General features: G+C 67.1%; 109 protein-coding genes, 1 tRNA gene, 1 pseudogene and 1 riboswitch (1 of these 112 only partly in view). Of the genes and pseudogenes, 59 read left to right on the forward strand and 52 right to left on the reverse strand.

Annotation, left to right across the window (positions count from 1 at the left end; all coding sequences use genetic code 11):
• Nucleotides 1–87 precede the first annotated feature (87 nt).
• The 4 genes from L5G33_RS08875 to L5G33_RS08890 all read right to left on the reverse strand — a co-directional run bounded on the left by L5G33_RS08875 (nt 88) and on the right by L5G33_RS08890 (nt 4,372).
• The gene (locus L5G33_RS08875; protein WP_236997820.1) at nt 88–711 is read right to left on the reverse strand and encodes a heparin-binding hemagglutinin; all 624 of its coding nucleotides are present in this window, start codon (nt 709–711) and stop codon (nt 88–90) included.
• A 222-nt stretch (nt 712–933) separates the two neighbouring features.
• On the reverse strand, nt 934–1,818 hold the full coding sequence (locus tag L5G33_RS08880) for a 3-hydroxybutyryl-CoA dehydrogenase (protein ID WP_236997821.1): 885 nt from the start codon (nt 1,816–1,818) through the stop codon (nt 934–936).
• Nucleotides 1,819–1,942: 124 nt separating this feature from the next.
• Nucleotides 1,943–3,235, reverse strand: coding sequence for an isocitrate lyase (aceA, locus tag L5G33_RS08885; protein ID WP_236997822.1), 1,293 nt, complete (start codon nt 3,233–3,235; stop codon nt 1,943–1,945).
• A gap of 378 nt (nt 3,236–3,613) precedes the next feature.
• Complete coding sequence (locus L5G33_RS08890; RefSeq protein ID WP_236997823.1) at nt 3,614–4,372, reverse strand: hypothetical protein; 759 nt, start codon at nt 4,370–4,372, stop codon at nt 3,614–3,616.
• 215 nt (nt 4,373–4,587) lie between these two features.
• On the opposite strand from L5G33_RS08890, the gene ramB reads away from it, so the two are divergent.
• From ramB to L5G33_RS08915, 5 genes are all read left to right on the forward strand, one after another.
• Nucleotides 4,588–6,012, forward strand: coding sequence for an acetate metabolism transcriptional regulator RamB (ramB, locus tag L5G33_RS08895; protein WP_236997824.1), 1,425 nt, complete (start codon nt 4,588–4,590; stop codon nt 6,010–6,012).
• Nucleotides 6,013–6,127: 115 nt separating this feature from the next.
• Nucleotides 6,128–6,673 carry a carboxymuconolactone decarboxylase family protein gene (locus tag L5G33_RS08900; protein ID WP_236997825.1) on the forward strand — a complete coding sequence of 182 codons (546 nt, stop codon included), beginning with the start codon at nt 6,128–6,130 and terminating at the stop codon, nt 6,671–6,673.
• Nucleotides 6,670–7,320, forward strand: a complete 651-nt coding sequence (locus L5G33_RS08905; protein WP_236997826.1) for a class I SAM-dependent methyltransferase — start codon at nt 6,670–6,672, stop codon at nt 7,318–7,320. The genes L5G33_RS08900 and L5G33_RS08905 overlap by 4 nt, the downstream gene beginning before the upstream one ends.
• On the forward strand, nt 7,317–7,721 hold the full coding sequence (locus tag L5G33_RS08910; protein WP_236997827.1) for a cupin domain-containing protein: 405 nt from the start codon (nt 7,317–7,319) through the stop codon (nt 7,719–7,721). The genes L5G33_RS08905 and L5G33_RS08910 overlap by 4 nt, the downstream gene beginning before the upstream one ends.
• A gap of 9 nt (nt 7,722–7,730) precedes the next feature.
• Nucleotides 7,731–8,384, forward strand: coding sequence for a helix-turn-helix domain-containing protein (locus tag L5G33_RS08915; RefSeq protein WP_236997828.1), 654 nt, complete (start codon nt 7,731–7,733; stop codon nt 8,382–8,384).
• Here L5G33_RS08915 and L5G33_RS08920 read toward each other — a convergent pair.
• Nucleotides 8,369–9,241 carry a DNA-3-methyladenine glycosylase family protein gene (locus L5G33_RS08920; protein ID WP_236997829.1) on the reverse strand — a complete coding sequence of 291 codons (873 nt, stop codon included), beginning with the start codon at nt 9,239–9,241 and terminating at the stop codon, nt 8,369–8,371. The genes L5G33_RS08915 and L5G33_RS08920 overlap by 16 nt on opposite strands.
• A gap of 142 nt (nt 9,242–9,383) precedes the next feature.
• Between L5G33_RS08920 and L5G33_RS08925 the strand changes: the two genes are divergently transcribed.
• Complete coding sequence (locus L5G33_RS08925; RefSeq protein WP_236997830.1) at nt 9,384–10,622, forward strand: metal-dependent hydrolase family protein; 1,239 nt, start codon at nt 9,384–9,386, stop codon at nt 10,620–10,622.
• Nucleotides 10,623–10,739: 117 nt separating this feature from the next.
• Here the strand turns inward: L5G33_RS08925 and lpdA are convergent, their stop codons facing one another.
• Nucleotides 10,740–12,125, reverse strand: coding sequence for a dihydrolipoyl dehydrogenase (lpdA, locus tag L5G33_RS08930; RefSeq protein ID WP_236997831.1), 1,386 nt, complete (start codon nt 12,123–12,125; stop codon nt 10,740–10,742).
• Between the two features lie 103 nt (nt 12,126–12,228).
• Between lpdA and L5G33_RS08935 the strand changes: the two genes are divergently transcribed.
• The 3 genes from L5G33_RS08935 (at nt 12,229) to L5G33_RS08945 (ending at nt 15,734) form a co-directional block, all read left to right on the forward strand.
• A complete protein-coding gene (locus tag L5G33_RS08935) occupies nt 12,229–12,873 on the forward strand; it encodes a TetR/AcrR family transcriptional regulator (protein WP_236997832.1) in 645 nt (214 codons plus the stop codon).
• Nucleotides 12,870–14,108 carry an NADH:flavin oxidoreductase gene (locus tag L5G33_RS08940; protein WP_236997833.1) on the forward strand — a complete coding sequence of 413 codons (1,239 nt, stop codon included), beginning with the start codon at nt 12,870–12,872 and terminating at the stop codon, nt 14,106–14,108. The genes L5G33_RS08935 and L5G33_RS08940 overlap by 4 nt, the downstream gene beginning before the upstream one ends.
• Nucleotides 14,109–14,312: 204 nt before the next feature.
• On the forward strand, nt 14,313–15,734 hold the full coding sequence (locus L5G33_RS08945) for an MFS transporter (protein ID WP_236997834.1): 1,422 nt from the start codon (nt 14,313–14,315) through the stop codon (nt 15,732–15,734).
• A gap of 5 nt (nt 15,735–15,739) precedes the next feature.
• Here L5G33_RS08945 and L5G33_RS08950 read toward each other — a convergent pair whose 3' ends face one another.
• Complete coding sequence (locus L5G33_RS08950; protein ID WP_236997835.1) at nt 15,740–16,600, reverse strand: AlbA family DNA-binding domain-containing protein; 861 nt, start codon at nt 16,598–16,600, stop codon at nt 15,740–15,742.
• Between the two features lie 139 nt (nt 16,601–16,739).
• Here L5G33_RS08950 and L5G33_RS08955 point away from each other — a divergent pair, with 139 nt between their 5' ends.
• The 4 genes from L5G33_RS08955 (at nt 16,740) to L5G33_RS08970 (ending at nt 22,035) form a co-directional block, all read left to right on the forward strand.
• Nucleotides 16,740–18,788, forward strand: coding sequence for a prolyl oligopeptidase family serine peptidase (locus tag L5G33_RS08955; RefSeq protein WP_236997836.1), 2,049 nt, complete (start codon nt 16,740–16,742; stop codon nt 18,786–18,788).
• 189 nt (nt 18,789–18,977) lie between these two features.
• On the forward strand, nt 18,978–20,189 hold the full coding sequence (locus tag L5G33_RS08960; RefSeq protein WP_236997837.1) for an ABC transporter substrate-binding protein: 1,212 nt from the start codon (nt 18,978–18,980) through the stop codon (nt 20,187–20,189).
• Nucleotides 20,189–21,253: a FecCD family ABC transporter permease gene (locus L5G33_RS08965; protein ID WP_236998207.1), complete on the forward strand. Its 1,065-nt coding sequence runs from the start codon at nt 20,189–20,191 to the stop codon at nt 21,251–21,253. Before L5G33_RS08960 ends, L5G33_RS08965 begins: the two co-directional genes overlap by 1 nt.
• Entirely contained in the window at nt 21,250–22,035 is a 786-nt protein-coding gene (locus tag L5G33_RS08970) for an ABC transporter ATP-binding protein (protein WP_236997838.1), read from the forward strand. The genes L5G33_RS08965 and L5G33_RS08970 overlap by 4 nt, the downstream gene beginning before the upstream one ends.
• Before the next feature lie 144 nt (nt 22,036–22,179).
• On the opposite strand, the gene L5G33_RS08975 is transcribed toward L5G33_RS08970, so the two are convergent.
• The 6 genes from L5G33_RS08975 to L5G33_RS09000 form a co-directional block, all read right to left on the reverse strand.
• On the reverse strand, nt 22,180–23,004 hold the full coding sequence (locus L5G33_RS08975) for a hypothetical protein (RefSeq protein WP_236997839.1): 825 nt from the start codon (nt 23,002–23,004) through the stop codon (nt 22,180–22,182).
• A gap of 31 nt (nt 23,005–23,035) precedes the next feature.
• Complete coding sequence (ppk2, locus tag L5G33_RS08980) at nt 23,036–24,001, reverse strand: polyphosphate kinase 2 (protein WP_236997840.1); 966 nt, start codon at nt 23,999–24,001, stop codon at nt 23,036–23,038.
• A gap of 65 nt (nt 24,002–24,066) precedes the next feature.
• A complete protein-coding gene (locus tag L5G33_RS08985) occupies nt 24,067–24,585 on the reverse strand; it encodes a DUF6764 family protein (RefSeq protein WP_236998208.1) in 519 nt (172 codons plus the stop codon).
• Nucleotides 24,586–24,757: 172 nt separating this feature from the next.
• A complete protein-coding gene (locus L5G33_RS08990) occupies nt 24,758–25,192 on the reverse strand; it encodes an SRPBCC family protein (protein ID WP_236997841.1) in 435 nt (144 codons plus the stop codon).
• A gap of 21 nt (nt 25,193–25,213) precedes the next feature.
• Nucleotides 25,214–25,771 carry a TetR/AcrR family transcriptional regulator gene (locus tag L5G33_RS08995; protein ID WP_236997842.1) on the reverse strand — a complete coding sequence of 186 codons (558 nt, stop codon included), beginning with the start codon at nt 25,769–25,771 and terminating at the stop codon, nt 25,214–25,216.
• A complete protein-coding gene (locus L5G33_RS09000; RefSeq protein ID WP_236997843.1) occupies nt 25,768–26,592 on the reverse strand; it encodes a tyrosine-protein phosphatase in 825 nt (274 codons plus the stop codon). Before L5G33_RS09000 ends, L5G33_RS08995 begins: the two co-directional genes overlap by 4 nt.
• 44 nt (nt 26,593–26,636) lie before the next feature.
• Between L5G33_RS09000 and L5G33_RS09005 the strand changes: the two genes are divergently transcribed.
• Nucleotides 26,637–27,923, forward strand: a complete 1,287-nt coding sequence (locus tag L5G33_RS09005) for an amidohydrolase (RefSeq protein WP_236997844.1) — start codon at nt 26,637–26,639, stop codon at nt 27,921–27,923.
• Between the two features lie 4 nt (nt 27,924–27,927).
• On the opposite strand, the gene L5G33_RS09010 is transcribed toward L5G33_RS09005, so the two are convergent.
• Nucleotides 27,928–28,611, reverse strand: coding sequence for a GntR family transcriptional regulator (locus L5G33_RS09010; RefSeq protein ID WP_236997845.1), 684 nt, complete (start codon nt 28,609–28,611; stop codon nt 27,928–27,930).
• Nucleotides 28,612–28,962: 351 nt separating this feature from the next.
• Between L5G33_RS09010 and L5G33_RS09015 the strand changes: the two genes are divergently transcribed.
• On the forward strand, nt 28,963–29,808 hold the full coding sequence (locus L5G33_RS09015) for an HpcH/HpaI aldolase/citrate lyase family protein (RefSeq protein WP_236997846.1): 846 nt from the start codon (nt 28,963–28,965) through the stop codon (nt 29,806–29,808).
• 123 nt (nt 29,809–29,931) lie between these two features.
• Here the strand turns inward: L5G33_RS09015 and groL are convergent, their stop codons facing one another.
• Nucleotides 29,932–31,557 carry a chaperonin GroEL gene (gene groL, locus L5G33_RS09020; protein ID WP_236997847.1) on the reverse strand — a complete coding sequence of 542 codons (1,626 nt, stop codon included), beginning with the start codon at nt 31,555–31,557 and terminating at the stop codon, nt 29,932–29,934.
• A gap of 291 nt (nt 31,558–31,848) precedes the next feature.
• Between groL and L5G33_RS09025 the strand changes: the two genes are divergently transcribed.
• The 6 genes from L5G33_RS09025 (at nt 31,849) to L5G33_RS09050 (ending at nt 38,222) form a co-directional block, all read left to right on the forward strand.
• Entirely contained in the window at nt 31,849–33,087 is a 1,239-nt protein-coding gene (locus L5G33_RS09025) for a sensor histidine kinase (RefSeq protein ID WP_236997848.1), read from the forward strand.
• On the forward strand, nt 33,084–33,941 hold the full coding sequence (locus L5G33_RS09030; protein WP_236997849.1) for a LytR/AlgR family response regulator transcription factor: 858 nt from the start codon (nt 33,084–33,086) through the stop codon (nt 33,939–33,941). The genes L5G33_RS09025 and L5G33_RS09030 overlap by 4 nt, the downstream gene beginning before the upstream one ends.
• A 1-nt stretch (nt 33,942) precedes the next feature.
• A complete protein-coding gene (locus tag L5G33_RS09035) occupies nt 33,943–34,338 on the forward strand; it encodes a hypothetical protein (RefSeq protein ID WP_236997850.1) in 396 nt (131 codons plus the stop codon).
• On the forward strand, nt 34,335–36,041 hold the full coding sequence (locus tag L5G33_RS09040) for a sodium/solute symporter (protein WP_236997851.1): 1,707 nt from the start codon (nt 34,335–34,337) through the stop codon (nt 36,039–36,041). The genes L5G33_RS09035 and L5G33_RS09040 overlap by 4 nt, the downstream gene beginning before the upstream one ends.
• A 172-nt stretch (nt 36,042–36,213) precedes the next feature.
• A complete protein-coding gene (locus L5G33_RS09045; RefSeq protein WP_236997852.1) occupies nt 36,214–36,591 on the forward strand; it encodes a DUF485 domain-containing protein in 378 nt (125 codons plus the stop codon).
• Complete coding sequence (locus tag L5G33_RS09050) at nt 36,588–38,222, forward strand: monocarboxylic acid transporter (protein WP_236997853.1); 1,635 nt, start codon at nt 36,588–36,590, stop codon at nt 38,220–38,222. The genes L5G33_RS09045 and L5G33_RS09050 overlap by 4 nt, the downstream gene beginning before the upstream one ends.
• Before the next feature lie 130 nt (nt 38,223–38,352).
• Here L5G33_RS09050 and L5G33_RS09055 read toward each other — a convergent pair whose 3' ends face one another.
• Nucleotides 38,353–39,759, reverse strand: coding sequence for an amidase (locus tag L5G33_RS09055; RefSeq protein ID WP_236997854.1), 1,407 nt, complete (start codon nt 39,757–39,759; stop codon nt 38,353–38,355).
• Between the two features lie 67 nt (nt 39,760–39,826).
• On the opposite strand from L5G33_RS09055, the gene L5G33_RS09060 reads away from it, so the two are divergent.
• From L5G33_RS09060 to L5G33_RS19410, 10 genes and pseudogenes are all read left to right on the forward strand, one after another.
• Entirely contained in the window at nt 39,827–41,023 is a 1,197-nt protein-coding gene (locus L5G33_RS09060; protein ID WP_236997855.1) for an acyl-CoA dehydrogenase family protein, read from the forward strand.
• Between the two features lie 24 nt (nt 41,024–41,047).
• Nucleotides 41,048–42,163: an acyl-CoA dehydrogenase family protein gene (locus tag L5G33_RS09065; RefSeq protein ID WP_236997856.1), complete on the forward strand. Its 1,116-nt coding sequence runs from the start codon at nt 41,048–41,050 to the stop codon at nt 42,161–42,163.
• A 16-nt stretch (nt 42,164–42,179) separates the two neighbouring features.
• On the forward strand, nt 42,180–42,620 hold the full coding sequence (locus L5G33_RS09070; RefSeq protein ID WP_236997857.1) for a DUF350 domain-containing protein: 441 nt from the start codon (nt 42,180–42,182) through the stop codon (nt 42,618–42,620).
• A 104-nt stretch (nt 42,621–42,724) separates the two neighbouring features.
• The gene (locus L5G33_RS09075; protein WP_236997858.1) at nt 42,725–43,186 is read left to right on the forward strand and encodes an SRPBCC family protein; all 462 of its coding nucleotides are present in this window, start codon (nt 42,725–42,727) and stop codon (nt 43,184–43,186) included.
• Nucleotides 43,187–43,324: 138 nt separating this feature from the next.
• Complete coding sequence (locus tag L5G33_RS09080; RefSeq protein WP_236997859.1) at nt 43,325–44,041, forward strand: phosphatidylserine decarboxylase; 717 nt, start codon at nt 43,325–43,327, stop codon at nt 44,039–44,041.
• On the forward strand, nt 44,041–45,078 hold the full coding sequence (locus L5G33_RS09085) for a CDP-alcohol phosphatidyltransferase family protein (protein WP_236997860.1): 1,038 nt from the start codon (nt 44,041–44,043) through the stop codon (nt 45,076–45,078). Before L5G33_RS09080 ends, L5G33_RS09085 begins: the two co-directional genes overlap by 1 nt.
• A gap of 4 nt (nt 45,079–45,082) precedes the next feature.
• A complete protein-coding gene (locus L5G33_RS09090) occupies nt 45,083–47,320 on the forward strand; it encodes an AAA family ATPase (protein ID WP_236997861.1) in 2,238 nt (745 codons plus the stop codon).
• 129 nt (nt 47,321–47,449) lie between these two features.
• The gene (locus tag L5G33_RS09095) at nt 47,450–47,920 is read left to right on the forward strand and encodes a hypothetical protein (RefSeq protein WP_236997862.1); all 471 of its coding nucleotides are present in this window, start codon (nt 47,450–47,452) and stop codon (nt 47,918–47,920) included.
• 382 nt (nt 47,921–48,302) lie between these two features.
• Nucleotides 48,303–49,220 (forward strand): annotated as a pseudogene (locus tag L5G33_RS09100) (DUF222 domain-containing protein); the annotation flags it as partial.
• A gap of 23 nt (nt 49,221–49,243) precedes the next feature.
• Nucleotides 49,244–49,639, forward strand: coding sequence for an HNH endonuclease signature motif containing protein (locus L5G33_RS19410; RefSeq protein WP_308191563.1), 396 nt, complete (start codon nt 49,244–49,246; stop codon nt 49,637–49,639).
• A 64-nt stretch (nt 49,640–49,703) separates the two neighbouring features.
• Here the strand turns inward: L5G33_RS19410 and L5G33_RS09105 are convergent, their stop codons facing one another.
• Nucleotides 49,704–50,120 carry a hypothetical protein gene (locus tag L5G33_RS09105; RefSeq protein ID WP_236997863.1) on the reverse strand — a complete coding sequence of 139 codons (417 nt, stop codon included), beginning with the start codon at nt 50,118–50,120 and terminating at the stop codon, nt 49,704–49,706.
• A gap of 80 nt (nt 50,121–50,200) precedes the next feature.
• Here L5G33_RS09105 and L5G33_RS09110 point away from each other — a divergent pair, with 80 nt between their 5' ends.
• The 6 genes from L5G33_RS09110 to mnhG are packed head-to-tail and all read left to right on the forward strand — an operon-like array spanning nt 50,201 to nt 56,840.
• A complete protein-coding gene (locus tag L5G33_RS09110) occupies nt 50,201–53,098 on the forward strand; it encodes a Na+/H+ antiporter subunit A (protein ID WP_236997864.1) in 2,898 nt (965 codons plus the stop codon).
• Nucleotides 53,095–53,829 (forward strand): Na(+)/H(+) antiporter subunit C, encoded by a 735-nt coding sequence (locus tag L5G33_RS09115; RefSeq protein ID WP_236997865.1) that lies wholly within the window; start codon nt 53,095–53,097, stop codon nt 53,827–53,829. Before L5G33_RS09110 ends, L5G33_RS09115 begins: the two co-directional genes overlap by 4 nt.
• Nucleotides 53,826–55,439, forward strand: coding sequence for a Na+/H+ antiporter subunit D (locus L5G33_RS09120; RefSeq protein ID WP_236997866.1), 1,614 nt, complete (start codon nt 53,826–53,828; stop codon nt 55,437–55,439). Before L5G33_RS09115 ends, L5G33_RS09120 begins: the two co-directional genes overlap by 4 nt.
• Nucleotides 55,436–56,245, forward strand: coding sequence for a Na+/H+ antiporter subunit E (locus tag L5G33_RS09125; protein WP_236997867.1), 810 nt, complete (start codon nt 55,436–55,438; stop codon nt 56,243–56,245). The genes L5G33_RS09120 and L5G33_RS09125 overlap by 4 nt, the downstream gene beginning before the upstream one ends.
• Entirely contained in the window at nt 56,242–56,502 is a 261-nt protein-coding gene (locus L5G33_RS09130) for a monovalent cation/H+ antiporter complex subunit F (protein WP_236997868.1), read from the forward strand. Before L5G33_RS09125 ends, L5G33_RS09130 begins: the two co-directional genes overlap by 4 nt.
• The gene (gene mnhG / locus L5G33_RS09135; RefSeq protein WP_236997869.1) at nt 56,499–56,840 is read left to right on the forward strand and encodes a monovalent cation/H(+) antiporter subunit G; all 342 of its coding nucleotides are present in this window, start codon (nt 56,499–56,501) and stop codon (nt 56,838–56,840) included. The genes L5G33_RS09130 and mnhG overlap by 4 nt, the downstream gene beginning before the upstream one ends.
• A gap of 48 nt (nt 56,841–56,888) precedes the next feature.
• Here the strand turns inward: mnhG and L5G33_RS09140 are convergent, their stop codons facing one another.
• The 4 genes from L5G33_RS09140 to napA form a co-directional block, all read right to left on the reverse strand.
• Nucleotides 56,889–58,022 carry a glutamate--cysteine ligase gene (locus tag L5G33_RS09140; RefSeq protein WP_236997870.1) on the reverse strand — a complete coding sequence of 378 codons (1,134 nt, stop codon included), beginning with the start codon at nt 58,020–58,022 and terminating at the stop codon, nt 56,889–56,891.
• A 19-nt stretch (nt 58,023–58,041) separates the two neighbouring features.
• The gene (locus L5G33_RS09145) at nt 58,042–58,647 is read right to left on the reverse strand and encodes a superoxide dismutase family protein (protein ID WP_236997871.1); all 606 of its coding nucleotides are present in this window, start codon (nt 58,645–58,647) and stop codon (nt 58,042–58,044) included.
• Between the two features lie 44 nt (nt 58,648–58,691).
• A complete protein-coding gene (locus L5G33_RS09150; protein ID WP_236997872.1) occupies nt 58,692–59,210 on the reverse strand; it encodes a LytR C-terminal domain-containing protein in 519 nt (172 codons plus the stop codon).
• Between the two features lie 69 nt (nt 59,211–59,279).
• Nucleotides 59,280–59,624 (reverse strand): nucleoid-associated protein NapA, encoded by a 345-nt coding sequence (napA, locus tag L5G33_RS09155; protein ID WP_236997873.1) that lies wholly within the window; start codon nt 59,622–59,624, stop codon nt 59,280–59,282.
• Between the two features lie 183 nt (nt 59,625–59,807).
• Here napA and L5G33_RS09160 point away from each other — a divergent pair, with 183 nt between their 5' ends.
• From L5G33_RS09160 to L5G33_RS09180, 5 genes are all read left to right on the forward strand, one after another.
• Nucleotides 59,808–60,398, forward strand: a complete 591-nt coding sequence (locus tag L5G33_RS09160) for a peptide deformylase (RefSeq protein WP_236997874.1) — start codon at nt 59,808–59,810, stop codon at nt 60,396–60,398.
• Nucleotides 60,399–60,405: 7 nt separating this feature from the next.
• Complete coding sequence (locus tag L5G33_RS09165; RefSeq protein WP_236997875.1) at nt 60,406–61,092, forward strand: GNAT family N-acetyltransferase, cg3035/Rv0428c family; 687 nt, start codon at nt 60,406–60,408, stop codon at nt 61,090–61,092.
• 86 nt (nt 61,093–61,178) lie between these two features.
• Nucleotides 61,179–61,694, forward strand: a complete 516-nt coding sequence (locus L5G33_RS09170; RefSeq protein WP_236997876.1) for a guanyl-specific ribonuclease — start codon at nt 61,179–61,181, stop codon at nt 61,692–61,694.
• Entirely contained in the window at nt 61,691–62,119 is a 429-nt protein-coding gene (locus tag L5G33_RS09175; protein ID WP_236997877.1) for a barstar family protein, read from the forward strand. The genes L5G33_RS09170 and L5G33_RS09175 overlap by 4 nt, the downstream gene beginning before the upstream one ends.
• 4 nt (nt 62,120–62,123) lie before the next feature.
• A complete protein-coding gene (locus tag L5G33_RS09180) occupies nt 62,124–62,912 on the forward strand; it encodes an exodeoxyribonuclease III (RefSeq protein ID WP_236997878.1) in 789 nt (262 codons plus the stop codon).
• A gap of 15 nt (nt 62,913–62,927) precedes the next feature.
• On the opposite strand, the gene L5G33_RS09185 is transcribed toward L5G33_RS09180, so the two are convergent.
• The 3 genes from L5G33_RS09185 to L5G33_RS09195 form a co-directional block, all read right to left on the reverse strand.
• A complete protein-coding gene (locus L5G33_RS09185) occupies nt 62,928–63,281 on the reverse strand; it encodes a GNAT family N-acetyltransferase (RefSeq protein WP_236997879.1) in 354 nt (117 codons plus the stop codon).
• Nucleotides 63,282–63,491: 210 nt separating this feature from the next.
• Nucleotides 63,492–64,307 (reverse strand): hypothetical protein, encoded by an 816-nt coding sequence (locus tag L5G33_RS09190; protein WP_236997880.1) that lies wholly within the window; start codon nt 64,305–64,307, stop codon nt 63,492–63,494.
• 276 nt (nt 64,308–64,583) lie between these two features.
• Complete coding sequence (locus tag L5G33_RS09195; protein ID WP_236997881.1) at nt 64,584–65,375, reverse strand: hypothetical protein; 792 nt, start codon at nt 65,373–65,375, stop codon at nt 64,584–64,586.
• Nucleotides 65,376–65,526: 151 nt separating this feature from the next.
• On the opposite strand from L5G33_RS09195, the gene L5G33_RS09200 reads away from it, so the two are divergent.
• From L5G33_RS09200 to thiD, 3 genes are all read left to right on the forward strand, one after another.
• Nucleotides 65,527–66,168, forward strand: a complete 642-nt coding sequence (locus tag L5G33_RS09200) for a TetR/AcrR family transcriptional regulator (protein WP_236997882.1) — start codon at nt 65,527–65,529, stop codon at nt 66,166–66,168.
• 194 nt (nt 66,169–66,362) lie between these two features.
• A riboswitch (TPP riboswitch) is annotated at nt 66,363–66,474 on the forward strand.
• A complete protein-coding gene (thiC, locus tag L5G33_RS09205) occupies nt 66,468–68,171 on the forward strand; it encodes a phosphomethylpyrimidine synthase ThiC (protein WP_236997883.1) in 1,704 nt (567 codons plus the stop codon). (Overlaps the previous riboswitch by 7 nt.)
• Nucleotides 68,172–68,224: 53 nt before the next feature.
• Nucleotides 68,225–69,016 carry a bifunctional hydroxymethylpyrimidine kinase/phosphomethylpyrimidine kinase gene (gene thiD, locus L5G33_RS09210; protein ID WP_236998209.1) on the forward strand — a complete coding sequence of 264 codons (792 nt, stop codon included), beginning with the start codon at nt 68,225–68,227 and terminating at the stop codon, nt 69,014–69,016.
• Here the strand turns inward: thiD and L5G33_RS09215 are convergent.
• The 10 genes from L5G33_RS09215 to L5G33_RS09260 all read right to left on the reverse strand — a co-directional run bounded on the left by L5G33_RS09215 (nt 68,991) and on the right by L5G33_RS09260 (nt 80,238).
• A complete protein-coding gene (locus tag L5G33_RS09215) occupies nt 68,991–69,701 on the reverse strand; it encodes a hypothetical protein (protein ID WP_236997884.1) in 711 nt (236 codons plus the stop codon). The genes thiD and L5G33_RS09215 overlap by 26 nt on opposite strands.
• Nucleotides 69,702–69,773: 72 nt before the next feature.
• Nucleotides 69,774–71,153 carry a glutamate decarboxylase gene (gad, locus tag L5G33_RS09220; RefSeq protein WP_236997885.1) on the reverse strand — a complete coding sequence of 460 codons (1,380 nt, stop codon included), beginning with the start codon at nt 71,151–71,153 and terminating at the stop codon, nt 69,774–69,776.
• Nucleotides 71,154–71,228: 75 nt separating this feature from the next.
• The gene (locus L5G33_RS09225; protein ID WP_236998210.1) at nt 71,229–73,103 is read right to left on the reverse strand and encodes a YhgE/Pip domain-containing protein; all 1,875 of its coding nucleotides are present in this window, start codon (nt 73,101–73,103) and stop codon (nt 71,229–71,231) included.
• A 2-nt stretch (nt 73,104–73,105) separates the two neighbouring features.
• Nucleotides 73,106–73,906, reverse strand: coding sequence for an ATP-binding cassette domain-containing protein (locus tag L5G33_RS09230; RefSeq protein ID WP_236997886.1), 801 nt, complete (start codon nt 73,904–73,906; stop codon nt 73,106–73,108).
• 7 nt (nt 73,907–73,913) lie between these two features.
• A complete protein-coding gene (locus L5G33_RS09235; protein WP_236997887.1) occupies nt 73,914–75,188 on the reverse strand; it encodes a metal-dependent hydrolase family protein in 1,275 nt (424 codons plus the stop codon).
• Nucleotides 75,189–75,453: 265 nt separating this feature from the next.
• Nucleotides 75,454–76,674: an acyl-CoA dehydrogenase family protein gene (locus L5G33_RS09240; RefSeq protein ID WP_236997888.1), complete on the reverse strand. Its 1,221-nt coding sequence runs from the start codon at nt 76,672–76,674 to the stop codon at nt 75,454–75,456.
• A 1-nt stretch (nt 76,675) separates the two neighbouring features.
• Entirely contained in the window at nt 76,676–77,692 is a 1,017-nt protein-coding gene (locus tag L5G33_RS09245; protein WP_236997889.1) for a phosphotransferase family protein, read from the reverse strand.
• Nucleotides 77,692–78,144: a MaoC family dehydratase gene (locus L5G33_RS09250; RefSeq protein ID WP_236997890.1), complete on the reverse strand. Its 453-nt coding sequence runs from the start codon at nt 78,142–78,144 to the stop codon at nt 77,692–77,694. The genes L5G33_RS09245 and L5G33_RS09250 overlap by 1 nt, the downstream gene beginning before the upstream one ends.
• Nucleotides 78,145–78,191: 47 nt before the next feature.
• A complete protein-coding gene (locus tag L5G33_RS09255) occupies nt 78,192–78,947 on the reverse strand; it encodes an SDR family oxidoreductase (protein ID WP_236997891.1) in 756 nt (251 codons plus the stop codon).
• Between the two features lie 223 nt (nt 78,948–79,170).
• Nucleotides 79,171–80,238, reverse strand: coding sequence for a helix-turn-helix domain-containing protein (locus L5G33_RS09260; protein ID WP_236997892.1), 1,068 nt, complete (start codon nt 80,236–80,238; stop codon nt 79,171–79,173).
• 206 nt (nt 80,239–80,444) lie between these two features.
• On the opposite strand from L5G33_RS09260, the gene L5G33_RS09265 reads away from it, so the two are divergent.
• The gene (locus L5G33_RS09265; RefSeq protein ID WP_236997893.1) at nt 80,445–80,957 is read left to right on the forward strand and encodes a hypothetical protein; all 513 of its coding nucleotides are present in this window, start codon (nt 80,445–80,447) and stop codon (nt 80,955–80,957) included.
• Nucleotides 80,958–80,964: 7 nt separating this feature from the next.
• Here the strand turns inward: L5G33_RS09265 and fgd are convergent, their stop codons facing one another.
• Entirely contained in the window at nt 80,965–81,975 is a 1,011-nt protein-coding gene (gene fgd / locus L5G33_RS09270) for a glucose-6-phosphate dehydrogenase (coenzyme-F420) (RefSeq protein ID WP_236997894.1), read from the reverse strand.
• Nucleotides 81,976–82,010: 35 nt separating this feature from the next.
• Nucleotides 82,011–83,192, reverse strand: coding sequence for an acyl-CoA dehydrogenase family protein (locus L5G33_RS09275; protein ID WP_236997895.1), 1,182 nt, complete (start codon nt 83,190–83,192; stop codon nt 82,011–82,013).
• 175 nt (nt 83,193–83,367) lie between these two features.
• Between L5G33_RS09275 and L5G33_RS09280 the strand changes: the two genes are divergently transcribed.
• Nucleotides 83,368–87,255: a Pls/PosA family non-ribosomal peptide synthetase gene (locus tag L5G33_RS09280; protein WP_236997896.1), complete on the forward strand. Its 3,888-nt coding sequence runs from the start codon at nt 83,368–83,370 to the stop codon at nt 87,253–87,255.
• A gap of 135 nt (nt 87,256–87,390) precedes the next feature.
• The gene (locus L5G33_RS09285; RefSeq protein ID WP_236998211.1) at nt 87,391–88,671 is read left to right on the forward strand and encodes a M1 family metallopeptidase; all 1,281 of its coding nucleotides are present in this window, start codon (nt 87,391–87,393) and stop codon (nt 88,669–88,671) included.
• A gap of 60 nt (nt 88,672–88,731) precedes the next feature.
• Here the strand turns inward: L5G33_RS09285 and L5G33_RS09290 are convergent, their stop codons facing one another.
• Entirely contained in the window at nt 88,732–89,328 is a 597-nt protein-coding gene (locus L5G33_RS09290) for a dTDP-4-dehydrorhamnose 3,5-epimerase family protein (protein ID WP_236997897.1), read from the reverse strand.
• Nucleotides 89,328–90,203 carry a glucose-1-phosphate thymidylyltransferase RfbA gene (rfbA, locus tag L5G33_RS09295; protein ID WP_236997898.1) on the reverse strand — a complete coding sequence of 292 codons (876 nt, stop codon included), beginning with the start codon at nt 90,201–90,203 and terminating at the stop codon, nt 89,328–89,330. The genes L5G33_RS09290 and rfbA overlap by 1 nt, the downstream gene beginning before the upstream one ends.
• Nucleotides 90,204–90,329: 126 nt before the next feature.
• Between rfbA and rfbB the strand changes: the two genes are divergently transcribed.
• The gene (gene rfbB / locus L5G33_RS09300; RefSeq protein ID WP_236997899.1) at nt 90,330–91,346 is read left to right on the forward strand and encodes a dTDP-glucose 4,6-dehydratase; all 1,017 of its coding nucleotides are present in this window, start codon (nt 90,330–90,332) and stop codon (nt 91,344–91,346) included.
• Nucleotides 91,346–92,371, forward strand: coding sequence for a UDP-glucose 4-epimerase GalE (gene galE, locus L5G33_RS09305; RefSeq protein WP_236997900.1), 1,026 nt, complete (start codon nt 91,346–91,348; stop codon nt 92,369–92,371). The genes rfbB and galE overlap by 1 nt, the downstream gene beginning before the upstream one ends.
• A 25-nt stretch (nt 92,372–92,396) precedes the next feature.
• Here galE and L5G33_RS09310 read toward each other — a convergent pair whose 3' ends face one another.
• Genes L5G33_RS09310 through L5G33_RS09320 form a run of 3 tightly spaced genes read right to left on the reverse strand, consistent with a single transcriptional unit; the run spans nt 92,397 to nt 94,901 of the window.
• Nucleotides 92,397–92,981: a hypothetical protein gene (locus tag L5G33_RS09310; protein WP_236997901.1), complete on the reverse strand. Its 585-nt coding sequence runs from the start codon at nt 92,979–92,981 to the stop codon at nt 92,397–92,399.
• Nucleotides 92,982–93,000: 19 nt separating this feature from the next.
• Nucleotides 93,001–94,266, reverse strand: a complete 1,266-nt coding sequence (locus tag L5G33_RS09315) for an MFS transporter (protein ID WP_236997902.1) — start codon at nt 94,264–94,266, stop codon at nt 93,001–93,003.
• Nucleotides 94,263–94,901, reverse strand: a complete 639-nt coding sequence (locus L5G33_RS09320) for a GntR family transcriptional regulator (RefSeq protein ID WP_236997903.1) — start codon at nt 94,899–94,901, stop codon at nt 94,263–94,265. Before L5G33_RS09320 ends, L5G33_RS09315 begins: the two co-directional genes overlap by 4 nt.
• Nucleotides 94,902–95,131: 230 nt before the next feature.
• On the opposite strand from L5G33_RS09320, the gene L5G33_RS09325 reads away from it, so the two are divergent.
• From L5G33_RS09325 to L5G33_RS09345, 5 genes are all read left to right on the forward strand, one after another.
• Nucleotides 95,132–96,289, forward strand: a complete 1,158-nt coding sequence (locus L5G33_RS09325; protein ID WP_372476878.1) for an NAD(P)-dependent malic enzyme — start codon at nt 95,132–95,134, stop codon at nt 96,287–96,289.
• A 35-nt stretch (nt 96,290–96,324) separates the two neighbouring features.
• A complete protein-coding gene (locus L5G33_RS09330) occupies nt 96,325–97,185 on the forward strand; it encodes an arylamine N-acetyltransferase family protein (protein ID WP_236997905.1) in 861 nt (286 codons plus the stop codon).
• Nucleotides 97,186–97,248: 63 nt separating this feature from the next.
• Nucleotides 97,249–97,321: transfer RNA gene (locus L5G33_RS09335), tRNA-Thr, on the forward strand.
• A 167-nt stretch (nt 97,322–97,488) separates the two neighbouring features.
• Complete coding sequence (locus L5G33_RS09340; protein ID WP_236997906.1) at nt 97,489–98,715, forward strand: cytochrome P450; 1,227 nt, start codon at nt 97,489–97,491, stop codon at nt 98,713–98,715.
• The gene (locus tag L5G33_RS09345; RefSeq protein ID WP_236997907.1) at nt 98,712–99,278 is read left to right on the forward strand and encodes a TetR/AcrR family transcriptional regulator; all 567 of its coding nucleotides are present in this window, start codon (nt 98,712–98,714) and stop codon (nt 99,276–99,278) included. The genes L5G33_RS09340 and L5G33_RS09345 overlap by 4 nt, the downstream gene beginning before the upstream one ends.
• 19 nt (nt 99,279–99,297) lie before the next feature.
• On the opposite strand, the gene L5G33_RS09350 is transcribed toward L5G33_RS09345, so the two are convergent.
• Nucleotides 99,298–99,654, reverse strand: coding sequence for a fluoride efflux transporter FluC (locus L5G33_RS09350; RefSeq protein ID WP_236997908.1), 357 nt, complete (start codon nt 99,652–99,654; stop codon nt 99,298–99,300).
• Nucleotides 99,651–100,076 carry a fluoride efflux transporter CrcB gene (gene crcB / locus L5G33_RS09355; RefSeq protein ID WP_236997909.1) on the reverse strand — a complete coding sequence of 142 codons (426 nt, stop codon included), beginning with the start codon at nt 100,074–100,076 and terminating at the stop codon, nt 99,651–99,653. Before crcB ends, L5G33_RS09350 begins: the two co-directional genes overlap by 4 nt.
• A gap of 108 nt (nt 100,077–100,184) precedes the next feature.
• Between crcB and L5G33_RS09360 the strand changes: the two genes are divergently transcribed.
• Together L5G33_RS09360 and L5G33_RS09365 are read left to right on the forward strand one after the other, a co-directional pair.
• Nucleotides 100,185–100,382, forward strand: coding sequence for a hypothetical protein (locus L5G33_RS09360; RefSeq protein ID WP_236997910.1), 198 nt, complete (start codon nt 100,185–100,187; stop codon nt 100,380–100,382).
• A gap of 54 nt (nt 100,383–100,436) precedes the next feature.
• Nucleotides 100,437–101,369, forward strand: coding sequence for an LLM class F420-dependent oxidoreductase (locus L5G33_RS09365; RefSeq protein ID WP_236997911.1), 933 nt, complete (start codon nt 100,437–100,439; stop codon nt 101,367–101,369).
• 12 nt (nt 101,370–101,381) lie between these two features.
• Here L5G33_RS09365 and L5G33_RS09370 read toward each other — a convergent pair whose 3' ends face one another.
• Nucleotides 101,382–102,656 carry a DNA polymerase III subunit delta' gene (locus L5G33_RS09370; RefSeq protein WP_236997912.1) on the reverse strand — a complete coding sequence of 425 codons (1,275 nt, stop codon included), beginning with the start codon at nt 102,654–102,656 and terminating at the stop codon, nt 101,382–101,384.
• A gap of 84 nt (nt 102,657–102,740) precedes the next feature.
• Here L5G33_RS09370 and L5G33_RS09375 point away from each other — a divergent pair, with 84 nt between their 5' ends.
• The gene (locus L5G33_RS09375) at nt 102,741–104,300 is read left to right on the forward strand and encodes an adenylate/guanylate cyclase domain-containing protein (protein ID WP_236997913.1); all 1,560 of its coding nucleotides are present in this window, start codon (nt 102,741–102,743) and stop codon (nt 104,298–104,300) included.
• 152 nt (nt 104,301–104,452) lie between these two features.
• On the opposite strand, the gene topA is transcribed toward L5G33_RS09375, so the two are convergent.
• From topA to L5G33_RS09390, 3 genes are all read right to left on the reverse strand, one after another.
• On the reverse strand, nt 104,453–107,500 hold the full coding sequence (gene topA / locus L5G33_RS09380; RefSeq protein ID WP_236997914.1) for a type I DNA topoisomerase: 3,048 nt from the start codon (nt 107,498–107,500) through the stop codon (nt 104,453–104,455).
• Nucleotides 107,501–107,720: 220 nt separating this feature from the next.
• Complete coding sequence (locus L5G33_RS09385) at nt 107,721–108,296, reverse strand: hypothetical protein (protein WP_236997915.1); 576 nt, start codon at nt 108,294–108,296, stop codon at nt 107,721–107,723.
• A gap of 136 nt (nt 108,297–108,432) precedes the next feature.
• Nucleotides 108,433–108,636: a cold-shock protein gene (locus L5G33_RS09390; RefSeq protein WP_236997916.1), complete on the reverse strand. Its 204-nt coding sequence runs from the start codon at nt 108,634–108,636 to the stop codon at nt 108,433–108,435.
• A gap of 291 nt (nt 108,637–108,927) precedes the next feature.
• Between L5G33_RS09390 and sftH the strand changes: the two genes are divergently transcribed.
• Nucleotides 108,928–111,261, forward strand: a complete 2,334-nt coding sequence (sftH, locus tag L5G33_RS09395; RefSeq protein ID WP_236997917.1) for a DEAD/DEAH box helicase — start codon at nt 108,928–108,930, stop codon at nt 111,259–111,261.
• A 91-nt stretch (nt 111,262–111,352) separates the two neighbouring features.
• On the opposite strand, the gene L5G33_RS09400 is transcribed toward sftH, so the two are convergent.
• The 5 genes from L5G33_RS09400 to L5G33_RS09420 form a co-directional block, all read right to left on the reverse strand.
• Entirely contained in the window at nt 111,353–111,712 is a 360-nt protein-coding gene (locus tag L5G33_RS09400; RefSeq protein ID WP_308191557.1) for an Rv3654c family TadE-like protein, read from the reverse strand.
• Nucleotides 111,709–112,023, reverse strand: coding sequence for a TadE family type IV pilus minor pilin (locus tag L5G33_RS09405; RefSeq protein ID WP_236997919.1), 315 nt, complete (start codon nt 112,021–112,023; stop codon nt 111,709–111,711). The genes L5G33_RS09400 and L5G33_RS09405 overlap by 4 nt, the downstream gene beginning before the upstream one ends.
• Nucleotides 112,024–112,057: 34 nt before the next feature.
• Complete coding sequence (locus tag L5G33_RS09410; RefSeq protein WP_236997920.1) at nt 112,058–112,276, reverse strand: DUF4244 domain-containing protein; 219 nt, start codon at nt 112,274–112,276, stop codon at nt 112,058–112,060.
• Between the two features lie 89 nt (nt 112,277–112,365).
• Entirely contained in the window at nt 112,366–112,950 is a 585-nt protein-coding gene (locus tag L5G33_RS09415; protein ID WP_236997921.1) for a type II secretion system F family protein, read from the reverse strand.
• Nucleotides 112,947–113,634: the 3' portion of a type II secretion system F family protein gene (locus tag L5G33_RS09420; RefSeq protein WP_236997922.1), read on the reverse strand. The gene runs 101 nt beyond the window's last position; the window shows 688 of its 789 coding nt (coding positions 102–789); its start codon lies beyond the right edge, outside the window; the stop codon is at nt 112,947–112,949. Before L5G33_RS09420 ends, L5G33_RS09415 begins: the two co-directional genes overlap by 4 nt.

Genomic DNA, 113,634 nt, shown 5'->3' on the forward strand with positions numbered 1-113,634 from the left:
CGCGCGCCGTGTGCGGGGGGGGCCCGCCGCCCCCCCCCGGCGGGGGGGGGCCCCCCCCCCCCCCCCCCCCCCCACGACAGTTCGAAACTACTTCTTGGCAGCGGGCTTGCGAGCCGGCGCCTTCTTCGCAGCCGGGCGAGCCTTGGCTTCGACGGTTCCGGCGGCGCCTGCGACCTTCTGCGCGGCGGTTACGCTGTCGGTCTTCACCTTGGTCGAGGCCTTCTCGACTCGCTCGGCGACGGCTTCGGCCTTGTCGGAGGCGTCGGCGAGGTCGATGGCGGCGTCTTCGACCTGGTCGGCTGCGCGACCGACAAGGCCTGCGGCGCGCTCGCCGACGGCGCGGGTCTGCGAGGAGACTGCGCCGAGCGCATCTTCGGTGAGGTCCACGGCGTCGTTGTAGGCCTTCTCGACGCGGGTCAGGTTCTCAGCGACGGCGGTGTTCTCACGGAGACGGGCGACGGTGGTCTCGCCGCGCTCGGCGAACGAGTTGTAGAGGCCGGTCGCGGTCTCGATGTACGGGTCGGCGCGCTTGCGGAGTTCCTCGGCGGTGAGCTTGCCGCGCAGCTCCTCGAGGGTGGGGACATCCTCGGGCAGGCCGCTGATGCGGGTGCGCAGCTCGGCGACGGCGTCCTTGACTTCCTGGACTGCGGCATCGCCCGCGCCGACGACGGCGAAAAGCGGGGTGGGGAGGGTGCGTTCGACGGTGCTCATGGGGAGCCTCCTGTTCACAGGTTTTTATCTGACACCCCGAGTATCGTCCAGCCCGCTAGCAACTGCAAGCACTTTGCTAGCTATCGTGGCTGAAGTCACGATTGGCAATCGCGAATCAGCAACCCAGAAACCTCGTGGACCTGCGGAATCAACCTCTCGGAAACGATCGGTCGATCAAGTTCCGGGTTGAGATCAGTGCTAGCAAAACCCTCGCAGAGAGGCTCACATGTCGGCCGTGACCCGGTCACCGTAGCGATAGAAGCCGAGGTCGGCCTTCTTGCCGAGACGTCCCTCGTCGACCATGCGGCGCAGGAGCCGCGGCGGCGAGTACATCGGCTCGTCGAACTCGGAGCGCATGCGGTCGGCGATCGCGACGACGGTGTCGAGTCCAATGAGATCGGCGAGACGCAGCGGCCCCATCGGGTGCGCGACGCCCAGGACCATCGCGGTGTCGACGTCGTCAACGCTCGCGAATCCGCTTTCGACCATCCGCACCGCCGAGAGCAGGTATGGCACGAGAAGCGCGTTGACGACGAAACCCGACCGGTCCGACGAACAGATCACGTGCTTGCCGAGGACGTCGTGGGCGAAGTCGCGGACGCGTCGAGCGACCGCGTCGTCGGTCGCGGACGTCGTGACCAGTTCCATCAGCGCGACTTCCGGGACGGGATGGAAGAAGTGCATGCCGACCAGCATGCGCGGTCGGGACGTCGCAGCACTCAGCGTGCCGATCGGAATCGACGACGTGTTCGAGGCGAGGATCGCCGCAGGCCCGACGACGACGTCGAGCCTGCCGAAGATGTCGACTTTCGCGGCCTCGTCTTCGACGATCGCCTCGATCACGAGCTCCCGATCGGCGAAGTCGGCGAGGTCGGTGGTGAATCGGAGACCGCTCGACATGCGATCTCGCTCCCTGGCGGTCAACGTCCCGCTGGACACACCCTGGTCGAGAGAGTCCAGGATGCGGCTGCGGCAGGCGGCGACGAGATCACGAGCAGGCTCATGCACGAGCACGTCGCAGTGCGCGCGGGCGCACACTTCGGCGATGCCCGCGCCCATCCGTCCCGCGCCGACGATGCCGACGCGAGCGATCTTCTCGCTTGCCATGGAGAGTTCCTGACGTGCCGTGGAGAGGGGTGAATGCACACGATCCCGGGTCGAGCGGGGCAGCGCCCCACCCGACCCGGGATCGTCATGGCTTCGACCTCACTGATGAAGTCGGGCGGAGTTCCTAGTGGAACTGACCCTCTTCGGTCGAGCCCTTGAGGGCTGCAGTCGAGGTGTTCGGATCGACGGTCGTGGCGATCCGGTCGAAGTAGCCCGCGCCGACCTCACGCTGGTGCTTGGTGGCGGTGTAACCGCGCTCCTCCGCAGCGAACTCGCGCTCCTGCAGGTCGACGTATGCCGACATCTGGTTGCGGGCGTAGCCGTGAGCCAGATCGAACATGGAGTAGTTGAGGGCGTGGAAGCCGGCCAGGGTGATGAACTGGAACGTGAAGCCCATCGCGCCGAGCTCGTTCTGGAACTTGGCGATGGTGTCATCGTCCAGGTGCTGCTTCCAGTTGAACGACGGCGAGCAGTTGTAGGCCAGGAGCTGGTCCGGGAACTCGGCCTTGACCGACTCCGCGAACTTCTTGGCGAGCTCCAGGTCGGGCTTGCCGGTCTCCATCCAGATCAGGTCTGCGTACGGAGCGTAAGCCTTGGCGCGAGCGATGCAGGGCTCGATGCCGTTCTTGATGCCGTAGAAGCCCTCCGCCGTGCGGGTGCCATCCAGGAACGGCTGGTCGCGCTCGTCGACGTCCGAGGTCAGCAGCGTGGCAGCCTCAGCATCGGTGCGGGCGATGACGACCGTCGGGGTGTTCGCGACGTCGGCGGCGAGACGAGCCGAGGTCAGGGTGCGGATGTGCTGCTGGGTCGGGATCAGCACCTTGCCGCCGAGGTGGCCGCACTTCTTCTCCGAAGCGAGCTGGTCCTCCCAGTGGGTGCCTGCGGCGCCCGCTGCGATCATGGCCTTCTGCAGCTCGTACACGTTGAGGGCGCCGCCGAAGCCCGCTTCGCCGTCGGCGACGATCGGGACGACCCAGTTGTCGACCGAGTTGTCGCCCTCGACCGCGGCGATCTCATCGGCACGCAGCATGGCGTTGTTGATGCGACGCACGACGCTCGGGACCGAGTTGGCCGGGTACAGCGACTGGTCCGGGTAGGTGTGACCCGAGAGGTTCGCGTCGCCTGCGACCTGCCAGCCGGAGAGGTAGATGGCCTTCAGGCCTGCGCGGACCTGCTGAACAGCCATGTTGCCGGTCAGCGCGCCGAGTGCGTTGATGTAGCTGCCGTCACCCTTGGTGACGCCGTCCCACAGGATCTCCGCGCCGCGCTTGGCGAGGGTGTTCTCCTCGACGACCGAGCCCTGGAGCTCGACGACCTGCTCTGCGGTGTACTCGCGGGTGATGCCCTTCCAGCGCGGGTTGGTGTCCCAATCCTGCTGGATCTCGGCGGCGGTACGCGGCTTTCCGACGTTGCTCATAGCCTTCGCTTTCGTTAGAACTGCGGATTCGCAGTGTCTGCTTTCGGTCTTAGCGTTCACCGGTTGCGAACCGGTTCACACTTGGAGGCGATGCCTGACACGAGGTTGCCACACAAGAAACGTCCTGGTCCAGACAGTTCCAGTGTTAAGTTGAGGCACCCTGTTGCCAGATTTTGCAAATGTTGCAAATATCAGGTGGTGCACCGCGCCGCCCGCAGCAACAAAAAAGTACGCGCGTACTGGGAAAACATCGCGACCCACTCCGGCAAGGACGGCGGCAACGCCCCGTCTACTAGGACCGTGCGTCGACCACAACCTTACGCAAGTGTGACACATCTCACCTACCCGCTAGTACGGGTTCTAGGGCTGGTGCGGGTTCTAGGGCTGCGCCACCCGTTCGACAGCCGACCGCACCAGATCGGTGAACGCCCCCTCGGAGATCGGGGGCTCGCCACGCGACGTTTCGGACGCGTCCTCCCCGCTCGCCCCGAGTTGCAGAGTGAAGACCTGACCGTCGGGCGAAGCCACCAGCACATTCGCCAGATACGAGCTACGTGCGCGCACCGAGCCGTCGGCGAACGTCGTCACCGAGTCCGTGCGGACGAGGTACGCCTGTTCCACCTCCTCGCCGACGGCCGGGCCACCGCGCAACGCGGGCAACTCCGTCGAGGTGTTGACGATCCGTGCTCCTGCCAGCGCTCCGGTCGTCGGAGTGGACGTCACGACCCGACACGGACCACTCGTGTCCCGGCGGTCGGCGTCGATGTTGCGCCGCACCGTGCTGACCAGCTCAGTCAGAGTGCCCGACCCCGACTGGGTTCCCGGATCCGACTGGGTTCCCGGATCCGACTGGGCGACCAGGAGCACCGTGTTCTCCTCGGTCAGCTTCGGGTTGAACGCGGCGTCCGCCGTCGGGCGGCACTGCGCAGGCGCGAAACCGACCCTCTCCGCCTGTTCGAGCGTCGACCGGTTCGCCGCGATCATGTCGTCCACCTGATACGGCACCACGGTGAAGCCCTTCGGCAGTCGATCGCTCGGCACGAGGCGACCGGGGAGCGGCGTTCCGGCGTCGACCTGACCGTCTCCCCCGCACGCCGCGAGAACCGTCGCCGCGACACCGGCGACGACTGCGGCCATGATGGTGGCACCCGGACGTGACGGACGGGCACATCCAAGGGGACACGACGCACGGGGACACGACGTACGGGAAGTTCTGCTGCGCACGCGGTCACGGTACCGCGTGGTGGCGTGGACGATAGACGGACAGACAGCCAGAGCAACCGGTCGACCGAGGGCCCAGAAAGACGAGGGCCCACAGAAGGACCGAGGCCCACAGAAGGAAGCATCCAGGCATGAGCGGCAACAAGATGTACGTCGGCGCCCGACTCCGCAGGCTCCGCGGCGAACGTGGGCTCTCCCAGTTGACGATGGCGTCGACGTTGGGTATCTCGGCGTCGTACCTGAATCAGATCGAGCACGACACCCGCCCGCTCACCGCCCCAGTGCTGGCGCGGATCACCGAGATCTTCGGCATCGACATCGGGTTCTTCGACCCGCAGGACGACGTGCGGCTGGTCGCCGAGTTGCGGGAGGCGCTCCTCGACGAGGACCTCGACTTCGACCCAGCAGCGAGCGACGCCAACGAGGTGTCGACGATGGTCGGCGCGCACCGGGCGATCGCCGAGGCGCTCGTCGGCATGTACAGCCGGTACCGCGTGGTCTCCGAGCAACTGGCGGCGGCGACCGCCGGTCGCGGCGACCACGGCGGGCGCGGCACCATCTCGGCGCCCCACGAGGAGGTCCGCAACTTCTTCTATCAGCGCCGCAACTACGTCCACGAACTCGACGAGGCCGCCGAGAACCTGACGTCGCGGATGCGGATGCACTCGGCGGATCTGCGCGCCGAACTGACGTCCCGCCTCGAGGACGTACACGGCGTCCGCATCGTGCGCCGCGTCGACCTCGGCGACAACGTGCTGCACCGCTTCGACCCGGATCGCCGACAGCTCGAGTTCTCGGCGGCGCTCGGCGCCGGTCAGCGCGGGTTCAAGGTGGCGGCCGAACTGGCGTACCTGGAGTTCGACGACCTGATCACCGAACTCGTCGACGACGGCGGATTCTCCAGCGACGACGCGGCAGCGCTGGCACGGCAGGGTTTGGCGAACTATTTCGCGGCGGCGGCCGTGCTGCCGTACACCCAGTTCCACGGCGCGGCCGAAGACTTCCGCTACGACATCGAACGGCTGTCGGCGTTCTACGCGGTCTCGTACGAGACGATCTGCCACCGGCTGTCGACACTGCAACGCCCGAACCTGCGCGGGGTGCCGTGGACGTTCGTCCGGGTCGACCGCGCGGGAAACATGTCCAAACGACAGTCGGCGACGGGCTTCAACTTCTCGTCCAGCGGCGGCACGTGCCCACTGTGGAACGTCTACGAGTCGTTCACTGCGCCTGGCAAGATCCTCACGCAGATCACCGAGATGCCGGACGGACGCGACTACTTCTGGGTGTCGCGGACCGTCGAACGCCGGGCCGCGCGCTACGGGCAGCCCGGAAAGACGTTCGCGATCGGCATGGGCTGCGAGCTGCGGCACGCGGACCGGGTGATCTACTCCGACGGGATCGAGATCGGCACGGAAGCGAAGGCGACACCGATCGGCGCGGGCTGCCGCGTCTGCGATCGGCGCGACTGCCCTCAGCGCGCCTTCCCGCCGCTGGGCTCGACCCTCAACATCGACGAACATCGCAGCACCGTGTCGCCGTACACGATGACCTGACCACCTGGGACCTGACCACCTGGGACCTGACCACCTGGGACCTGACCACCTGGATCTGACCGCGAGGGTCGCTCGCACGATGTCCGTTCGGCGATCCGTGGTCTACCTTCGAATCATGAGCACACCTCGCGTCGCACCCGGTACGTTAGGCGACCTCGGTCCGATCAACTGGTTGGTGGTCAAGGCCATGTCGGCCGCGACCGGAACCGACAACGCCCACATCTTCGCCACACTCGGCCGAAGCAAGGGACTGTTCCGCGGCTGGCTGCACTTTTCCTCGCGCATGATGCCGTTCGGCGAACTGTCTCGGCGAGAGACGGAGATGATCATCATCCGTGTCGCCCACCAGCGCGGATGCGAGTACGAACTCGATCACCACCGTCGCCTCGGTGCGAAAGCCGGCATCGACGACGCAGCGTTCGCCGACGTCATCGAAGGGCCCGACGCGGGATGGGGTGACCGTGAGCGGACGCTGTTGCTCGCCGTCGACGAACTGATCGCAGATCGCGACCTATCCGATACGACGTGGGCGGCCATCCGGCGTCATCTGACGCAGCGTCAGGCGGTCGCGTTCATCCTCCTCGTCGGCCAATACGATTCGCTCGCCACGACGATCGGCGTGCTTCGCGTGCAGCGCGACGAGTTCGGACCGGGACGATGACGTCCATCGCCCAGCGGGCGATGGGGAACCGGGTCGTCTCTTTCGTCTACGAGAAGGCGTGGCGGCCGATCTTCACTCGCGGATTCAGCCTCGGCGGCTCGGGCACTGCTGACTACGACCACGCACTCCGCGCCTACCTCGCACGTCCCGGCGACCGTCGCGTCCTCGACGTCGCCTGCGGTCCCGGAAACTACAGCGACGACGCAGCGTCCGGTCTGACCGGCGACGGCCGATACGTCGGCATCGACTTCTCTCCGGCGATGCTCGACCAGGCGGTACGCGATCACCGCGCCGATCGGGTGACGTTCGTGCGGGGCGACGCCCACCACCTTCCGTTCGCCGACAACACCTTCGACACCGTCATGTGTCTGGCCGCGCTGTATTTGATCCCCGACCCGTTGCCAGTACTCGACGAGATGGCCCGCGTGTGCGCGCCAGGCGGGGAGATCATCGTGTTCGCGTCGGCGAAGGCGTCGATCGCCGCGCTGCCGGGCGGGTCAGCGCTCGCCGGACTCGTCGGGCTCCGCCTCTTCGATCTGGACGAACTGTCCGATCGGATGCGTCTGCTCGGGCTCGAACATCTCGAACAGACCGTCACCGGCGTCGGACAGTATGTTCACGCCCGCACACCGAGAGCCGCATCATGACAGAACCGCTGTTCACGTATCTGACGGGGCTAGCCGACCCGAACCGCGACGGAGAGAGCGACCGTCCGGCGATCAAACGAATCAACCGCAGCGAGTCCGAGACCATCGTCCGGCTCGCGTTCCGCGCCGGCCAGGTGATGGCCGAGCATCTCGCCGCGCACCCGATCGTGGTGCTCGGGCAGACCGGCGCGATCGACTTCACCGTCGACGGCCAGACGCTCCGTCTGGAACCGGGCACCGCGATCCGCGTCGACGCCCGCACCCTCCACTCGCTGCGCGCGGTCAGTGACGGAACCGTCACCCTGGTGATCGTCCATGGGACACAAGATCGGGGGACACAAGATCGGGGGACACAAGATCGGGGGACACAAGATCAGGGGACACAAGATCAGGGCACATAAGATCGGGGCATGTCCGAATCGACCAAGGCCCGTCAGCGCGACCGTGTTCGCGAAGTCCTGGAGGGCTCGGACGTAGGACTGGACGCTACCGAGGTCGGTGCCGCGCTCGGCGTGCACGTGACCTCCGCTCGCTTCCACCTGAACAACCTGGTGACCGACGGCGTCGCCGTCACCGAACAGCTCGCGCCCGAAGGGGTCGGGCGGCCCCGTCTCGCCTACCGGATCGCTCCGCCGGCCGCGGCCGACAGCCTGAACGATCTGCTGTTGATGCAGCTCGGCACGACGGCCAGAGCGAGAGAGGACGCCGCTGCCGCCGGAGGGCGAGAATGGGTGCGTCGGCACGCGTCGCAGTCCGCCCAGACCGCGCTTCCCGACCCCGTCATCGCCGTGCAAGCGGCACTCGGCGACCTGGGGCTGCGCATCACCGACGTGGCCTCCGATCTGCACGCGCATCACGTCACGATCTGCTCGTGTCCGCTCGCCGACATCACAGGCGCCCTGCCGGAGATAGCTCGCGGGACCGTCCGCGGCGTCGCCGAAGAAGCGCTGGACGCGATCGCCGAGACCTTCGGCGTCGGCTACCTCGTGCAGGCGACGACGGTCGACGACTGCACCGTCAGTCTGCGACTGACCGACCGACCGCTTCTTCAGAAGTCTCGGTAGTCGCGGGTCGACATGCGCGGCCCACGGCGTTGCGGCATGCCGCCCGCCACTTCGCACAACCGGACCACGCGATAGCGCTGACCCCGATAGGGCTCGAGCAGTTCGAGCATCCGGGCGTCGTCGATCCGCTCCCCGATCAGCGCGGTCCCCACCACCGAGGGCGTGTGATAGTCGCCGACCGGCACCGCGTCCGGATCGCCGAGCGCCCGGATCCGCGTGTGCGCGGCCGTCCACTCCCCGACCCCGCGCAGCGCAGTCAGGACATCGACCTTGGATTCGACATCGACGAGCGCCGCCGCACGGATGGTCCGCATGCGGACCGGTTCGAGTCCGCTCCGGTGCCAATCGGATTCGGTGATGTCTCGCCACACCTGGCGAGGCGGCGGAACTCGCATGTCCGACGGCACCGGTCCCGGCGCGGGTTCGCCGTAGCGACTGAGCAGATACCGCCAGCCTCGATAGGCTTCCGTGCCGGTCACCTTCTGCTCCAGGATCGACGCGACGAGCGCCTCCCACACTCGGCCCGTGCGGCCGATCCGCAGAGCGGGCGCCCGCTCCACCAGGCGAGCCAACACCGGGTCGTCGGCGTGCAGATCCTGCGGACGGTCGGAGGCGCCGACCATATCGGGCGCCGCATCGAGAAGCCAGCGCGCACCCGGGCCCCACGCCCGGGCCGACACGGTTCCGGACCGCAGGGTCAGCGCGAGTGTGCCGGGCCCATCCGGCGTGTCCACGGCTCGCCACACCGATCGGTCTGCGGCGACCCGGTACGCCGGGTCGTGTGCGCCGCGCCGATGAACCCCGAGGGTCGCCGACAACGACGTCGTCGCGCACTCCCACCGTCGCTCACCCGTCATCCCACAATTATGCGGACGACGCACGCCGACGCGGCTCGGGGGAAGCCCCGCCCGGAGGGAAGACCGTGCCAGAGCGCGGCAAAGTGATGCCATGTTCTCGCGCATCGAGACGGTTTCCCGCCCAAGCACGTACACGTGACCTGTGACGACACGAATCCTTCATAATTTCCGCCTCATCGACGGAACCGGCTCCGACCCGGTCCACGACGCCGTGATTGTCATCGACGACGGCAAGATCACCTACGCGGGGCCGGCCGCGAACGCTCCAGAGGTCGCCGAGTCGGCCGATGCGGTGCGAATCGACGTCGGTGGGAACACCGTCACCCCCGGATTCTTCGACTGCCACGTCCACCTGTCGCTGCCCGGCACCGCCGGGTCGCCGATCATGGCGGCGATGGTGCCCGAATCGTACCGCTTCTTCGAACTCATCGGACGCCTGAAGACCACGATCGGTGCGGGCGTCACCACAGTGCGCGACCTCATGGGCGTCGATGTGGGCGTGCGCGACGCGGTCAAACACGGCCTCGTCGAAGGCCCGCGACTTCTGGTGGCCGACAAGATGTTCAGTCAGACCGGCGGACACGCCGATTTCCACATCCCGTCCGGGCTCGACGGGACCGGCCTGATAGGCGGAGTGATCGTCGACTCCGTCGACGAGGCCCGCAAGGAGGCTCGAGCGCTGCTCCGCGAAGGCGTCGACGTCCTCAAGGTCGCATCCAGCGGCGGCGTCACCTCGCCGTCTGACGACCCCGACTGGCTCGGTGCACGCACCGAGATCGTCGCCGCGCTCGTCGAAGAGGCCCACAACTACGGCGGCCGCAAGGTTGCCGCGCACGCCATCGGTTACGCCGGGATCCGGGCGGCGGTGCAGGGCGGCGTACAGAGTGTCGAGCACGGTTACGCCCTCGACGACGAATTGCGCACCGAGATGGTCGAACGCGGCCAGTTCCTGGTGCCGACGCTGATCGAGACGCTCAAACCAGACACCGCGACCCCGCAGGCAGTCGCGAAGAGCACCAAGTGGCACGCACTGGCCCACGAGTCGATCCAGGCGTCGGTCGAGGCAGGCATCAAGGTCGCCGTCGGCACCGACGCGGGCCTGGTGCCCGACCACGGCGACACCCTCGCCGAACTCGGCTGCCTCGTGAAGTTCGGCGGTATGACCCCGATGCAGGCCATCGTCGCAGGCACCAAGACCTCGGCGGAACTCTGCGACGTCGCCGACGCCCTCGGCACCCTCGAAGCGGGGAAGCTCGCCGACCTGGTCGTCGTGAAGGGCGACCCGCTCACCGACATCGACTCGCTCGCCGATCACGACAACATCCTGCTGGTGCTCAAGGAAGGCGCGACGGCCAGCAATCGCGGCGACTACCGGATCTGACCTGCTGGCCGACCGAGCGTCGGCGCACGAACGCGTCGTCGACGAACGGACCCCGCACGAGTGACCCGACCGCGCCGGCGGCGCGCGTCATCGAGCGGGGTTCCGCAGTCGTCCTCGTTACAGGTTGATCATGTGGCCGATCGCGCCGTGGAAGGTCTCCTGCAGCGCTTCGCTCATCGTCGGGTGGGTGTGGACGTTGCGCGCCAGTTCCTTGGCCGTGAGGTCCCACTTCTGCGCGAGAGTCAGCTCGGGCAGCATCTCCGAGACGTTGTCGCCGACCAGGTGGCCGCCGATCAGTTCGTCGTTCGTGCCGTCGGTGACGAGCTTGACGAAGCCGGTCGGCGCGCCGAGGCCCTGCGCCTTCCCGTTCGCCGAGAACGGGAACTTGGTGACCTTGACGTCGTAGCCTTCGGCCTTGGCCTGCTCCTCGGTGAGACCGAACGACGCGACCTGCGGCTGGCAGAACGTGGCGCGCGGCATCATCCGGTAGTCGCCGAGTGGCATCGTCTCGGCCCCCGAGATCGTCTCGGCCGCGACGACGCCCTGAGCCTCAGCGACGTGGGCGAGCTGCAGTTTGGCCGTGACGTCGCCGACTGCGTAGATGCCGTCGACGTTGGTGCGCATGAAGTCGTCGATGGCGATGGCTCCGCGGTCCGTGAGCGCGACGCCGGTGTCCTCCAGGCCGAAGCCCTCGACGCGGGGCGCGAAGCCGACCGACATCAGTACCTTGTCGACTGTCAGGCTGCCGTCGTTGCCTTTGGCGTCCTTGTAGCTGACGACCACCTGACTGCCCTGGTCGTCGACGGACTGCACTCCGGTGCCGGTCATGATCGTGATGCCGAGCTTCTTGTACGCCTTGGTCATCTCCTTGGAGACGTCGGCGTCTTCGTTCGGCAGGATGCGCGGCATGAACTCGACGATGGTGACGTCGACACCGTAATTGGCGAGCACGTAGCCGAACTCCATGCCGATGGCGCCCGCGCCGACGATGACGATCGACTTCGGGAGATCCCGCGTCATGATCTGGGTCTCGTAGGTGACGACGTTCTCGCTCAGCTCGACACCGGGCAGCAGTCGCACAGTGGAGCCGGTGTCGATGATGACGTTGTCGAACGTGATCACCCGATCGCCGACCTTGATCGTCTTCGCGTCGGCGAACACGCCGAAGCCGTCGATCTCGGTGATCTTGTTCTTCTTCATCAGGAAGTGCACGCCCTTGACGATGCCGTCGGACACCGTCCGGCTGCGGTCGAACGCCGCGCCGAAGTCGAACGACGCCTCACCGCTGATGCCGAAGGTCGCCGCCTCGTGATTGAAGACATGCGCGAGCTCCGCGTTGCGGAGCAGCGCCTTGGAGGGGATGCAACCGACGTTCAGACAGACGCCACCCCACCACTTCTCTTCGATGACGGCAGTCTTCTTGCCGAGTTGGGCGGACCGGATCGCGGCCACATACCCACCAGGGCCACCACCGAGGACAACTGTTTCAAAATGTTCAGCCACGGCGTCAAGCCTAACGCTCACGGGCCGATCGTCGCACCCGCCTGAGACAGCCCATTTCAAGCACTGTTTGAAACGATGATTGGTTTGTGATTCACTTCACCGCATGGCGACTGACGTGACTCGCGCCCGACTCCTCGACGCCGCCGAGCATCTGCTCACCACGACGTCATACGAGGATCTGCGCGTCCGCGCGGTGTGCGCACGCGCCGGCGTCAACCCGGCAGCGGTCCACTATCATTTCGGCTCCCGAGAAGACCTGGTCGCAGCGTTGCTTCAGGATCGCTTGGAACCGTTCTGGTCTGCTCCACTCGACGAACTGACGCGCAGGCCTGCGACCGTCCGCGAGATCGTCGACGCGATACTCGCCCCACTTGCCCGACTCCGCGACGATCGGGCCACGGCCTCGTTGTTGTCGCTGCTCGGCCGTTTCGTGTTGACCCACCCTGACCTGCCGTGGACCGCGACGTGGTTCCGAACTCAGACGTGGGTGGGCATTCTCACGTCGACGATCGACGTCGACGAGGCGACCGCTCGTCGTCGGTGGCGTTTCGCGTTCTCCATCCTGATGACCGAACTGTCGACCCGCACCGCGCCGAGCGTCGCCGCCGTCTCCGCTCTCGCCGACTTCCTCACCGCAGGCCTGAGCGCGCCGGTCCTCGAAGGCCCAACCACTGCGGCCCCAACCACCGATTCAGCTCCCGCCGCGGATGCACCCTCATCCGGCGGGCACGAAAGGAACCAGTTGTGACTCCCGATCCGTTCAGCCCCGCGAGACTCGGCCCGATCACGCCGCGCAACCGCCTCATCAAGTGCGCGACGTTCGAGGGCCGGACGCCCGACGCGCTCGTGACCGACGAGCTCATCGAGTTCCATCGGGAGACCGCCGCGGGCGGAGTGGGCATCAGCACCGTGGCCTACTGTGCGGTGAGCCCGGGCGGGCGCACCGATCGCCACCAGATCTACATGCGTCCGGAAGCCGCTGACGGACTCCGTCGACTCACCGATGCGATCCATGGCGAAGGCGCCCTGGCGGCGGCGCAACTCGGACATGCCGGAGCGGTCGCGAACTCGATATCGAACCAGGCGCCCGCGCTCGGCCCGGGCCGTTTCCCCGCCCCGATGGGCATGTCGTTGACCAAACGGCTCGACGCCGACGGTATCGCGACGTTGACGCGGCAGTTCGCCGACGCGGCCCGGCAAGCCGTCGACTGCGGTTTCGACGGAATCGAGATCCACTGCGGGCACAACTACCTGATCAGTTCGTTCCTGTCGCCGCTGCTCAACCATCGGCGCGACGAGTACGGACGCACCGTGCCGGGTCGTGCGCGACTGGCCCGCGAGGTGATCGAAGCAGTCCGTGACGCGGTCGGGGATCAGGCTGCCGTCTGGGCCAAACTCAGCATGTTCGACGGCGTCGGCACCCCGGGCACCGGCAAGGGCGGTCATCCGTGGAGCGGTCTCAACGTCGATCAGGCGTGCGAGACGGCCCGCCTGTTCGAAGCAGACGGATTCCTGGACGCCATCGAGCCGACGGCAGGCAGTTCCCTGCTCAACCCGATGTACCTTTTCCATGGGGAGGCGCCGCGCGCCGAGTTCGCGGCAGCGTTCCACGGAGCCATGCGCGTCGGCCTGAAAGCAGCCGGACCGATGTTCCTTCGGCACTACCCGTACCGCGACACGTACCTGTTGCCGTTGGCGCGGGAACTCCGCACGGCCGTCTCGATGCCGCTCATCCTGCTCGGCGGGGTTACCGACCGCACGACGATTCAGACCGCGCTCGACGAAGGATTCGACTTCGTCGCGATGGGTCGCACGCTACTCCGGGAACCGGATTTGCCGCTATTGATGCAGAACGACCCTTCGACGGTTTCGCGATGCGTGCACTGCAATCTATGCATGCCGAGCATCTATTCGACGACGCGTTGCCCAATTCGTGAGGGAGAGGTCCCGGACCCCCTGTCACCTGCGGGCTCACCCGATTAAGGGACGTCGACTGCGCGAGTTCGAGTTTCCCTCCCGCGCCATTAGTGCTACGGATTAGTTAGTCCGTTCGGGGGGAACGACCCCTCGATTGTCTACCGGCTGAGAAGCCGTCGAGATAGGTGCATCCGCAACACAGCGCGGAGTCGAGTTCGCCGGCCCGGCAGAGCCCGAACCTCACCGTTTCGGCTACACATCGGAGGCACGATGGCAGACGCGCTGTCCACCAAAGACTTCACCGCACCCAAGCCCGAGGCCGTTCGCAAGGCCATCATGGGGTCGGCGATCGGTAACGCAACCGAGTGGTACGACTACGGCGTCTACGCCGCCACCACCACCTATCTCACCGATGCCTTCTTCCCCGGAGAGCTGGGCGGCATCGGCACGATGCTCGGTTTCGCCGTGTCATTCGTACTGCGGCCGCTCGGCGGTTTCGTGTGGGGTCCGATCGGCGACCGGCTGGGCCGCAAGGCCGTCCTCGCCATGACGATCCTGCTGATCTCGGTGGCCACCGCGCTGATCGGTGTGCTGCCGACGCACGCATCGGTCGGTGTCTGGGCTCCGGTCCTGCTGATCCTGCTCCGCGTGGTGCAGGGCTTCTCCACCGGCGGCGAGTACGGCGGAGCCGCGACCTTCATGGCCGAGTACGCCCCGGACAAGAAACGCGGCAAGCTCGGCAGCTTCCTCGAGTTCGGCACCCTGGCGGGTCTGTCGGCCGGTACCGGTTTCGTGCTCATCATGGACACGCTCGCCGACCACGAGATCTGGCTGGACGCCGACGACATGGCGACCTGGGGCTGGCGCGTGCCGTTCCTGTTCGCGCTGCCGCTCGGCGTCGTCGGCCTGTACCTGCGGTCGCAGCTCGACGATTCGCCGGTCTTCACCGAGGTGGACAACGAGCGCAGTGCGAAAGCGCGCAAGAAGCACATCGACGAGCCTTCGATATTCGCGCAGCTGAAGACGACACTGGTCGGCTACTGGCGGCCGATCGTCATCATGTTCGGCATGGTCGTGGCGCTCAATGTCACGCAGTACACGCTCCTGGCGTACCAACCCGACTACCTGAAGAACACTCTCGGAATGGACGAGGCCCAGGGCTCGATCGTCATCCTCATCGGGCAGCTCACGATGATGGCGCTGATCCCGTTCTTCGGCGCGTTGTCCGACCGAGTCGGCCGAAAACCCATGTGGTGGACGTCGCTCATCGGACTGTTCATCTTCGCGCTTCCGATGTACTGGTTGATGGGGCAGGGCCTCGCGTGGGCGATCATCGGATTCCTGATTCTGGGTCTGCTGTACCTACCGCAGCTCTCCACGATCTCAGCGACCTTCCCGGCGATGTTCCCGACCCAGGTCCGTTACGCGGGCTTCGCGATCGCGTACAACGTGTCGACCGCTGTCTTCGGCGGCACTGCCCCGCTGGTGAACGAATCCGTGGTGAGCAGCTCCGGGTGGCTGGAGTTCCCGGCGCTCTACATGATGCTGGCCTGCGTGATCGGCATGGTCGCACTGTCGTTCCTCAAGGAGACCGCCGGCGCGTCCCTGCGCGGCACCGATATCCCCGAGCAGCACAGCGGTCCGGAGACCGACGTCGAGTTGGAGGAGGAGCCGCCGACGGTCCTGCGCTGACCCGGTCAGCCGTTCCCGAAACGCACAGTGGCCTTCACCTGCGCGGCGAACGACGAGCCGAGTCCGAGCGGCCACCGCAGCATGACGTACTCCGCCGCCTCGTCGACCGAGAGGCGTCGCGTCGAGTTCCCGGTTCGGACCCAGAACTCGCGGTCGGCGTTCTTGCCCGGTCGTAGGTACACCGGGCGCGGCGATGCGGCGGCGCGCAGTCGACAGACCGGGCGCGCAACGCCGTCGCGGGTCACGTCTTCGACGGCGATCACCACCTGTGCGGCCGCGTTCTGCCCGACCGAGGTGACCAGCAGGTCGCGCAGCCAGAGTTCGTAGCGGTCGGCGTCGGGGACGCGCAGGGTCGCATAGTCGGCGTCGAGCCCGAGGGGCACCCCGTCGTCGTCGACACCGATCAGCAGGGTTCCGCCGTCGCTGTTAAGGAACGCCGAGACGGTCTTGGCGATCACCTGCTCCATCCGCGCGTCCTTCTCGCCAGTGCGCACGTTGACGCGCGCCGTCGACTTGAACTCGAGCCGGTCCGACTCGCCCGCCAGCAGGAGTTCGCCGACCGGTGCGATGTCGGGACGTTGGAAGTGCGCCGCGACGATTCCGTAGACGAACACCGCGGCCACCGAGCCGGCGAGCCCGAACCCAACGGTCCACGGTGTGCGCAGATGCGCCGTCGGCCATATCGACCATTCGACGAGGAGCCCGACCGAGGTGCCAAGAATCGCGAGCACGACAGAGACGGATGCACGCAGGTTCGCCCGGCCCCGCAGCAGCCATCGCGCGATGGCACCGAGCAGCCACGCCACCACCAGGACGATCACGAGGGCCACGGACACCATCCACAGCGGCGTCGTCTCTCGACTCACGAACCCTCCAGTCCTACGGTCGGTCTCACCGCGGACAAGCATATTCGGCGCACACGCCGCTCACTGTGTTCCTAGCCAGAATCGAAGCACGACGTCCCAGATCTGACCGCCGCCATGCGCCGCACGTAACGTGGTGGCGGTGACTGATGCGAACACGACCGCGAACGACCCCTATCTCTGGCTCGAAGAGGTCGACGGCGACGACGCGCTCGCCTGGGTGCGCGCCCACAACACGCCAACCGTCGACGAGTTGACCGGCTCGGAGCGGTTCGCACAGATGCAGGCGGACACACTCGAGATCCTCGACACCGACGACCGGATCCCCTACGTGCGACGGCGAGGCGACTACCTCTACAACTTCTGGCGGGACGCGACGCACCCGTACGGGCTGTGGCGCAGGACGACGCTCGACGAGTACCGCACGGACGTGCCCGAGTGGGACGTGCTGATCGATGTCGACGCGCTGCGCGAGGAAGAAGGCGAGAACTGGGTGTGGGCCGGGGCGTCGATGCTGCGGCCCGATTACGACCGCGCGCTCGTCTCGCTCTCTCGCGGCGGCGCGGACGCGACGGTCGTCCGCGAGTATGACGTGCCCTCGCGCACGTGGGTCGATGGTGGCTTCGGGCTGCCCGAGAACAAGTCGAATGTCTCGTGGATCGACCGCGACACCGTCTATGTAGGCACCGAGTTCGGTGAGCAGCCGGACGGCGAGGGCTCGTGGACGTCGTCGGGCTACCCCCGCGTGGTGAAGCGGTGGACTCGCGGCACCGACCTGTCTCAGGCCGAGACGGTGTTCACCGGGAGCGTCGACGACGTCGCCGTCGGCGCCGCTTTCGACCCGACGCCCGGCTACCGGCGTCACTTCGTGTATCGGGCGACCGACTTCTACAACACCGACGACTTCGAGGTGATTGACGGCGAACTCGTCGCGATCGATATACCGTCGGACGCCTCCTACGCCGTGCACCTCGACTATCTGATGGTGTCGCCCAAGTCGTCGTGGACGGTCGACGGCGCCGAATGCGCGCCCGGCTCGCTGCTCGTGTTCGACTATCCGGCGTTCGTGTCCGGCGATCGCACACACCGCGTCCTGTTCGCGCCGGACGCGCACACGAGCCTGCAGGACTACGCGTTCACCCGGAGCCGACTGGTGCTGACGACCCTGCACGATGTGGCGACTCGCATCCAGGCGTTCGAGATCGGCACGTGGGCGCCTGCGGAACTCCCCGGCATCCCCGACCTGGCGACGGTCGGAGTTCTCGACGTTGACCCCGACCACAGCGACGAGATCTGGCTGTCGTCGAGTTCGTTCACCCAGGCTCCGTCCTTGCTGTACGGCGATGCGACGATCGGGGTGGCGCCGATCAAGTCGTCACCCGAACATTTCGACGCCGCGGATGTCCAGGCGCAGCAGGTGTTCGCGACGTCGGACGACGGCACACAGGTTCCCTACTTCGTAGTCAAGCGTGACGACGTCGAATCGGGCCCCACCCTCCTGTATGGCTACGGCGGGTTCGAGAACTCGCTGACACCCGGGTACCTGGCGGTGACCGGACGGAACTGGATCGCGCGCGGCGGGATCTTCGTCTACGCGAACATCCGCGGCGGCGGTGAGTACGGGCCGACGTGGCACACCCAGGCGCAGAAGGCCGGCCGTCACCTCGTGTACGAAGACTTCGCGGCGATCGCGCGGGATCTCGTCGCACGCGGGTGGACGACGCCGCAGACGCTCGCAGCTCGCGGCGGATCGAACGGCGGCCTGCTGATGGGCGTGATGACGACGAAGTATCCAGAACTGTTCGGCGCACTCGTGTGCCAGGTGCCGCTCATCGACATGCGGCGCTACCACCTGCTGTTGGCGGGAGCTTCGTGGATGGCCGAGTACGGTGACCCCGACGATCCGGCCGAGTGGGAGTTCCTCTCGAAGCACTCGCCATACCAGCTGATCCGCGCCGACGTCGACTATCCCGAACTGCTGGTGACAACGTCGACCCGCGACGACCGGGTACATCCGGGGCACGCCCGCAAGTTCACGGCACGACTGGAGGAGACCGGACATCGCGTCCGCTACTACGAGAACATCGAGGGCGGACACGGCGGCGCGGCAGACAACAAGCAGTCGGCGTTCAAGGAAGCGCTCGCCTACGAGTTCCTGTGGCGGACGATCGGCGCGACCGCGGGCCACTGACGCCTGCGTGTTACGTTTTCTAGCGTCCACCAGCCATGACCCAGTAATGACCCCGCTATGACGTAGGGAAGCCGGAATGAAGCCGGCGCGGTACCCGCCACTGTGTCCGCATCACGCGGAAGCCAGACCTCCACGTCGCAGCGACCTCGCCACCGGGGCGGTGTGTCCCCGAGAGAGGCGGAGTGTGCGATGCACCCCCGTTCCTGTAAGAGCGTTCCCGTCTCCAGGAGTATCACCGCCTGTCTCCTCGTCGCCGCCCTGGCCGTTGCCGGCTGTTCGGGCTCCTCGTCGAACGACGCGGGCGCCGACCGTGACTGCATCACCGACTTCGACGCGAACACCGACTACTTCCCGGACAAGTCGACGATCACCGATGCGACCGGGTTGGCGATCACCTACCACAAGTCGTATCAGGTGCTGACCGTCAAGGAGCCTGCCCCCGGCGCAGCGCCCGCATCGTATGTGCTGGTCCGCTGCGGTGCGCCCACCCCGAAGCTCGACGGTGCGCTCGCGGACGCCCCGCAGGTCGAGGTGCCGATCCGGACGATGTACTCGGGGTCGACGACGCATCTGCCTGCCATGGCCGCGCTCGGCGCCGCCGACGCGGTGACCGGGGTCAGCACGACAGACTTCGTGTCGACGCCACAGGTGCGGAGCCGCATCGATGAGGGGAAGGTCACCCAGTACGCGGAGGCAGGCGTCCCCAACGTCGAGAAAGTGATCGCCGGGCGGCCGGACGTCCTCGTCTCGGACGGCATGGACGATCCGTCGTATCCCAAGCTCCAGCAGGCGGGCATCGACGTTCTCGCCGACGCCGACTGGTTGGAGGCGAGCCCACTCGGCCGCGCCGAATGGATCAAGTTCTTCGGCGCCCTCACCGGCCATGAGAAAGCGGCCACTGAAGTCTTCGACGGGATCAAACGCGACTACAACGCGGTCGCCGCGAAGGTCGCGAACGCACCGAAGACGAACGTCCTGCTCGGCGGCATCGAGAACGGCACGTGGACGATGGCCGCGGGCGGCAGCTACTTCGGCCGTCTGACCCGCGACGCGGGCGGCGACTACCCGTGGGCAGGCGACCGCTCGACCGGGTCGCTGCGACTGTCCATCGAGTCGGTGATCGACAAGCAGCGGACCGCTGACGCCTGGATCCTGTCGGATATGACGGCGACGTCGCTCGACGCGGTGTACAAGCAGGACGACCGGTACCGCGTGTTCACGCGACCCGCCGAGCGCGCGTGGAACGCCCTCAAGGCGGTCAACGCATCCGGAGGCAACGACTACTGGGAGCGCGGCGTACTGCGCCCCGATTTGGTACTCGGCGACCTCTCGGCGATCCTGCACCCGGATCTGTTCCCCGACCACGACTTCGAGTTCTACCTGCGACTCCCCGTTCAGTGATTCGGAAGACTCCAGCGCGCCCCCGGTGGACGTTGTCGCGGCGGACGACGTGGGTGACGCTCGTCGTCGTCGCCGTGGTGTCCGTGCTGGTGACCGCGTCCATCGGTGCGGTCATCGTGCCGGTCTCCGACATCCTCGCGGTACTGACCGGCGGTGACGCGTCCGACCCCGGCAACGATGCGATCCTCCGACTCGTCCGGCTGCCGCGCATCGCGACGTCGGCGATCGCGGGTGCCGCGCTCGGGGTGGCGGGTCTGCAGATGCAGACGCTCTTCCGGAACGCGCTGGCCGACCCGTACATTCTCGGCGCCAACTCCGGCGCGAGTCTCGGCGTCGCGATCGTGTCGCTCGCGGGCGGGGCAGGCGGCCCGGCGTTCGTCGGGGCGGTCGCCGGGGCCGGACGCGTCGGTGTCGTCCTCGCCGCCGCGGCGGGCGCCGCCGTGGTCCTCGGCGTGATCCTGGTGATGGCCACCTGGGTCCGCAACGCCGTCACCCTCCTGTTGATAGGTGTGATGCTCGGATCGGTGACCGGCGCGCTGGTGTCAGTGCTGATCGTGACCGCCGACCCGACCGCGGTGCAGAAGTACATGATCTGGGGCCTCGGCACGTTCTCGTCGACGTCGTGGGGCGACCTCGCGGTGGCCGCACCGATCGTGCTCGGCACGATCGTCATCGTGTTCTTCACCGTCCGTCCCCTCAACGCTCTCCTCCTCGGGGAGGGCTACGCCCGGTCGATGGGAGTCGACCTGCGTGTGGCGCGCACCGTCACCCTGCTGTCCGCAGCCTTGCTCAGCGGCGTGGTGACCGCGTTCTGCGGGCCGGTCGGGTTCCTCGGCCTGGTCATTCCGCACCTCGTGCGCGGCCTGCTCCGCACGTCGGATCACCGGATCGTGATCCCCGGTTGTGCGCTCGTCGGCGCGACCCTCGCCGTGTGGTGCGGTGCGCTCGCCGATCTGCCGGGCGAACGGATGGCCTTGCCGCTCAACGCGGTGACAGCGATCATCGGAGCCCCCGTCGTGATCACCGTCCTCCTGCGCGGCCGCCGAGAGGGCGGGTCGGTATGACCGGTCTCATGCTGGACGACCTGACGGTCGGCTACCGCGGGCGACGCGGACGGACCGTGGCGGCGCACCTGTCGGCAACGGCGGCCACAGGTCGTCTCACCGCGTTGATCGGACCGAACGGCGCCGGGAAGTCGACGCTGTTGCGCACCGTGTGTGGACTGCAGCCGCCGCTGTCGGGTCGAGCGATGCTCTCCGACGGCACCCAGATCACGTCGCTGCGGGCCTCGGCGCTGGCTCGACGCGTCGCCGTCGTCACGACCGATGCCGTCGACCCGGGCAGGCTGACCGCGTACGACGTGGCTGCGCTCGGCCGGACGCCCTACCTGTCGCCGAGCGGACGTCTCGCCGACCACGATCGACGACGCACCGGAGAGGCGTTGGAAGCAGTCCGCGCGAGTCACCTCGCCGACCGCCCCTTCCACGATCTGTCCGACGGCGAATGTCAACGCGTACTTGCCGCCCGTGCGCTCGCGCAGGAGCCGGAACTGCTCGTGCTCGACGAGCCGACGTCACACCTGGACGCACCGTCGCGCGTGGAGTTCCTCGACCTGCTCGCCTCCCTTGCACGCGAGCAGTCGATCGCTGTCCTCATGTCGTCGCACGAACTGGAACTCGTCATGCGGCTCTCGGACGAGGTGTGGCTGTTGCGCGGCGACGGCACGATGGCCACCGGGTCGCCCGCAGAGCTCGCGGCCGGCGGCGCGGTGTCCAGTGCGTTCGACCGCGGACGCCTGCGCTTCGACACCGAGCAGTTCGCGTTCGTCATCGACGAGGACAGTTGAACGTCTCGCTCCATCGGACGGCTGCGCGAACGATCTCGGCGGAGCCCGCGAAACCTACACCGCTCGTGCCGCACACCGAGTGATAGACCAATGCTTGCCCCGCACGGTGTAGGTTTCGCGTGAGGGACGCTTCGCAACCCGCGATCACACCCTCGGTTGTCGTCCTCCGACGACTCGCAGGAGAAGTCCAGCGACGATGACGAGTACGCCGACGGCGCCCACGATCGCGGACGTCCGAATCAAATCGGAGGAGACGCCGTCGGCGACCACCTCCACCGTTCGGCGGGCGGCCTCGTCGGTGTCGGCGGCCTTGTCGCCCGCGAGCCATCGGATGTACTGCGCGATCCCGAACGCGCCAGCAGCCGAGAGGAGGACGCCGACGCCCAACCAGGCGAGCACGGTGCTGCGCCGATTCGCGATCAGCAGCGCGAGGATCGCCGCGACGGCGGCGACAATCACCGCGGTCCACGACGTCGCCGACACCAGGCGGCCCGTCGACTCCATCGACCCGGCGGTCAACCGGTGCTGATCGATGCCGATGTAGATGGGGCGGTCCACGGTCACCTCCGTCGGGAGGTTCGCAGACGCGAGGACCCGGTTGACCATCGGCGTCACATTCACGTCCATGACGTGCGTGTCGGTCTCGGGTCCGGGCGCCGTGAACAGCCAGTCGTGCTGTTGTCGGGCGATCTCCTGGAAGTCCTGCACGAACCCGTCGCTACGCGTGTACTCGCGGGCGAGCGGTTCCACGACCGTCCCCGCCAGCGGGACGCTCGTCTGCTCTTCGACGGACGCCGCGACCTTCTCCGCGAAGTAGTCCTGCACTTGGGAATCGCGTGCGGCGTCGCCCGCCGACGCCGCGAAACCATCGGTGGAGACCACCCGCTGCGACACCCACATGCTGGGTACGGCGATGATCACCGCGATCATCGCGACGACGGTGAACAGTCCGGAGGCAACACTTCGCACCCCGCCGACGTTACCGGAGGCGGATCGCGTTCTACTCTCCGACGAGGTCACGCGCACGGCCGACGATCAGCGGGTCGGGAGTCCCGACGATCGTCTCGTCCTTGCCGTCGTAGTCGTGGAGGCTGAGGACGTACCGCATGGCGTTGATGCGGGCCCGCTTCTTGTCGTTGCTCTTGACGACGGTCCACGGCGCATGGTCGGTGTCGGTGTCGGTGAACATGCGTTCCTTGGCGGCCGTGTACGACTCCCAGCGGTCGAGTGACGCCAGGTCCATCGGCGACAGCTTCCACTGCCGGACGGGGTCGATCTGGCGAATCGCGAATCGGGTCCGCTGTTCGAGCGGCGTCACCGAGAACCAGAACTTGACCAGGTGGACGCCGTCGTCGACGAGCATTCGTTCGAAAGTGGGCGCTTGCCCCATGAACTGGTCGTACTGCTCGGGCGTGCAGAAGTTCATGACGCGTTCGACGCCCGCCCGGTTGTACCAGGAGCGATCGAAGAAGACCATCTCTCCTGCGGCGGGAAGATGCTGCACGTAACGCTGGAAGTACCACTCGGTCGATTCGCGTTCGGACGGCTTCTCGAGTGCGACGACGCGGGCGCCGCGCGGGTTCAGATGCTCGTTGAACCGCTTGATCGTCCCGCCTTTGCCCGCCGCGTCACGGCCCTCGAACAACAGCAGGTGCCTGCGTCCGGTCTGCTTGGACCACTTCTGCAGTTTCAACAGCTCGATCTGGAGTCGCCGCTTGGTCACCTCGTACTCGCGGCGGCTCATCCGCTCTTCGTACGGGTAGTCCTCGCGCCACGTGTCCACGACGTTGCGTGCGGGCAGCGTCAGCAGAATCGGGTCGTCGTCATCGTCGTCGACGACCGTGAACCCGCCGGTGTCTCGCAGATCGACGAGCTGCTGCAGGGCTTCCCGCCCCGAGACGACGCTGAGATCGGGTCCGACGTCCTGGTTCGGCTGTACGTAGCCGTCGAGATTGTCCACGCGCACAGGCTAGCGCGATCCCGCCGACTCGGCAGGAATGCGATCACGGCCGAAGGTCGTCTCCGCCAGTGTCAGTGGATGTCGATCGACCCCGACTTCACGCAGTACTGCCCGGTGGTCGAATCGTAAGCCGCACCGAATCCTCCCGCACACATCGCGCCCTGCGGTCCGGCGTACGCCTGGCCACCCCAGCCGCCGACGGCGACTGAGGTACCGCCGTCACGGGCCATCGAGATCGACGTCGATCGCGGGCCGGTGGAGAACGAGTAGGCGTTGCCGCCGCGGACACCGCTCGACAGCGCCTGCGAACCCGGCTGAAGGTTGATGCTCGTCGCCTTTCCGCGCTGGGTCGCGACTGCGGTGGCGACGCCGCTGTTACTGGTGTCGCGGGCATCGGCGCGCGACCCGGGGCCCGCGTTGGCGATGCAGTGGCTCAGGCCGTCAGCGTGTTCGACGCGGTTGTTGTTCGCAGCCGAACACGTGGTGTCTGCGGATGCGGTGCCGCCACCGAAGAGGGCCATCGCTCCGATCGCAGCGCCTCCTGCGAACCCTGCGAAGAGGACTCGAATCCCCCGGCTCCCCTTGAACATGCGCACGCTGATTTCCTCTCCCGCGAAGATTGCCGATGGTCCATCGAAGTCGTGACCGAGGCTACCCGCGCCGGGGCGCTCGGGGTGCGATCGTTACCGACGCGATGCATAAGAATCGGCCCCGCCTCGGACCGGTGTCCGTGGCGGGGCCGTTCGGGTGTTCGGACGTTGCTCAGGAGCGGCGTTTCGCTTCCGCCGTGAGCCCCTTCTTCGCGGTCTCGACAGCCACTTTCTGGCCTCGCTTGACGATGAGTCCGGGCAGCTTGATCTTGAGGTCGATCGTCAACTCGAACGAGACATGTGCACCGTCGCCCTTCGGAGTGACCGTGTACTTGCCCTGCTGCATGGACAGCTGCGAACTCTCGACGAGACTCCACTCGCACGTGTTCTCGGTCCACGTGTAGTCGAGGACCTGATCGTCGGTGATACCGGCGGCGGTCACCGACGCTTCGACGCGCGCCGGGCTTCCGTCCTCATGCTCGGTGAGGATCTTCGCGGACTTGTGCGGGCCTGACCATTCGGGGAGGGACTCAACGTCGAGCAGGATCTCCATGATGACCGACGGCGGTGCGTCGACGTCGAACTCGGTGTTTGCGGTGACAGCCATGGCAGAGAATGTACCGGGTATCTACTCGGGCGATGTCAGAAGCGGACTGATTTCCTTCACCACGAGGTCGAGCGGCTCGAAGCTCTGGTGTGCCCGGCACAGCACGACGGCGCCTTCCATCGCAGCGAGGATCGTCACCGCCAACGACCGGGAGCGTTCGCTGTCGAACCCGCGAGAGCGCAGGCCCGCGGCGAGGCCGTCCTCCCACCGGACGAAGTGTTGCTCGGCGACGTCCGCGACGGCCGGGTCGGTGTCACGCGCGGTCGCGGCCGCGGCGACAGTGCTGCCCGCTGCGAACTCGGTGTCCGCGAGCACGCGGCGCCACATGGCGGCAATGTCGGCGACGATGAAGGTTGGCGACGACCGGACCGCCTCGGCGAGGCCGTCGTCGACTCGGCCCGCACTGAACCGGACCGCTTCGGCGATGATCTCCGATCGGCCGCCGGCGAAATGGTGGTAGACCGAGCCACGCGAGGCGTCGGCGGCCTTGAGGACATCGCCGATCGATGTGCCCGCGACACCGTTGCGCGCGATCAGGTCGGCGGCCTTCGCCACCATCTGCGCACGCGTCGACGTCACTCGAGGAAACTCGCGCGGAGGGTGTCGGGCACGCTCGCGTCCAGACCCAGCCCGTCGGTGAGGTAGCCTTCGATCGATCCGTAGCGGCTGTCGACTTCCTCAAATGCGCTGGCCAGATACTCTTTGCGGACTCCGAGGATCGGCAACAGCAGGTCGGGGTCGCCGCCCTCGGACCCGAATTTGTCGAAGATCGGTTTCAACGCGGGCACCAGCCGGTCGTTGGTCAGCAGGTAGTCGGCGAAGACGTCGTCACGGGACACGCCGAGCACGGTCAGCAGCGACGCCGCAGCCCAACCGGTGCGATCCTTGCCCGCGGTGCAGTGGAAGGCGACCGGGGCCCGGTCGACGCCTGCGAGCCCGGCAAAGAAGCGAGCGTACGCGGTGTTCGCGCTCGGCAGGGTGATCATGTCGCGGTACGTTCCGGCGATCGCGGCGGCGGCCGTTCCGTCCTTCAGCTTCTTGTTGAGTTCGACGGCGAGTGTCGGGTCGGCGAAGACGCCGCCGAGGCTCGCGGGGATCGCGGTCTCCGAGTCGGCGAGCACGTCCAACGCGATGTCGTCGACTCCGTCGAACACCAGGTCCGGGGCGGCGGCGCGTTCGGCTTTGGACCGAAGGTCGTACACGGTCCGCACCCCGAGCGCCGCGAAGAGCTTCGCGTCGTCGGCGCTGATCCCGGCGAAGTCGGCCGTCCGATACAGGAGGCCAGGGCGGACAGCACGGCCGTCGGAGCCCCGCCAGCCGCCGAGGTCCCGCATGTTGGGAAGCGAGACGATGGGGCTCGGCGCTCCGGGTTGTCCATTCGGTTTCTGCACGTCGGTCATGGATACGAGGTTAGCGCTCGGCCGTTCCCCGATACGGTGGTCGTGTGACCTTCGCCGCATCTCTCCCCCAGGAACTGATCTCCCGTGTCGACGCAGCGGTCGACGCTGACACTGATCGGTTGGTCGAGACGTTCAAGGACATCCACCGCAATCCCGAGTTGGCGTTCGGTGAAGTGCAGACGTCTCGGCTGATCGAGAAGGCATTGCAGAATCTCGGGTTCGACGTCACCAAGGGCATCGGACGCACCGGTATCGCCGCGACGCTCCGCAACGGTGACGGCCCGGTCGTGATGTATCGCGCCGACATGGATGCGAACGCCATCGAGGAACAGACCGGTCTGGACTATGCGAGCGACGTGCGCGTGGCGCGCGAGGACGGCTCAGTCGTTCCCGCCGCACACATGTGCGGCCACGACGCGCACGTCACCTGGCTGATCGGTATGGCCAACGCGCTTGTCACGGTGCGTGATTCGTGGTCGGGGACGGCTGTGTTGATCGGTCAGCCCGCCGAGGAGCCGATCACCGGAGCCAAGGCGATGGTCGACGACGGGCTCTACAACTTCATCCCGAAACCCGACGTCCTCATCGGCATGCACACGATGCCCGCCCCGGTCGGCATCGTGTCCTCATCGCCTGGCCCGCGGCTGGCAGGCACCGACCAGGTCGACATCGTCTTCCACGGGGTCGGCGGGCACGGGTCCATGCCGGAGCGGACCAAGGATCCGCTGCAGATGGCCGCGCGAGCCGTCGTCGCGTTCTCGTCGGTCGTTCCCGAGCACGTCGACCCGTCACAGACCGCGATCCTGACGGTCGGTGCCATCGCGGCGGGCGCCGACAACAATGTGATCCCGTCACAGGCGGTGATCAGGACGAACATCCGCTGGTACGACCCGCGGGTCCGCGAGACCCTTCTCGACGCGATCGAGTCGGTCTCCCAGCAGATCGCGCGTGACGCGGGCGCAGGCGACGATCTGCTGCCGGAAATCATCGTGAAGGGCGGCTCACTCCCGCTGGTCAACGACCCCGAACTCGCCGCGTCGATGTCGACGTCACTGGCCGCGATCATCGGTGACGACAGCGTGCTCACCGACCTGCCTGCCGCGACGGCATCCGAGGATGTGCAAATCCTCAAGGGTCCGTACCCGGACATGCCGTTCAATTACCTGATGGTCGGCACCGCCGACCCCGAACTGGTCGCGGCGGCGCGGGCGCGCGGCGACGAGGTCCCGTTCTCCCCGCACACCCCGAACTACATCGTCGACCTCGCCGCTGTGCCGTACGGAACCAAGATCGCCGCCTACGCGATGCTCGGGCTGCTGCGCGGGCAGTGACCGCTCACGTGGCGGCGCGTTGCAGTTCGTCGAAGATCCGCGGCAGTGCCGCCCGACTCGCCTGCTGGACGTGGTGCTCGCCCGCACGCCGGGCACCGTCGACGTCGCCGGAGACGATCGCGTCCCGGATCGCGCGGATCTCGGTCAGCGTCTCGGGGTGTCGTTCGGGCAGCGATAGCGAGTACCTGCGCAGCAGATTGATCCGCACGCGCAGCAGGCGCAGCGTCGACGTCAGTTGCTCGTTGCCCGCACCGAGGAGCAGCACGTCGTAGAAGTCGGCTTTCGCGGCGAGGATCGCAGTCAGGTCACCGGTGTCGACGGCGGCCTCCAGCCGCTCGATCACCTCCCACAGCGCCCGCTTGTGCTCGACGGTCCCGCGGCGTGCGAACAAGCTGCACGCCAACGACTCCAACGACTCCCGGAGCTCGAACATCTGCTCGGCGTCGGCGTACGACACCGTGACGACGACGGCGCCACGGTTGGGTTCGATCGTCACGAAACCTTCGGCTTCGATCTGCCGCAGCGTCTCCCGGACGACCGTGCGGGAGACGTCGAAGTCCTCGCACAGCTCTCGCTCGTTGAGCCGCGAACCGGGTTCGAGCACGCCGGTGCTAATCCGGTCGCGGATCGACGCCGCGAGCCGCTGACGGGTCGGCGCCGCCACCGGAGCCGTCTCATCCGCACTCATTCACACGCCCTCACGATCGTCGTCGGACATTCGGGTCATGCCCGTGAATCTACTGTGCCGTCGCGGTGCGCGCAGGCTTCGGGCACCGGCCGGTTCACCACGCCGACAGAATGTCGTAATACAATGTCCACAACGCACCGATCTCCCCGTCCCCACCTGTACTCGCAGGTAACAAATGGTTGAGTTCATTCATTTCACGATGCATCGGTCGCAGAGACCCTCGTGTGGATGGAAGCTTCGGCGAGATCGTCATACAATCGTCGGTGACGAGCGCGACCACACCGAGCCGACTCCCCGAACAGGCCATCCGTGTGACGTCCGCCGAGACCTCTCCATTACGAGTCCACAAGGATGTCCGTGACCTCTGCACCAGCCCCGATCGACTACTCCCTCTCCCGCTCCTGGCTTCTCGCCAACGGGGCCCGTCCCGAAGGCTTCGCCGACGCGGCGGCGTCGGAGGCCGACCAGCTCATCTTCGACCTCGAGGACGCCGTCGCGCCCGCACGTAAGCCGTTCGCCCGCGACGCCGTCGCGGAGTGGCTGGACCACCCCGGCAACACCGGCTGGGTCCGCATCAACGACGCCGAGACCGGATTCTGGAGCGACGACATCGCGCGCCTGCGGTCGTGCAGCGGACTGCTCGGAGTCGTCCTCGCGAAGGTCGAGTCGGCGGCGCACGTCTCAGATACGATCGCGGCCTTCGGTGGACGAGTCGACGTGATCGCGCTTGTCGAATCGGCGATCGGCATCGAAGAGGCGACGGCGATCGCACGTGCGGGCACGGTTCGGCTCGCCTTCGGAAGCGGTGACTATCGCCGCGACACCGGCACCGCCGCAACCGACCTCGCGATGGTGTACGCGCGGGCGCGGCTGACCAACTCATCGCGCGTCGCGAAGCTGCCCAACCCAATCGACGGCCCCACTCCCGGCCTCGACCTCGATCTTCTCCGCGCCCAGACCGCGGCCGCGCGCGAGACCGGCATGACGGGCCGCCTGTGCCTGTTCGGCGACCAGGCCCGGGTCGTGAACGAAGCGATGAGTCCGACGAGCGCGGACGTCGACTGGGCTCGCGATTTCCTCTCCGACTTCGCACTCGCCGGTGGTGAGGTGCGCGACGGCAGCGACAAGCCTCGCCTGCACGAAGCCAGCCGTATCACCCGCCTGGCCTCCGCCTACGGCGTCACGGCAGGCGTCTGAGACACCGATCGCGTCGACCACCTCACCCCGCAGACCCCGACGTCGTTCCCGCACGCCGAAGGCCGGCCACCCTCTCGGATGACCGGCCTTCGGTGAGTTCTGCGGGAACTGCTGATCGTCAGATCAGAAGCCCATGCCGCCCATCTCGTCGCCACCCGGCATCGCCGGCATGGCGTTCTTCTCGGGCTTGTCGGCCACGACGGCCTCGGTGGTGAGGAACAGTGCCGCGATCGAGGCTGCGTTCTGCAGCGCCGAGCGGGTGACCTTCACCGGGTCGTTGATGCCTGCGGCCAGCAGGTCCTCGTACTCGTTGGTCGAGGCGTTCAGGCCGGTGCCGATCGGCGAGTTACGAACCTTGTCCGCAACGACGCCCGGCTCGAGGCCCGCGTTGATCGCGATCTGCTTGGCCGGAGCCTCGAGCGCGACACGCACGATGCTGGCGCCGGTGGCCTCGTCGCCGTCGAGCGACAGACCGCTGATGGCAGCCTCCGACTGGAGCAGGGCCACGCCGCCGCCGGCGACAATGCCCTCTTCGACGGCAGCCTTCGCGTTGCGGACAGCGTCCTCGATGCGGTGCTTGCGCTCCTTGAGCTCGACCTCGGTGGCAGCGCCGGCCTTGATGACTGCGACACCGCCGGCCAGCTTGGCCAAGCGCTCCTGCAGCTTCTCGCGGTCGTAGTCGCTGTCGCTCTTCTCGATCTCCGAGCGGATCTGCGCGACGCGGCCTGCGATGGCCTCGTTGTCGCCCGCACCGTCGACGATGGTGGTCTCGTCCTTGGTGACGACGACCTTGCGCGCGGTACCGAGCAGCTCGATACCTGCGGTCTCCAGCGAGAGGCCGACCTCTTCGCTGATGACCTCGCCACCGGTGAGGATGGCGATGTCGGCGAGCATGGCCTTGCGGCGGTCACCGAAGCCCGGAGCCTTGACGGCGACGGACTTGAAGGTGCCCTTGAGCTTGTTGACGACCAGGGTCGAGAGCGCTTCGCCCTCGACGTCCTCGGCGATGATCAGCAGCGGCTTGCCGGCCTGGATGACCTTCTCCAGCAACGGCAGGAGGTCCTTGATGGTCGTGACCTTGCCCGAAACGAGCAGGATGTACGGGTCCTCGAGGACGGCTTCCTGGCGGTCGGCGTCGGTGACGAAGTATCCCGAGATGTAGCCCTTGTCGAAGCGCATACCCTCGGTGAGCTCGAGCTGCAGACCGAACGTCTGAGCCTCTTCGACCGTGATGACGCCTTCCTTGCCGACCTTGTCCATCGCCTCGGCGATGAGCTCGCCGATGGCGGGGTCGCCTGCGGAGATACCAGCGGTAGCAGCAATCTGCTCCTTGGTGTCGATCTCCTTGGCAGACTTCAGCAGCGACTCGGTGACGGCCGCGACAGCCTTCTCGATGCCGCGCTTGAGGCCGAGCGGGTTGGCGCCGGCCGCGACGTTGCGCAGACCTTCGCGAACCAGGGCCTGAGCCAGGACGGTGGCGGTGGTGGTGCCATCGCCTGCGACGTCGTCAGTCTTCTTGGCGACTTCCTTGACCAGCTCTGCGCCGATCTTCTCGTACGGGTCCTCCAGCTCGATCTCCTTGGCGATGGACACGCCATCGTTGGTGATCGTGGGGGCGCCCCACTTCTTCTCCAGGACGACGTTGCGTCCCTTGGGTCCGAGCGTGACCTTGACGGCGTCGGCCAGGCTGTTCAGGCCGCGCTCGAGTCCGCGACGGGCCTCTTCGTCGAAAGCGATTTGCTTTGCCATTGGTAAGTGATCCTCCGGTGGGGGGTGACACTAAGTTCTCGTAGGGTCGGACTCGATGCCCGCGACGGACGACCGGGGTGTCTTGAACCGGCCTCACCGTTCCAACCTGGCACTCACATGCCGCGAGTGCCAAGTTCCGTTTTAGCACTCGCCTATGGAGAGTGCAAGGTTCCCAGCCCCTGGCGGTCGAAGGCTCCCCCGTTCGTCGAGTTCGGTCCCATCGGCCGGGGGTTTCGACTCCGGGGGACGCTGTCTGCCCGCTCGCCCGACAGGCGACTACCGTCAACAGTCATGTCCGGCGAACTGATCGCGATCACCGTGCTGGGGACCGCCCTGACGGTGATCCTCATCGTGATCGCGTTGCGGACGCGGCGAGTCGTGTCAACCCCTGCCGAACTCGCCGTCCACGACACCTTGCACACGGCGGCCCTCGCTGCCGGACCGTTGCGAGACGGACTGACCGCAGAATCGGCCGCCGAGGCGATCGGACCGCTGCGTGTTCTCACCGCAGCCGAAGGCGTCGCCCTGTACGGACCCGACACCACACTCCTCGCCCGCGAAGGCGACGAGGATGTGTGGACTCCCCCCGTCTCCGCCGCGGCGGGGAAGCTTGCGGCGACCACTCTGCGCGAACAGAGCCCGAGCGTGCAACGCGATCCCGCAGGCGCCGCAGCCCTCGCGCGACGACTGATCGCCGCACCGCTCCTCACCGACGACATCAGTGCGGGCGTCCTCGTCGTCGCGACCCGCGACGAACCGGGCCCGGGCAAGATCGGGGCCATCACCGAGGTCGCACGGTACGTCGCAAGCCAGTTGCAACTCGCCGAACTCGACGCGTCCCGCGCACGCCTCGACCGCGCCGAGGTCCTCGCCCTGCGCGCCCAGATCAGCCCGCACTTCATCTACAACGCGTTGAACACGATCGCGTCGTTCGTGCGCACCGACCCCGACCGAGCCCGCGAACTCATCCTCGACTTCGCGGACTTCACCCGCTACTCGTTCCGTGCTGCAGGCGAGTACACACCGCTCGCCGACGAACTCCGGAACATCGACCGCTACCTCACGCTCGAACGGGCACGCTTCGGCGAAGGACTCACCGTGAAACTGCAGGTGGCGCCGGAAGTACTCGGCGTCGTGCTGCCGTTCCTGGCGTTGCAGCCGCTCGTGGAGAACGCCGTGAGACACGGGATGGCCGGACGCAAGACCGGCACCATCTCGATCGTCGCCCGCAACGCGGGCCCCGACTGCGAACTCAGTGTCGAAGACGACGGCGCAGGCATGGACCCCGAACTGCTGCGGACCGGGGCGATCGACGCGCTCGCCCCGGCAGGGCCCGCCGAATCCGACGGCGCTCATGTCGGGCTGACGAATGTCGACCAACGACTGCGGTCTGCATTCGGCAACGACTACGGTCTGATAGTCGAGACCGCAGTCGGCGCGGGCACCAAGGTGAGCATGCGGATTCCCAAGTTCGCCGCCGGAATCCGTGCCGTCGCTTCACCGGACGGAAGGGAACCGCGCACACGATGAACGGACTCACCGTCCTCGCCGTCGACGACGAGGAACCCGCCCTCGACGAACTCGCGTTCCTGTTGAACCGCAACGACGCCGTCGACGTCGTACTGACCGCATCCGACGCCACGTCGGCGTTGCGTGAACTCAGCGACCACCGGGTCGACGGCGTGTTCCTGGACATCTCGATGCCAGGCCTGTCCGGCATGGAGTTGGCCGGAGTCCTCGCCAGGTACGCCGACCCGCCGCCCGTCGTCTTCGTCACCGCGCACGATGACCGTGCTGTCGAAGCATTCGAGGTCGGCGCCGTCGACTACCTACTCAAGCCGCTGCGCGAAGAACAGCTGGCGCGGGCCGTCGAACGAGTCGCCTCGCACGACCGGTCCGGCCCGGACGAACCCCCACGCGACGGGTCGGCCCCCGCTTCCGCCGCCGACACTCCCACAACACACACTTCCGCAACGCACGCGTCAGGCAGCGACTCCGACGAGGTGATCCCCGTCGAGTCCGGCGGCGTCACATCGCTCGTCCGGCGGGACGCCATCTCGTGGGTCGAAGCCGTCGGCGACTACGCCCGCCTCCACACCGACAGCGGCTCGTACCTCGTACGCGTCACCCTGTCGACGCTCGAATCCCGTTGGGGACCAGCAGGATTCGCACGCGTTCACCGCAGCTACCTGGTGAACCTCCCGATGGTGTCGGGGTTGCGGTCCGCGGGCCCGTCAACCATGGTCCGCATCCAGGCCAACGGGGTGTCGCAGGCGGTGGAGCTGCCGGTGAGCCGCCGCCAGGTCCGGGAACTCAAGGATCGTCTGGTCCGCGACCCGATGCGGACCATCCGAGGCGGCGGACCGTCGGGGGCCGGCGGCTGAGATGTCCGACCGCCCGCCCCGCGAACGCGTCGTCCTGTCCGAGCGACGCGGAGCGCGCATGGTCCGCACCCGCGTCCAGGTCGCCGAACAGAGCGGAATCGGCGAGAACCTGGTCCGCGGGCTCGTCCGCGCGCAACTCGGTCTCGCACTGCGGCTGGGACTGGCCGTGGCCCTGATCTTCGTCGCCGTTCCGATCCTCGGCGCGACCGCCGAGCCGTTCGCGTCGGCCACCGTGTTCGGGATCCGGCTCAACTGGGTCATCCTCGGAGTGCTCCCCTATCCGCTGCTGTACCTGGCGGGCCGCCTCTACATCCGGCTCGCCGACCAGGCCGAACGGGACTTCGTCCGCCTCACCGACGACGACCCCGGACCCGCGACTCGGGACTCGGCTCGGTGAGCGATCACGTCACCACGCTCACGGTCGCCGCAGTCCTGGTCGCAGCGGTCGGCACCCTCGCCGCGGGCGCGTACGCGGGGCGGGGCGCCCGCTCGACGTCAGACTTCCTCGTCGCCTCACGCAGCATCGGCTCCGGCTGGAACGCCGCAGCGATCGCGGGCGAATACCTGTCGGCGGCGTCGTTCCTCGGCGTAGCGGGACTCGTCGCCAAGTACGGGGCCGACGCCCTCTGGTATCCGATCGGGTTCACCGCGGGCTACCTCGCGCTCCTGCTGTTCGTGTCGGCTCCGCTCCGCCGGTCGGGCGCGTACACGGTGCCCGACTTCGCCGAGTTCCGCCTCGCGTCGAAACGTGCCCGCAAGGCGACGATGGTCGTAGTCGTCGGCATCTGTGTGCTGTACCTGGTCCCACAGTTGCAGGGTGCAGGCCTCGCGTTGGACATCCTGCTGGGACTGCCCCCGTGGATCGGTGTGGTCGGCGTCGGTCTGCTCGTGATCGTCAACGTCGTCGGCGGCGGCATGCGGTCGGTGACGTTCGCACAGGCAGTCCAGTACTGGTTGAAACTCACCGCCGTCGCGGTGCCCGCGCTCGCCCTCTCGATGCTGTTCCTCCACCACGACTCTGACCTCGGCGAGCCGCTGCCGCCGCGCGTCGACGTCGCGACCACGGTGAGCGTCGACCGCACAGTGTCGGTGACCGTCGCCGATCCGACTGGGGTCCGGATCAACGGTGCGCCCGCTGAGGTCGGTACCGTCACCGTCGAACGCGGTTCGACAGTGACCCTGGCGAAGGACGCGGCGACACCGGTCGTGTCGGACGCACCCCAGACCGGCGCGCAGTGGGCGGCGTCCGGCGGCGGTCTCGGCGGCGACCACCCGCTCTACCAGGTGCTGTCGCTGATGGTGGCGACCTTCCTCGGCGCCGTCGGACTCCCCCACGTGCTGGTGCGCTTCTACACGAACACCGACGGGCGGGCGGCGCGCCGGACCGCGTTGAACGTGATCGCCGCTTTGTCGGTGTTCTACCTGTTCCCGACGGTGCTGGGCGCGCTCGCGCGGGTCTGGACTCCGCAGGTGCTGACGACCGGCAACACCGACGCCGCGGTCCTTCTGCTACCGACGGCCGCCATGCCGGGAGTGTGGGGGACACTGCTCGGCGCACTCGTCGCGGCCGGCGCGATCGCCGCATTCCTGGCGACGTCGTCGGGCCTGCTCGTCAGCATCGCAGGCGTCATGTCGACTGATCTGCTACCGGCCGGAGTCCGCAGCTTCCGGATCTGTGCACTCGTCGGCGGACTCATTCCGATCGGCTTGGCATTGGGCGCGGGAACCCTCGACCTGTCCCGGTCAGTCGGCCTGGTCTTCGCCGTGTCGGCAGCGACCTTCTGCCCGCTACTCCTATTAGGAATCTGGTGGCGGGGGCTCACTGCGGCGGGCGCGATCGCAGGTCTGGTCGTCGGCGGGATCGCATCGGCTGCCGCTGTCGCCCTGGTCGTCAGCGGCGTCGTCGACGACGACGTCGCTGGCGGGTGGCCGACGGCGATCGTCGACTATCCGGCAGCAGTGACGGTGCCGCTCACCTTCGTCGTCATGATCGCGGTCAGCATGGCAACACGCTCGTCGCGACCACCGGGCGTCGCAGGGATCTTCGCAGCGATGCACGTGCCCGAACGCCTGGGGTTGGGTGTGGAACGGACACCGTGAAACCGCCTCAGTGACGGACAACCGTTCACCGCTCGTCGGCGCCGGGCGACCGTTCACCGCATCGTCGGAGATGCTCGTCGCTTCGATCACAATGCGCCTGCCATGTGACACGTATCTCGTTCATTCTTTTCGCATGCGACTGTCCGTCGACTCTCATGTGTAAGGAGTGATCGTGTCCGATCAAGCACCACCGCCCACGGAGCGGGTGCAACCATCGCCCGACGAGTTCCTCGTCGCGCAAGCGAGCCCCGAATTCACCAGCCTCCGGCGGACCCTCCTCCGGTTCATCGTCCCGATGTCCGTGTTCTTCCTCCTCTGGTACGCGGTCTACGTCGTCCTCGGCGCGTTCGCGGACGACTTCATGGGGACCAAGGTGTGGGGGAACATCAACCTCGGCCTGATCCTGGGGTTGCTCCAGTTCGTGACGACTTTCGCGATCACCGCCGCGTACGTGAAGTTCTCGGGCCGTGACCTCGATCCGAAGGCCGAACAGATCCGACAGAACTTCGCCGACGGCGTATACGCAGACACCGCGGAGGGCATCCGATGACCATCACCCATCTCGCTGAGCCCGAGGCCGTCGGCAACACCGCGATGAACATCTCGATCTTCGTGGCGTTCGTCGCGGTCACCATGTTCGTCGTGATCCGCGCCAGCCGGAAGAACACGACCGCCTCCGAGTTCTTCACCGCGGGCGGCGGCTTCTCCGGCACGCAGAACGGCATCGCCATCGCAGGCGACTACCTGTCGGCCGCCAGCTTCCTCGGCATCGCGGGCGCGATCGCCGTGTACGGCTACGACGGCTTCCTGTACTCGATCGGCTTCCTCGTGGCCTGGCTGGTCGCCCTGCTGGTGGTGGCCGAACTGCTGCGCAACACCGGCCGATTCACGATGGCCGACGTGCTGAGCTTCCGGTTGAAGGAACGCCCGGTCCGCATGGCGGCCGCGCTGTCGACACTGGTCGTGTCGCTGTTCTACCTGCTCGCTCAGATGGCAGGCGCGGGCGGTCTCGTCGCACTGCTGTTGAACATCCACGACCGGACCGGCCAGAGCATCGTGATCGCCGTCGTCGGCGTCCTGATGATCGCGTATGTGCTGATCGGCGGGATGAAGGGCACCACGTGGGTGCAGATCATCAAGGCGTGCCTGCTGATCGCGGGAGCCGTCGTGATGACCGCGATCGTGCTCATCAAGTTCGGGTTCAACATCTCCCACCTCTTCGGCGAGGCGCAGAACATGATCTCCGGTTCGGCCGACGAGGCGGTCGCGTCGCGTGACGTCCTCGCGCCGGGCGCCAAGTACGGCGGCTCCACCGAGTCGAAGATCAACTTCATCTCGCTCGGTCTCGCTCTGGTCCTCGGCACCGCGGGCCTGCCGCACGTGCTGATGCGCTTCTACACTGTGCCGACCGCGAAGGAAGCCCGCCGCTCGGTCGTGTGGGCGATCTCCCTGATCGGCGCGTTCTACCTGTTCACCCTGATCCTCGGCTACGGTGCGGCGGCTCTCGTCGGACCCGACAAGATCCTCAGTGCGGCAGGCGGAGAGAACGCGGCGGCTCCGCTACTGGCGCTCGAACTGGGCGGCACCGTCCTGCTCGGCATCGTCTCGGCGGTCGCGTTCGCGACGATCCTCGCTGTGGTCGCAGGTCTGGCGATCACCGCGTCCGCGTCGTTCGCGCACGACATCTACGCGTCGGTCATCAAGCGCGGCAAGGCATCCGAGTCCGACCAGGTGCGCGTCTCGAGGATCACGGTCGTCGTCCTCGGCGTCATCAGCATCGTCCTCGGCATTCTGGCCAACGGCCAGAACATCGCGTTCCTCGTCGCTCTCGCGTTCGCGGTCGCCGCGTCGGCCAACCTGCCGACCATCATCTACTCGCTGTACTGGCGTCGCTTCAACACGCGTGGTGCCCTGTGGAGCATGTACGGCGGCTTGATCTCGTGCATCGTCCTGATCGTCTTCTCCCCCGCCGTCACCGGCGGCTCGAAGGCGATGATCTCGAGCATCGACATCTCGTACTTCCCGCTGGAGAACCCGGGCATCGTCTCGATCCCGCTCGCGTTCATCCTCGGTATCGTCGGCACCCTGACATCCCGCGATCGCGGTGAAGCAGGCAAGAACGCCGAAATGGAAGTCCGCTCGCTGACCGGTGTCGGAGCCGAAGGTGCCGTCGCCCACTGACGCTGGCCACTGACGCCGCCCACTGACACGGCGCATGCAGTGACACGCCCACGACGTCGGCGGGTCGACTCACCATCCGAGTCGGCCCGCCGACCGCTTCTTTCGCCCACCTCGGGCACTACTCTGCGCGCTACGCGTCCTGGATGCGGGCGAAGGGGCGGGCCGCTTCCACCTCGTACGACAGCTCCAGGAGCGTCCGCTCGGCGCCGACGTCGGCGGAGAAGTGGATAGCCACCGGCAGCCCGTCGGGAGTGGAACCGAACGGCAGCGTCACCGCGGGCGTACCGCTCACGTTGTTCGCAGGGGTGAACGACACGTAGCCGATCAGCTTGTCGAATACCTCGTCGAAGTCGTCGGTCGGCGACAGGTACCCGATCTTCGGAGTCGTGTGCGCGAGCGTCGGGGACAGGACGACGTCGAACCGCTCGCACAGATCGCGGAACGCCGCGGTCGCCTTGTTGAGTCGGCGGAGCGCGAACGGCAGCCGGTAGAAGTGCCGAAAGAACCTGGCAGACAACGCTTGTGTGAACGGGTCGAGCTGCGATCGGTCGAAGCCCGCCCCCACTGTCTTGCCACCGAAACGGTCGATGCCGAACGCCATCATCGCCCAGTAGTCGGAGAAGTCGTCGACGAACGACCGGTCGACGGGCAACGGAATCGTCTCGACGCGATGCCCCATCGACTCCAACAGCTCGGCGGCGTCGTTCAACGCCGTGTCGGTCGGCGCGTCCAACAGCCGTCCGGTGATCGGCGTGTTGACGAGCGCCACCCGCAGCCGGCGGCTGCCGGGGCCTTCGACGCTGCCGACCGGTGGCAGGCTCCCGCTGTCACGGCGAGACTCCACATCGGCCAGAAACGCGGCACTGTCGCGCACCGAACGGGTGAGGACACCGTTCGAGATCAGATCGATCGGCAGTTTCTCACCCATCGCAGCAGGTGCCGTCCGCCCCCGCGACGGTTTGAGCCCGAAGAGACCGCACGCCGCAGCCGGGATGCGGATCGAGCCGCCGCCGTCATTGCCGTGCGCAATGGGCAGCACGCCCGATGCGACGAGCGCTGCAGCACCGCCGGACGACCCGCCCGACGAGAAGTCGGTGTCCCACGGGTTCCGCGTCGGTCCACGATCGGCGAACTCAGTGGTTGCCGTGAGACCGAAGGCCGGCGTCGTCGTCGCCCCGATCACGTTGAACCCGGCGCCGACGAACTCGCGGGAGAATGGTTCGTCCGAAGCGGCAGGCACATCGCCGGTCGCCGCCGAGCCATTGCGGGTCGGCAGACCGGCGAACGCGGTGTTGTTCTTGATCGCCGACGGCACACCCGCGAATACACCGTGAAACTCGCCTTCAGTGCGCGCTCGTGCCCGCTCACGGTCGTCGACCGCGAGCGCCGAGAGCTGCGGCTCGACCCGGTCGAGGCGAGCCAACGCAGCGTCGAGCGCTTCGGCGGCACTGACCTCTCCGGTCGCGATCCGCTCGGCAACTCCGAGCGCATCCAAATTGCCGAGAACGTCATCGCCGAAAGCGTGAACATGTTTCATGCCTCATGACGGTACTTCCTTCCATCGAATCGCGACACGATGAGTTACTTCGGAGTAGGACTGAAGTATGCAGCTTCGTTTCACCCCCGAGGAGGAAGCGTTCCGGGCCGAGCTCCGCGAATTCTTCACCACCGAGATCCCCGAAGACATCCGTCGCCGCAATGCCGAAGGCAAGACGATCTACCCGGACGATGTCGTCACCACCACGCAGCTCCTGAACAAGCGCGGCATCGCCGTTCCGGCGTGGCCGGTCGAGGCGGGTGGCCAGGACTGGACTCCCGTACAACACCACATCTGGCGCGAGGAGATGGCGCTCAACTTCGTGCCCGACCTCCTCCCGTTCAACGCGGGCATGGTCGGGCCCGTCATCGCGCACTTCGGCAATGACGAGCAGAAAGAGAAGTACCTGCCCGCCACCCGAAACCTAGACCTGTGGTGGTGCCAGGGCTTCTCTGAACCCGAGGCAGGCAGCGACCTCGCATCGCTCAAGACGCGCGCCGTCCGCGACGGCGACCACTACGTCGTCAACGGCCAGAAGACGTGGACGACGCTCGGCCAGTACGCCGACTGGATCTTCATGCTCGTCCGTACCGACCCCGACGTGAAGAAGCAGGCCGGTATCAGCTTCCTGCTCATCGACTTGGACACGCCGGGCATCGAGATGCGTCCGATCCAGTTGATCGACGGCAGCCACGAAGTGAATGAGGTCTTCTTCAGCGACGTGCGCGTCCCCGTCGAGAACCTCGTCGGCGAAGAAAACCAGGGCTGGACGATCGCCAAGTTCCTACTCGGCAACGAACGGTCGGGCATCGCCCGCGTCGGCTACACCAAGACGAAGCTGGCGCGCGCTAAGAAACTCGCCGCCGAGATCACGACCCCGACCGGGACCCTGCTCGACGATCCCGCCATCGCCTCCCGCCTGGCCGATCTCGAGAACCAACTCCTCGCCCTTGAGATCACCCAGCTGCGCGTGGTGGCCGGCTCGGCCAACGGGAAGCAGAACCCGGCGTCGTCACTGTTGAAACTACGCGGTTCGCAACTGCAGCAGGATGCGATGGAACTGCTCGCCGACATCGCCGGACCGGACTCGGTGCCCGTCGCAGCCGTCGACTCGGCGGCCGCCAACGGGACCGCCGACGTGCTGTCGCCCGAGTGGGCCCAGCGCACGGTTCCGACCTACCTCAACTACCGCAAGGTCACGATCTACGGCGGCTCATCGGAAGTGCAACGCCAGATCATCGACAAGGCCGTCCTCGGGCTGTAGCCCTCCCAGATTTCAAGGAACACAATGGAATTCGATCTGTCTGACGAACAGGTGATGTTGCGCGACACCGTGCGCGACGTCCTGACCTCCGCCTACGACGTGGAGAGGCTCCGCGCGGTGACCGATACCGATCTCGGCTGGAGCCGCGACGTGTGGCGCTCCCTCGCCGAGATCGGCATCCTCGGGCTGGTCTTCAGCGAAGCCGACGGCGGGATGGGCGCAGGCCCCGAAGAGCTCTCAGTGGTGATGGAGGAAGTCGGCGCAAGCCTGGCTCCCGAACCCCTCCTCGGCTCCGTCGTCATCCCCGGCATGCTCGTCGCCCGGACCGCCGACGACGCGACCCGCACCGAGATCGTCGAAGGACTGTCGTCCGGCGAGCGGATGCTGGCGTTCGCACACACCGAAGCCGGCGACCGGTGGCCGCACACGGCGGTGGCGACCACCGCCGTCGACGGCCGACTGACCGGCGTCAAAACGCTCGTCGACCACGGCGACTGCGCCGACACCTTCGTCGTCTCGGCCCGCGAGCCGGACGGCGCCATCGGCCTGTACCTGGTGGCCGCCGACGCCGACGGCCTCACCCGTACCGCGTACCGCACGCACGACCGTCGACGCGGCGCGCAACTCGACCTGTCCGGGGCGCCCGGCGCCCGACTCGGGGAGGGCGACGCATCGCAGGTCATCGCCGACGTCGACGTCGCCACCCAGTCGGCGCTGTGCGCCGAAGCGGTCGGCGCCATGACCCGCGCCCTCGAAATGACCACCGAGTATCTGAAGTCGCGCAAGCAGTTCGGCGTCCCGCTCGCCACCTTTCAGGCGTTGTCGCACCGGGCAGCGGACATGTTCGTCTCCGCTGAACTCGCCCGCAGCATGAGCACGTACTTCACCGCGTCGCTCGCCGACGGCGACTACGACCCGATCACCGCATCCCGGGCCAAGCTGCAGATCTGCCGGAGTGGCCGCCACGTCGGCCAGGAAGCGGTGCAGATGCACGGCGGCATCGGCATGACAGCCGAGTACCCGATTGGCCACTACGTCAGCAGGCTCACCGCCATCTCGCACACGCTCGGCGACGCCGACAGCCATCTCGCGCGGCTGTCCGGTTCCGTCGCCGATTGGGAGATGGTGACTGTCGGCTGACCGCTAGAGTCATCGCATGGAACCGCTGGAGATCTTCCGTAGCGACATCGCCGACCTCACGTCGTACGGCCTGCTGTCGATCGCACTCCTCATCCTCGGGTTCGTGGCGCTCGACCTGGTGACGCCCGGCAGCCTCCGCACCAAGGTGTGGGTGGAGCAGAACCGGTCGGCCGTGGTGCTGGCGGTCGCGCAGGCCGCGGGCCTCGCGATCGCGATCGCCGCGGGCATCGGTGCGTCCACCGGCTTCGAACTGTGGAAAGGCATCCTGTTCACGCTCGGCTACGGCGTCGCGACGATCGCCTTGATGATGTTCTCGTTCGTCCTCGTCGACTGGCTCACCCCAGGCAGGCTCGGTTCGGTGCTGCTCGACGAGTCCGACAGCGGCTATTCGCGAGCCGCATGGCTCAACGCGGTCGTGTTCGTGGCGATCGGACTGTTCGTAGCCGCGGCACTGTAAAACGCCGCGCTGGAGAACACTGGGCTGTTGGACCTGCCGGCGTTACCGCCTGTCACGGCAACTGGTCTATCGTGACGGGCACTACACCGTTGGAAGGAATCCCCGTGGCTGCACCCATCATTGAAGACTCCATCGAGATCGACGCGTCCCCCGAAGCCGTCTGGTCGGTCGTCAGCGACCTCAAGCGGATGGGCGAGTGGAGCCCTCAGTGCAAGAAGATGATCGTCTTCGGCGGCGACGTGAAGCAGGGAGCCCGCACCCTGAACGTCAACCGTCGCGGCCCACTGGTCTGGCCGACGAGCGCCAAGGTCGTCGCCTTCGAGCCGAACCGCGAGATCGCCTTCCGCATCACCGAGAACCACACCGTGTGGTCGTACCGGATCGAGCCGACCGCGACCGGATCACGCGTCACCGAGCAGCGCGCCGCGGCAGGCGGCAAGACCACCGCCGTGTCGTCGTTCCTCGTCGACAAGGTGTTCGGCGGCAACGACTCGTTCGAGGACGAACTCCGCGCAGGCATCCGCGAGACGCTCGGCAAAGTGAAGCACGCAGCGGAAAGCGCATAACCGGGCGCCTCGACAGACTCCGCTCGGTCGGCGGCGGGGGTCTCGACTTCGCTCGAGCGGCGGGCTCCGCCTAAGCTTGCAGCAACGCAGAGCTCCCGGTCGAGGTTGCCGGAGGAGCCAGAGGTGAGGAGACTCCCGGTGGCACGACGCCCCGCACAACCCGACGATCGCACAGGTGTCGCGCACCTGGTCGACCTATTCAACTCGACGGTTCCACCCGTCCACCGCCGCGGACTGCCGTTCGTCGCCGCGCCGGCCGCCGTCGCACTGCTCGGACGCAGACATCCGTGGCTCGCCCGGTCGGCGGCGGCGACGGCCGCAGCGTCAGCACTGTTCTTCCGGCATCCGTCCCGTGTGCCGCCCACCGGCGTCGGGCTGGTCGTCGCCCCGGCGGACGGCGCGATCGCGCTCGTCGACGAGGCCGTCCCCCATCCGGAGCTCGGACTCGGCGACCGACCGTTGCCGCGCATCTGCACGTTCCTCTCGATCTTCGACGTCCACGTCCAGCGTGTCCCGATCGCGGGCCGAGTGGTGTCGGTGGCGCACAAGCCAGGCGAGTTCCTGTCCGCGGACCTGCCCGAGGCGAGCACTGCGAACGAGCGGACATCGATGACCATCGCGACCGGCGCCGACGGCGCCGGGCCGCAGGTCGGCGTCGTCCAGATCGCCGGGCTTCTGGCTCGCCGCATCGTCAACGACGCCTCAGTCGGCGACGAGTTGACGCTTGGCGACACATACGGTCTGATCCGCTTCGGATCACGCGTCGACGTCTACCTGCCCGCGGGCAGCGTCCCGAAGGTGGCTGTCGGCCAGCGCGCGGTGGGCGCGGAAACCGTCTTCGCGGATCTCACCTGATGCCCAGTCCGACGACGCCACGCGGTCCCGGCCGACTCCGCCGAGACGGGAGTCCGCGGCGCAGGCTGCGGGTGGCCGGCCGTCGGACGGGCCGGCCCGGCGACACACGTCGCCGGTCGCTGCGCGACGGTCGCATGTTCCTGCCGTCGGCGCTCACGATCCTCGCGCTCTGTGCAGGTCTCACCGCGGTCCGCTCCGCCGATGCAGGCAACGTCGACACTGCGCTCGCTCTGCTCGTCGCCGCAGCGATCCTCGACGGTCTCGACGGCCGCGTCGCCCGCCTCATGGGCGCCACCACCAAGATCGGCGCCGAGATCGACTCCCTCGCGGACGCCGTCAACTTCGGCGTCGCGCCCGCACTCATCGTCTACTCGACGGTGCTGCGCGACCAGGACGGCGCCGCCCAGGACCTCGGCTGGATCCTCGTCCTCATCTACTGCGCGGCGATCATCCTGCGGTTGGCCAGATTCAACACGCTGCTCGACGACGACGACGCCCCCGGATACACGAGGGACTTCTTCGTCGGTGTTCCGGCACCGATCGCCGCATTGACCGCGTTGCTGCCGGTCGGCGTCTTGCAGCACTTCGGCGACGGCTGGTGGACGTCGACGGTGGCCGTCGGCGTGTGGATGATCTTCGTGTCGATCCTCGCGGTGAGCCGCTGCCCGACGCTGTCGTTCAAGTCGGCGAGGGTCCGCCCGAGCGCACTCGCCGGGCTGCTCATCGTCGTCGCCGCGGCTGCCGCGCTTTTGATGACGTTCCCGTACATCCTGATGATGCTCGTGGTCGCCGCGTACCTCATCCACATCCCCTTCGCGTGGCGGATGCAGCGGTGGGTGGCCTCGCATCCCGAGCACTGGGACGCACCGCCGCGGGACCGCCGTATCCAGCGACGTGACGAACGACGTGCGGGCGGCGTGCGCCGACACACTGGTCCTCGGAAGGCCTCTGCGGCTCGACTCGGCTTGCGTCGTCCCGGGGCACCGGAGGTTCCCGGAGCCCCGAACACGACGGTATCCGCGGACTCGGAGGGCTGACCCGGTGACGCGGCCGACGTTGACTCTGACCGCCCGACTGAACACGTCGGCGGCCGACTCGCGTCGAGGCTTGGTGCGGGTCCACCCGGAGGTACTGGCGGCGCTGTCGTTGACCGAGTGGGACGCGATCGGCATGACCGGTGCGCGGACGATGACCGCGGTCGTCGCGCGCGCAGGCGGCGACGTCCCACCGGGCGTCCTGCTGCTAGACGACATCACCTTCACCAACCTCGGGATCCGGGAGAACGCACAGGTCGTCGTCGGACCCGCGCTCGTGCAGGGCGCCTCTCGCGTCACGGTGCGCGGGTCCTCCGTCGCCATGTCGGTGGTCGCCGAGGCCACGCTGCGGCGCGCGCTGCTCGGCAAGATCCTGGCCGTCGGCGACACCGTCGCACTGCTTCCGCGCGATCTCGGACCGGAACTTTCGGCGAGTCCGGCGACCCGGTCACTGGCGAACACGCTGGGCATCACGTGGACCAACGAGCTCCTCACCGTCACCGCGACCGAACCCGCTGGACCGGTCAGCGTGCAGACCGGGACCGCGGCCCTATGGGCCGGTCGGCACGCCGTGCCGGGGACGCCGCACCCGGTTGTCGAGCCGCCCGCCGCTGCGAGCGCCCCCGAGCCCGTCGGCGCGTTCGCGTCGTCCCCGGCGACGGCGAGCGACCAGTCGCCACGTCCGGTCCGGCCCGTCTCCGAACTCGTCGGCGTCGACTCGCAGGTCAGTCGGCTCACCGAATGGTTGACGGTCACGCTCGATACCCCGGACATCCTCCGCTCCCTCGGAGCGCAGCCGCGTCTGGGCGTCCTCGTGACCGGACCGGCCGGAGTCGGCAAGACGACGGTGGTCCGGGCGGTGTGCGCGCACCGTCCGTTCATCGAACTGGACGGTCCGACGACTGGAGCCCTCACCGCCGAGGGTCGACGCGCTGCGGTCGCCGACGCCGCCGCCCGACTCCGCGCGCAGGGCCCCGGCGTCCTCCTGATCCCGGAGGTCGACGCACTCCTCCCGGCTGTGCCCGACCCCGTCTCGACGTTGATCCTCGACGACCTTCGGGACGCGATCGCATCCGGCGTCGTCGCTCTCGTGGCCACTAGCGCGGACCCCGCCGCGATCGATCGGCGTCTGCGCGCCCCCGACCTGTGCGACCGTTCGCTGTCGATCGGACTGCCCGACGCCGACCTGCGCGCCCGACTGCTCGGCGCGATCCTCACCGACGTCCCCACCGACGGCCGACTCGACATCGACGACGTCGCCGCCCACACGCCGGGCTTCGTCGCCGCCGATCTGGCCGCGGTGGTCCGCGACGCGGCCTTGCGCGCCGCGGCCCGTGCCGCGACCGACGAGACCGAGCCGGCGCTGCGCACCGCCGACCTGACCGAAGCCCTCACCGTGATCCGTCCGACGTCCCGCAACGAATCGCCAGACGTCGCCCTCGGCTCGGTCACGCTCGACGACGTCGGCGACATGGTCGAGACCCGTCAGGCCCTCACCGAGGCGGTGCTATGGCCGCTGCAGCACCCCGACACCTTTACCCGGCTCGGGGTGGAGCCTCCGCGCGGCGTGCTGCTGTACGGCCCTCCGGGCTGTGGGAAGACGTTCGTGGTTCGTGCGCTCGCCGCGTCGGGCCGACTGTCGGTGCACACGGTGAAGGGTGCCGAACTCCTCGACAAATGGGTCGGGTCGTCCGAACGTGCCGTCCGCGATCTGTTCGCCCGTGCCCGCGAGTCGGCTCCGTCGCTGATCTTCCTCGACGAGGTCGACGCGCTCGCACCCCGCCGCGGCGGCTCGACCGATTCGGGGGTCGCGGACCGTGTAGTGGCCGCGCTCCTCACCGAACTGGACGGCGCCGAGCCGCTCTCGAACGTGGTCGTGCTCGGTGCGACGAACCGGCCCGACCTGATCGACCCCGCGCTGCTGCGACCGGGCCGCCTCGAACGTCTCGTGTTCGTACCGCCACCCGACGCCGCCGCCCGCGCCGACATCTTGCGCGCTGCGTCGCGCAACGTCCCACTCGACGGTGTCGATCTCGATCGATTGGCCACCGAGCTCGACGGGTACTCGGCGGCGGACTGCTCGGCGCTGCTCCGGGAGTCTGCGCTGGCCGCCATGCGTCGGGACATCGAGGCCGCGACTGTCACGGTGGACGATGTGGAGACCGCGCGCGCCACGGTCCGCCCCTCTCTCGACCCAGACCAGGTCGCCGAACTCGAGGCGTACGCGCGACGCCGCACAGACTGACGCGGTTTCGTCTGTTCCGGAGCCTGCGGGTCCAGCACATCGACACCTCGCTCCCAGCCTCCTGGCAGGTTCGGCGGGTTCTCTAATACTCGACCGCGCGGCGACGTGCCGCACGACGAGAGGGAAACGATGAGCGATCCGCAGGACCAGACTCCTGGAGACGCCGGGGAGACCGCCTCACACGGCGTCACCCCCACCGAACCCGTCCCCACTGATTCGGCACCCACTCCCGGTCCCACCGGACCGGTCGCCGATGTGCCGGCAGCGCAGCCGAGCGGTCCGACCACGGTCCCCGTCCAACGCCGGTTCCTGATCGCCGGGTCCGTCGTCGGAGCAATCGCGGTGATCGGTCTGGCGTTCGGCGCCGGGTACCTCGTCGGCGATCACACCGGAGACTCCGGCTCCCGACACGATCACCCGCGGATGTCACGGTTCGACGACCGCACGGACGAGGACGGCCAGCGTCCGGGGATGGGTCGATTCCCGGGACCCGGCGAAGCGCCCGGACGACGCGGACAGCAGAACCTGCCCGACGACGGTCATACCGACCAGAGCACCGCGCCGACGGCGCCGACCGAGCCGTCTGCGATTCCCGGCTGACCTCACGGCATCGGCCGACCCTGTAGACCGGCGGCGGCTCCGCCCCCGAGCCGCCGACCCTGCGCCGCTCCTTCGCGACCCCCTACGCGAAGGAGCGGCGTCCTTTTGTCTGCGGGGTGGGCGGCCTGTTCTCGCGAACTCCGTGCGTTCCCGCGAACGGAGTCGGTTCCCGCTATTGGACAGTCCAGTAGCGGGAAGCGAGAGAGCTCGCGGGAAGACAGAGGGACAATTCGATAGCGCGCCGCAGTCCAGGCGAACCCGTTAAAGACTGCTCGTTCCTCGGGTGAGAGTGCGAGCCGCGGGAGGACTACGGCGGCCATTGCCGGGGTGGTGCCCGGCACCACACGTAGTCGCTTAGTCCTGGATCGAAGGAGGTCCCGTCATGTTCGCTTCCACTGTCCGCGAGTTCGCCGACCACATTGTCGACGAACTCGCCCCACCCACCGCCATCGAACGCGAGGCCGGCGACTCCCTGAGGTTGGCGTGCCGACTCGACCGCGCCAGCAAGGTCGGCGCCGACGACGCCGACATTCTGTCGGCAATCGTCGAAGTCGCCCGAGCACGCAACGTCCTCGACGCCGCACAGTCCCGCCTGGTGCGGGCCGCCGAAGTCGCCGGGATCCCGTTCCGTAAGAGGATCCGAACCGCGGCGGGATTGTTGACCGCGATCGGCGTCCCACCGTCGGTCGCGCACCGAACCGTCCGCAACGGACACCACCCCGAATACCTCGAAGTGATCGGACGCGGTACCCGAGACGGATCGCTGTCGGCCGAGATGGCCGACGCCGTCGGCAAAGGCATCACGCTCGTCGAACAGCGCATCGACCTCGACGACGCACAACGCCAACAGCTGGCACGCAAACTCGTCGTCCACGAAACACCCGGCGACGTTGCCACCGCAGCACGCCGCGAAGCAATCCGCCTCGACACCGTCACCGACGATCCGGAACAGAGTCCGGTCGCCGAGAACGCAGCACTCAACGAGATGTCGCTGACCATCGCCGACGACGGCCGAGTCACATCCACGATCGATCTGGATGTGCTGACCGGCGAAGAACTGCACGCAGCCATCGACCCACTGTGCAGGCCTATCCCGTCACCGGACGGATCACCCGACCCACGCTCGACCGGGCAACGCCGGGCAGACGCGCTCGGTCAGATCATCCGGACCTATCTGTCCGGATCCGAGCGGCCGACCAGCGGTGGAGTTCTGCCACATGCGACGTTGATTGTCCCCACCACGGGGAACGCCTCGGTAGGTGATGGGGTGGCGCGTCTGGGGTTCACCGGCCCGGTGTCGTCGACGACAGTCGGGTTGACCCTATGTTCGGCAGCGGTCGCGGCCGTCGAGTCGACGACCAGGGCGTCCCTCTCGCGGTCGGGCGCGAACACCGGCTGTTCCCGTCGGGAATCCGGAAGGCTCTCGCGGTCCGCGACGGCGGATGCGTTTTCCCGGGCTGTGGTCGCCCGGTTTCGTGGACCGATGCCCATCACTGCGTCCCGTGGTCAGAGGGCGGAGATACCTCGCTGGGCAACGGGGTTCTGCTGTGTCGGATGCACCACGTGCTCATTCATCACAGTGAGTGGGAGGTGTTCATCGGCGACGATGGCCACCCGTGGTTCCAACCGCCGCCCGACCCGGCTAGACCGCACCGCCGACCGGCACCGTTGCGGTCGCACGGCAGGCGGACCATGACTGTCCACCCGACCGCAGCGTGATCCCACGCGCGTACTCAGAAGACCTCAAGTGCGCTCGGTCCGCCGCACGTCGACGAGTACAGCGCTAGTCGGTCCGCATCACTTCGTAGAACACCGTCGACCCTCCACCCGCGGCATCGGCGGAAATACCGACGCGCACCCACAGGGTTCTGCCGTCGACGGCCTTGAACAGCAGCACCGTCTGGTTCGCGGCGTCGCCCGCGCGGCTGGACTCCTCGTAACCGTCGTCCTCGAGAAGCTTCGTCGCGTTGGCGAGCGGATTCCCGTCGGCCGCGTTCCCCTGGATCGTCACCCGCCAGGAGTCGCCCTCACCGGTCGCGGAGAGGACGTTTCCCTCGACCATGGGAACGTCGTCGGACGGGAAGTCCGCGGGCAGGGATTGGCCGGACTCGGCCGAATCGTCGTCCCCGCACGCGCCCAATGCGACGCCACCGAGAAGCACTATGACGAGGATTGCACAGATGCGAAAGAAAGACTTCATGCCCGAAACGGTAGAGTAGAGCACGGCAGAACACTTGTTTCGACACCCCGCCCACCCTCTGAATACGACGGAGTGCCCTTTTGATCGTTGTGATGATCGCGCTGGCAATCGGCGCGCTCGTGTCACCGCCGATCATGAAAGCCTGTGGTACCCGGGGGTTCTACGTCCTCGCATTGATGCCGGCCGCCGCCCTCGTCTGGGTGGTCGTCAACTGGCCGGACGCCGACGCCGAACCCAGCACGGAGTCGGTCTCCTGGGTGCCGAGCCTGCAGATGAACATCGACGTCCGATTCGACACGTTGTCGGCGGTCCTGTCGGTCCTCATCCTCGGCGTCGGTTCACTCGTCCTGGTCTACTGTGCGAACTACTTCGACATCATGCGCCGCCGCGTGGCGACGTTCGGCGCCGAGATCGTCGCATTCGCAGGAGCCATGTTCGGGCTCGTCGTCAGCGACAACATGCTGGTCCTGTACGTGTTCTGGGAGGCGACCACCGTCCTCTCGTTCATGCTCGTCGGGTTCAACATGGTCCGTGCGACGTCGCGCCGAGCCGCGACCCAGGCACTGCTGGTCACCACGTTCGGCGGCCTCGCGATGCTCGTCGGCATCATCATGCTCGGCGAGCGCACCGGCAGTTATCTGCTGTCGGACCTCATCGCGAACCCGCCCGGCGGGGGCGTCTACATCGACATCGCCGTGATCCTCATTCTGGTCGGCGCGCTGTCGAAGTCGGCGATCGTCCCGTTCCACTTCTGGCTGCCCGGCGCGATGGCCGCCCCGACACCAGTCAGCGCGTACCTGCACGCCGCGGCCATGGTCAAGGCAGGCATCTATCTGGTCGCCCGGTTGGCACCCGCTTTCGCCGGCCTGCTGAGTTGGCAGATCCTCGTACTCGGGCTCGGCGCCGTCACGATGGTGCTCGGCGGTTGGCGTTCGCTCCGCGAACGCGATCTGAAGCTGATTCTCGCATTCGGCACCGTCTCGCAGCTCGGCTTCATGATGGTCCTCGTCGGTGTCGGCGACGCGGGAGTCTCGATGGCCGGACTGGCGATGGTCGTCGCCCACGCAATGTTCAAAGCGTGCCTGTTCATGGTCGTCGGCATCATCGACCATTCCACCGGTACCCGCGACATCCGACTCCTGGCGCGGCTGGGTCACCGGCTGCCCGTCCTCGCCACGATCGCCGCCCTCGCCGGGGCGAGTATGGCCGGGCTTCCGTTCACGTTCGGGTTCATCGGCAAAGAGTCGGCCTTCGGCACCCTCTGGGACACCGGGGCCCTCGACCCGACGGTCGCGCACCTCGTCGACATCGTGCTGCTCATTGGTTCGATCATCACGTTCGCGTACACAACGCGTTTCCTGTGGGGAGCGTTCGGTCGCAAGGTCCGGCGCCTCCCGACGCGGGCGGTTGCCACCCTCCATCCGCCGAGCGTCGCGTTCCTCGCGCCACCCGCGGTCCTCGCCGTCCTCGGAGTCGCTTCGTCGTTCGTGGCCCCGTGGATCGGCGACCTGTTCGAGCCGTACGCAACGACCCTGCCCGCCTTCGGACATCCGATCGAGCATCTGGCTCTCTGGCACGGCTTCGGACTCCCCCTCCTGTTCTCGGCCATCGTCGTCGTCGCGGGCGCCGCGCTCTTCCTCTTCCTCCGCGCCCGCAGGCGCCGCGTGTTCAAGAATCCGCCGCCGCTCAACGCCGACCGCGTGTACGACGCCACATTGCGTCTGGCCGACACCGCGTCCCTGTGGGTGACGCGGAACACGCAGCGCGGTTCGCTGCCGATCACGCAGGCGGTGATCCTGTCGACCGCCGTCGCCCTGCCGCTGATCGCATTAGCGCTCGGCAACCGGAACACGCTGTCGGTCCGCGGGTTCGACACCCCCGAACAGCTCATCGTCGGCATCATCATGATCGCCACCGCACTCGCGACGACGATGATGCGCAACCGGCTCGCGAGCGTGCTCCTCGTCGGGCTCACCGGGTACGGCTGCGGTGCACTGTTCGCGATGTACGGCGCACCCGACCTGGCGTTGACCCAGTTCCTGGTGGAGAGTGTCACCCTCGTCGTGTTCGTCCTGGTGCTGCGAAAACTGCCCAGCGAAGCGGCCGCGAAACACGCCACCGGGTTCCGGATCGGGCGCGCCCTGATCGGCCTGACGTTCGGCGCGATGCTCGTGCTGGTCGGACTGTTCGCCGCAGCCGCCCGCTCCACCGAACCACTCCAAGTCCGCCTGGGTGATGCCGCCTATCAGTTCGGGCACGGTTCCAACGCCGTCAACGTCCTGCTCGTCGACATCCGCGCATGGGACACGCTCGGCGAAGTCTCGGTCCTCATCGTCGCCGCGACCGGCGTCGCGTCGATGGTGTTCCGCAGTCGCCGGTTCGGCGCGGCACCGCGCATCACCGACGCCGCACGACTGCAGGCGGGCATCGACGACGACGATCCCGTCTCCGAACGGACCACGTGGCTCGTCGGCAGCGAACTGCGCGATCCCCGACACCGCACGCTGGTGCTCGAGGCAACGACCCGCGTCGTCTTCCCGACCCTGGTGATCCTGTCGCTCTACCTGTTCTTCGCAGGCCACAACGCGCCGGGCGGCGGGTTCGCGGGCGGCCTCGTCATGGGACTCGCCCTCGTGCTGCGATACCTCGCGGGCGGCCGGTACGAACTCGGGGAAGCGCTGCCCGTCGAGGCCGGGACCATACTCGGTGCGGGCCTCTTCGTGTCCGCGACGACGGCCGTCAGCTCCTTGTTCCTCGGCGCGCCCGCCCTGTCGTCGGCGGTCATCGACGTGCATCTGCCGGTGTTCGGCGACATCCACATCGTCACCGCGATGTTCTTCGACCTCGGCGTCTACCTGATCGTCGTCGGACTCGTGCTCGACGTGCTCCGCAGCCTCGGCGCACGCCTGGAAGTGGCCGACGACGCTCCGATTACCGGCGGGTTTCCCGCCCAATCGCAGCAGGAGGTGCACAAATGAGTGTGAACCTCGGACTGCTGCTCGTCGCCGGCGTACTCGCCGCGGCAGGTGTCTACCTGCTTATGGAACGCAGCCTGATCCGGATGCTGTTCGGCCTCATGATGGTCGGCAACGCGATCAACCTGCTGATCGTCACTCTCGCGGGCCCGCCAGGGAGCCCACCGGTCCGCGGACGCGAATCGTCCGGCCACAGCTCAGACGCCGACCCCCTCGCCCAGGGAATGGTGTTGACCGCCATCGTCATCACGATGGGCGTCGCCGCGTTCGTGCTCGCCCTGGCGTACCGACTGTTCGTCATCAACCGGCGCAGTCGGGAGACGCCTCCCGACCTCGAACCAACATCGGTCGAGTCCGTCGCCGACGACGACGATCTCGGCGACGACCCGGAGGACGTCAAGATCGCGACCGGCTCCCTGCAGTCGTTCGGCGACCGCGACCGCAGCGACGACCCGCTCACCGGAGCCGACACCGTGGCGGGCGACCTCTTCGACGACCACGGAAACCCACTGACCGCCGAAGAGTTCGAAGCCGTCCACCAGGGCGTCATCGAAACCGACTTGATGCCCGAGGACGCCGACCTGATCGCACACCTGCACGACGACGACGGCGACGACATGCCGGACACCACCGATCTGACCGACGACGGCGACGGTGACCGGGACAACGGTAGCGACGGTGACCGGGACAACCACGGTGACAGGGACAACGACGGGGACGGGGGCGATCAGTGATTCCCCAATCGTCGTGGATCACCGTGCTGATCGTCCTTCCGACACTCGCTCCGCTCCTCGGCGCCGCCGTCACTCTGCTTCGTGGGCGCAGCCCGAGTCTGCAACGTGCCGTGAGCGTCACCGCGATCGGTATCGCGCTGGCCGCGTCGGCGATGATGCTGTATCTGACGAGCGTCAACGGTCCATACGCGGTCCACGTCGGCGGATGGGGCGACCGCGATGGCGGTGGCGGCCCCCTCGGCATCACCCTCGTGGTGGACCGACTGGCCGCCCTCATGCTCGTTGTGTCGACGACGGTGCTGTTGTGCGTCGTCGTCTATGCGATAGGTCAGGGCATCCGAGACGGCACCACCGAACAGCCGGTGTCGATCTTCCTGCCGACCTACCTGATCTTGACGGCGGGCGTCTGCAACGCCTTCCTCGCGGGTGACCTGTTCAACCTGTACGTCTCGTTCGAGGTGCTGCTCGCCGCGAGCTTCGTGCTGTTGACGCTCGGGGCCAGCGCCGAACGCGTACGAGCGGGCGCCTCGTACGTGATGGTGTCGATGGTGTCGTCGCTGATCTTCTTGGCGGGCATCGCCTTCGCGTACGCGGCGACGGGCACGTTGAACCTCGCCGAGATGGCGGTCCGTCTCGACGACATCCCCGACGGCACCCGTAACGCGCTGTACGCGGTGCTCCTCGTCGCGTTCGGCATCAAAGCGGCCGTCTTCCCGCTGTCCACGTGGCTGCCCGACTCGTATCCGACGGCGCCCGCCCCGGTCACCGCGGTGTTCGCCGGCCTGCTCACCAAGGTCGGCGTCTACGCGATCATCCGCGCGCACTCGCTGCTGTTCCCGGGCGGCAGCATGGACACCGTCTTGATGATCGCCGGACTGTTGACGATGCTCGTCGGCATCTTCGGCGCCATCGCCCAGTCTGATGTGAAACGGCTCCTGTCGTTCACGCTCGTCAGCCATATCGGATACATGATCTTCGGCATCGCCGTCGGATCGTTGGAGTCGACGTCGGCCGCCATCTACTACGTCGCCCACCACATCCTGGTCCAGACGACGCTGTTCCTGGTCGTCGGTCTGATCGAACGCCAAGCCGGGTCGTCCTCGCTTCGACGCCTCGGCGGACTCATCGCGAGTCCTCTGCTTGCCGTCCTGTTCCTGATCCCGGCACTCAACCTCGGCGGCATACCGCCGTTCTCCGGGTTCATCGGCAAGGTGGCTCTCCTGCAGGCGGGTGTCGCCGACGGTTCGGTCCTGTCGTGGATCCTCGTGGCCGGCGGCGTCGTCACGAGCCTGCTGACTCTCTACGTGATGGCCCGGATCTGGACCAAAGGCTTCTGGCGGGCGCGAGCCGACGCCCCCGAGGGCGACCTGGCGTCCAGCACACCGTCAGCCCTGGTCGAGGAAGGCATCGACGTGCAGCTCGACGACCGCGAGGACGTCGGGCGGATGCCCGTCACCATGGTGGTGCCGACCGCCGCGATGGTCGCCGTCGGCCTCGCCCTCACGGTGTGGGCCGGACCGATCTTCGCGTTCACCGACAGCGGCGCCGACGGCGTCCTCGACCGCAACGTCTACATCGAGACCGTCCTCGGCCCGGGAGGTGACCGATGAGCAACACGCCGTTCCCGGACCGGCCGCACGTCAAACCCGTCGGCAAGAAGCCGATCCCGTCGTTCTTCGGCGGCCTGTGGCGGCTCGCCGTCGTCTGGTTCGCGTGGCCGCTGACGAATCTGATCGTGTGGCTGCAGGAGCATCTCCGGTTCCCGAAGTGGGCGGGCGGCGATCTGCGCGAGTTCGCGATGCGCCTGTGGGGTGTCGCGTGGCTGGCATTCGTGTGGGTCCTGCTCTGGGGCGAGGTCACCTGGGCCAACATCGTGGTCGGCATCGTGCTCGCGATCATCGTGATGACGGTGCTGCCGCTGCCGCACGTCCCCGTCGAGGGACGCGTGCACCCGCTGGCCGCGTTGAAGCTCCTGCTCACGCTGATCGGCAACTTCGTGATGTCGTCGGCACAGGTGGCGTGGGCGGCGATCAAACCGGGTCCGCCGCCCCTCGGAGCCGTGGTCCGCGTCCACGTCGCCATCAAGTCCGATCTGGTGCTGACACTGGCCGTCGACTACATCAACCTGGTGCCGGGCACGATGGTCGTCGAGATCGACCATCTTCGGCGCATGCTGTACGTGCACATCTTCGACGTCAGCAAGCAATCGCAGATCGATTCGTTCTTCCGCCAGATGGCGTACGTCGAACGGCAGTTCATCAAGGCGTTCGAGCGCGACTCCGAATGGCAGCCGAGCCCGTTCCACGGGATCGACGACGACTACCATCATGTTCCGTTCAGCGACCGTCAACGCGTCGCCGACGAAGAACGTCGCACCTCACGGAGGCTGCTGCGTCGACGGAAGGAGGACCGTTGAATTACGTGTGGGCCGCCTCCGCTGCCATGCTCCTCATCGCAGCCCTACTGACCACCTACCGGACCCTCCGCGGCCCGAGCACTCTCGACCGGCTCGTCGGGGTCGATGCGATCGTCGCCATCATGATCTGCGGCCTCGCGCTCTGGGTTGCGGTCACCGGTGACACGACGATCGCCGCCGCCATCGTCGTGCTGAGCCTCGTCAGCTTCATCGGGTCCATCGCCGTGGCCCGCTTCCGAGTGAGGGACGACCAATGATCACCGACGTCCTCACTGCCTTCTTCGTGCTGTCGGGTTCGCTGCTCGCCATGACCGCGGCGATCGGCATCGTCCGCTTCCCGGACACGTTGAGCCGTATGCACGCCGCGACCAAACCGCAGACGTTCGGCATGATCCTCGTGCTCATCGGCGTGCTCATCCGGCTGGACGGACACTACGACAGCGGCATGCTCGTCCTGAGCGGCCTGTTCACCCTCATCACGGCCCCGGTCATCGCACAGCGCGTCGGCCGCCTCGTCTACCGCGAGCAGCGCATCGACGAACATCTTCTCGACGAGAGCCAGCTACGCCCACGGGCCGGGGACGACGAGCACTGACCGGCGTCGTTCACCGGCGATGTAAGCAGGGCCGACCGAGTCCGATACTCATTCCAGTTCGTCGACGATGGACGCGACGACGTCGCGGAGGTCGCCGGTACGGGCGAACACCTCGTGCTGGCGTTTATAGCTGACGCCGTCGGCGAGGATGTCGGCGACAGATGCCAGTTCGGCGGCGCAGCCCAGCGATTCGGCGACCGGCTCGAGTCGGACCAGAAGGTCGGCGAGGTCGTCGGTGACCAGACGCTCCGAGCAGTCCGAGTCCTGAATGATGATGGCGTCGACGCCGTAGCGGGCGGCACGCCACTTGTTCTCCTGCACCAGCCACGGAGCCATCTGCGGCAGCGTCTCCCCCGCGGTGAGACGACGGTCGAGATCGACGATCAAGCAGTGGATCAGGGCGACGACACCCGCGAGTTCACGCCGATTCGAGACGCCGTCGCACACCCGCACTTCGATGGTCCCCAGGTGGGGCGACGGCCGGATGTCCCACCGGATCTCGTTGAGATCGTCGATAATTCCGGTGGTCTTCTGGTCGGCGACGAACCGCTCGAACTCGCTCCACCGCTCGAACTGGAACGGCAGACCCGCGGTCGGCAGCTGCTGGAACATCATCGCCCGGTTGCTCGCGTACCCCGTCGCCTGCCCGCCCCACATCGGCGACGACGCCGAGAGCGCGAGCAGGTGCGGGTAGTACTTGAGCAGTGACGAGAGGATCGGCAGCACCTTGTCGCGCCGACTGATTCCGACGTGCACGTGCACACCCCAGATCAGCATCTGGCGTCCCCACCACTGTGTGCGTGCGATCAGTTCGGCGTAGCGCGGCCCTTCGGTCAACTGTTGCGTCGACCATTCCGCGAACGGGTGGGTTCCCGCACCGTACAGGTCGACACCGACCTCATCGGTGAGCGAGCACACGACGTCGAGGGTCTCCCCGAGGTCGGCCATCGCCTCGGGGACCGTGTGACAGATGCCGGTGACGAGTTCTACCGTGTTGCGGAGCAGCTCCTTATGGATCCGTCCCGAACGGTCGACGCCGCGCGCAGCGATCAGGTCGAACAGCTCTGGAGCCGAATTCGACAGGTCACGCGTGTGACGGTCGACAAGCGCGAGCTCCCACTCCACTCCGAGCGTCGGCTCGGGTGATCCGTGGAACTCGATCTCGCTGATACGGCCCCCCACCGGTGAAGTGTCCCGCTCGCTACTCGGCGATGACGCCGCAGGCCAGACGGTGCGAGCCGTCCGTGTCGCCGACCTCGTGGACGATGAGCGCCCGGCCGCGGATCTGCTCGAGCTCGAACGCGTCGGTCGCGCTGGTCACGGTACCGGTCCCGTTCTCCAGGACGGTGACGCTGGTCAGGTCGCCGCTCTCCGGCTTGCCGGTGTGACCGTCCACCTGGAGGTGGTCGCCTGCCGACGCGAACCCGGTCGACGCCTCGCACTTGGTGCCCGAATGGATGTGGACGCCGTGCGATCCCGCATCCATCCCGGTGACACGCAGGTTCACGCTGACCGCGTCGCCTTCGGCGCTGAAGGTCGCGAAGCCGACGCTGGTGCCTTCGGTGTTGCGCAGCGTCACGGTCAGCTCTTCCGCGCCGCCGGACGTGGTGCCCGCACTGATCTCGTCGCCCGGCTGCGCCTGATCGCCGGTGATGACCGACGGCGTGGTGCCCTTCTCGTCCGTGGGGTACTGATCGGGCGTGCAGCCCGCGAGGGCCGCACCGGCGACACCTGCCGCGGCGATGACCGCCAGGACACGGGTGGTCGAGATTCCGGTGGCGGCACCGCTGTGGTTACGGGCGAACATGACGCTCCTTATGTGTTCCGTACGAGGACTGGGGCTGAACAGGCTTACTGGGTGACGACGATGACGGCGAGTTCGCCTTCGCACCGCGTGAACACAGCGGGACGCGGATCGGTCGAGGCTCCGCCCGGCACGGCGTCGGCGACCTTCTTGGCAGCCTCTTCCTGACCTTCGTCGTAGAAGACGGTGTTCTCGCTGATACTGCCGGTCGAGAGGTTCTCCGCACCGCTGACGTCGAAGCCCGCCTCTTTGAGCTTGTCGGAGACGTCGCCGGCCAGGCCGGTCACCGTTCCCGCGTTGAGCACGCACATCGATCCGACGTCTGCGGTGTCGGCGGCCGTCGTCGACGACGGCGAGGCGGACTCACTCTCGCCGCCCGGCGTAGATGCGGGCGGCGTCGCGGCCTCCGAGGTCGTCGGACTCTGGGCGGTGGACGTGCCACCGTCATCGTCTCCGCTGGTGGCCGCGTGGTGCCAGCCGAGGCCGATGAAGACCACGGCGACAGCCAACAGCAGCATGGCGCCCGCCCGAAGGGGCAGTCGATTGGTTTCTCGGTCAGCTTTCATCACGGTAACTTTAGCTCACGAGGTCGCCCGTGAGGCGAGCCGTCCGTACGACGCGCCAGCGGACCGTCTTCAGATCTCGAATCCGAGGCGGCGCGCGGCCCGCGCCTTCTGCCGGGACGCCCGCAGACGACGCAGACGCTTCACCAGCATCGGGTCCGCCGCGAGCGCTTCCGGCCGGTCGACCAGCGCGTTCAGAATCTGGTAGTAGCGAGTCGCGGACAAACTGAAGAGCTCTTTGATGGCTTCTTCCTTCGAGCCCGCGTACTTCCACCACTGACGTTCGAACGCGAGGATGTCGCGTTCGCGGCGAGTGAGTCCGTCCGGGCCGACCTCGTGCGGGTCACTCTGCTGCCCAGCCTGCGCAGCACCCACCGAATCATCGTCGCCTGGTGTATGCGCGGTTGCGCCGTCCATCTCGCTCCCTTGCAAAGCCTGCCGAATAGTCACATCCACTCGCCCCCGTTCCGCACTCCGCATCCGCGGCCCCGGCACGAATCACAAGCGTGTGGTTCGCCTCAAGAGTGTAGCCACCGAAACGTCCACCTTCACGGCGACGCACCGCGAACACTCCGCATTGCGCCGGTAAAGTATCTGTACATGGCAATTCTTCCGATCTGCATCGTCGGCGAACCGGTCCTGCACCATCCGACGACGCCTGTCGACCTCGACGACCAGGGACGTCCGTCCGCCGATATCGTCGAGCTACTCGACGACATGTACGAGACCATGGACGCGGCGAACGGCGTTGGCCTCGCGGCCAACCAAGTAGGCCGCGGACTTCGCATGTTCGTCTACGACTGCCCGGACGGCCCGACGCGCCGGCGCGGCGAAGTGATCAACCCCGTGCTGGAGACCTCGGAGATCCCCGAGACGATGCCCGACCCCGACGACAACGACGAAGGCTGCCTGTCGGTGCCGGGCGAGGGCTTTCCGACCGGGCGCGCGGACTGGGCCAAGGTCGTCGGCACCGACCGTGACGGGAAGCCGGTAGAGATCGAGGGCGACGACTTCTTCGCTCGGATGCTGCAGCACGAGACGGGCCACCTCGACGGATACCTGTACATCGACGTCCTGGTCGGCCGGAACGCGCGCGCCGCGAAGAAGGCCGTCAAACGCAACGGTTGGGGCGTGCCCGGCCTCACCTGGTTGCCGGGCGCCGAGCGTGACCCGTTCGGGCACGACGACTGAGCGCGCCATGATCGATCCGACCGTCGGCGACCGCATCGTCGTCCGCTACCGGCTCGACCAGTCGGGCGCCCCGTCCGATTGGCGCGCCGCACCGAACCCCACGCTGCCGACCGGCCCGTCGCAGTCGGATGTGACGGGAGTGCTGGCACTGTCGGACGAGCAGTCGCTGAAGGTCGACCGCGACGGCGAGGTGGTCTCGATCCCGCGGGCGGCGATCACGTCGATCCGTCTCTTGTCGCGACGGGTGGTACGGAACTCGGAGATCCGCGACGTCGAGCGCGCCCTGTGCGCTGGCTGCGATGCGACGCATCGCAGCGAGATCGACGGTTGGCTAGTCTCGGCGGGCGGGTCGACGCTCCGCGGCCGGTCGGCGGTCCCCGTCGAGTTCAATGCCCCGTCGGCGGCCGTGGCCCAGATCCTCGACTGGTACGCCGACCTCGACGAGCCGGCACTCGCACTGCTGCCCGACCGACTCGTGCGGCCCGGCCGAATCGCCGTCGACGACGCGCAGGCGTTGGAGGTTCTCGTCGGCGCAGCCCCCGCACCCCCCGTCGGACTCGCCCCCGTCCGGGTCGGCGACGCGCTGTGGGCGGTCGACGTCGACGCGGCCGACGAGAAGGCGCGAGCGGCCGCACGGGCCGCGGGATACGAACTCCACCACACCGTCACCGTCGGCGAACTCGTCGAGCCCTAGGCGGATCCGATCTAGGAGAACTCGATCCAACGAGTTCGATTTAGACGAATTCGATTCCGCGGCGTCACCGGTTACCGTGGAACGCGATGTCGCACCCCAACAGCAACCCGGACCAATCCCGTCGCCGCATGCTCGCCTCCGTGCTTGGCGTCGTCGTCCTACTGGCCGTCGTCGTGTTGACCTGGTGGGTCGACGGACGCAGCACCACCGACGCCGAACCGTCGGCCGCCGCCCAGTCCGGGGTGTCGATGGTGATGCCGGGTTCTGAGGCGCCGGACCGGTCGCGTACCGCGGGACGGCCGTCGAGCGACGTGCCTGCTCGCGTGCAGCAGACCCTCTCCTACATCGACGCAGGCGATTGGCCCGACGCGGCGAACGCGCCCGGAACCCACGGCGGCGACACCTTCCGTAACGCGGAGGGCCGGCTCCCGAAGAAGACATCGGGCGGCAAGAAGATCACGTACCGGGAGTGGGACGTCAACCCGAAGCAGAGTGGGCGCGGCCGTGACGCCGAGCGAATCGTGACCGGCAGCAACGGGTCGGCCTACTACACGCTCGACCACTACGAGACGTTCGCCGCGATCCGAGGTCCGCGCACATGACCGCCGTCGCCGCCTCGTCGCCGTCCCTGTTCGGGAGCGGCCTCGTCGTGCGCCGCGTCGACGGCGCCCGGATGCGGACTGTCCCGCAGATACTCGACGCGCTCGCGCGTGCGTGGGACTTCCCTGATCATTTCGGGCGCAACCGCGATGCGCTCGACGACTGCATGCGCGACCTCCCGACCGGCCTGCGCACACCCGAGGGCACCCCGTCGACCGGCTGGCTGACGATCGTCGACGACGCGTCGCAGGTGCTCGCCGACGAACCCGACGCGTTCGAATGGTTCGCCGAGTCGGTCGACTTCTGGCGCGACTCGTACCGCGACCGTCGGTTCGCCGTGCTCCTCGTCGACGACGACCCGGGCGCGGTCCGCGCCCGCTGGTCCGATGTCGGCGTGAGAGTGACCGATCCGGCAGAGGAGATCTGACACCGTGCGTCTGGCCACCTGGAACGTCAACTCGATCCGCACCCGCTCGGAGGACGTCGTCGCCTGGATGACCCGGCACTCCGTCGACGTACTCGCCATGCAGGAGACCAAGTGCTCCGACGACCGGTTCCCGGTGATGAGTTTCGCCGCCCACGGCTACGACGTCGCGATCCACGGGAACGGCGGCTACAACGGTGTCGCCATCGCGTCCCGCGTCGGCCTGACCGACGTGCACACGGGCTTCGATGAACAACCGTCGTTCGACGGGCAGCGGGAGGCCCGGGCGATCTCGGCGACATGCGGCGGCGTGCGCGTGTGGAGTCTCTACGTCCCGAACGGCCGCGCGCCCGGCGACCCGCACATGAGCTACAAACTCGACTGGCTCGACGTCCTCGCCAACGTGACCCGGCTGGAGTTAACGCACGATCCTGCCGCCCAGATCGTGCTGGCAGGCGACTGGAACGTCGCACCGACCGACGCCGATGTCTGGGATCCGGAGTACTTCGCCGACCGAACTCACACGTCCGACGCCGAACGTGCCGCGTTCAGCGCGTTCACCGATGCCGGGTTCGTCGACAGCGCAGACCCCTTCGCGCCGGGCCCCGACACGTACACGTTCTGGGACTACCAGGCCGGACACTTCGACCGGAACGAGGGCATGCGGATCGACTTCGCCCTCTGCTCTCCCGCGTTGAATGATCGAGTCTTCGACGCCTTCGTCGACGTCGCCGCTCGGCAGGCCAAGGGTGCGAGCGACCACGCACCGGTGGTCTTGGACGTCTCGTCCGCCTGAACTCCGCAGTCCGGGTCAGACCGGAGCGAGCGTGACGACGCCCGGATGCTCGTCGATGAAACGTCGAGTGAACGTGCATACCGGGCGCACTTTCAGGCCGTTGTCGCGCATGTAGCCGATCGCGCTTCCGGTCAATCGGGTCGCCAGCCCGTGGCCGGCGTACTCGTCGTACAGGACGGTGTGCAGGATCGTCGCGACGCGCCCGTCCGACGTGTCTTCGATGCTGTAGCCGAGGACGCCGACGAGGTCGCCGGCCACCCACAGCTCGAATCGTTCCCGAGCCGGATTGTGCACGACCTCCGAGATCTGCTGGAGCAGCGATCGCGCGCTGTTCTGCGGTGGATGATGATGGCGGTTCCTCAGTTGCATGACACCTCCCTGTGACAACGATCACAACAGTACGTCGGATGAACGATGTGCGGCAAGTCACATCAGTCACATCTGCATCACGGTTCGGTGTCGCAGGCACCCTAATCGACGGGTAGCCAAAGTCGGACTATCCGGAGCCCCGGGGAGCCGGCGTCATCGAGTTGCTCATCGTGTTCGATTCGGCGTTCTGAGCCGCTGGCGCGAGCGTGCTCACATTGCGGCAGCGGGGTCGAGCTCGGACTCTGGCAGGTTCACCGGGCTGCTGCTGCGGAAGTGGCCAGTAAGCGAGAGAGTGATTCCGCCCAGGATCCAAGCGCTCAGTACGATCCATTCGTGCAGCATGGAAGCATCGGGAAAGTAGCTGACCTCGCGAAATAGACTATTGGCAGCACCGGGGACGAAGTACTGACCAACTTCCCCCCACGGCCCGACGATGAACTGATACGGCATCGTGGCACCCGAGATCGGATTGGCGAAGAACATTGTGATCACGGCGCCCACGCCGAGCCCCGCAGTACCCAGTAGTGCATGCAGGCCCACGACGGTCGACGCCGTTCCGAGCATTCCGAGGCCCAGAGCGAGTGCAGTGATCCAGAAACCGCCCGGCGCGATGCCCAACAGTGGCCCGATCACCGCGGTGCCTGCGATTCCGCCGACGAGCGTGTAGGCCGCAAGGGCGAGCAGCCGCCTTCGCACGCCGACCACGAGCAGAGAGACCAGGACGCCGCCGACGATGCCACCGAGTACCAGCGGGAAGCCCATCGCGTTCATTCCCGCGCCGGACGGATCGTCCTGTGACCACGGCACAATCTCGGTCGTGGTCGGGGTGGTGTGTTGTGCCGTGGCGAGTTGTGTTCCGAGTGCGGTCAGAATTGACGACGGCGCCGCCCCGTTGGCGCTGGCGGTCAGCACCTCAGGACCTTCCGCCCGCAGAATCACGGCACCGTCGACGTCGCGCTCCTCGATTGCACGGATAGCGTCCGCACGCGTGTCGAACGACGTCGCGTCCACCGGAAGATCGGGCAACTGTGGCAACTCTCCGCCGACCACACCGATGGGGAGATCGTGAGGTTCGGACGTGGCGACTGGCCAGAGAAACGCGAGAACGACGAGTGCTACGACTAGGCCGGCAAATGCGCCCAGGACTGCTGCTACGGGCCGTCGCGACTGGCGAGACGCTGCCGGCGCAAAGGATTGTGCCATGAATACTCCAGGTGAAGTGGGTGTTCGGAGGGCCGTTGTCGGCCACATGCGTTGGCGAGCCGGTCAAGTTCCGGTGACTGTTGTACAGGGTGTTGCTACTCAGTCGAGTCCGGGCAGCGGCCGTATTCGCGACGTGCCGTCGGTGCCTCCTGCTGCCTCAGCGATGGGTCTGTTCTGAGTCGGCACCGCCGCGGCTTGTTCGGCGGCCGCGCGGAGGATCCAGTTGCGAAACTCGACTGCGAAGTGCTCGAGATGGTGATCGATCACGTGCTGTCCGCAGGTCGCCGGGAGACTGACGGACAGCCGGGCCGTGAATCCCCCTGGCTGCTCCTCAAACGAGTTCGAGATCGAACCGACGATGGTCCCGTCTTCCAGCGCTAGGAGTGAGCGGCGCGCGCCCGGGGGATCGGGTTCTGAGGGCGCCGGGTCGAGTGTGGCGAGGACACTGTCGTCCCACTCGCGCATGAAGAAGGAGCACACGTGCTCGCCCAAGGTCTCAACGATGTTCACCTCGCCACCGGTAGCGGCATGGATGGAGTAGTGCTCAGGGTGTCCTGCGATTAGGACGTCCTCGCGCCGGAATGCCTCCGAGAGCCATCGGGTGAACTGTTCCGCCGACAAGCCGCGCGCGGACAGGGTCGTCGTGCCACCGATCTCCCGTCCAGCGGACCGTTCCACATGAGCACGGAGGTAGGCGTCCCCGGCGGCGATCTCGCCCTGTAGTAGTTCCAGCAGACGCGCCCGGCCCAGGTTTCGTTTCAGTAGATTCAGTGCCCGACGCGCGGAGATCAGCTCGAATCGTTCGATAGCGCCGTCATGATGTTCGCCTGCCAACCGCACCCAGTGTTCGAGAGCGGGGGACGTGCCCATGCTGGTCGTCTCGCTTGTCATCGTGGTCCTCGCTCCAGGTCGGTGCGGTCGGCGGAGTAGATCGGCAGCCGGGCCCGGATGCCGTAGTGCCGCCGAGATGAACAGTACGACTACAAGAGCCAGATATCAACACCCGTTGATAAACTGGCTGGTTCGCGTATACGCTGCAGGCATGGCTACAAAGAAGGAGTCGGTACGGCGGAGGCGGACAGGCCGCCGGCCCGGTGCCACCAGCACGCGGCAGACGGTCCTCGACGCAGCGAGGAACAGATTCGCGAGCGACGGTTTCGATCAGACGACCATTCGCCGCGTCGCTGCCGATGCCGGGGTGGACGCCGCTCAGGTGATGCAGTTCTTCCACTCGAAGGATGAACTCTTCGCCGCCGTGATGACCGTTCCCCGCTCGGCGCTCGACCGGTTCGACACGGTCTTCGAGGGCCCCGATGAAGGGCTCGGAGAACGAGTGGTCCGCGCGTACCTCCACGCCTGGGAGGGCAATGACACAGAGTCGGCCCCGTTGATGGCGATGCTTCGCGGTGCGATTGTCAACGATCAGGCACGCACGCAACTGCGCGACTTCATACAGTCGAGACTCATCCATGGGACGAGCGCTCACTGCGACGACGACGCGGTGCTCCGCGCTGGGCTCGCCTCGTCGATGCTGGTCGGGATAGTCACCAGCAGACGAATCATAGGCGTCCCGGTCCTCGCCGCGGCAGATGCAGAAGAACTTGTCGCGACCGTCGCCCCGGCGATCCAGCACCTCCTTGTCCCGTCACCACCTAGTAGCCGGGTGCCGCCCAGTGCCCCTTAGAGCCGCCTAGGACATGCACGTCGCGTCACGTGGCACACGAATCCAGACTTTGCGCTGTTATTCACTTCCGAACTTCGACATTCCCAAACGGTCAGTGCAGGTTTTCAACGCGTGCGGCGCGGTGTGGCTGGCACAACACAGGGGTTCTGGTTAAGGTGACCACGGACGTCCGACCCGTGGTCGGCGTGCCGCACAACTACACACGCGGGGGCTCTCACGATCCGAGGGCTGAGATGGCGAATGGCGATCGCCGACCGCTCGAACCTGTCCGGGTAATGCCGGCGTAGGGAGGAGATGTCATGGGTACACCTGTGTCCGAAAAAGCCGTCACGGCGTCTGAGAAGAATGTCGCAGCGTCTGAGAAGGCCGTCACGACCGGCCCGATCGAGGGCAGCGTCAAACACTATCTGCAGGTAGACGGACTGCGCGTGCCACAACGTCGCGTCAATCTGACCAACGGCGAACACCTCGACTTGTACGACACGTCCGGTCCGTACACCGATGCCGCCGCGGTGATCGACGTCGAGCGCGGACTTTCCGCGACGCGCGACGAATGGCGCAGGCCCGAGCCGATCGACGGTGTCGCGACCCAACTCGCGTGGGCGCGCGCCGGAGTCGTGACGCCGGAGATGACCTACATCGCGGCCCGCGAGGGCGTCGACGTCGAACTGGTGCGCAGTGAGGTCGCGGCGGGGCGGGCCGTGATCCCAGTCAACCATCGTCATCCCGAATCGGAGCCGATGATCATCGGCAAGGCCTTCGCGGTGAAGGTCAATGCGAACATCGGCAACTCGGCCGTCACCTCGTCGATCGCCGAAGAGGTCGAGAAGATGGTGTGGGCCACCCGATGGGGAGCAGACACCATCATGGACTTGTCGACCGGCAAGGACATCCACGCGACGCGCGAGTGGATCATGAGGAACTCGCCGGTCCCGGTCGGCACCGTCCCGATCTACCAGGCGTTGGAGAAGGTCAACGGCGACCCGACTGCGTTGACCTGGGAGATCTACCGCGACACCGTGATCGAGCAGGCCGAGCAGGGCGTCGACTACATGACCGTCCACGCGGGCGTGCTGCTGCGCTACGTGCCGTTGACCGCCAAACGCGTCACCGGCATCGTGTCGCGCGGCGGCTCGATCATGGCAGCGTGGTGCCTCGCCCACCACACGGAGTCGTTCCTGTACACGCACTTCGACGACCTGTGCGAGATCCTCGCCCGCTATGACATCACGTTCTCACTCGGCGACGGCCTGCGTCCGGGTTCGATCGCCGATGCCAACGACGAAGCGCAGTTCGCCGAACTGCGGACCCTCGGTGAGCTGACCACTCGCGCGAAGTCGTACGGCGTCCAGGTGATGATCGAAGGGCCCGGCCACGTGCCGATGCACAAGATCGTCGAGAACGTGCAGCTCGAAGAGCAGTGGTGCGAGGAGGCTCCGTTCTACACGCTGGGCCCGCTCGCCACCGACATCGCTCCGGCCTACGACCACATCACGTCGGCGATCGGAGCCGCGATGATCGCGCAGGCAGGCACCGCGATGCTCTGCTATGTGACCCCGAAGGAGCACCTCGGTCTGCCCAACCGCGATGACGTGAAGGTCGGCGTGATCACCTACAAGATCGCCGCCCACGCCGCCGACCTCGCCAAATGCCATCCGCGGGCACAGGAGCGCGACGACGCGCTGAGCCGCGCGCGATTCGAGTTCCGCTGGACCGACCAGTTCAACCTGGCACTCGACCCCGACACGGCTCGCGAGTACCACGACGAGACGATGCCCGCCGAGCCCGCGAAGACCGCGCACTTCTGCTCGATGTGCGGACCGAAGTTCTGCTCGATGCGGATCTCCGCCGACGTGCGCGCGTACGCCGAGGAGAACGATCTCGTCACCGCTGAGGACATCGACCGCAAGATCGCCGAGGAGATGGCAGCGAAGTCGGAGGAGTTCGTGGCGGCAGGAAACCACGTCTACCTGCCGATATCGGAAGCGAACCCGGCACAGTGATCGAACCGCGTCTGCTGCCGACTGCTGCTCCGGGACAGACACCGGTGCGCGTCATGACGATCGCCGGATCCGATTCGGGCGGCGGCGCGGGCATCCAGGCCGACATGCGCACGTTCGCTCTGCTCGGCCTGCACGCCTGCGTCGCGGTCACCGCGGTGACCGTCCAGAACACGCTCGGCGTCACCGGGATCGCACCGATCCCACCGGAGACGGTCGCGGCGCAGATGCGGTCGGTGGTCCCCGACATCGGTGTGGGCGCGGTCAAGACGGGAATGCTCGCATCGGCGCCGATCATCGAGGCGATCGCGGACACGTGCGACGAACTCGACATCGGCGGCGGGCGCGGTGTCGCGCTCGTCGTCGACCCGGTGTGCGCGTCGATGCACGGTGACCCCCTGCTGGCCGACGACGCCCTCGACACGCTGGTGCGACGGATGATCCCGTTGGCCGACGTCGTCACGCCGAATCTAGACGAGGTCCGGCTGATCACTGGAATCGACGTCGTCGACGCCGCGACCCAGCGAGACGCCGCGCGTGCGGTGCGCGACCTCGGAGCCCGGTGGGCCCTGGTCAAGGGCGGGCATCTGCGCAGCAGTGAACTGAGCCCGGATCTACTGTTCGACGGCGACCAGTTCATCTCGTTGGACCTGCCGCGGGTCGACACCCCGCACGATCACGGCGCTGGCGACACTCTGGCCGCCGCCCTGTGCGGTGCGTTGGCGCACGGCTACGAGGTGCCCGACGCCGTCGACTTCGCCAAGGCCTGGGTCACCAAGGGGCTGCAGTCGGCGTACCCGCTCGGCGCGGGCCACGGACCGGTCAACCCTCTCTGGCGGCTGGGCTGAGCGGTTCGCCACGGTCCACGGTGTCGTCGTGAGTCCACGCCTGAGCGGCGAGCACGATCGCGGACGCCGCGAAGAAGCACAGCGCACCTACGAAGGTGCCGATGTTGCCCAACGTCGCGTCTGCGGTGGTCCCGGCGCTATTGACGAACGATCCGACCGCGGCGACGCCGAAAGCGATGCACCCGACCATGTTGATTTGCCCCGACCACCAGTCGACGCTGGTCGGTGCCCACACGCGGCCGGTCGATCGGGTGAAGGCGACGAGGACGAAGAACCCGCTGACGAGGAACGCCACCGAGCCGCCCGCGTCCGGGTTCCACACTAAGTGCTGCTCGCCGCGGACTGTGTGCACCTGGAGGGCCGTCGTCGTGCTCACGTTGAACAACAGCGTCCCGAAGAACTGGGTGGATGCGGCGAGCCACTCCGCTCGGAACATGACGCCAGTCCCATACGAGACCGGCACGGTCCGCGCACCGCTCAACACGAGTTGGATGAATGCGGCGCCGGTGAAGAACCAGGCACCAACGAAGTAGCTAACGTTCGCGGCATCGGATCCGGCCCAACTCCCGAATCCCGGAGCCGAGCCGAGGGCGAACAGGGACGAACCGATCATGAAGCCGACACACTGTTTCGTCAGCGTCGGCTTCAGTGCACGGACCGTCCGTACCGTGTCGTCCACGCTCATGCATACCCCTTCCAGTCAAAGGCGACGTCCCGGACTCCGTTGACTCACAGGGTCCGGGACGTCTCGTACAGGTCAGTGGTGGAACGCGGCCGTCTGGCCCTCGTGCGGCATCGGGCCGCTGAGCTTCTCGAGGAACTCGACTTCGGTGCGCAGGTCGTCGAGCAGGGCGTTGGCGAGGTCCATGCTCAGTCCGGCACGGACGACGATGCGCTGCACGGTCACCTCGGCCAGATCGTCGGCGAGCGGGTAGGCGGGCACCTGCCAGCCCTTCATGCGCAACCGGTCCTGGAGGTCGTAGAGGGTCCACGTGTCGGTGTACCCCGGCTTCATACGCCACGCGAAGACCGGGATGGTGTCGCCCTTGCTCACGAGTTCGAACGGCCCGATCTCGGCGATCGCCGACGACAGATGCTGCGCCACGTTCAGCGAGCCCTGCTGCACCGCGCGATAGCCTTCACGGCCCAGGCGCAGGAACTGGTAGTACTGCAGCAGCACCTGCGAACCGGGGCGCGAGAAGTTGAGAGCCAGGGTCGGCATGTCGCCGCCGAGGTACGCGCAGTGGAAGATCATGCTCTCCGGCAAGGCTCCTTGGTCACGCCACACGATCCAGCCGACGCCCGGATAGACCAGACCGAACTTGTGACCGGACGTGCTGATCGACGCGACCCGGTCGACGCGGAAGTCCCATTCCAGGTCGGGCTGACAGAACGGAGCGATCATCGCCCCCGAGGCACCGTCGATGTGGATGTTCACGTCCAGGCCGGTGTCGCTCTGGATCTGGTCGAGCTTCGCCGCGATCTCCTTCACCGGTTCGTATGCACCGGTGTACGTCTGACCCATGATCGCGACGACGCCGATCGTGTTCTCATCGACGTACTTCTCCAGGTCGTGGCCGTCGAGGAACAGATGGTCCTCGGTGATCGGCACCCAACGCGGCTCCACCTCGAAGTAGTTGCAGAACTTCTCCCAGCACACCTGCACGGCCGTCGACAACACGATGTTCGGACTCTCGGTCGACTTGCCCTCGGCCTTCCGGCGACCCTGCCAGCGGCGTTTGAGCGCCAGTCCACCCAGCATGCAGGCCTCCGACGATCCGATCGTCGACGTGCCGATGGCCTGCTCAACGTCCGGGTTGTGCCAGAGATTGCCCAGGATCCGCCAGCAGCGGTCTTCGATCTCGGCGGTGGCCGGGTATTCGTCCTTGTCGATCATATTCTTGTCGACAGTCTGCGCGTACAGGAGCTTGGCTTCCTTGTCCATGTACGTCGAGACGAAGGTGGCCAGGTTGAGCCGCGAGTTGCCGTCGAGCATCGCCTGGTCGTGGACGATCTGGTACGCGGTGCTCGGGAGCATCATCGCGTCCGGGAGCTCGTGACGCGGAAGCGAGGTCGTCTCGCCGTTCCGGTCGAAGACCGGACTGAGGATCATGCGGTCGTAGTCGTTGTCGGACATGTGTTGTCTCCTATTTCTCGAGCGGTTGTGAGCGAAGTCCGCCGAACAGGACCAGGTCGGCGTGGTGTCGGCAGATCACACTTCGACCGGTGGATAGAGCCGGTCCATGGTGTACTGCCTGTTCCGTCTGGCCGCTAGGACGGAGATCGACAGGAACACGACGGTGAGGCCGCTCAGCACTGCGAACGCCACCCAGAAGCGGTAGTCCACCCCGCCCATGATCATCTGTCTCAGCCCGTTGACCGTGTACGTCATCGGGTCTATCCAGTGGATGTACTGGAACGGTTTCGTCGTCGTCTCGACCGGATAGATGCCGCCGGCCGACGTCAATTGGATCATCAGGAACGCCAGTGTCACGACGCGTCCGACGGCCGGCCCGAACAGCGCGTTGAACATCTGTATCAGTGATAGGAACGCCGCGACCACCAGCAGCATGAAGAAGAACGTCCCGATCACGTGCGCGGGTCGCAGCCCCACCGCGAGCACAGTGACGGCGAAGAGGATCGCCGCTTGCAGCACGCCGACTCCGAAAGTCGGCGCGTACGACGCCAACACCGCCCGTACCGAGTTGAGGCCCTGGGCGATCGGCCTGGACTGCAGTGGAGTGAACAGCATCCACGCGATGATTCCGCCGACGAACAACGCGAGCGAGAAGAAGAACGGCGCGAAACCGGTGCCGAACGTACCGGCCTCGTTCTTGTACTTCTCGGACAGCACCACCGGTTGTGACAGCGTCTTCGCCAGTGCGTCCTGCTGCTTTTTGTTCCAGTGCGGGATGGCTTTGCTCGCTTCGTCGAGGCCGCCGGCCAACTCGTGCGCACCAGCCGCGAGTTTGGTGGTTCCGGCCGCGAGCTGGTCGGCGCCCGAGCTTAACTCGGTTGCGTCGCCGCGCGCCTTCTCGATGTCGGTGTGCAGACCGCCGGTCTCGGCGAGCGCCAGGAGCGAGTGCACCTGGCTGCCCGGCGTGGTCATCGCCGCCGACAGCATCTGAGAGTCGTGGAGCAGCGCGGTCGCAGTATTGTTCGCGTCCGGGCCGAGCCCCCGGTTGGCCAGCGCGTCTCGCGCAGGGGTCAACGATCGGGCGAGCGCGCGCATCGCGGGATCCGGGCTGCTCGCCATGCCGGTGATCGCGCTGTCGAGCGCGGTGTACCCGCGTGACTGCGTCGTGGCAGCTCCACCCACGATCTCGTTGATCGCCGTCGCACCCTCACCGACGCGGACGGCGGCGGCCTTCACTTCGGCGGGGCTGAGACCGCCCGAGGCGCTGGTGGCCGCCAGGAGCGGATCGGTCACCTTCGTGACCACACCCGACAACTCGTCGAGTGCTCCGGACAGTTCGTGCGCGCCGGAGTTCGCCGTGTCCAGCCCGGTCGCGAGTTCATTCGCCCCGTCAACGGCCTTCGTCACCTGCGGCAGCATGCTGCCGACCTCTTTGAACGCGATGTCGAACGTCTGGGTGCCGACCTGCGACGAGACCTGCGCGACGACTTGCTGTGCGGCGTCGCCGCCGAGAACCGATGCGAGGTAGTTGTTCGCGTCGTCGTAGGTGAAGATCAGGGGAGCCGATCGGGCGTTCCCGGTGGTCGGCGACACGACCGCTTCGCTGAAGTCCTTCGGCAACGTGATCGAGAAGTAGTACTTGCCGTGGGCGACACCGTCGGCGGCCTCCGACTCGGAGACCACGTGCAAGTCGAGCTGCTTGGATTCGACGAGCCCCTGCACCACTTGCTCGCCTGCGGCGAGCGGTTTGCCCTCGAGTGTGGCACCGGCGTCCATGTTGACCAGGGCGATCGGCATCTTGTCGACTTCGTTGAACGGGTTCCAGAACGCCCAGAGGTAGAGGGCGCCGTACATGAGCGGCATCAGGATGATGACGGCCAGTGCCAGGCGTGGCATCCGCCCGCGGTAGTACCGCTTGAAGTCGCTGCCTGGGGAGAATGCGGCGAGCATCTTCATCGGATCTGGTCCTCACGTTCGAGACGGACAAACTCGTCGTCGGTCAGGTTGGGTACATCGAGGACGTCACGAATGCCCGGCTGAGGGCGCACACCGTTGACGTCCGCGGTGATGACGGTCTGTTCGTGTCCGAGCGCGACGAGGCGTTCCAGCAGCAGCCGGCTACTGCCGTCGCTCGACAGCTTGTCGACGCCCCCAACCACCAGGAGTTCGGGATGACGGATGTTCGCCATCGCGATACGGAAGAGTGCCGCCGTGAGCTGCGGGAGCTCCTCGACGTAGGCGTCGAGCGACGGCAGTGTCAGCGGGCCGAAGATCGGGCGGCACAGTCGTTCGAGGTCGTCCTGTGTCGACTGTCCGACGAACTTGTACCAGGGCGCCGTCCATCGAAGCTGTTCGGTGAGGACGTCATGGACCCGGATCGTCTGTTCGATGCCGTCCACCTCGTCGACGAACCCGAGTGCTGCCCTCGCGAACAGACCATGCGCGTTGTTGCGCTGTCCGAATGATTCGAGGACCCCCGACGTCGGCTTCATCCGGCCGGCAAGCGTGAGAAGCAGCGCCGTGCGGCCGCGCCCACCGGCGCCGACGAGAACAGTGAGTCCACCTCGGCGGACACGCAGGTCCACCGGGCCGTAGATCTTGCCCCATGATGCTCGGACGCCGATACCGTGCGCGTCGAGCAGGACGTCCTCGGGTCCGCCTGTGTATTCGGGTCCGGCTGTGTATTCGGGTCCGCCTGTGTATTCAGTGGCCGCCGTGTCGGGGTACGAGCCGGCGGGAAATTGTTCTGTCATCGTTGTTCTACAAGTCGTTCTTGACGACGACGCCGTTCTTGACGATCACCTTGAGTTGCTCGTCCGGTCTGCCGATGATCGACAGGTCGGCGATCGGGTCGCCGTCGAAGAGCAGCATGTCGGCCCACGCGCCCTCAGCGATCGTGCCCAGTTGATGCGCCGCGTACGGGTTGCGCGGGCCGGCCATCCCGAACAGCTCGGCATTGCCCGAGGTCAGCATCTTGAGGGCGTCGACGTTGGTGTAAAACTCGCCGAGTCGTGCGGCCATCTCACTCTGCTTCGGCGCCGACGCGGGCTCCAACAGGAGGTCGGTGCCCCATGCCGTCTTCACTCCGTGCTTGCGCGCCCAGCCGTATACCGCGTCTGTGCCGTTGCAGATCTGCACGTTCTTCGCCGCTCGCCCCGGATCCGGGTACGAGTGGTCGTGCTCGGCGAACGGCTGCATCGACAGCCAGATGTCCTTCTCGGCGATCAGCGCGACGGTGTCCTCGTCGGCGAGGTGGCCGTGCTCGATGGACCGTACACCCGCATCGATCGCCCGACGGATCCCCTCCACCGTGTAGACGTGTGTCGCTACGTACGTGCCGTAATCGGCGGCCGCTTCGACGGCGGCTCGGATCTCGTCGGTCGTGTACTGGAGCGTGTTCAACGGGTCGTACATCGACGCGGCACCGCCGCCGACAGTCAACTTGATTTGGGTCGCGCCCTTGCGCAGTTGTTCGCGCACCGCCGTCAATACCTTCGCGGCGCCGTCTGCGACACGCGTAAATCCGATCTCCTCCGTCCGACTCGGGCCGCCGCCGAACGCCTGCGGCGTCTGGTACACGAACGCGAAGTCGGCGTGACCGGACGTCTGCGAGATCATCGCTTGACTCGGGAAGATGCGGGGGCCTTCGAACTGACCACGATCGATCGCCGTCTTCACCGCAGCGAGGTCGCCGCCCATGTCTCGCACCGTGGTGAATCCACGGTGCAGCATAGATTTCGCCTCGGCGAGCGTATTGATATAAAGCCCGCCCGTCGGCCCCATGATGAAGTCCATATAGCTGTTGGCGTTCCCCATCAGATGGACGTGAGCATCGCTCATGCCGGGCATCAGAAAACGTCCACCGGCGTCGATGACAGTGTCACCAGCCTGTTGCGCGACCGGCGAGGTCGACACCGCGGAGATGGTCGTACCGGAGAATACGACATCCGCTCCGACTACTTTTCGATCGTCGATCCCGTTGAACAGGTTGCAGTTTCGAATGACGGTCCGAGACCGTCCGGGAGGCGTATCCATACGCAGAATCATAAACAAAGACTTCGTAAAAATGCACAAATCAATGCGATCACTCAACGCCCTGACCGGTTTATTCGCACGAGCCACGAGCCATGGATGACTATTCGGAAAACTCTTTGTAGATTATTCGAACTACATTTCAGCTACCATTAACGCAGCGTCCAAGTTTATGAATTGCGGTTACCTGGCTCAATACTGACCTGAATCGGCACATTATTGCCTACTCTGCCACGACGGGAAGTTCTTATGAGCGATCTTCTGTCGCCTAGCGGTCGGCGCGTTTCCGAAGCTCGGCTTTGGCGAGTGAATTCTTGTGGACTTCGTCGGGACCGTCGGCGAAGCGGAGGGTGCGGATGCCCGCGTAGGCCTCGGCGAGCGGGAAGTCCTGGGAGAGACCTCCCGCACCGTGCACCTGGATCGCCTTGTCGAGGATCCACTGGACGGTCTTCGGGGTGACGATCTTGATCGCCTGGATCTCGCTGTGCGCACCCTTGTTGCCGACAGTGTCCATCAGCCAGGCCGTCTTGAGGACCAGCAGGCGCAGTTGCTCGATGCGCACCCGCGACTCGGCGATCCAGTCACGAATGACGCCTTGGTCGGCGAGCGGTCGGCCGAAGGCGACACGTCCCGCCGCGCGGTCGCACATCAACTCGATCGCACGCTCGGCCAGACCGATCGCACGCATGCAGTGATGGATGCGGCCCGGCCCGAGACGGGCCTGCGCGATGGCGAAACCTGTACCCTCGTCGGCGATCACGTTGGTGACCGGCACGCGGACGTCGGTAAACCTCATCTCGGCGTGGCCGCCGTGACTGTGGTCGTCGTACCCGAACACCTCCATGCCGCGGATGATCTCGAGGCCGGGGGTGTCGCGCGGGACGAGGACCTGCGACTGCTGTCGGTGCCGCGGAGCCTCCGGGTCGGTCTTGCCCATCACGATGAAGATCTTCGCGTTGGGGTTCATCGCCCCGGTGATCCACCACTTGCGGCCGTTGATGACGTAGTCGTCACCGTCGCGTCGGATGGACAGTTCGATGTTGGTGGCGTCGGAACTCGCGACGTCGGGTTCGGTCATCGCGAACGCCGACCGGATGGTCCCGTCGAGCAACGGCTGCAACCACTCGGCCTGCTGCGCCGACGTGCCGAACTCGTTGAGGACCTCCATGTTGCCGGTGTCGGGCGCCGCGCAGTTGAAGACGGCGGGCGCCAGTTGAGAGCTCCGGCCGGTGATCTCGGCGAGCGGCGCGTACTGCAGATTGGTCAGACCGGCACCGTTCTCGCCGGGCAGGAAGAGGTTCCAGAAACCGCGCGACCGCGCTTGCGCGCGCAACTCGGTCAGGATCGGAACGCTGTCCCACGCCCACTTGTCCTCCAGCGCGGCCAGCTGGTCACCGAATACCTTCTCGGCCGGATAGACGTGACTGTCCATGAAGGCGTTTACGCCGTCGACCAGTTCGCGAGTCTTCTCGTCGAATCCGAAATCCATCTCAGTTCTCCTTCAACGCAGCGATGCCCGCGTCCAATAGTCCAAACACTCCGTCGCCGAGCTGCGCGAAGCCGTCTCCGACGGTCTGCCCGTTCACGAATCTGTAGTGGATGCCCTCGACGATGCCCGCCAGCTTGAAGCAACCGAGAGCGATGTAGAAGCCGAGATCGCTGAGGTCGCGGTCGCTGCCCGCCGCATACCGCTCGATGATCTCCTGCTCGGTGAGGTACCCCGCCGCTTCTGTGGCGTCGGTGACCGCACCCGGCGTGACCTGCGCGAGACGCCCGTAGATGAGCATGAGCGCCAGGTCGGTGAGCGAGTCGCCGATCGTCGACAGTTCCCAGTCGACGACGGCCCCCATCTCGTCCTGCGGGGTCACGAGAACGTTGTCCAGGCGGTAGTCCCCGTGCACGATCCCGGGCGCACTGTCGGCGGGGACCCGCTCGGACAGCATCGTGTACAGCAATTCCATCGACGGGAGGTCCCGCGTGCGTGCGGCCGCGAACTGTTTGCGCCAGCGTTCCACCTGACGGCCGAGGAACCCTTCGGGACGTCCGGCGTCTGCCAAGCCTACTTCTGCGGGGTCGACGCGATGCAGGTCGACGAGGGTGTCGACGAGCCGTTCGGCGATTGTGCGTGTCCGCTTCGGCCCGAGAGCGCCGAGCTCGCTCTTCGACCGGTACGGCACCCCGTCCACCTCGGACATCACGTAGAACGGTGCGCCGAGCACCTCGGTGTCCTCGCACATCGCGTACATGGTCGGCACGGGCACCGCGGTCGGCGCCAGCGCCGACATCATCCGGAACTCGCGTCCCATGTCGTGCGCGGTCGCCAACAGGTGGCCGACCGGCGGCCGACGCAGGATCCACGACGACGAACCGTCGGTGATGCGGTACGTCAGATTCGACTTGCCGCCTGCGATCAGCGTCGCCGCCAGGTCCGAACCGGCACCATCCACGTGTCGCGGCAGCCAGTCGCCGAGGACGGCAAGGTCGAGGCCGGGGTGTTCGGGCGCCATCAGAACGCCATCACGGATACGGTCTCGGCGACGCAGACGGGTTTGTCGGAGCCCTCGCGTTCGACGGTCACCCGATTCACCACCTGCAACCCCGCTCCTGTCTCGGTCACCGACACGAGTTCGACGCCTGCGCGCACGCGCGAACCGACAGGCAGCGGCGACGGGAACCGCACCTTGTTGCTGCCGTAGTTGACGCCCATCGTCGTCCCGGCGACCTTGTAGACCTGCCCCACCAGCATCGGGATGAGTGACAGTGTCAGGTATCCGTGCGCGATGGTCGATCCGAACGGTCCAGCGGAGGCCCGCTCCGGATCGACGTGAATCCACTGGTGATCGCCGGTCGCCTCCGCGAAGCGATCGATGCGTTCCTGGTCGATCTGCAGCCAGTCGGAGTACCCGAGGTGGGTGCCGACCGCTGCTTCGAGTTCGGCTCGGCCGTTGAGGATCTTCATCGTCTCTCCCTCTGCGATCACGTGGTGGCAGGCGCGGCGGTCGGTTCTCAGTCCTTGGGTCCGCCCGCGACGTACAGCACCTGTCCGGAGACGAAGCCTGCGCCTTCGCTCGCGTAGAAGCTGACGGCGTGCGCGATGTCTGCGGGCTCGCCGACTCGCTGCACGGGGATCTCCTTGGCCATCGCGGACTTGAAGTCGTCGAACGGGACGCCGATGCGCTCGGCCGTCGCCGCCGTCATGTCGGTGGCGATGAAGCCCGGGGCGATCGCGTTCGCGGTGACGCCGAACCGTCCGAGTTCCAGGGCGAGCGTCTTGGTGAAGCCCTGCATGCCAGCCTTGGCCGCGGAGTAGTTGGCCTGACCGCGGTTGCCGAGCGCCGACGTCGACGACAGGTTGACGATGCGTCCCCAGCCTTCCTTCGTCTGGTAGTTCTGCACCTCGCGCGCCATCAGGAACGCGCCGCGCAGGTGGACGCCCATCACTGCGTCCCAGTCGGAGACGGTCATCTTGAACAGGAGGTTGTCGCGGATGATGCCTGCATTGTTGACGAGGATCGTCGGTGCGCCCAGTTCGGCTGCGACACGGCTGACCGCTGCTTCGACGGCGACCTCGTCGGAGACGTCCGCGCCGACGGCGAGTGCCCTGCCGCCCGCCCCGACGATCTCGTCGACGACACTCTGGCAGGCGGATTCGTCGAGGTCGAGGACGGCGACGGCGTGTCCGTCGGACGCGAGACGGCGCGCGACTTCCGCACCGATTCCGCGAGCCGCTCCGGTGACGATGGCTGTGCGCTGCGTGGTCATGAACACTCCCTATGGAACTGGTTGCCGACGATCACATGATCCACGCGTCGACCCGCCGCCGCAGCGATTCGCCGCGAGCGGCGAGCACGAGTGCAATCCCGAAGACCGAGTAAGCGATCGCTTATTTTTCCACGGCCCACTATGCCCCAGGGTGTGAGGCCCGTCAACAGCCAGACCGGTCAACAGTGGACTCGCCGGTCGACGAGTCACACCGTCGACGGCGTCAGCGCGCGATGCTCTGGCGGTACTCGACGGGGCCGATGCCGTAACGCGCTTTGAACCGGTTGCGGAAGGTCGCGACCGAGCCGAACCCGGACGCCGCTGAGATGTTGCCGACCGGCAGCCACGGGTTGGCGACGAGCATCTCGCGCGCGGTCTCGACCCGTGCGTCCGCGATCCGCGTCGCCAGCGACTGGTCGGTGTTCTCGAAGATGCGATACAGCTGACGCCGCGACAGATGGAGTTCGGCGGCGATACTGTCCGGCGTGAAGTCCGGGTCGCGATGCCGTCGCGCGATCAAGTCGATCGCCGACTGATGGTTGAACAGCGCATCGTCCTGCAACCGATACCCGTCGACGGACGCGAGCTCGGCCAATGCCGCGGTGATGAGGTCGACGGCCGCGAGCTCGGCGTCGGCCGACGGCGCGGGGACATCGGCGGCCGCAGTGTCGGCGGCGAACCGCCGAACGAATCCGGCGGCGGCCCGCGAGAGCAGGGTCCGCTTGTTGATCGGCCGACGCGGCTGTTCGGCGAGCGGCCGATGCTTGCCGAGCACGGCGAGCGGGATCACCAGCCCGGACGGGTCAGTGACGCCTGCGGCAGTCTGAATGAAGGGGCTCGCCGTCGAGACGAACACCAGGTCGCCCGCCGAGTACTCGTGCTCCCGTCCGTCCTGGCGCAGGACGGTCCGACCACGCATAGAGGTGACCGTGACCAGAAGCAGTTCGTACGGATCGGCCTGGATGCGTTCTGCCGTCCGCGCGACCCGGGCGGGCGAGTGCAGTGCGCAGAACGTCGCGGTCATCGACAGCTCACGGTCGAACCGGACCGCGCGGAACTGGTCAGGATCGCGTGGAACGATGTCGACGCCGCCTTGCCACTCCTGCACCCCCGTCGCGCCGAGGAAGCGGGACGGGCGGGCGAGGCGCGCCCGGTCCACGCCGAGTCGCGATTCCCACGCCGCAACCAGTTGGGGGGTGAGCTGGATGCCGACGTCATCAGCGGATTCTCGGGCCGCAACCAGCGGCCTGCCGAGACGGGGGCGGGTCGGCGCATAGTTCATCGTCGTCATATGACCTCGATCAGTTTCGTCACGATCTGAAGTCGGCTGGGGAGGGAGCCGAGGCAATGCTGCCGTATCGGACACTACTTGCACCGACAACTGTCGAGGGCGCTATTCACCAAAACCAGATCGTTCGATCAGAAATCAGCACGGTAAAGTGAACGCGCGCACAACTCTCCGAGAACCGATTTCCGCCCCGCACTAGGAGCAGACCGTTGACCCAACCGCCGCCCCCGCACACTCCCGACGAGCCCGGGACCAGCGGCGATGATCTCTCGCGCGAGCAGTCCGCACCCCACGACATGACGCAGACACCGTACGGCGCGATCCCGAACGACCTCTACAGCGGTCCCCCGGCCGCCGCGACAGCCGCAGCGGGTGCGAGCGCCGCGGCGCGCCGTATGCAGATCATCGCGGCCGTCGCCTGCGCAGCGGCCGCGATCGTCATCATCGCGTTCTTCATCGTCGGCAACAAGGACCGCAACGAGACGCCCGCGCACACCGTGACCAGCGTCGTCACCGAGACCGAGACCGAGGACGGGGACGCCACCACCGTCACGCAGACGACGACGGCGACCCGCGAGAACACGGCGACCGAGCGCCAGACCGGGACGCGGACGGTGACGGACACCGTGACCCGGACCCGGACGGCGACCGAGACGGAGACCGTGACCGACACCACCACCGTTGAAGTTCCGGCTCCCTCCGAGGCGGCAGAGACCAGCTAACCGACCCCTACCCGAGCGAGCGGAGCGCCGGCACGACGTCCTCGGTGAACGCCTCGAGGAAGCGTCGCTGGTCAGCTCCCGGGTTGTGGAAAACGAGGTGATTGAGCCCGGCGTCGAGGTACGGCTTGATCTGGGCGACGGCATCGTCGGCGTTTGACGCGACGATCCACCGTTTGGCGACCTGTTCGATCGGTAGTTCGTCAGCCAACCGTTCCATCTCGACCGACGAGTTGACGCTGTGCTTCTGCTCGGGGGTGAGCGAGAGGGGAGCCCAGAACCGGGTCTGCTCGAGTGCGCGGTCCGGATCTCGGTCGTAGGAGATCTTGATCTCGATCATCCGATCGATTCCGTCGAAGTCGCGTTCGGCCTTCGCCGCGCCCTCCTTGACCGCCGGGATCAGCTTCTCGGTGTAGAGGTCCATGCCCTTGCCCGAGGTGCAGATGAAACCGTCACCCGCACGACCCGCGTAGCGTGCGACGACGGGTCCGCCCGCGGCGATGTACACCGGGATCGGCTTCTCCGGCACGTCGTACATGTACGCGTCCTGTGTGGAGTAGTAGTCACCCTCGAAGTTCACCTTCTCGCCCGTCCACAGTTCCCGCATCAGGCGGACCGATTCGCGCAGCCGCGCAAAGCGCTCCTTGAACTCGGGCCACTCGCCGCGGAAGCCGGTCGCGTACTCGTTGAGAGCCTCACCGGTGCCGACACCGAGCATGACGCGGTCGGGGAACAGGCAGCCCATCGTGGCGAACGCTTGCGCGATGACCGCAGGGTTGTAGCGGAATGTCGGGGTCAACACCGACGTCCCCATCTGCAGTCGCTCGGTCCGTTCGCCGACCGCGGCCATCCAGGCGAGGGAGAACGGTGCGTGGCCGCCGTTGTGGCGCCACGGCTGGAAGTGGTCACTGACGGTCACCGAGTCCAAGCCGAACTCTTCGGCGGCGACCCCGAGTTCGACGAGGTCACGGGGGCCGAACTGTTCGGCCGAAGCCTTCAATCCGAGTTTGAGCGATGCCATGGGGCTCCTTCGATGTGGTGTGGGGTGGCCGCGTGTCAGCGGAAGGCGTCGAACCCGGTGAGTGCTTTGCCGATCATCAATTGATGCATCTCGCTGGTGCCCTCGTAGGTGAGGACCGACTCCAGGTTGTTGGCGTGCCGGATCACCGGGTATTCGAGGGTGATCCCGTTGGCGCCGAGGATCGTCCGGCATTCGCGGGCGATCGCGATCGCCTCCCGGACGTTGTTGAGCTTGCCGAGACTGATCTGTTCGGGACGGATCGTCCCGGCGTCCTTCATCCGTCCGAGGTGAACGGCGAGCAGGAACGCCTTGCCGACTTCGAGCGCCATGTCGGCGAGTTTCGCCTGGGTCAGCTGGAATCCGCCGAGCGGCTTGTCGAACACCTCGCGTTCGTCTGCGTACCGGAGCGCCGTCTCGAGGCTGTCGCGTGCGGCGCCGACCGCACCGAACACGATGCCGAAACGGGCTTCGTTGAGACAGCTGAGCGGGCCGCGAAGGCCCTCGACTCCGGGCAGCACCGCGTCGGCCGGCAACCGGACGTCCTCGAGGACGAGTTCACCGGTCACCGAGGCGCGCAGCGACATCTTGTGCTTGATCTCGTTCGCCGAGAATCCCGGGGTGTCGGTGGGTACGACGAATCCACGGATACCGCGCGGGTCGGGGGCGTTGGTCTGCGCCCAGACGACGGCGACGTCGGCGACGCTCCCGTTGGTGATCCACATCTTGGCACCGTTGAGAATCCAGTCGTCGCCGTCACGGCGGGCGGTGGTGCGCATGCCCGCCGGGTTGGATCCGAAGTCGGGCTCGGTGAGTCCGAAACAGCCGATCGCCTCACCGCGCGCCATCGCGGGCAGCCACTGGTCCTTCTGCTCGTCGCTGCCGAACGCGTGGATCGCGAACATCGACAACGAGCCTTGGACGGAGATGAAGCTGCGCAGGCCGCTGTCGACGGCTTCGGACTCCATACAGGCCAGCCCGTACGCGGTGGCCGATGTGCCTGCGCAGCCGTAGCCCTGAAGATGCATGCCGAACAGGCCGAGCTCGCCGAGTTCGAGAGCGAGTTCGCGGACCGGGAGCGTGCCGTCCTCGAACCAGCCTGCCACGTGCGGGCGCAGGCGTTTGGCCCCGAACGCGGCAACTGTGTCGACGATGGCTCGCTCGTCGTCGTCGAGCAGTCCGGCGAATCCGAACAGTTCGTCCACACTGCTACGCGTCATACGTCGTCTCCTCTTCCGGCGGTGATCCGCCGCTGATCGAGTGTCAGTCCTCACCTTACGACCGTCGCCGACTTCGCCGCGCTGCGAGGGAGCCGATGCTGGGGCATCATTAGCCTGTCGTGCCGCGCCCGCGTCCGACACCTCAACAGTTCGAGCGATCCCCGGAGGGCTCCCCGTGCCGATACCCGCGGCCTACCTGCTCGCCGATCGGGCACCGCTGCCTCGCACCCTCTGCGACGTCCTCGCGGAGACGGCGAGGACTCATCCGGACGCGCCCGCCATCGACGACTCCGACGCGATGGTGACCTATTCGGAACTGATCGCGTTGATCCGTCGCGTCAGCGGCCGCCTATCGGCGATCGGCGTCGGCCGCGGCCACCGGGTCGGGATCCGCATGCCGTCGGGCAGCCGCGACCTGTACCTCGCGATCCTGGCGACACTCTGGGCGGGCGCCGCATACGTTCCGGTCGACGCGGACGATCCCGACGAGCGAGCCCGCCTGGTATTCGACGAGGCTGACGTCGACGCGATCATCGACGCCGACGGAATCCATCCGCAGACGGCCCGCGTGGCGCCGCAGCAATCCGACGGGCAGAGCACTCCGGCCGGCGCCTCGCCCCCGACACCGTCGGACGACGCATGGATCATCTTCACGTCGGGGTCGACGGGTAAGCCGAAGGGCGTCGCCGTGACCCATCGAAACGCCGCCGCATTCGTCGACGCCGAAGCCGCCCTGTTTCTTCAGGACGCCCCGCTGGGCCCCGGGGATCGTGTGCTCGCGGGACTGTCGGTCGCGTTCGACGCGTCGTGCGAGGAGATGTGGTTGGCGTGGCGCAGCGGGGCCTGCCTCGTGCCCGCGCCGCGCGCGCTGGTGCGGTCCGGCATGGATCTGGGCCCTTGGCTGGTGAAACGCGATATTAATGTGGTGTCGACGGTGCCGACGCTCGCGTCGATGTGGCCTGCCGAAGCGCTCGAGATGGTGCGACTGCTGATCTTCGGCGGGGAGGCGTGCCCGCCCGAACTCGCGGACCGGCTCGCCACCGCCGATCGCGAGGTGTGGAACACCTACGGCCCGACGGAGGCGACCGTGGTCGCCTGCGCGGCCCCTCTGCGGCGCGGGGAACCCGTCCGGATCGGGCTGCCGTTGATCGGCTGGGATCTGGCGGTCGTCGACGCGAACGGCGAACCCGTCGCCGACGGCGAGTCCGGTGAGCTCGTGATCGGCGGCGTCGGACTGGCCCGCTACCTCGACCCAGTCAAGGACGCCGAGAAGTATGCTCCGGCGCCGGCGCTCGGCTGGGACCGCGCCTACCGCAGCGGCGACCTCGTCACCCTCGACAGCGCTGGACTGCTGTTCGTCGGCCGCGCCGACGACCAGGTGAAGATCGGCGGACGGCGCATCGAGCTCGGCGAGATCGACAACGCTCTGCAGAGTCTCCCCGGCGTCAGCGGTGCGGCGGTCACCGTCCGCACCACCGAATCGGGCAACGCGTTCCTCGTCGGCTACCTCGCGTCGACCGACCCGGACTTCGACGTCGCGGCGGCACGCGCGAGGTTGCAAGCCGAACTGCCCGCCGCTCTCGTCCCGCGGCTGGTCCTGATGGACGAGCTGCCCACCCGCACCTCCGGGAAGGTCGACCGCGACGCTCTCCCCTGGCCCGCCCCGGGCACCGACTCCGGCGACGAACCGTCCGATCTGTCCAGCACCGAGGCTTGGCTCGCACAGCAGTGGTCCACCGTGCTCGGCGTCGACGTGTCGAGCCCCACGGCCGACTTCTTCGCCGAGGGCGGCGGGTCGCTCTCGGCCGCGCAGCTGGTCACCGCGTTGCGCAGCCGATACCCGGAGATCACCGTCGCCGCCCTCTACGACCACCCCCGACTCGGTTCGCTGGCGGAGATGCTCGATGCGCTCGACCCGACGGCGGCGGTCGAACCCCGCGAGGTGAAGCCCGTCCCGTTCTCGACCGGTGTCGCGCAGACCGTCGCGTCGGTCCCGCTCGCCACGCTGACCGGCGTCCAATGGGTCACCTGGCTCGGAGTGGCGAACAACGTCGCCGACTGGGCGGCCGGCAGGCTCGGTTACGACGCCCCGTGGCTCATCAGCGTGAACTGGTGGGCGTTGCTCATCGCGTTCGGCGTGTTCGTGACACCGGTGGGCCGTATGACGATCGCGGCGATCGGTGCGCGCCTGCTCCTGCACGGGGTCGCCGCCGGACGGTATCCGCGCGGCGGCGGCGTCCACATCCGTCTCTGGATCGCCGAGCGTCTGATGGCGGCGAGCGGTGCGCACAATCTGTCGGGCGCGCCGTGGATGCCGACCCTCGCACGGGCTCTCGGCGCTCGGATCGGCAACGACGTCGACCTGCACTCGCTGCCGCCAGTCACCGGACTGCTGCGGATCGGTGACGGAGCCGCCGTGGAACCCGAAGTCGACCTCGCGGGCTGGTGGCTCGACGGCGACGTCCTGATCATCGGCGAGATCACCGTGAAACCGGGCGCCGTCGTCGGCAGCCGCTCGACGCTGTTCCCCGGAGCCGTCGTCGGCCGCGACGCGATCGTCGACCCCGGCTCCGGTGTGACGGGCAAGGTGAAGGCCCGGCAGCGCTGGGGCGGCTCCCCCGCGATGAAGCTCGGCAAGGCCAAGCCGACGTGGCCGGCGGAACGTCCGAAGACGCGTCGGTGGTGGGTGGCAGTCTACGGCGGCACCGCGCTCCTGATCTCCGCGGGCCCGCTGATCTCGTTGGCGGTCGGCCTCGCCGTCGCGGGCAGCTGGGCCGTCTCCGCCGACCGTCTGCGCACCGCGACGTGGCGGATGCTCGCGCTCGCACCCGTCGGCGCCGTCGCCGCGATGGCGGTGTTCGCGCTGCTCACCTTGATCGGGGTCCGGTTGGCGTCGATCAGGATGACGGCTGGAACACACCCCGTCCGGTCCCGCGTGGGATGGCAGGTGTGGGCGACCGAACGCATGATGGATGCCGCCCGCACCTACCTCTTCCCGCTGTACGCGAGCCTGTTGACCCCGTGGTGGTTCCGTGCGCTCGGCGCGTCGATCGGCACCGGCACCGAGATCTCGACGGCCCTCGTGGTCCCCAAGTTCACGACCGTCGGCGACGACTCGTTCCTCGCGGACGACACGCTTGTCGCGTCGTACGAGTTGGGCGGCGGCTGGATGCGGGTCGGCGAGGCGAAGATCGGTAAACGCGCATTCCTTGGCAACTCCGGCATGATCGCCCCGGACCGCAAGGTTCCCAAGAATGGTCTCGTCGCGGTGCTGTCGGCCGCGCCGTCGAAGGCGAAGAACGGGTCGAGTTGGTTGGGCAGTCCGCCCGTCCGGTTACGACGCACCGCGGCGCAGACCGATTCGGCGCGCACCTTCGCGCCGGCTTTCGGCGTGAAGTTCGCGCGGGCGACCGTCGAGACGCTGCGGCTGACGGCGGTCATGGTGTCGTTCGCGATCGGGGTGTGCGTGCTGTTCGCGATGCAGATCGCCGCCGACAAGTGGGGCGTGATTGCGGCGGTGCTGCTGAGCGGTGTGATCCTGTTGGCCGCGGGCGCGGTGGCCGGTGCGGTGGCCTGTGTGGCGAAGTGGACGGTCGTCGGACCGATCCGACCGTCCGAGCATCCGCTGTGGAGTTCGTTCGTCTGGCGCAACGAATTGTCGGATGCCTTCGTCGAGACGGTGGCCGCACCGTGGTTCGCTAATGCCGCGACCGGCACCCCAGCCCTCACCCTGTGGCTGCGGTCGTTGGGCGCGACGATCGGCAGGGGCGTGTGGTGCGAGTCGTACTGGCTGCCCGAAGCGGATCTCGTCGAACTCGGCGACGGCGCCAACGTGCAGCGCGGCTGCGTGGTCCAGACTCATTTGTTCCACGACCGTGTGATGGCGATCGACCACGTCCGGATCGGCGCGGGCGCGACCCTCGGACCGCACTGCGTCGCGCTCCCGGCGTCCGGTGTCGGCGAGTCGGCGACAGTCGGCCCAGCGTCCCTGGTGATGCGCGGTGACGTCGTCCCGGACCACACCGTGTGGCAGGGCAACCCGATCGCGCCGTGGACACGGTGATCACGCAGGTCCCTGCTCCGGCGACGCCGGTAGGGTTGACGCGTATCGCGGACAACAGACGGAGAGGTAGTGCCGAGTAAACGGAACACGCAGGAACCGACGTTGCCGGGCGGTCACCACGAGCTCGACCCGTACATGCCGCACAGCGGCAATCTCGGCTACCGGATCTCGCGATACGCTCTCGAACTCGGCTATCGCGTCGCCAGCAACCGTCTGTCCGGCACGGCGACGATCTCCGCCACCTCGTACCAGGAGTTGACGCGGTTCGCCCTCGACCTCGCGACGTCGATGCGCGTCGACCGGGTCACCGTGAACGGTTCCCGCGCCCGCTACTCGCATCGTGGAGGCAAGCTCTCGATCACCCCGGGCTCGCCGATCCCGCCGGGCGGCGTCATATCGATCGTCGTCCGCTACGGCGGCACGCCCCGGCCTGTGCGCGGACCGTTCGGCGACGTCGGCTGGGAGGAGCTCGACAATGGAGCCCTGTGCGCGAACCAGCCGGACGGCGCCCCGTCGTGGTTCCCGTGCGACGACCACCCCGAGGCGAAGGCGTCGTTCCACATCGAGGTCACCACCGACAGTCCGTACTACGTGCTCGCGAACGGGCGGCTCGCGTCCAAGCAGCGCCGCGCCGCGCAGACCACGTGGATGTACGACCAGGTGGAGCCGATGTCGACGTACCTCGCGTCCATCCAGATCGGCCAGTACGAGCATCGGACCCTGGCGACGTCGCCGGTCCCGGTGCACGCGCTGGTCCCACCGTCGCTGTCGAAGCGCTTCGAGGTGAGCTTCGCGCACCAGGTGCAGATGGTCGGTGCGTTCACCGAGATGTTCGGGCCGTACCCGTTCCCGCAGTACACGGCCGTCGTCACCGAGGACGAGCTGGACATTCCGTTGGAGGCGCAGAGCTTTTCCACGTTCGGAGCCAATCACTGCGACGGTTCCCGCGACCATGAACGGCTCGTAGCCCACGAACTGGCCCATCAGTGGTTCGGGAACTCGGTGACCGGCGCCCGGTGGCGCGACATCTGGTTGCACGAGGGCTTCGCCTGTTACGCCGAATGGCTGTGGAGTCAGCACAGCGGTGGCCGGTCCGCCGACGAATGGGGCCGCCACTACTACGAGAAGTTGCAGCAGACGAGGTTCACGACACCGCTCGCCGATCCCGGCCCCCGCACCATGTTCGACGACTGGGTCTACAAACGCGGAGCTCTCACTCTGCACGCGCTGCGGCTCCGGCTGGGCGACGGCGAGTTCTTCGCCCTGCTGCGGCGGTGGACCGATAAGTACCGATACCAGTGTGCGACCACCGAAGACTTCATCGCGCTCGCGTCGACGTTCACCTCCGAGTCGCTAAAGGACCTGTGGCGGGACTGGCTGTTCACGCCCGAACTACCGCGGTATCCGACTCTGTAGACGAACGCCCGGCAATTACTAGCACGTATTCGGCGAGAATCAGGCTTCTCGGCCGAGTAGCTACCGCATGCGTGCTGGAAATTCCGGTAGCCGCCCGGCAGTCCGCGCCTGCGCCAACGACGGTGCGGCGGTGTCCTTCCCGGACAGTTCGTAGTGCAGCGGTGCACCGTCGCGGCCGACGGTCGGCCACTCGATGCCTAACTCCTCATCGAGAGGGTGCACCCCGTGTTCGGCTGTCGGGTTGTAGCCGGTCGAGCACAGGTAGGTGACGGTCGAGCCGTCTTGCAGGGAGCAGAAGCCGTGCCCGAGCCCTTCGGCGAGGTAGACGGCCCTGCGGTCGACGTCGTCGAGAAGCACTGCATCCCATTCCCCGAACGTCGGTGAACCGACACGGATGTCGACGATGACGTCGACGATGGCACCGACCGTGCATGTCACGTATTTGGCCTGTCCGGGCGGGACGTCGGCGAAGTGGATGCCGCGCAGCGCGCCTGCAGCCGACACCGAGGTGTTCACCTGTGCCAGGTCGAACCGGTGGCCGATCGTCTCGGCGAGCACATCCGCTTTGAACGCTTCGAGGAAGACGCCGCGGTCGTCGCCGTGTTGGACGGGCGTGAACTCCCACGCGCCGTCGATGCCCAGAGGTCGAACCCGCATCACAGTTCTCGTCCGCGGTCGAGCAGGTCGAACAGATATGCGCCGTAGCCGGATTTGAGGAGCGGCTGGGCGAGGTCACGCAGCCGCGCGTCATCGATATAGCCGAGGCGCCACGCGATCTCCTCGGGCACCGCGATCTTGAGGCCCTGCCGCTGTTCGACGGTCCTGACGAAGTTACTCGCGTCGAGGAGCGAGTCGAAGGTTCCGGTGTCGAGCCATGCGGTGCCCCGCTGCAGCACCGTGACATGCAGCTTGTCGCGTCGCAGGTATTCGGCGTTGACGTCGGTGATCTCGTACTCGCCCCGCGCCGACGGGCGCAAGCGGGACGCGATCTCCACGACATCGTTGTCGTAGAAGTAGAGGCCGGGCACCGCGTACCGCGACGTCGGCCGCGCAGGCTTCTCCTCCAGCGCGATCGCTCGGCCCGCGTCGTCGAATTCGACGACGCCGTACGCCGTCGGATCGGCGACACGGTAGGCGAAGATCGCGCCGCCGTCGACGTCTCCGTAACCGCGCAACTGGTTGCCGAGGCCGGGCCCGTAGAAGATGTTGTCCCCGAGGACGAGGGCCGCCGTCTCGTCGCCGATGTGGTCGGCGCCGAGCACGAACGCCTGCGCCAACCCCTCCGGTTCGGGTTGCACGGTGTAGGTGATGTCAATGCCGAACTGCGATCCGTCCCCGAGTAACTGCTCGAACGACGCGCGATCGTGCGGAGCCGTCACCACCAGGACCTCGCGGACACCCGCCAGCATCAACGTCGACAGCGGGTAATAGATCATCGGCTTGTCGTACACGGGGACCAGCTGTTTGCTCACGCCCTGCGTGATCGGGTGCAGTCGCGAGCCGGTGCCGCCCGCGAGGATGATTCCGCGCATGACGCAACCCTATCGGTAGAGTCGTTCACGGTCCCGGCGCTGATCGACCACTCGGCTGATCGATCCCTGGCGATCGACGCCCCTGCTGGTCGGACGGAGTCGAGACGTTCACGACGAAGGAGATCCATGCGAGTCCTGGTGACGGGCGGCGCCGGCTTCATCGGCGCGAACTTCGTGCTGCGCACCCTCGAGATCCGACCGGACGCGTCGATCACCGTGCTCGACAAGTTCACGTACGCGGCCAACCCGTCGACATTGACGCCTGTCGCGGACCGGGTCCACGTGGTGCGCGGGGACATCGCCGACGCCGCCGTCGTCGACCCGCTGGTGGCCGCGGCCGACGTGGTGGTGAACTTCGCGGCAGAGTCGCACAACGACAATTCGCTGGCCGACCCGTCGTCGTTCGTGCAGACCAACCTGGTCGGCACGTACACGCTGCTCGAGTCGGTACGCCGCCACGGCGTTCGACTCCATCATGTGAGCACCGACGAGGTGTACGGCGATCTCGACCTCGACGATCCCGCGCGTTTCACCGAGGAGACCGCGTACAACCCGTCGAGTCCGTATAGCTCCACGAAAGCGGGCAGCGACCTGCTGGTCCGGGCGTGGGTGCGCTCGTTCGGGGTCGTCGCTACCATCTCGAACTGCAGCAACAACTACGGTCCGTACCAGCATGTCGAGAAGTTCATTCCCCGGCAGATCACCAATGTGCTGACCGGGATTCGACCGAAGCTGTACGGCGACGGCCGCAACGTCCGCGACTGGATCCACGTCGACGACCACAACGATGCGGTGTGGACGATCATCGAGCGCGGACAGCCGGGTGAGACGTACCTGATCGGCGCCGACGGCGAGGTCGACAACCGGACCGTCGTCGAATCGATCCTGGAATCGTTGGGTCGCCCGCGCAACGCCTTCGACTTCGTGACCGACCGACCAGGCCACGACCGCCGGTACGCGATCGATTCGACACGCCTGCGCACCGAGCTCGGTTGGTCACCCAGGTTCACCGATTTCGCGTCCGGGTTGGCCGCCACGATCGACTGGTACCGGAGTCACAGCGACTGGTGGGCGCCCGTCAAGGACGGTGTGGAAGCGTCGTATGCACAGACCCAGAACATCCTCGACCGAGAAGGATCCTGATGCGCGTTCTCGTCACCGGCGGCGCCGGCTACATCGGCTCGCACACCGTCCTGCAGCTCCAGGCTGCCGGGCACGACGTCGTGATCGCCGACGACTTCAGCAACGCCAAGCCGAGCATCGTCAAACGGCTTGTCGCCCTGTCTGGTTCGCCGGTGACCGTGTACACGGTTGACCTGACCGACGAGATCGCGACCGAGCGGGTGTTCGCCGACGAGCAGGTCGACGCCGTGATCCACTTCGCCGGTTTCAAAGCCGTCGGCGAGTCGGTCGCGAAGCCTCTCTCGTATTACCGCAACAACCTCGACACCACGTTCTCGGTCCTTGCGGCGATGGCCAAGCACGGTGTGCGCACGTTCGTGTTCTCGTCGTCGGCCACCGTGTACGGCGAGAACCCGGTCCGGGAGCGCACTGAGGACATGCCGACATCGGCGACCAACCCGTACGGGTGGACCAAAGTGATGATCGAGCAGGTGTTGCGTGATCTGGCGGTCGCCGACGACTCGTGGCGCATCGCGCTGCTGCGCTACTTCAACCCGGTCGGTGCGCACGCGAGCGGTGAGATTGGTGAGGACCCCAACGGACTGCCCAACAACTTGATGCCGTTCGTCTCGCAGGTGGCGGTGGGACGTCGCGAGAAGTTGTCGGTGTTCGGCGACGACTACGACACCCCGGATGGCACGGGCGTCCGCGACTACATCCACGTCGAAGACCTCGCGGCCGGGCATCTCGCCGCGCTCGAGAAGATCACCGTCGGTGACCAGCCGCTGTCGGTGTGGAATCTCGGCAGCGGCCACGCCGTGTCCGTGCTCGAGGTGATCGCCGCCTTCGGACGCGCCAGCGGCCGCGACATACCCTACGAGATCGTGCCGCGGCGCCCCGGCGACCTGCCCGCATACTGGGCCGACCCGTCGAAGGCCAACGCCGAACTCGGGTGGACGGCGACCCGCACGATCGACGACATGTGCGCGGACACGTGGCGCTGGCAGTCGAAGAACCCGAACGGTTTCCCCGACGACGACGAGTGAGTCCGGCCCGCGAAAACCGACAGCGCTAGTGCCTTGCGCTCCAGCACGGCAGGATCATCAACGCCGCAGCGAGGAAGCAGAGCGCGCCGATGAACGTTCCGACGTTCGCGAGCAGCGCGTCCGCCGTCACCCCGGTCGTGCGGACGAAGGCGCCGACGGCCGACGCTGCGAATGCCAGGCAGCCGATCATGTTGATCCACGTGGCCTGCCAGTCACGCGAGCGGGGAGCCCACGCCTGGACGAGAAGCAGTGCGAGGCCGCCGCTGACGAGGAAGCCGAGCGATCCGAGCGCGTCGGGCGCCCACACGTCGGTCCGCTCCGTGCGCACCGCGTGCGCCCACACCGCACCTCCGGTGCTCACATTGAACAGGACCGTACCGAGTGACTGAATGGCCGACGACCACCGTCCGACGCCGGGGTCGGCGAGGATCAGCTGGATCAGTCCGGCGGCCGTGAAGAACCACGAACCGACGAAGCACAGGATGTTCGTGACGGCGGCACCCATGACGGGCGGGAAGCCGGGCGCGGTCCCAACGGCGAAGAACACGGATCCGACCGCGAACAACCAGCATTGCCACGTGAGAGTGACGAAACGCCTGCAGTCGGCCACCACCGGTCCATTCTGATCGTCAACGGCTCGATGCCGACTCTTCGTGCGTCAACTCGACGTCGGTGACCTGGCTTCGCATCGTGTGCGGTCCCGCCATCCCGGTGCGGTTGCCGATCACCATCACGACCACCGCCAGCAGTGCCATCGCGACGCCGAATCCGAAGATCTCACCGTATCCGATGAATTCGAAGCGCTCCATGACGGCGGCGATGACGGCCGGTGACGCGAAACCCAGGTAGGTGAGCCCGTAGAAGACGGCGGTCAGTCCGGCGAGTTCGTCTGGCCGGGCGATCCGCTGCACTTCGAGCAGCCCGGAGATCAGCGCCATCCCGTAGCCGCAGCCGAGGATGGCGGCCGAGACCAATGCCATCGCGACCGCGTGGTTAGCTGCGGCCACGATCGCCGAGACGAGTCCGACGGCGACGAAGAGCAGAGCGATGACGCCCGTCCGCGGCGATCCGGGTTTGTCGAGTCGCTTGCCCACCGTCTGAATCAGGAAGCCTGCGGCCAGGCCGACGACGCAGCACAGTCCGGCGAACGCGATCGCCCAGTTCGATGTCTCGTCGGTCATGAATGTGGGGATCACGGCGTAGGCGACGGCGCATGCGCCGAACACCCACGGTGCGACCGGCGCGACGAGCAACCAGAAACGCGGATGCCGCGCGGACCGGATACGAAGGTCCTCCCCGAGGGTGCGGCCTGTGTCGCGCGGCGCGTGCGACTCCGGTGCCCGCAGGAGCGCTGCGAATGCGATGCCGGACAACACGATGTTGATCAGGTAGGAGAGTTGTCCCGGCCAGGGCGCCCACTGCGCCAGGATCGCCGCGACGCCCGCGCCGACGCCGAATCCGGCCGTCAGGCTCAACGCGGCCCGCCGCGCTCCCGCCGTCACGCTCGCGCCGTCCGCATCGGACAGCTCTTTGATCCAACTGCCGCCGACGGCCATCGCCAGCCCCAATGCGACGCCGCTGGCGATGCGTCCAGTCACCAGCAGCGGCACCGAGTCGGCCCCGGCGGCGAGGAGCGCCGAGCCGACCGCGGCGACCACCGGCGCGGGCAGCATCAGCGGACGACGACCGTACCGGTCCGACAGCGGTCCGCCGATCAGGAGCGCCGGGACGATACCGAGGACATATGTGAACAGCAGGACGTCGACGACGACCGGTGCTATGTCTGTCGTCGTGCGATACATGACCAGCAGTGGCGTGAACTCATTGCCGCCCCACGCCGCCGCGAACACGGCGAGGCAGACCGCGAGCCAACCGGCGTTGCGCAGCGTGGTCATCGAACTCCTCCGTCGACGTCGTGAACACCGGCCAGGTGGGCCGCCAACAGTCCGGCGAACCCGTCGGCGTCGCCGTCGGCGATCGCCGCCGCGAGTGCGGTGTGATCGTGGTGAATGCGGTCGACGACCTCACGGCCGAGATGCAGCCGCGCCGCCGTCATCCGTCGCTGCCGCTCCCCGAGGGACGAGTAGAAGTCCCCGAGCAAGGCGTTGCCGTCGGCGGCAACGATCATTTGGTGGAACTGCGCGTCGAGTCTGGCGAACTCGGCGGCATCGGACGGGTCCACCGCCTGATGCGCTCGACGGTTCTCGTCGAGTCGCGCGCCGAGCGCAGCGAGCGTCGACGGCATGCCGACCACCGAACGTATGGCGTGCGATTCGACGAGCACGCGCGCCTCGAGGACGTCACGCGCCTCCTGGTCGCCGACAGGCACCACCAGCGCGCCGCGCTTGGGATACAGACGCATCCAGCCTTCGGCGGCTAGCCGGAGGAATGCTTCACGTACCGGAGTGCGGCTCACCTCGCAGCGCTCTGCGATCTCGCCCTCGCTAATGAGTTCCCCACCGGGAAGCTCGCAGGTGAGGATGAGTTCCTTTACATCGGCATAGACGCGATCCGCCGCTGAATACGTCATAGACACAAGATGGATACTATCGCAGCCGGGTGTGCGCGGCGAACGAGTACCCGCCGGTAGATTGTCGGTTCACTCACAAACAGTGGTTCGGCTCACTCCTTCGGCCGTTCACGAAATACGCTGAACGCACATTTTCGTGTCCCAGTACGTCCGGTGTTGCCGGAGATCGAGGAGCAAGTGTGACCAGTCCATCGAATGACAGCGCGACGAGCCAGCCGAGCCTCTCGGACGTGCCTATCACGAATGAGGAGATCTTCCTCGCACACGAGGGCGGCAAGCTGTCGGTGGAGCTCCGGTCGCCGATCGACACACAGCGGGATCTATCGATCGCGTACACGCCGGGCGTCGCGCAGGTGTCGCGGGCGATCGCCGCCGAGCGCGACCTCGTCGACAAGTACACGTGGACCGATCGGCTGGTCGCCGTCGTCTCGGACGGCACTGCCGTTCTCGGGCTCGGCGACATCGGACCGCGCGCATCGTTGCCGGTGATGGAGGGCAAGTCGGCGCTGTTCCGTACGTTCGCCGGCCTCAACTCGATTCCGATCGTGCTCGACACCACTGACCCTGACGAGATCGTCGAGACGCTGATCCGTCTGCGCCCGAGCTTCGGCGCAGTGAACCTCGAGGACATCTCGGCTCCCCGTTGCTTCGAGATCGAGCGACGTGTCGTCGAGGCGCTCGACTGTCCGGTAATGCACGACGACCAGCACGGCACGGCGATCGTCGTGCTCGCCGCGTTGAAGGGCGCGTTGACGCACCTCGGCAAGAACATCGGAGAACTCAAGGTCGTGATCTCCGGTGCGGGCGCAGCAGGTGTCGCGTGCGCGAAGATCCTGCAGGCGGCGGGCGTCCCGGACGTGGTGATCCTCGACTCGAAGGGGATCATCGGCGGCCACCGGGACGACCTCAACGAGTTCAAGGCTGATCTGGCGTCGTGGTCGAACCCCCGCGAGCTGTCGGGCGGCGCGGCGGAGGCGCTCGCCGGCGCGGACGTGTTCCTCGGCGTCTCGGCAGGCACGGTCGCAGAGGAGGCGGTCGCGTCGATGAATGCCGACGCGATCGTGTTCGCGTTGTCGAACCCGGACCCGGAGATCCACCCGGAGGTCGCCGCGAAGTACGCGGCGATCGTCGCGACCGGCCGCAGCGACTTCCCGAACCAGATCAACAACGTCCTCGCCTTCCCCGGCGTCTTCGCCGGCGCGCTCGACGCTGACTCCCGCCGCATCACTGAGGGCATGAAACTCGCTGCCGCGGAGGCGATCTTCGGCGTGGTCGGCGACGACCTCGCGGCCGACCACATCGTGCCGAGTCCGCTGGATCCGCGTGTGGCGCCCGCCGTCGCCAAGGCTGTCGCCGACGCCGCCCGCATCGAGGGCGTCACGAAGTAGGCCTTCCGTCGCGAAAGACGTTCACAATGGGTCGTATGAGCATGTGGCACGGCGACGACGTAAACCTGCCCGCGTATCTCGCGCGGGTCGGGTTCCAGGGCGATCCGACGCCGAGCCTCGCCACGCTCGTCGCACTGCATCGTGGGCATACGACGTCGATTCCGTTCGAGAACCTCGAGATCATGGTGGGGCGTGACGTCCCGCTGGATTCGGAGTCGTTGCAGCACAAGCTGGTCGACTCGATGCGGGGCGGCTACTGCTTCGAGCACGCCACTCTGTTCGCGGCGGTCTTGGAGCAGATCGGCTTCGGATTCACAGCGTTGAGTGGACGAGTCACCCTCGGTGGTGACCCGTCGTCCCGTCCGCCGACTCACGCGTTGATCGTCGTCGAGATCGATGAGCGCCGGTACCTCTGTGACGTCGGGTTCGGGCGCGGGCCGCTCGAACCGATCGAGCTGCGCGACGGCGTCGAAGTCGATCAGGACGGCTGGCGTCTGCGTCTGACTACCGAGCCGGTCGGCGATCTCTTCGGCACCGACCGTTGGATCCTCTGGCATGCCACCGAGGACGGGTGGATCGATCGCCACACGTTCACGTTGAACCCCCAGTTCCCGATCGATTACCGAGTCGGCAGCCATTTCGTGTCGACGTCGCCGGGTTCGCCGTTCACCGCACGCCCGTTCGTCCAACGGTTCACCGTCGACGCCCACTACACGCTCGACGGCGACTCCTTGACGACCGTGACGCCCGACGGCGTGCCGACAGCGCAGCATGTGCATGCCGACGAACTCGCCACGGTCCTGCAGGACGTGTTCGGCATCGAGCTGACGACCCCCGACGCCACCGCTCTCGTCGCATCGGAGAAGGTGCGACGACAGCAGAACGAGCCGCGCTGACCCCCGTTTTGCCCCCACCGGCATCGAGTCGGTAACATCATCCGGGCTGCCGCGAGGCAGCACGCCGCCTTAGCTCAGTCGGTAGAGCGATTCACTCGTAATGAATAGGTCAGGAGTTCGATTCTCCTAGGCGGCTCCGCAGAAATGCAGGTCAGAGAATCCCTCTGGCCTGCATTCTTCGTTTCCGGCGCAGCGCCGTCCCACATCACCACTAACCCTCTGGGTGGTGTCACCTGGTGACACCACCCAGAGGTTAAGCCGCGCCTTGTTGACACTTTCTACAATCTGTCTCATTATTGCGACATGGATATAGATTCGTCACCGCGTTTCGCACTTCGGTCGGGACCCACGTGGCGGGACCCGTTCCCGATGTACGCGGCGTTGCGGCGCGACGACCCCGTCCACCACGTGGTGCCGTCCACCGATCCGTCCGACGACTATTGGGTGCTGACGCGCCACGCCGACGTCACCGCTGCTGCCAAGGACTGGGAGACGTTCTCGTCCGCGCAGGGACTCACCGTCACCTATGGCGAGCTGGCGACGATCGGTCTCAGCGACAATCCGCCGATGGTGATGCAGGATCCGCCCACGCACACCGAGTTCCGCCGGCTCGTCTCGCGCGGGTTCACTCCGCGCCAGGTGGTGACACTCGAACCGTTGGTGCGCGAGTTCGTCGTCGAACGAATCGAATCACTCAAAGCCGACGGCGGCGGCGACATCGCAGCCGACCTGTTCAAACCGTTGCCGAGCATGGTGGTGGCGCACTATCTCGGCGTCCCGGAAGCCGACCGTCGCCGGTTCGACGCCTGGACCGAGGCGATCGTCGGCGCCAACCCCGGAGGCGACCTCGGCGCCGCCATGACCACGGCCGCCGACGCGGTGCTCGAACTCACCGGCTACTTCGCCGAACTCATCGAACTCCGGCGCGCCGAGCCCGGCGACGACACCGTGTCGCATCTCGTCGCCGCCGGAATCGCAGACGACCCGCAAACCGACCCCGCAGGCCTCCTGTCGATCCTGGCGTTCGCCTTCACCATGGTCGCAGGCGGAAACGACACGACGACCGGCATGCTCGGCGGATCGTCGGCGCTGCTGACCGCCCACCGCGATCAACGGAACATCCTGCTCGACGAGCCGGACCGGCTACCCGACGCGATCGACGAACTACTGCGTCTCACCTCCCCGGTACAGGGGCTCGCCCGCACCACGACACGCGACGTCGAACTGCACGGCGTCACGATTCCCACCGGACGAAAGGTCCTGCTGTGCTACGGGTCGGCCAATCGGGACGAGCACGCGTACGGCCCGGACGCCGAACGTCTCGACGTACGACGAAAGCCCCGCAACATCCTCACCTTCAGTCATGGCATGCACCACTGCCTCGGCGCAGCAGCCGCGCGCATGCAGGCCCTCGTCACCCTCGAAGAACTCCTGGCCCGATGCCCGGACTTCGAGGTGGACGTCGACCGCATCGAATGGGCCGACGGCAACTACGTGCGCAGACCGACGTCGGTACCGTTCACGCCATGACCAGTCACCCAGATCGCAGCAGTTGGGCTCAGGGCGCCCGACGCTCCGCGGCGAGAGACCGGATCCTCGCAATCGCAGGCGATGTGTTCGCGCAGCACGGGGCCGACGCCTCCATGTCCGAGATCGCGGCGGCGGTCGGCTGTTCCCGCGCCACCCTGTACCGGCATTTCGACAGCCGTACCGCGTTGCAACTCGCGTACGTGGAGCAGATCGCCTTCACCATCGGGGCGGCCGTCACGAACCGAACCGCGCACCTGACGGCGCCCGACGACCGACTCACCGAGGCGATCCTGTTCGCGTTGACCGAAGTCCGTGCCGATCCCGCGCTGTCGGCGTGGTTCTCTCCCGCCGGAGCGGGCTTGGCGAGCGAACTCGCGCTCTCGTCGTCCGCAATCGAGACACTGGCCAACCGGTTCGTCGGCGACTACGGGGCGGCGGGCGTCACCGCGGCCAGGTGGATCGTCCGGGTCATCGTGTCCCTGCTCGTCGTACCCGCGGGCCCGGACGAACGCGAGACCATCGAACGGTTCGTGACGCCCGCAGTCCTCGCATCGTTCGCCTGAGTCCCGACGAGCCCGACGGTCACACCGACCAGGCGAGGGCCAGGCCTATCGCGCACGCCCCAACCGACCCGACCAACGTGAGCATCGCGTACAGCAGGCCGCGGCGTCCGCCGGTCCGGACCGTGTCCAGCACCGAGGTCGAGAACGTCGTGTACCCACCGCAGAAGCCGGTGCCGACCACCGCCGACCAGTCCGACGACGCACCGTGAAACATCACGACGCCCGCAACCACGCCGATGAGCAACGACCCGGTCACATTGATCGCGAACACGGGACCCGGGAAGGCAGCCGGCCACCGCTGCCGGGACGCATCGTCGACGACGAACCGCAGGACCGATCCGAGCGCGCCCGCGACGACGACCAGCGCGGGGATCACACGGCACCGCCATGCAGGCGCACGACCCGACGTGCGACGCGCATCCCCGCCCACGCGGCGACGATGCCGGCACACACGCTGACCAGTGCGTACAGGAGCGCGAGCGCGACGTGCCCCCCTTTGCCGAGCAGGCTCAATTCCAGCGCGAACGCACTGTATGTGGTGAACGCGCCGCAGAACCCAGTCCCGACCGCGAGCCTGAACCGCCGTCGCGCACCGTCGTCCGGGCCGAGGCGGACCAACGCCTCGAGCAGGACGCCGAGCACGAACGCACCGGTCACATTGACCACGAAGGTGCCGACCGGCCACTGCCCGTCGTGCGCAGGCCACGCTTGCTCCGCCAACCACCGCAGCCCCGTCCCCGCGGCGCCGCCGACGAACACGAGCGCAAGATCAGATCCCCGTGACGCTCGATCGGTCACTCTGGAACTCCTCGCGTCTCTCGAATTCGGATGAGGCTTCACCAGCTTAGGCTCCGCGCCACCCATACAATCGGTGGTACCAGTCCGTCCCGCACCGAGGAGCCTGCCATGTCCGAGTTCATCGACAAGATCAAACACAAGGCCGAAGAGTTCACCGCGGCGATCGACAACGAGCTCACCGTCCTCGAAGGCGCCGGCGGCGACGACGTGTTTGCCGAACACGACGGCGAGGACGGCGCCCAGAAGGAGTCAGCCCAGAACGAGTTAGCACAGGAGCCGGCACAGAAGGAGCCGGGCGACGCCTGACCGCGGACGGCCCCGCTGGCCGCCCGCACACCTCTGGTGGAACCATGACCTGTCATGGACCTTCGAATCTTCACTGAGCCCCAGCAGGGCGCGACGTATGACGACCTGCTCGCCGTCGCCCGCGCCACCGAAGACCTCGGGTACGACGCCTTCTTTCGGTCCGACCACTATCTGGCGATGGGCGACGGCGACGGTCTCCCCGGTCCCACGGACGCGTGGTTGACGTTGGCCGGTCTCGCGTTGCAGACATCGCGGATCCGGCTCGGCACTCTCGTGACGTCGGCCACGTTCCGCCACCCAGGACCGCTCGCCATCTCCGTGGCGCAGGCCGATCAGATGTCGGACGGCCGTATCGACGTCGGTCTCGGTGCGGGGTGGTTCGACGCCGAGCACTCGGCGTACGGCATTCCGTTCCCAAGCCTCGGTGAACGCTTCGACCGTCTGGAAGACACCCTCGAGATCGTCACCGGTCTGTGGACCACGCCTGCGGGTGAGACGTTCGATTACGCTGGCCGACACCTGTCCGTCGCGAACTCGCCTGCGCTCCCCAAGCCGACGCAGTCGCCCCGCCCACCGATCATCATCGGTGGCCTCGGTCCGCGCCGGACCCCGGCGCTGGCCGCCCGGTTCGCCGACGAGTTCAACGTCCCGTTCGCGCCCCGCGAGACCGTCGTCGCCATGTACGACCGCGTCCGCACAACCTGTGCGAGCGTCGGGCGCGACAGCGACGAACTCGTGTACTCGGCGTCCCTCGTACTGTGCTGCGGCGAGAGCGACGCCGATGTCGCGCGGCGCGCAGACGCGATCGGTCGGGAGCCTTCCGAACTCCGCGAGAACGGCGCGGCGGGCACCGTCGACGAGGTCGTCGCGAAGATCGAGTCGTACCGCGAGGTCGGCGTCACCCGCCTCTACCTGCAGGTACTCGACCTCCACGATCTGGACCACCTCGCGCTGGTTGCCGACAAGGTCGCCCCGCAGCTCGGCTGACTCCCGTCGCCTTTACCGCCTGCTCGCGAGCTGATCGCCAATTCGGACGACCATCGCGCTGACCGCGAACTTCGGCTTCACGTTCTTCTCGAGGGCGTCCCGGCATTCGAGGACCGCTTCGATGCAGGCGAGGAGCTTCTCCGGTGACGCGTAACCGGCCATGCCCGCGATGACGTCGTGCTCTTTGTCGGGGTGCATGAGGGTCACCTGCGCGCCCAGCGATCGCGACAACGCGTCGCGGAACAGAGCGGCGAGGTCGACGAGGGCGCGGTCGAGCACGTCGCGCGTCAGACGAGTCTTGCGCGACCTCTGACGTTTCTCGAGTTCTTTGATGACGCCCGCGGTTCCGCGGGGCGGGCGCGCCGTCCCCTTTCCGGTGCCGCCCGCGCCCAGCGCGGTCATCAACTCGTCGGTCTCGGCGGCGTCGACTTCGGCACTGATCGCGTCCGCGGTCTCGATCGCCGTCTTGACCAGTCTGTCGGCGGCCGCGAACGCGGTCGAGTCACGGGTCGCCGCACGCGCGAGGCTCAGGGCCTGCTCTCGCTGTTCGCGGGACATCGGGTCGGTGGCGAGACGTTTGGCCCGGCCGACGTGCCCGCCCGACACCGATGCCGCCCAATGCGCGGGCTCCGGGTCGATGCCGTCGCGTTCGATCAGCACCTTCGCGATCTGGTCGCTCGCCGGGGCGGTGAGCGCGACGTGCCTGCACCGCGAGCGCAGCGTGATCGCGATGTCCTCCGGCGCCACCGACGGAGCGCAGAGCAGGAAGATCGTGCGTTCCGGCGGTTCTTCGACGGCCTTCAGTAAGGCGTTAGCGCCGTGCTCGGTGAGGCGGTCGGCGTCTTCGACGACGACGATCTGCCAGCGACCCGTCGTCGGGCGTCGTGCAGCCAGTGACACGATGTGACGGATCTGCCCGACCGAGATCGATAATCCGTCCGGCTGGATGTGCCGCACGTCGCCGTGCGTACCGCCCATCGTCGTCGTGCACGCCCGGCACTCGCCGCAGCCGACCCGGTCGGGATCCAGACACTGCAGCGCGGCCGCGAACGCCGTCGCGGCCACCGAGCGGCCGCTCCCGGGCGGACCGGTGAACAGCCAGGCGTGTGTCATCGATTCGCGGACGCCGACCGGAAGCTCATCGAGCGGGTCGTCGCTGAACATGGACACGGCGCCGTCGGCGGCTTCGTCCAAGCGTGCCGCGACGGCCCTCGCCGACGTCGCCGCATCCCGCAGTTCGGCGGCCAGCACGTCCTGTCCGATCATGCGGTCGAAGACATTAGTCACACATGCCAGCCTAAGCCCCAGTTCAGACGACCGACCAACCGCGCGTCGTTTAACAATTGCAAGCAGGCGGCTACCGTGGACTTCGTGGTTGCACGACGCTTCGGGCTCGCCAGGCCCGCGCACACTCTGCGCTGGTTGGCTCATACGCCGTGGCCGATTCTTGCCCTCGACCTGCTCCGTGCGAATCTCATCGGCGCATTATTCACTTTCGCCTTCCTGCGCTGGGGCATGCCGCCGGCCGACGCCTTCTCCATCGGCGACGCCAACGGCGCCAACCAGATCGCGTTCGCCGTGTATCTGGTGATCGCCGTCCTCGTCGGGATGTACGTGGTGACTCGCTTGAGTCTGCCCGTGCTGATCTGGCACCGACGCAGGTCGCGGCTCGATGACGGGGCGGCCCGTCGACGCGCACTCCGGTTGCCGACGCTGTTGACCATCACCAACCTCGCATTGTGGGCGATCGGCGGCACCCTCCTGGCCCTGATCAACTGGAGCAATACGTCCGGCAAGGACGCGGCTCTGGTGGCGCTCGCCAGCGTGGTGGGCGGTCTGGTGACCGGCGTGCTCTCGTTCATGCAATCCGAACGCGTCCTTCGCCCGATCACAGTCGCGGCGATGGCGAACGATCCCGACAGCGTCCACGCGCCCGGCATCACGACCCGAATCAGTTCGTTCTGGGCGGTCACCGTCGCGGTCCCGATGCTCGTGATCATCGCGCTAATCACGCTGCAACGTCTGGAGTTCATCGACACCGACGCCGAGGGCCTGCAACGCCCGATCCTGTGGATGGCTTCGGCTGCGCTCGTCTTCGGGCTCCTCGCGATCACGCGTCTCGTCGGCTCGATCACGGACCCGATCAAGCAATTGCGGATCGCTCTCGCCCAGGTCCGTGCGGGCAATCTGAACGTGGCTGTGAAGGTGTACGACGGCAACGACCTCGGGTCATTGCAGGCCGGGTTCAACGACATGGTGTCGGATGTTCGGGAACGTCAGGAACTGCGCAACCTCTTCGGCCGCTACGTCGGCGAGGACGTCGCTCGGCGCGCGATCGAGACCGGTACCGAGTTGGGCGGCGAGGAACGCTATGTCGGCGTCTTGTTTGTCGACATCGTCGGCTCGACGCGTCTGGCGGTCAACCGACCGCCACGCGAAGTGGTCGAGCTGCTCAACGAGTTCTTCCAGGTCGTCGTCGAGGTCGTCGGACGCCACGGCGGTTTCGTCAACAAGTTCCAGGGTGACGCGGCCCTCGCGATCTTCGGTGCGCCGCTCGATCAGGAAGACTTCGCGGGTGCTGCGCTGGCCGCGGCGCGTGACCTGCGCGTGGAACTCGACCGACGTCTCGGCGACGTCGACATGGGCATCGGCGTGTCCGCGGGCAAGGCGGTCGCCGGCCACATCGGTTCCGAGCAGCGTCTGGAGTACACGGTGATCGGCGACCCGGTGAATGAGGCCGCGCGTCTGACCGAACTCGCGAAGGACGAGCCGACTCGCGTCCTCGGCTCGGCCCGCGCCGCCTTCCTTGCCAGCGAAACCGAAGCCGCGCACTGGGCGATCGGCGAAGGCGTCGAACTCCGCGGCCGCGGCATCGAGACCCTGCTCGCCCGCCCCGACATCGACGTCAACTCCCCGACCTCGTCAGACTGAGCCTCCCACCCGGCCGCAGCCTCAATTCACTCGTCGCAGCCGCAATCCGTCTTAGCAGCCTTGGCGGAGGCTGCTAAGACGGATCGATGATGTGGAAACTGCGTTGAAGCTGCGGAAGCCGAGCGCGACGACGACGCACGGCTCACCCGACATCACTTCTCGGGTTCGGCCTTCTTCGCCGCAGTTTTCTTGGCCGCAGTTTTCTTCGCGGTCGTCTTCTTGGCGGTCGTCTTCTTCGCCGTGGTCTTCTTCGCTGCTGTCTTCTTCGCTGCTGTCTTCTTGGCTGCTGTCTTCTTGGCAGCCTTCTTCGCCGGGCCTCGAGCTCGGCGGTCGGCGAGCAGCTCCATCGCACGCTCGGGCGTGATGGAAGCGACCTCGTCGCCCTTACGCAGACTCGCGTTGGTCTCGCCATCGGTCACGTATGGACCGAAGCGACCGTCCTTGATGACCATCGCGCCACCGCTGACGTCATCGTTCTTGCCGAACTCACGCAGCGGCGGTGCGGCAGCGGCGCGACCGCGTCGCTTGGGCTCCGCGTAGATCTTCAACGCCTCGTCGAGTGTGATCTCGAAGAGCTGGTCTTCGGACGTCAACGACCGCGAGTCCGTCCCCTTCTTCAAGTACGGACCGTACCGGCCGTTCTGCGCAGTGATCTCGTCGTTCGACTCCGGGTCGACACCCACCACGCGCGGCAGTGACAGGAGTTTCAACGCGTCGTCGAGCGTGACGGTCGAGATCTCCATCGACTTGAACAGCGAGCCGGTCCGCGGCTTGGGGCCTGCCTTCTTCGCGGCCTTCTTCGCCGTCTTCTTGGCGGCCTTCTTCACGGTCGACGTCGCCGTCGCGACTCCGCCGGACGGCACGTCGTCGAGCGCTACGACGGCGTCGCCGGCCGGGACCCCGCCCTCGCCACCATCGCGGGGTGTCGGACCTGCCGGGATGGTCGGGACGGGCGCGCCGGCCGACCCGTCATCGTCCTCCGGTTCATCCTCGGGGAGGATCTCGGTGACGTAGGGACCGAAGCGGCCCTCCTTGGCGACGATGCGGTGTCCGGTCACCGGGTCGACGCCGAGTTCGCGCCCTTCCTGCGGTGTCTCGAACAGCTTTTCGGCTACTTCGAGGGTCAACTCGTCAGGCGTCATGTCCGACGGCAGGTTGGCTCGCTTGAGGTCCGGTTCGGCGTCCGGTCCCGCGACGTTCCGCTCCAGGTACGGACCATACCGGCCGACCCGGACGAACACCGTCCGACCTTCGGAGTCGTCGAACAGTTTGATGGAGTTCACTTCGCGGGCGTCGATGCCCTCCAGGTTGACGCCGACAAGCTTCTTCAGCCCGCCCTTGCGTGCGATGGCGCCCGCCGCGTCGTCGCCGGACTGCTGCGCCTCGTCACCGAAGTAGAACTCGGTGAGCCAACGGGTCCGGTCCTGGTCACCGGACGCGATCTGGTCGAGGTCGTCTTCGAGCGACGCGGTGAAGTCGTAGTCGACGAGACTGTTGAAGTAGCCCTCCAGCAGTCCGACGACGGCGAACGCGATCCACGACGGGACGAGCGCGTTGCCCTTCTTGATCACGTAACCGCGATCCTGGATGGTGCCGATGATCGACGCATACGTCGACGGACGACCGATGCCGAGCTCTTCGAGGACCTTGACCAGCGAAGCCTCCGTGTAACGGGCAGGCGGGTTGGTCGAGTGTCCGTCGGCGACGAGCGTCGACGCCGTCAGCGACTGGCCTTCGGTCAGGTTCGGGAGACGGCTCTCCGCGTCGTCGGACTTGTCGGAGGTCTGCTCGTCGACGCTCTCCACATACGCGGACAGGAAGCCCGGGAACGTGATGGTGCGGCCCGACGACGCGAACGTCACCTCTTCGCCGCCAGGCTTCAATCCAGTGTCCGCGCGTCCACTTATCCGCAGACTCATGGTGGTGCCGCGGGCGTCGGCCATCTGGGAGGCGACGGTGCGCTGCCAGATCAGTTCGTACAGGCGGAACTCGTCGGTGTCGAGCGCTGAGGCGACCTGGCCGGGCGTACGGAACGACTCGCCCGCAGGGCGGATCGCCTCGTGCGCTTCCTGCGCGTTCTTCACTTTGCGGGTGTACTGGCGCGGCGAGGAGTGCACAAACTTGTCGCCGTACAGGTCGCGGGCCTGAGCGCGCGCCGCGTCGATCGCCGACTCCGACAGGGTCGTCGAGTCGGTACGCATGTAGGTGATGTAGCCGTTCTCGTACAGCCGCTGCGCGATGCGCATCGTCCGGTCGGACGTGAAACGCAGTTTGCGGCCGGCCTCCTGCTGGAGGGTCGACGTCATGAACGGCGCATACGGGCGGCGCGTGTACGGCTTCTCTTCGACGGACGTCACCGTCAGCGCGGCGCCTTCGAGTCCGGCGGCGAGCGCGTTCGCACGGGCGCCGTCGAGCACGGTGACGCCGGTCGCCTTCTTGATCTTGCCGTCCGAGCCGAAGTCGCGTCCGGTGGCGACCCGCTCGTCGTCGATGTTGACCAGGCGTGAGGAGAAGGTTCGCGGTTTCGCGTCCGCTCCGGCATCCATCGTCGCGGCGATGTCCCAGTAGTCGGCCGACACGAATGCCATGCGCTCGCGTTCACGTTCGACGATGACTCGGGTCGCGACCGACTGCACGCGTCCCGCCGACAGCTTCGGCATCACCTTCTTCCACAGGACCGGCGACACCTCGTACCCGTACAGGCGGTCGAGGATGCGCCGGGTCTCCTGCGCGTCGACGAGGTCGATGTCGAGGTCGCGCGGGTTCTCTGCGGCGGCGATGATCGCGGGCTTGGTGATCTCATGGAACACCATGCGCTTCACCGGGATCTTCGGCTTCAACGTCTCGAGGAGGTGCCAGGCGATGGCCTCCCCCTCGCGGTCACCGTCCGTCGCGAGATAGAGCTCGTCGACGTCGCGCATCAACGCCCGGAGTTCGGAGACTGTCGACTTCTTGTCTGCCGACACCACGTAGAGCGGCTCGAACCCGTCGTCGACGTTCACGCCGAGGCGCGCCCACGGCTGCCCCTTGTACTTCGCGGGCACGTCGGCGGCGCCTCGCGGCAGGTCCCGGATGTGTCCGCGTGACGACTCGACGACGTAGTTCGCGCCGAGGTACCCCGCGATCTTGCGCGCTTTAGTCGGAGACTCGACGATGACGAGTCGCCGGATGGCGGGGTCAGCACTGTCAGTGGCGGCCACTTAAGAGCCCTTCGGTCTATGTTTCACTGTTCGATGCCGTTGTACCTTATATACGGTGTTGTCTGCACTCCACCCTGCCTAACGGACCGTCGGGCCAGTCTAGTTCCCAGTCGAGGAAGAGATCACTGATCGGTCAGCGCCGGCGATCGGTCCCATCACGGCTTCGATTGCGTCGCGGGTGCAGTCGCTCATCGCTGACGTATTCCATCGGGCCCGCCAGTCACACCCCCGGCCAGACTCCGTCCGGCGCGTCGTCGGGCTGAGTTCCCACGGTCTCGGCGAGCCGCGTCAGGCGCTTGCGGCCGGACACTCGCAGCGCCGGTTGGCTTCCACGGACTCCGATGAGGGTCGGCGCGATACCGACTCTCATCAGCGCGGTGGAGAGGGGCGCGTGCGTCTCCGGGGCACTCGGGTCGAGGCCCAGCACGTAGTGGGGGCCGTCGAATCGGCCCGAGGCGAGCACCCACAGGCGAAGCGCACGCGCACTCGGCGTCCACCCCTCAGGGACGGCTTTCACTGCGCCAGACGACCAGCGGCGGTGCAATGCGGTGATCCGCGGGTTGGCTTCGGTCCGCGCGATCGGCGACCCCTCATCGGAGATCAGCGTCTGCGCGTCGAGTCCGGTCGCCATGATGTCCGCGGCGATCTCGTCAGCACGCCATTGCGCGCCGAGGACGATCGATACCCGAGCCCCCAGATTCGTGTGGACTGATTGTCCCTGTCCGGCGAGCAGGCCTGCGAGATCGTCGATCACGGGGTCTTCCGTGTCCGCGGAGAACAACGACATCTGGCTCACGTGTCGATCCTACTGCGGCCCAATACAACAGCGGCACACCACAACGCTCGTGGTCACAACGCAACACTCCCGACACCGCCGAAGCGGTGCCGGGAGTGTTGTCTCGTAAGTCTGGGACGCCCGAGGGCGTACGAAATCAGACTGCGGTGACTCCGGTGGCCTGAGGACCCTTGGTGCCCTGGCCGACCTCGAACTCCACGCGCTGGTTCTCTTCGAGGGTGCGGAAGCCGTTGCCCTGAATCTCCGAGTAATGGACGAACACGTCGTCGTTACCCTCGTCAGGCGCGATGAAGCCGAAGCCCTTCTCCGCGTTGAACCACTTCACAGTGCCCTGTGCCATCTACTGCATTCCTAACTTTTCATCACCCGCCACGGAGCGTCCCCGGCGGGGGCCTGTTCCGACCGCCATACCTCGACAAGACCTCGCCATACGGCGATGGAACCGACTGCAGTACCACGTTCGCAACGGACTCCGCCCTTTGAGCGGAGTGTGCGACCGCTTTTAGCTAACCACGTTTCCGGCCCGCGCGATACTTTTAGCGCGTTCGGAACCAAACTGCCCGTGACCGGCTCGTGCCCAGCTCCGACGGTAAACTGACGTGCCTACCCCGAACACATTGGAGCGACGTCGATGCAGCATGCCACTTACGGCAGCGAACTGCTCGGCAGAACCCTCGCGGGCGCCGAGTCCGGCGACGAGTCTCCGCTCACCCACATGGCCGTGATACCCACGCGCACAGCCGAATTCAGCGAGTGGCCGGACTGGGTTCATCCCGAGGTGCGGGACGCCTTCACCGAACACGGGTTGCGACGCCCATGGCGCCACCAGATCGAGGCCGCCGATCACGCGTACGCGGGCCGCCACGTCTGCGTGTGCACCGGCACCGCGTCGGGCAAGTCGCTGGCCTATCAACTCCCGATCCTCACCACGTTCGCGCAGGACCCGAACGCCACCGCCCTCTACCTGTCGCCGACCAAAGCGCTCGGCGCCGACCAGCTGAGGGCGACGGCTCAGATCATCGCGGGCGTGCCGTCGCTGAGCCATCTGCAGCCGAGCGCCTACGACGGCGACACCGACTCCGAGCTGCGGCAGTGGGCGCGGATGCATTCGCGCTGGATCTTCACCAACCCGGACATGCTGCATGTCGGGATCTGCTCGTCGCACGCCAAGTGGCGCCAGTTCTTCGCCAAGCTGAAGTACATCGTCGTCGACGAATGCCACCACTACCGGGGCGTGTTCGGCTCGCACACGGCGCTGGTGTTGCAGCGGACGCTGCGGATCGCACACCGCTACGGGGCGGACCCGGTCGTCATCGGCGCCAGCGCGACCGTCTCGAATCCGGCGCAAGCGCTGTCTCGACTGATCGGTGACGACGTCGTAGCGGTCACCGACGACACGTCGCCGCACGGCGAACGGACCGTCGCGATGTGGGAGCCGGGATTCGTCGAGGGCACGACCGACACCGAACGCGGCGGCGAGAACGGAGCCCCCGTTCGACGCTCTGCGGGCGCCGAGGCCGCGCGACTCCTCGCGGACTTCGTGGTGGAGGGTGCACGCACCCTGTGCTTCGTCCGTTCGCGACGCGGCGTGGAGGTGACTGCGGTAAAGGCCCGCCAGTTGCTCGCCGAGTCGGCGCCCGAACTGGTCGATCGAGTCGCCGCTTACCGTGCCGGCTATCTGGCCGACGATCGACGCCGACTCGAGCGAGCGCTGTCCGACGGCGAACTCCTCGGGGTCGCGACGACGAACGCACTCGAACTCGGCGTCGACATCAGCGGACTCGACGCCGTCGTCGTCGCAGGCTATCCGGGTACCGTCGCCTCGTTCTGGCAGCAGGCAGGTCGTGCGGGTCGTCGCGGGGAAGGTTCGCTCGTGGTAATGGTGGCCAGGGACGACCCGCTCGACACATATCTCGTCCACCACCCTGACGCGTTGTTGGAGCGGCCGGTTGAGGCGACAGTCACCGACCCGACGAACCCGTACGTTCTCGGACCGCATCTGCTGTGCGCGGCCACCGAGTTCCCCATCTCTGATGCCGAGTCGGCTGGCTGGCATGCCGACGAGGTGATCGCCGGCCTCGTCGACGACGGGAAGCTGAAGCGGCGCAAGGCCGGTTGGTATCCGGCGCCCGGCCTCGATCCGCACGGCGACATCGACATCCGCGGCGGCATCGGCGGTCAGGTCCTCATCGTCGACGCGACGACGTCGCGGCTACTCGGCACCGTCGACACGTCACGCGCCATGACATCGGTGTTCCCGGGCGCGGTGTATCTGCACCAGGGTGAGAGTTTCGTCGTCGACGAGCTCGCGCTCGACGACGGTCTCGCGCTCGCTCACCCGGAGGAGCCGGATTGGACGACGACTGCTCGTGAAGTCAGCGAGGTCGTCGTCGACCGTATCGTCGAGCAGCGGTCGTTCGGCCCGTTGACCGTCTCGTTCGCCGAGGTGACCGTCACCAGTCAGGTGGTCGGCTTCCTGCGGAAGGCGCTCACCGGCGAGATCCTCGACCAGGTCCCCCTCGATCTGCCCGAGCACCAGTTGTCGACGCGTGCGGTGATGTACACCGTCGAACCGGATGCGCTGGTGGCTGCCGGGATCGCCCCCGACAAGTTCCCGGGCGCACTGCATGCCGCCGAGCACGCGGCGATCGGCATGCTGGGACTCGTCGCCACGTGCGACCGCTGGGACATCGGCGGCTTGTCGACCGACCTGCACCCGCAGACCGGGTTGCCGACGGTGTTCGTCTACGACGGGTTCCCCGGCGGTGCCGGTTTCGCCGAACGCGGTCACGAGGCGTTCGACGGCTGGGTCGCCGCCACCGACGAAGCCGTCTCGTCGTGCGCGTGCACGAGCGGCTGCCCGTCGTGCGTGCAATCGCCCAAGTGCGGCAACGGAAACGAGCCGCTCGACAAAGAGCACGCGATCAAACTGCTGCGCCTGATCGGGCGACACTACGGCTCATGACGCCCGGGGACACGACTGGGCGAGCTTGCTCCGCCGATCCAGACCACATGGTGGATCAGATCGGCGGACGGGACGATTCGATTCCGGTCGGTCACGACTGAACCGGACCAGCCCGCGCCACCGCGATCGCATCACGAACCCCCAGACCGCCCAGCTGTACCCGAACCACGACGTGCACCACCACGTCCTGGCCGTCGACCACGCACTCCGCCACGGACGGCGACCCCTCTTGGTCGGCGACCCGTTCACGAGCGGCATCGCACGCATCCGCACTCCCCGACACGTGCACAGACGCCGCAGCCAACGCGCCCAGGTCCGCCGCCGACTGCGCACGATGGCGAGCCAGCACGGCCGCACCGACATACAGAACGCCGACGAGAACAGCAGCCAGAACCGCGATCACCGCAGCCCCGGTCACCGTCGAGAACCCCTCCTCGTCACGACACCTCACCGAACCGCGCCCGGCTCCATCGCGGCGACTGCCCGCGCAGACACCGTCACCATAGGCAACATCGGAACGCCCGCCGACACCGACACGGTCACCGTCTCCCCACCGGCCGACACCGAGATCCGTGCGCCGCCCGGTGCCACCGAACGCCCCACCTCCGACGCCGAAGTGTCACCCGCAGCAGCAAGCCGAGCAACCTCACGAGCGGCGTCCGTACACCGAATCTGCATCACGACAGCAGCCACCGCGCCGGTCCCCGTCACCAGAAAGACCGCGATCGCCGCGAGAGCGAACGCCGCCTCCACCGTCGCCATCCCGCCCTCGTCCCGTAGCAACCGCGCCCACACCTCAACTCACCGCCGTACTCAATGCCCGCGTGATGATCCCCGTCAATGCAGACAAGATGTTGTCGCCCGTCACCACCGTGTAGAGCAACGCACCGAACGCCGCCGCAGCGACGGTCCCGATCGCGTACTCGACGGTGGACATCCCCGATTCGTCCGTGACGAGTTGGCCGGTCAGCGTTCGGACCTCGCTGCACCACTGCATCAATCGACTCGTGCCCATGTCGTCCCCCTCGTGTCCGGCCCGCGTCTCGAGCCCTCACAAGGTCAGACGCACGCCGCAGACATCCAGTTCCATCGGATTCCACAGGCCTACACCGACGTCAGCATCCCGGCGGCGAGGCCGATTACGACAGGCACGATACCCAGGCAGACGAACGCCGGCAGGAAGCACAGACCGAGGGGACCGCTCACTTTGACGCCGGCCTTCTCCGCCGCCTCCACGGCCTCGTCCGCTGCACGACGACGCGTCGCCGACGCCAGTTCGGCGACGCCGTCCGCGAGGGACGCCCCGGCCCGCGCCGCACGACGCGCGAGCGCCGCGAGTTCGGCGAACGACTCGTCGCCTGCCGCGTCGACGGCCCATGCCGTCTGACCGTCAGCGCCGAGCGCGAGCAGATCGGCGGCACGCGCCATCGGCTCGCCGATTACCGGCGGCGCGTGCTCGGCAGCGACCTCGGCAGCCGCGGCGACCGGCAGTCCAGCGCGCAGGCAGACAGCGAACAGGTCGTACGCCGCGGCGACGTCGAACGGATCCGGGCCGGCGCGGGACCTGCCCAACCACCGCGCCTCACGGACCTTGGTCGGCCGGTCGACGACGCGAGCGAGCACCCAGTCGGCGGACGGCCACATCCAGAGACCGGCGGCGGCGAACAGTGCGACGACGAGCACCGTCATCGGAGGGCCTTCTCGGTGATCGCGTTCGTCCACCAGACCCCCGCCGACACGAGTGCTGCGCCCACCACCAGCAGGATGGCGCCGATCCCCGGAGACAACAGCACCGCGAGCGGCGCAGCCCCCATCAGATGCCCGAGTCCGATCCCCAAGATCGGCAGCAATGCCAACACCATTGCCGTCGCCCGCGGGCCGGCCAGGCCGGCACGGGTCCGCGATGCGTGATCGGCACGAGCCGACAGGTCCGAACGGAGCATCTGCAACAAATCTGCCATCGGAAGGCCCCGACTCGACGACGCGGCCCACGCGGTCGCCAATCGATCGATCCCGACGTCGCCTGCTCCGCCGGCGGCCGCGTCGGCCGGGTCACCGCCGAGTTCGGCTCGCGCAGCCATTCGCGCCAGTTCGGTCGAGACTGGCGACGGGCCGTCGCCCGCGAGTTCGTCAGCAGCACTGCGGCAGGCGAGGACAACCGGGGCACCGACCGACATCTCGGCGATCATGAACGACAACGCACGCCGCAGCTCATCACGGCGACGGTCCAGTTCCGCGCGACGCACCGATCGACGCCGCAGCGCGATCGCCGTGACGGCGACGATCCCGATCGCAATCCCCGGACCGACGCCGATCACGGCAGCAGCCAGGACCGGAGCCGCCGCGAACAGCCATACCGGGTCGACGCGTCGA

Source organism: Gordonia liuliyuniae, from assembly GCF_021738805.1.
GTDB lineage: Bacteria > Actinomycetota > Actinomycetes > Mycobacteriales > Mycobacteriaceae > Gordonia > Gordonia liuliyuniae.

What these genes read in the sequence shown, in the direction of transcription:
- L5G33_RS08875 (WP_236997820.1), bottom strand. Translation starts at nt 711, where the DNA reads ATGAGCACCGTCGAACGCACCCTCCCCACCCCGCTTTTCGCCGTCGTC.
- L5G33_RS08880 (WP_236997821.1), bottom strand. Translation starts at nt 1,818, where the DNA reads ATGGCAAGCGAGAAGATCGCTCGCGTCGGCATCGTCGGCGCGGGACGG.
- aceA (WP_236997822.1), bottom strand. Translation starts at nt 3,235, where the DNA reads ATGAGCAACGTCGGAAAGCCGCGTACCGCCGCCGAGATCCAGCAGGAT.
- L5G33_RS08890 (WP_236997823.1), bottom strand. Translation starts at nt 4,372, where the DNA reads ATGGCCGCAGTCGTCGCCGGTGTCGCGGCGACGGTTCTCGCGGCGTGC.
- ramB (WP_236997824.1), top strand. Translation starts at nt 4,588, where the DNA reads ATGAGCGGCAACAAGATGTACGTCGGCGCCCGACTCCGCAGGCTCCGC.
- L5G33_RS08900 (WP_236997825.1), top strand. Translation starts at nt 6,128, where the DNA reads ATGAGCACACCTCGCGTCGCACCCGGTACGTTAGGCGACCTCGGTCCG.
- L5G33_RS08905 (WP_236997826.1), top strand. Translation starts at nt 6,670, where the DNA reads ATGACGTCCATCGCCCAGCGGGCGATGGGGAACCGGGTCGTCTCTTTC.
- L5G33_RS08910 (WP_236997827.1), top strand. Translation starts at nt 7,317, where the DNA reads ATGACAGAACCGCTGTTCACGTATCTGACGGGGCTAGCCGACCCGAAC.
- L5G33_RS08915 (WP_236997828.1), top strand. Translation starts at nt 7,731, where the DNA reads ATGTCCGAATCGACCAAGGCCCGTCAGCGCGACCGTGTTCGCGAAGTC.
- L5G33_RS08920 (WP_236997829.1), bottom strand. Translation starts at nt 9,241, where the DNA reads ATGACGGGTGAGCGACGGTGGGAGTGCGCGACGACGTCGTTGTCGGCG.
- L5G33_RS08935 (WP_236997832.1), top strand. Translation starts at nt 12,229, where the DNA reads ATGGCGACTGACGTGACTCGCGCCCGACTCCTCGACGCCGCCGAGCAT.
- L5G33_RS08945 (WP_236997834.1), top strand. Translation starts at nt 14,313, where the DNA reads ATGGCAGACGCGCTGTCCACCAAAGACTTCACCGCACCCAAGCCCGAG.
- L5G33_RS08960 (WP_236997837.1), top strand. Translation starts at nt 18,978, where the DNA reads ATGCACCCCCGTTCCTGTAAGAGCGTTCCCGTCTCCAGGAGTATCACC.
- L5G33_RS08970 (WP_236997838.1), top strand. Translation starts at nt 21,250, where the DNA reads ATGACCGGTCTCATGCTGGACGACCTGACGGTCGGCTACCGCGGGCGA.
- L5G33_RS08985 (WP_236998208.1), bottom strand. Translation starts at nt 24,585, where the DNA reads ATGTTCAAGGGGAGCCGGGGGATTCGAGTCCTCTTCGCAGGGTTCGCA.
- L5G33_RS08990 (WP_236997841.1), bottom strand. Translation starts at nt 25,192, where the DNA reads ATGGCTGTCACCGCAAACACCGAGTTCGACGTCGACGCACCGCCGTCG.
- L5G33_RS09000 (WP_236997843.1), bottom strand. Translation starts at nt 26,592, where the DNA reads ATGACCGACGTGCAGAAACCGAATGGACAACCCGGAGCGCCGAGCCCC.
- L5G33_RS09010 (WP_236997845.1), bottom strand. Translation starts at nt 28,611, where the DNA reads ATGAGTGCGGATGAGACGGCTCCGGTGGCGGCGCCGACCCGTCAGCGG.
- L5G33_RS09015 (WP_236997846.1), top strand. Translation starts at nt 28,963, where the DNA reads ATGTCCGTGACCTCTGCACCAGCCCCGATCGACTACTCCCTCTCCCGC.
- groL (WP_236997847.1), bottom strand. Translation starts at nt 31,557, where the DNA reads ATGGCAAAGCAAATCGCTTTCGACGAAGAGGCCCGTCGCGGACTCGAG.
- L5G33_RS09025 (WP_236997848.1), top strand. Translation starts at nt 31,849, where the DNA reads ATGTCCGGCGAACTGATCGCGATCACCGTGCTGGGGACCGCCCTGACG.
- L5G33_RS09030 (WP_236997849.1), top strand. Translation starts at nt 33,084, where the DNA reads ATGAACGGACTCACCGTCCTCGCCGTCGACGACGAGGAACCCGCCCTC.
- L5G33_RS09035 (WP_236997850.1), top strand. Translation starts at nt 33,943, where the DNA reads ATGTCCGACCGCCCGCCCCGCGAACGCGTCGTCCTGTCCGAGCGACGC.
- L5G33_RS09050 (WP_236997853.1), top strand. Translation starts at nt 36,588, where the DNA reads ATGACCATCACCCATCTCGCTGAGCCCGAGGCCGTCGGCAACACCGCG.
- L5G33_RS09055 (WP_236997854.1), bottom strand. Translation starts at nt 39,759, where the DNA reads ATGAAACATGTTCACGCTTTCGGCGATGACGTTCTCGGCAATTTGGAT.
- L5G33_RS09060 (WP_236997855.1), top strand. Translation starts at nt 39,827, where the DNA reads ATGCAGCTTCGTTTCACCCCCGAGGAGGAAGCGTTCCGGGCCGAGCTC.
- L5G33_RS09065 (WP_236997856.1), top strand. Translation starts at nt 41,048, where the DNA reads ATGGAATTCGATCTGTCTGACGAACAGGTGATGTTGCGCGACACCGTG.
- L5G33_RS09070 (WP_236997857.1), top strand. Translation starts at nt 42,180, where the DNA reads ATGGAACCGCTGGAGATCTTCCGTAGCGACATCGCCGACCTCACGTCG.
- L5G33_RS09085 (WP_236997860.1), top strand. Translation starts at nt 44,041, where the DNA reads ATGCCCAGTCCGACGACGCCACGCGGTCCCGGCCGACTCCGCCGAGAC.
- L5G33_RS09095 (WP_236997862.1), top strand. Translation starts at nt 47,450, where the DNA reads ATGAGCGATCCGCAGGACCAGACTCCTGGAGACGCCGGGGAGACCGCC.
- L5G33_RS19410 (WP_308191563.1), top strand. Translation starts at nt 49,244, where the DNA reads ATGTTCGGCAGCGGTCGCGGCCGTCGAGTCGACGACCAGGGCGTCCCT.
- L5G33_RS09105 (WP_236997863.1), bottom strand. Translation starts at nt 50,120, where the DNA reads ATGAAGTCTTTCTTTCGCATCTGTGCAATCCTCGTCATAGTGCTTCTC.
- L5G33_RS09115 (WP_236997865.1), top strand. Translation starts at nt 53,095, where the DNA reads ATGAGTGTGAACCTCGGACTGCTGCTCGTCGCCGGCGTACTCGCCGCG.
- L5G33_RS09125 (WP_236997867.1), top strand. Translation starts at nt 55,436, where the DNA reads ATGAGCAACACGCCGTTCCCGGACCGGCCGCACGTCAAACCCGTCGGC.
- mnhG (WP_236997869.1), top strand. Translation starts at nt 56,499, where the DNA reads ATGATCACCGACGTCCTCACTGCCTTCTTCGTGCTGTCGGGTTCGCTG.
- L5G33_RS09145 (WP_236997871.1), bottom strand. Translation starts at nt 58,647, where the DNA reads ATGTTCGCCCGTAACCACAGCGGTGCCGCCACCGGAATCTCGACCACC.
- L5G33_RS09150 (WP_236997872.1), bottom strand. Translation starts at nt 59,210, where the DNA reads ATGAAAGCTGACCGAGAAACCAATCGACTGCCCCTTCGGGCGGGCGCC.
- napA (WP_236997873.1), bottom strand. Translation starts at nt 59,624, where the DNA reads ATGGACGGCGCAACCGCGCATACACCAGGCGACGATGATTCGGTGGGT.
- L5G33_RS09160 (WP_236997874.1), top strand. Translation starts at nt 59,808, where the DNA reads ATGGCAATTCTTCCGATCTGCATCGTCGGCGAACCGGTCCTGCACCAT.
- L5G33_RS09165 (WP_236997875.1), top strand. Translation starts at nt 60,406, where the DNA reads ATGATCGATCCGACCGTCGGCGACCGCATCGTCGTCCGCTACCGGCTC.
- L5G33_RS09170 (WP_236997876.1), top strand. Translation starts at nt 61,179, where the DNA reads ATGTCGCACCCCAACAGCAACCCGGACCAATCCCGTCGCCGCATGCTC.
- L5G33_RS09175 (WP_236997877.1), top strand. Translation starts at nt 61,691, where the DNA reads ATGACCGCCGTCGCCGCCTCGTCGCCGTCCCTGTTCGGGAGCGGCCTC.
- L5G33_RS09185 (WP_236997879.1), bottom strand. Translation starts at nt 63,281, where the DNA reads ATGCAACTGAGGAACCGCCATCATCATCCACCGCAGAACAGCGCGCGA.
- L5G33_RS09195 (WP_236997881.1), bottom strand. Translation starts at nt 65,375, where the DNA reads ATGACAAGCGAGACGACCAGCATGGGCACGTCCCCCGCTCTCGAACAC.
- L5G33_RS09200 (WP_236997882.1), top strand. Translation starts at nt 65,527, where the DNA reads ATGGCTACAAAGAAGGAGTCGGTACGGCGGAGGCGGACAGGCCGCCGG.
- thiC (WP_236997883.1), top strand. Translation starts at nt 66,468, where the DNA reads ATGGGTACACCTGTGTCCGAAAAAGCCGTCACGGCGTCTGAGAAGAAT.
- thiD (WP_236998209.1), top strand. Translation starts at nt 68,225, where the DNA reads ATGACGATCGCCGGATCCGATTCGGGCGGCGGCGCGGGCATCCAGGCC.
- L5G33_RS09215 (WP_236997884.1), bottom strand. Translation starts at nt 69,701, where the DNA reads ATGAGCGTGGACGACACGGTACGGACGGTCCGTGCACTGAAGCCGACG.
- gad (WP_236997885.1), bottom strand. Translation starts at nt 71,153, where the DNA reads ATGTCCGACAACGACTACGACCGCATGATCCTCAGTCCGGTCTTCGAC.
- L5G33_RS09225 (WP_236998210.1), bottom strand. Translation starts at nt 73,103, where the DNA reads ATGCTCGCCGCATTCTCCCCAGGCAGCGACTTCAAGCGGTACTACCGC.
- L5G33_RS09230 (WP_236997886.1), bottom strand. Translation starts at nt 73,906, where the DNA reads ATGACAGAACAATTTCCCGCCGGCTCGTACCCCGACACGGCGGCCACT.
- L5G33_RS09235 (WP_236997887.1), bottom strand. Translation starts at nt 75,188, where the DNA reads ATGGATACGCCTCCCGGACGGTCTCGGACCGTCATTCGAAACTGCAAC.
- L5G33_RS09240 (WP_236997888.1), bottom strand. Translation starts at nt 76,674, where the DNA reads ATGGATTTCGGATTCGACGAGAAGACTCGCGAACTGGTCGACGGCGTA.
- L5G33_RS09245 (WP_236997889.1), bottom strand. Translation starts at nt 77,692, where the DNA reads ATGGCGCCCGAACACCCCGGCCTCGACCTTGCCGTCCTCGGCGACTGG.
- L5G33_RS09250 (WP_236997890.1), bottom strand. Translation starts at nt 78,144, where the DNA reads ATGAAGATCCTCAACGGCCGAGCCGAACTCGAAGCAGCGGTCGGCACC.
- L5G33_RS09255 (WP_236997891.1), bottom strand. Translation starts at nt 78,947, where the DNA reads ATGACCACGCAGCGCACAGCCATCGTCACCGGAGCGGCTCGCGGAATC.
- L5G33_RS09260 (WP_236997892.1), bottom strand. Translation starts at nt 80,238, where the DNA reads ATGACGACGATGAACTATGCGCCGACCCGCCCCCGTCTCGGCAGGCCG.
- fgd (WP_236997894.1), bottom strand. Translation starts at nt 81,975, where the DNA reads ATGGCATCGCTCAAACTCGGATTGAAGGCTTCGGCCGAACAGTTCGGC.
- L5G33_RS09275 (WP_236997895.1), bottom strand. Translation starts at nt 83,192, where the DNA reads ATGACGCGTAGCAGTGTGGACGAACTGTTCGGATTCGCCGGACTGCTC.
- L5G33_RS09285 (WP_236998211.1), top strand. Translation starts at nt 87,391, where the DNA reads ATGCCGCACAGCGGCAATCTCGGCTACCGGATCTCGCGATACGCTCTC.
- L5G33_RS09290 (WP_236997897.1), bottom strand. Translation starts at nt 89,328, where the DNA reads ATGCGGGTTCGACCTCTGGGCATCGACGGCGCGTGGGAGTTCACGCCC.
- rfbA (WP_236997898.1), bottom strand. Translation starts at nt 90,203, where the DNA reads ATGCGCGGAATCATCCTCGCGGGCGGCACCGGCTCGCGACTGCACCCG.
- rfbB (WP_236997899.1), top strand. Translation starts at nt 90,330, where the DNA reads ATGCGAGTCCTGGTGACGGGCGGCGCCGGCTTCATCGGCGCGAACTTC.
- galE (WP_236997900.1), top strand. Translation starts at nt 91,346, where the DNA reads ATGCGCGTTCTCGTCACCGGCGGCGCCGGCTACATCGGCTCGCACACC.
- L5G33_RS09315 (WP_236997902.1), bottom strand. Translation starts at nt 94,266, where the DNA reads ATGACCACGCTGCGCAACGCCGGTTGGCTCGCGGTCTGCCTCGCCGTG.
- L5G33_RS09320 (WP_236997903.1), bottom strand. Translation starts at nt 94,901, where the DNA reads ATGACGTATTCAGCGGCGGATCGCGTCTATGCCGATGTAAAGGAACTC.
- L5G33_RS09330 (WP_236997905.1), top strand. Translation starts at nt 96,325, where the DNA reads ATGAGCATGTGGCACGGCGACGACGTAAACCTGCCCGCGTATCTCGCG.
- L5G33_RS09340 (WP_236997906.1), top strand. Translation starts at nt 97,489, where the DNA reads ATGGATATAGATTCGTCACCGCGTTTCGCACTTCGGTCGGGACCCACG.
- L5G33_RS09345 (WP_236997907.1), top strand. Translation starts at nt 98,712, where the DNA reads ATGACCAGTCACCCAGATCGCAGCAGTTGGGCTCAGGGCGCCCGACGC.
- L5G33_RS09360 (WP_236997910.1), top strand. Translation starts at nt 100,185, where the DNA reads ATGTCCGAGTTCATCGACAAGATCAAACACAAGGCCGAAGAGTTCACC.
- L5G33_RS09365 (WP_236997911.1), top strand. Translation starts at nt 100,437, where the DNA reads ATGGACCTTCGAATCTTCACTGAGCCCCAGCAGGGCGCGACGTATGAC.
- L5G33_RS09390 (WP_236997916.1), bottom strand. Translation starts at nt 108,636, where the DNA reads ATGGCACAGGGCACTGTGAAGTGGTTCAACGCGGAGAAGGGCTTCGGC.
- sftH (WP_236997917.1), top strand. Translation starts at nt 108,928, where the DNA reads ATGCAGCATGCCACTTACGGCAGCGAACTGCTCGGCAGAACCCTCGCG.
- L5G33_RS09405 (WP_236997919.1), bottom strand. Translation starts at nt 112,023, where the DNA reads ATGGCGACGGTGGAGGCGGCGTTCGCTCTCGCGGCGATCGCGGTCTTT.
- L5G33_RS09410 (WP_236997920.1), bottom strand. Translation starts at nt 112,276, where the DNA reads ATGGGCACGAGTCGATTGATGCAGTGGTGCAGCGAGGTCCGAACGCTG.
- L5G33_RS09415 (WP_236997921.1), bottom strand. Translation starts at nt 112,950, where the DNA reads ATGACGGTGCTCGTCGTCGCACTGTTCGCCGCCGCCGGTCTCTGGATG.